This is a genomic window from Streptomyces microflavus (genome assembly GCF_014650075.1).
Taxonomy (GTDB): Bacteria; Actinomycetota; Actinomycetes; order Streptomycetales; family Streptomycetaceae; genus Streptomyces; species Streptomyces microflavus.
In genome coordinates this window covers 392,789-503,975 of sequence record NZ_BMUG01000007.1, presented here as the reverse complement: position 1 = coordinate 503,975, position 111,187 = coordinate 392,789, and the positions used below count along the sequence as shown (strand labels likewise).

Below are 111,187 nucleotides of genomic sequence, written 5' to 3'. Positions count from 1 at the left end.
CGACCATGAGGATCAGGGCGAAGAAGCCCTGGGTGGGCCGCCAGCGCGAGGACTTCGTCTCCAGGGGGTCGGCGTCGTGCCAGCCGGCCGCGATGACGAACGGGATCAGCAGCGCGGTGAGCCCGATGAGGGCCACCCCGATGCCGTCCACGCCCAGTTCGTACCGGACGCCGAAGTCGGCGATCCAGGCCCGGGACTCGGTCAGTTGGTAGCGGTCGCCGCCCGGCTCGAAGCGGGCGAAGACGACGCCCGCCAGGACGAGCGTGCCCAGCGAGAAGAACAGCGCGACCCACTTGGCCACGGTGCGCTGTGCGGCAGGGACCGCGGCGGTGACGATGGCTCCGATGGCCGGGAGCGCCGCCGTCGCGGTCAGGAGGGGAAAGGACATGTGATCAGACCGCCCTCATCAGCAGGGTCGCGGCGATGACGACCGCCGCACCGCCGAACATCGAGACCGCGTAGGAGCGGGCGTAGCCGTTCTGCAGCTTGCGCAGCCGGCCGGAGAGCCCGCCGACCGACGCGGCCGTGCCGTTGACGACGCCGTCGACCAGGGAGTGGTCGACGTAGACGAGCGAGCGGGTGAGGTGCTCGCCGCCGCGGACCAGGACCACGTGGTTGAAGTCGTCCTGGAGCAGGTCGCGGCGGGCCGCCCGGGTGAGCAGCGAGCCGCGCGGGGCGAGGACGGGCACGGGCTTGCGCCCGTACATCGCCCAGGCGATCCCGACGCCGATGACCAGGGCCACCACGGTGGCCCCGGTGACGGTGGCCACGCTCAGCGGGGAGTGCCCGTGCTCGTAACCGGTGACCGGCTCCAGCCAGTTGACGAAGCGGTCACCGATGGCGAAGAAGCCACCGGCGAAGACCGAACCGACGGCCAGCACGATCATCGGGATCGTCATGGACTTCGGGGACTCGTGCGGGTGCGGCTCGTGGCCCTCGGCGTCGGGCTGCCAGCGCTTCTCGCCGAAGAACGTCATCAGCATCACGCGCGTCATGTAGAACGCGGTGATCGCGGCGCCCAGCAGGGCGACGGAGCCGAGGATCCAGCCCTCGGTGCCGCCCTTGGCGAAGGCCGCCTCGATGATCTTGTCCTTGGAGAAGAAGCCGGACAGGCCCGGGAAGCCGATGATGGCGAGATAGCCGAGGCCGAAGGTGATGAAGGTGACCGGCATGTACTTCCGCAGGCCGCCGTACTTGCGCATGTCGACCTCGTCGTTCATGCCGTGCATCACCGAACCGGCCCCCAGGAAGAGCCCGGCCTTGAAGAAGCCGTGCGTCACCAGGTGCATGATCGCGAAGATGTAGCCGATCGGGCCGAGGCCCGCGGCGAGGATCATGTAGCCGATCTGCGACATCGTGGATCCGGCGAGCGCCTTCTTGATGTCGTCCTTCGCGCAACCGACGATCGCACCGAAGATCAGCGTGACCGCGCCGACGATGGCGACGACCAGCTGGGCGTCCGGGGCACCGTTGAAGATGGCGCCGGAGCGGACGATCAGATAGACACCGGCGGTGACCATGGTCGCGGCGTGGATGAGGGCGGAGACCGGGGTCGGGCCCTCCATCGCGTCGCCGAGCCAGGACTGCAGCGGCACCTGGGCCGACTTGCCGCAGGCGGCCAGCAGCAGCATCAGGCCGATCGCCGTCAGCTTGCCCTCGCTGGTCTCACCGGTCGACTCCAGCACCGGCCCGAAGGCGAAGGTGCCGAAGGTGGTGAACATCAGCATGATGGCGATCGAGAGGCCCATGTCACCGACGCGGTTGACCAGGAAGGCCTTCTTCGCGGCGGAGGCGGCGCTGGGCTTGTGCTGCCAGAAGCCGATGAGCAGGTACGACGCCAGACCGACGCCCTCCCACCCGACGTACAGCAGCAGGTAGTTGTCGGCGATGACCAGGATCAGCATCGCCGCGAGGAACAGGTTGAGATAGCCGAAGAAGCGGCGCCTGCGCTCGTCGTGCTCCATGTAGCCGATGGAGTAGATGTGGATCAGGGTGCCCACACCGGTGATGAGCAGGACGAAGGTCATCGACAGCTGGTCGAGCTGGAAGGCGATGTCGGCCTGGAAGCCCTCCACCGGAATCCAGCTGAACAGGTGCTGGTGCAGGGCCCGGTCCTCGGCGCCCTTCCCCAGCATGTCGGCGAAGAGGACGACGCCGACGACGAACGAGGCGGCGGCGAGCACGGTGCCGAGCCAGTGCCCGGCCCGGTCCAGCCGGCGGCCGCCGCAGAGCAGGACCGCCGCTCCGAGCAGGGGCGCCGCGACGAGCAGCGCGATCAGGTTCTCCACGATTCCGGTCCCCTTACAGCTTCATCAGGCTGGCGTCGTCGACCGAGGCCGAGTGGCGGGAGCGGAACAACGACACGATGATCGCGAGCCCGACGACGACTTCCGCGGCGGCGACGACCATCGTGAAGAACGCGACGATCTGTCCGTCGAGGTTTCCGTGCATCCGGGAGAACGTGACGAGCGCCAGGTTGCACGCGTTGAGCATCAGCTCGATGCACATGAACAGCACGATCACGTTCCGCCGGATCAGCACCCCGGAGGCGCCGATCGCGAACAGCAGGGCCGCGAGGTAGAGATAGTTGACCGGATTCACTTGGCGGCCTCCGAATTCTCCGCCGCGGACGCGGGGTTCGCCCCGCGTGCCACGGCGTCCGCGTCCTCACGTCCGAGCCGCTCGCCGGAGCGCTGCTCCAGGGCCTTGAGATCGGCGAGGGCCTCCTGGGAGACATCGCGGATCTGGCCCCGGTCGCGCAGCGTCTTCATGACGGTGAGCTCGGACGGTGTGCCGTCGGGCAGCAGACCGGCGATGTCCACCGCGTTGTGCCGGGCGTAGACACCGGGGGCGGGCAGCGGCGGGAGGTGCTTGCCGCGGACGCGCTCCTCGGACATCTCCCGCTGGGTCTTGGCCCGTTCGGTGCGCTCGCGGTGCGTGAGCACCATCGCCCCGACGGTCGCGGTGATCAGCAGGGCGCCGGTGATCTCGAAGGCGAAGACGTACTTGGTGAAGATGAGGTTGGCGATCCCCTCCACGTTTCCGCCGTGCAGGGCGTTGGCGGCGCCCAGCCCGTTGAAGGTGGAGAGCGACGCGTTGCCGATGCCCGCGATCAGCAGGACGCCGAAGCCGAGGCCGCAGCCGACGGCCAGCCAGCGCTGCCCCTTGAGGGTCTCCTTGAGGGAGTCCGCCGCGGTGACACCGACGAGCATGACGACGAAGAGGAAGAGCATCATGATCGCGCCGGTGTAGACGATGATCTGGACGATGCCGAGGAAATAGGCGCCGTTGGCGAGGTAGAAGACGGCCAGGACGACCATGGTCCCGGCGAGCGACAGAGCGCTGTGCACGGACTTCTTCAGCAGGACCGTGGAGAGCGCACCGATCACGGCGACGGTGCCCAGGATCCAGAACTGGACGGCCTCGCCGGTCGATGTGGTGGTGGCCGCGGCGATCGCGTTCATGCGCCGGACCCCCTGCCCTGCTGTGCGCCCGCGCTTCCCGCGGACTCGTCGGGCTTGGCCTCGCCCTTGGAGACCGCCGGCTGGGGCACCGTGCCGGGGGCGGCCTCGGTGACCAGGCCCCGGTAGTAGTCCTGGTCGTCCATGCCGGGGAAGATCGCGTGCGGGCTGTCGACCATGCCTTCCTCCAGGCCCGCGAGCAGCTCGTCCTTGGTGTAGATGAGGCTCTCGCGGGTGGTGTTGGCGAGCTCGAACTCGTTGGTCATGGTCAGCGCCCGGGTGGGGCACGCCTCGATGCAGAGTCCGCAGAGGATGCAGCGCGCGTAGTTGATCTGGTAGACGCGGCCGTAGCGCTCGCCCGGGGAGTAGCGCTCCTCCTCCGTGTTGTCCGCGCCCTCCACGTAGATGGCGTCCGCCGGACACGCCCAGGCGCACAGCTCGCAGCCGATGCACTTCTCCAGGCCGTCCGGGTGACGGTTGAGCTGGTGGCGGCCGTGGAAGCGGGGCGCGGTCACCTTCGGCGTCTCGGGGTACTGCTCGGTCAGCCGCTTCTTGAACATGGCCTTGAAGGTCACGCCGAAGCCGGCCACGGGGTTCTGGAACTTCTCCCCCGCCGTCGCCGATTCCCCCGAGGAACCAGCGGATCCCGATGAGCCCGTGAGCTCTGGTTTCTCAGACACCGCCGGCCTCCTTTCCGTCACTCGCGTTTCCGTCACTCTGAGTATCCGGTGCGCCACTGACAACGAGCTCCCGCTCACGCCGAGGTACGCGCCTGGGCACCGGTGGCAGGCTCTGTCCGGGCAGTGGTGGCACCGGGAACCCGCCCGCCATCGGGTCGAAGGCGGGCTCCGGTCCGGCTTCCGCCTCCTGGGCCCTGACCCTGCGGTCGCGGTACATGTCGACGACCAGCGAGATCAGCAGGATGGCGAGCACGGCCCCGCCGACGTACAGGACGATCCGGGAGAAGTCGTAGCCCTCGTTGCGCAGCGCGCGGACGGTGGCGACGAGCATCAGCCAGCCCACGGAGACCGGGATCAGGACCTTCCAGCCCAGCTTCATCAGCTGGTCGTAGCGGACGCGTGGCAGGGTGCCGCGCAGCCAGATGAAGAAGAAAATCAGCGCCTGGAGCTTCAGGAAGAACCAGAGCATCGGCCACCAGCCGTGGTTCGCCCCCTCCCAGAACGCGGAGATCGGGTACGGGGCCCGCCAGCCGCCGAGGAACAGCGTCACCGCGATCATCGACACGGTCACCATGTGGATGTACTCGGCGAGCATGAACATCGCGAACTTGATGGAGCTGTACTCGGTGTTGAAGCCGCCGACCAGGTCGCCCTCGGACTCCGGCATGTCGAACGGGGCCCGGCTGGCCTCCCCGACCATCGTCACCATGTAGATGAGGAAGGACATCGGCAGCAGGATGATGTACCACCGGTCCCCCTGCGCCTCCACGATGGTGGAGGTCGACATCGAGCCGGAGTAGAGGAACACCGAGGCGAACGCGGCGCCCATGGCGATCTCGTAGCTGATCATCTGGGCACAGGAGCGGATTCCGCCGAGCAGCGGGTACGTCGAGCCCGAGGACCAGCCGCCGAGGACGAATCCGTACACCCCGACCGCGCCGACCGCGAGGATGTAGAGCGCGGCGATCGGCAGGTCGGTGAGCTGCATCGTCGTACGGGTGCCGAAGATCGAGACCTCGTTGCCCGCCGGGCCGAAGGGGATGACCGCGACCGCCATGAAGGCGGGGATCGCCGCGAGAATCGGCGCGAGGACGTAGACCGCCTTGTCCGCGCGCTTGACGATGACGTCTTCCTTCAGCATCAGTTTGATGCCGTCGGCGAGCGACTGGAGCAGCCCCCAGGGGCCGTGCCGGTTGGGGCCGATCCGCAGCTGCATCCAGGCGACGACCTTGCGCTCCCACACGATGGAGAAGAGCACGATGAGCATGAGGAACGCGAAGCAGAAGACCGCCTTGAGCAGCACCAGCCACCAGGGGTCGGTGCCGAACATCGAGAGATCCTCGGCGGCGATGACGGCACCCTGTGGTGCCGTGGTGAGTGCGGTGAGGCCCATCACGCTCGTACCTCCGATGGTTCGACGGGTCCACCCGGTGCGGCGGCGGGGCCGATCCGTACCAGGCCGCCGGGGTTCGCACCGGTGTCGGCGGGGATGCCGCGTCCCACCGAGTTCAGCGGCACCCAGACCACGCGGTCCGGCATGTCGGTGACCTGGAGGGGGAGTTCGACGGCGCCGGTGGGGCCGGTGACGGCGAGCAGGTCGCCGTCCTTGACTCCGGTCTCGGCCGCGGTGGTGGCCGAGAGCCGGGCGACGGCCGCGTGCCGGGTTCCGGCGAGCGCGGTGTCGCCCTCCTGGAGCCGGCCGAGGTCGAGCAGCATCCGGTGGCCCGCGAGGACCGCCTCGCCGTCGCCGGGGCGGGGCAGCGGCTGCGCCGACGCGCGCGGGTCGTCCGCGTGGCCGCCCTCCCAGCCGCCGAGCCGGTCGAGCTCGCGGCGGGCCGCGGTCAGGTCCGGCAGTGCGAAGTGCACGTCCATGGCGTCGGCCAGCATGTGCAGCACACGCGAGTCGACCGGCGAGAGCGTCCGGGGCATCTGCTCCGGCTTCAGCGCCGCCTGGAACATCCGGGCCCGGCCCTCCCAGTTGAGGAAGGTGCCGGACTTCTCCGCGACGGCGGCGACCGGGAAGACCACGTCGGCCCGGTCGGTGACCTCGCTCGGCCGCAGCTCCAGCGAGACCAGGAACCCGACCTCGTCCAGGGCCTCCAGCGCACGCGCCGGGTCGGGCAGGTCCTCCACCCCGACGCCGGCGACGAGCAGCGCGCCCAGTTCACCGGTGGCCGCGGCCTCGATGATCTGGCCGGTGTCGCGGCCGTGCCGGGAGGGGAGTTCGGCGACGCGCCACACGGCCGCCACCTCGTCCCGGGCCCGCGGGTCGGTGGCCGGGCGGCCGCCGGGCAGCAGGGTGGGGAGCGCGCCCGCCTCCACCGCGCCCCGGTCGCCCGCCCGGCGCGGAATCCACACCAGGCGTGCGCCGGTCGCGGCGGCGGTCCGGACTGCGGCGGAGAGTGCGCCGGGCACGCCGGCGAGCCGCTCACCGACGATGATCAGGGAGTTCTCACCGCGCAACGCCTCGGCGGCGGCAGCCCCTTCGGCCTCCAGGCCGACGCCGCCCGCGAGCGCGTCCAGCCACTCGGTCTCGGTGCCGGGGGCGGCGGGCAGCAGCGTGCCGCCCGCCTTCACCAGGCCGCGCGTGGCGTGCGAGGCGAGCGCGAAGGTCTTCTGGCCGCTCTTGCGGTGGGCCTTGCGGAGCCGCAGGAAGACGCCGGGGGCCTCCTCCTCGGACTCGAACCCGACGAGCAGGACCGCGGGGGCCTTCTCCAGCGCGGTGTACGTGACCCCCTCGCCGTCCAGGTCCCGGCCGCGTCCGGCGACCCGGGCGGCCAGGAAGTCGGCCTCCTCGGCGCTGTGGACCCGGGAGCGGAAGTCGACGTCGTTGGTGTCGAGGGCGACCCGCGCGAACTTGCTGTACGCGTAGGAGTCCTCGACGGTCAGCCGGCCACCGGTCAGCACACCGGCCCGGCCCCGGGCGGCGAGCAGACCGGCCGCCGCGGCTTCCAGCGCCTCGGGCCAGCTCGCCGGTTCCAGGACGCCTTCGGCGTTGCGGACCAGCGGGGTGGTGAGCCGGTCGCGCTGCTGGGCGTAGCGGAAGCCGAACCTCCCCTTGTCGCAGATCCACTCCTCGTTGACCTCGGGCTCGTTGGCCGCGAGGCGCCGCATGACCTTGCCGCGCCGGTGGTCCGTGCGCATCCCGCAGCCGCCGGAGCACTGCTCGCACACCGAGGGGGTGGAGACCAGGTCGAAGGGGCGGGAGCGGAAGCGGTACGCCGCCGAGGTCAGCGCGCCGACCGGGCAGATCTGGATGGTGTTGCCGGAGAAGTACGACTCGAAGGGGTCGCCCTCGCCGGTGCCGACCTGCTGGAGGGCGCCGCGCTCGATCAGCTCGATCATCGGGTCGCCCGCCACCTGGTTGGAGAACCGGGTGCAGCGCGCGCAGAGCACGCACCGCTCACGGTCCAGCAGCACCTGGGTGGAGATCGGGACGGGCTTCTCGAAGGTCCGCTTCTTCCCGTCGAAGCGGGAGTCGGCGCCGCCGTGCGACATCGCCTGGTTCTGGAGCGGGCACTCGCCGCCCTTGTCGCAGACGGGGCAGTCCAGCGGATGGTTGATCAGCAGCAGCTCCATCACGCCCTTCTGCGCCTTTTCGGCGACAGGAGAGGTGATCTGCGACTTGACGACCATGCCGTCGGTGCAGGTGATGGTGCAGGAGGCCATCGGCTTGCGCTGGCCCTCCACCTCGACGATGCACTGGCGGCAGGCGCCGGCGGGGTCGAGGAGCGGGTGGTCGCAGAAGCGCGGGATCTCGATGCCGAGGAGCTCGGCGGCCCGGATGACCAGGGTCCCCTTGGGGACGCTGATCTCGATGCCGTCGATGGTCAGCGTGACCAGGTCCTCGGGCGGGATGGCCGCCTCGCCGCCCCCGGAGGGCGCACTCGTGGTGACTGTCATGCGTTCACCCCCCGGTGAGCGTTCTTGCCGTTGGCGTCTCTGTCGTCGGCCCAGGCCGTGGATCTGGCGGGATCGAAGGGGCAGCCCTTGCCCGTGATGTGCTGTTCGTACTCCTCGCGGAAGTACTTGAGCGAGGAGAAGATCGGGGCGGCGGCGCCGTCGCCGAGCGCGCAGAACGACTTGCCGTTGATGTTGTCGGCGATGTCGTTGAGCTTGTCCAGGTCGGCCATCTCGCCCTTGCCGGCCTCGATGTCGCGGAGCAACTGGACCAGCCAGTAGGTCCCTTCGCGGCAGGGCGTGCACTTGCCGCAGGACTCGTGGGCGTAGAACTCGGTCCACCGGGTGACGGCCCGCACGACGCAGGTCGTCTCGTCGAAGCACTGGAGCGCCTTGGTGCCGAGCATGGACCCGGCGGCGCCGACGCCCTCGTAGTCGAGGGGTACGTCGAGGTGCTCCTCGGTGAGCATCGGGGTGGAGGAGCCGCCCGGCGTCCAGAACTTGAGGCGGTGGCCGGCCCGGATGCCGCCGCCCATGTCGAGGAGCTGACGCATCGTGATGCCGAGCGGGGCCTCGTACTGGCCGGGGCTGGTGACATGGCCGCTGAGCGAGTAGAGCGTGAAGCCCGGGGACTTCTCGCTGCCCATCGACTTGAACCAGTCCTTGCCCCTGTTCAGGATCGCGGGAACCGAGGCGATGGACTCGACGTTGTTCACCACAGTGGGGCAGGCGTACAGACCGGCGACCGCGGGGAAGGGGGGTCGCAGCCGGGGCTGTCCACGCCGTCCTTCGAGAGAGTCGAGCAGCGCGGTTTCCTCACCACAGATGTACGCGCCGGCACCTGCGTGCACCGTGAGTTCCAGATCGAGTCCTGAACCCAGGACGTTCGTCCCCAGATAACCCGCCTCGTACGCCTCTCGTACCGCCTCGTGCAGTCGTCGCAGCACGGGGACGACCTCACCGCGCAGGTAGATGAACGCGTGCGACGAACGGATCGCGTAACAGGCGATCACGATGCCCTCGATGAGGCTGTGCGGGTTCGCGAAGAGGAGCGGGATGTCCTTGCAGGTCCCCGGCTCCGACTCGTCGGCGTTGACAACAAGATAGTGCGGCTTGCCGTCACCCTGCGGGATGAACTGCCACTTCATCCCGGTGGGGAACCCCGCGCCGCCGCGTCCGCGCAGACCGGAGTCCTTGACGTACGCGATGAGGTCGTCGGGGTCCATGGCCAGCGCCTTGCGCAGCCCCTCGTACCCCTCGTGGCGGCGGTAGGTCTCCAGGGTCCAGGATTCGGGCTGGTCCCAGAAGGCGGAGAGGACGGGGGCGAGCAGCTTCTCGGGGCTCGTCCCGTTGTGGTCGATCTCGGCGGCCAAGGTCATCACTCCCCCTCCTCGGCTGCGGGCCCGGCCGGGTGCTCCGGGTCGGAGGCCGAGGTCTGCTGCGGTGCGTCGTGCGAGCTGAGGTGCTCGGACGGCGAAGGGTCGTGCGGCTGCCCCTCCTTGGGACGGCCGTCGCGCGGGGCGACGACGCGTGCCTTCGGCAGTGCCTCGCCCTTGGCGAGCTTGAGCCCGACGAGGGAGGCGGCGCCCGCGCCACCGGACGCCTCGACGGCGCCGGGGCGCTCGTCGGGGAAGCCGGCCAGGATGCGGGCGGTCTCCTTGTAGGAGCAGATCGGGGCGCCGCGGGTGGGCTCGACGGTCCGTCCGGCGATCAGGTCGTCGACGAGCTGCGTGGCGCTCTCGGGTGTCTGGTTGTCGAAGAACTCCCAGTTCACCATCACGACGGGCGCGAAGTCGCAGGCCGCGTTGCACTCGATGTGTTCGAGGGTGACCTTGCCGTCGTCGGTCGTCTCGTTGTTGCCGACGCCGAGGTGTTCCTTGAGCGTGTCGAAGATGGCGTCGCCGCCCATGACCGCGCACAGGGTGTTGGTGCAGACCCCGACCTGGTAGTCCCCGCTCGGCCTGCGCCGGTACATGGAGTAGAAGGTCGCGACGGCCGTGACCTCGGCGGTGGTGAGGTCGAGGGTCTCGGCGCAGAAGGCCATCCCGGTCCGGGAGACGTACCCCTCCTCGGACTGGACGAGGTGGAGCAGCGGCAGCAGCGCGGAGCGGCTGCCCGGATAGCGGGCGATCACCTCCTTCGCGTCCGCGTCGAGCCGGGCGCGCACGTCGGCCGGGTAGGCGGGGGCGGGGAGCTGCGGCATCCCCAGACTGACCTCTTGGTTTGCGGTCACCGGTCGACGCCTCCCATCACGGGGTCGATGGACGCGACGGCGACGATGACATCGGCGACCTGGCCGCCCTCGCACATCGCCGCCATGGCTTGCAGATTGGTGAAGGACGGGTCGCGGAAGTGGACCCGGTAGGGGCGGGTGCCCCCGTCGGAGACGACGTGGACGCCGAGTTCGCCCTTGGGGGACTCGACGGCGGTGTACGTCTGCCCGGGCGGGACCCGGAAGCCTTCGGTCACCAGCTTGAAGTGGTGGATCAGGGCTTCCATGGAGGTGCCCATGATGTTCCTGATGTGGTCGAGCGAGTTGCCGAGGCCGTCCGCGCCGAGGGCGAGCTGGGCGGGCCAGGCGATCTTCTTGTCCGCGACCATGACCGGGCCCGGCTCCAGGCGCTCCAGGCACTGCTCGATGATCCGGAGCGACTCGCGCATCTCGTCCATGCGGATCAGGAAGCGTCCGTAGGAGTCGCAGGTGTCGGTGTACGGCACCTCGAAGTCGTAGGTCTCGTAGCCGCAGTAGGGGTCGCTCTTGCGCAGGTCGTGCGGGAGCCCGGCGGAGCGCAGGACGGGACCGGTGGCGCCGAGCGCCATGCAGCCGGTGAGGTCGAGGTAGCCGACGTCCTTCATGCGGGCCTTGAAGATGGGGTTGCCGGTGGCGAGCTTGTCGTACTCCGGCAGGTTCTTCTTCATGGTCTTGATGAACTCGCGCAGCTGGTCGACCGCGCCCGGGGGCAGGTCCTGGGCGAGGCCGCCGGGGCGGACGAACGCGTGGTTCATCCGGAGTCCGGTGATCAGCTCGAAGAGGTCGAGAACCAGTTCACGATCGCGGAAGCCGTAGATCATGATCGTGGTCGCACCCAGCTCCATACCGCCGGTGGCGATACAGACCAGGTGCGAGGAGATCCGGTTCAGCTCCATCAGGAGGACGCGCAGGACGGTGGCCCGGTCGGGGATCTGGTCCTCGATGCCGAGGAGCTTCTCGACGCCCAGGCAGTACGCCGTCTCGTTGAAGAACGGCGTCAGGTAGTCCATGCGCGTGACGAACGTGGTGCCCTGGGTCCAGTTGCGGAATTCGAGGTTCTTCTCGATGCCGGTGTGGAGGTAGCCGATGCCGCAGCGGGCCTCGGTGACGGTCTCGCCGTCGATCTCCAGGATCAGCCGCAGCACGCCGTGCGTGGACGGGTGCTGGGGGCCCATGTTGACGATGATGCGTTCGTCGTCGGACTTGGCCGCGGATTCGACGACCTCGTCCCAGTCGCCGCCGGTGACTGTATATACAGTCCCCTCGGTGGTCGCTCGGGGTGTCGCATGGGGAGTGGTCATCAGGAGTACGACCTCCGCTGGTCCGGAGCCGGGATCTGGGCGCCCTTGTACTCGACGGCGATGCCGCCGAGCGGGTAGTCCTTGCGCTGCGGGAAGCCCTGCCAGTCGTCCGGCATCATGATCCGGGTCAGGGCCGGGTGCCCGTCGAAGACGATGCCGAAGAAGTCGTACGCCTCGCGCTCGTGCCAGTCGTTGGTCGGATAGACCTCGACGAGGGACGGGATGTGCGGGTCACTGTCGGGGGCGGAGACCTCCAGCCGGATGATCCGGCCGTGGGTGAGGGACCGCAGGTGGTAGACGGCGTGCAGCTCGCGGCCCTTGTCCCCGAGGAAGTGGACCCCGCTGACGCCCGTGCAGAGCTCGAAGCGCAGGGCGGGGTCGTCGCGCAGGGTGCGGGCCACCTGGACCAGGTGTTCGCGGGCGATGTGGAAGGTGAGCTCGTCGCGGTCGACGACCGTGCGCTCGATGGCGTGCTCGGGAAGCAGATCCTGCTCCTCCAGGGCCCCTTCGAGCTCGTCGGCCACCTCGTCGAACCATCCGCCGTACGGCCGGGAGGCGGCTCCCGGCAGGGTGATGGTGCGGATGAGGCCGCCGTAACCGGAGGTGTCGCCGCCGTTGTTGGCGCCGAACATGCCCTTGCGGACGCGGATGGCCTCGCCGCCGGTGTCGCGCGGGGCGGGTACGGCGTTGCCGTTCTGCTCCCCGCCGTTGTCGTTCCCGGTCACCGCAGGAGCCCCTTCATCTCGATCAGGGGCAGCGCGTTGAGGGCCGCTTCCTCCGCCTCGCGGGCGGCCTCCTCCGCGTTGACCCCGAGCTTGCCGCCCTGGATCTTCTCGTGGAGCTTGAGGATGGCGTCCAGCAGCATCTCGGGACGCGGTGGGCATCCCGGCAAATAGATATCGACCGGGACAATGTGATCAACACCCTGCACAATGGCGTAATTGTTGAACATTCCGCCCGATGATGCGCAAACCCCCATGGAGATGACCCACTTGGGGTTCGGCATCTGGTCGTAGACCTGCCGCAGGACGGGCGCCATCTTCTGGCTGACCCGTCCGGCGACGATCATCAGATCCGCCTGGCGCGGCGATCCACGGAAGACCTCCATCCCGAACCGGGCCAGGTCGTAGCGGCCGGCGCCGGTCGTCATCATTTCGATGGCGCAGCAGGCGAGGCCGAACGTGGCCGGGAAGACGGAGGACTTCCGCACCCAGCCGGCGGCCTGTTCGACCGTGGTCAGCACAAAGCCGCTAGGCAGCTTCTCTTCGAGTCCCATGTGTGCCCCTCAGCCCCTCAGTCCCATTCCAGGCCGCCGCGACGCCAGACATACGCATAGGCGACGAAGACGGTGAGCACGAAGAGCAGCATCTCCACGAGCCCGAAGATCCCCAGGGCGTCGAAGGAGACCGCCCAGGGATAGAGGAAGACGATCTCGATGTCGAAGACGATGAAAAGCATCGCCGTCAGGTAGTACTTGATGGGGAAGCGGCCGCCTCCGGCCGGTGTCGGCGTGGGTTCGATACCGCACTCGTACGCTTCGAGCTTTGCCCGGTTGTACCGCTTGGGGCCGATAAGCGTGGCCATGACCACGGAAAAGATCGCAAACCCTGCCCCGAGGGCGCCGAGCACGAGGATGGGCGCGTAGGCATTCACGCTCCTCGCTCCTTCCAGTCGTCCTTGACCGTTGGACCGCATCGGGCGACCGGCTCGCCACCTCACCAAGATCGTGCACATGTGAGGCAGTTCACAAGCCCGACTGCCCCGCATCCTATGCCCGTCGCCCTGTGATCTGCGACACGGGGTACGACAACGTCTTTGTGATCTCCACCACCTGACGAAGGATCATGAAGTCGTATGAGCGGTGATCTTCGTACGCGAAGCGGCCGAGTGATCACGAGACGTGACATTCATCGGTGTTACCGCTGGTCAAGGACGTGCGGCGCTATCAATGGACAGCCAGTACAAGCAAATTGGCGATGGACCCCGATGGGGTGATAAGGGATCCGGCTGTCGCCGTCGCCACCCGGGCGAGGTACGACGAGATACAGCGAGGGCCGAAGGGGACATGTGCGCGCATTCACGAACTTCCGGATCACGCCTGCGCGGACTTGCCCGACGGGGCGACGGAGGGTCCGGCGCCGAAGCGGAGCGGACCTCGGTCGCGTGCGCGAGGGTTGCCTGTCACCCGATACCCACACTGTGACCTGCGTCACCCAGCCCCCTCCGCAGGAAAACCGGGCTTGGCCATCGGTGTGAACGGATGGTAAGCGGCGGGCAATTCGGGCGTATTACCGAAAGGCAGAGATCACGGCCCTGATCGCGCATGCCCGTTTTGCCCGTTACGGCGTCAATAAAGGCGCACGGAAAGCGGATTCACAGATTCCGAACGTAACTGTGTCGCAACACACGTTTCTTGATGGGACCCCTACAGCCCTGATAGCGCTAGTACCCATGTCCCACACCGCTCACATACCCAGCCACCGGAAGCCCCGCCAGCGCGCCTCGAAGTCGGCGCTGCGAGCCGGAGTTGCCGGTGGCGTCCTCAGCACCATCGCGGTCGCGGGTGCCGCCGGTCCGGCCCAGGCCGAACCGGTGACCCAGACGATCGAGATGCCCACCATCACCACCGGGCTCTCCACCGCCGTCGCCGCCTCCGCACAGGCCACGCAGCAGGTCGCCCTCGACCTGGAGACGCGGGCCTACGAGGACGCCGCAGCCGAGAGCGCTGCGAAGAAGGCCAAGAAGGCCCAGGCCGAGGCCGTCCGCAAGGCCGAGGCCAAGAAGAAGGCCGAAGCCAAGGCCAAGGCGGAAGCCGCGGAGCGTGCCGAGCGCGCCTCCCGTACCGCCGAGCGCACGACGCTCAGCGCCCCCGCCGCCTCTTCCTCGGGCAACTCGTCCTCCGCGTCCGCCCCCTCGTCCTCCTCGTCGACCGCCACGGGCTCCGCCGCCGCCATCGTCGCGTTCGCCAAGGCCCAGGTCGGCGACGCGTACGTGTCCGGTGGCACCGGCCCCAACGCGTGGGACTGCTCGGGTCTGGTCCAGGCCGCGTACCGCACGGTGGGCGTCGACCTCCCGCGCGTCTCGCAGTCCCAGTCGACCGCCGGCACCCCGGTCTCCCTGGACAACCTCCAGCCGGGCGACATCCTGTACTGGGGTGGCGCGGGCAGCGCGTACCACGTCGCGATCTACGTGGGCGGCGGCGAGTTCGTCGGCGCGCAGAACTCCAGCACCGGCACGGTGCAGCGCTCCCTGGACTACGACCGGCCGACCGGCGCGGTCCGCGTTCTCTGATTCACAAGCGTCACCGGCGGTTCGGGAACACCCGTCGCCGCACGGCTGAGGGCCGCCACTCCCCCGCTCGGGAGTGGCGGCCCTCGGCCGTGATCCGGCCCTGGAGCCGCGGTGGTCAGTGCTGCGGCAGCCGGTCCAGCAGCCAGGTGCCCAGTTCCTCGGTGATGGCCGTGTGCGCGGTGGTCGTGGACGAGCAGAGGAAGTCGTCCACCTCGCTGTCCTCCGGGGACAGGCTGTCGACGTTCGCGTACAGGTCCTCGGGCCGGTCGAGGTCGCGGATCGCGACCGCGCTCACCGTCGGGACGAAGCAGACGTCCGGGTGGCGCAGGTCCACCGTCGCGCCGAACTTCTCCAGCATGGTGGCGAGGATCCGGTACGAGCCGAGCGTGCCGCCCGGTGCGCCGTCGAGCGCCGGGAACCCGCTCGTCGTGATCGTCTTCTCGGCCTTCGGGAACAGCCGCTTCAGCTCGGCGACGACGACCTCGTGCCCCTCCGCCTGGGTCAGGAGCGTCGTCCCCGGGTAGACCCGGTCGCCGGTGGACGCCAGCGCGGTCTGACCGGGCGGCACGTCCAGGCCCACCCCGTCGCCCCGGCCGTTGGCCACGGCGATCCTGCGCGGCCGGGCCGGCCAGCCGCCGACCTCGTCCAGCGCCGCCAGGAACTTCTCACGCTCCGGGTCGACCCCGACGGTGCCGTCCTCGCTGTTGTAGTGGCGCCACAGCATCTGCCGTGCGGCGGAACTGTTCATCTGCTTCGCGAAGTTGTTGGGAACCGGGATGAAGTGCGAGAAGGCCTGCAGCCCGATCGGGATCACGGCACCCCGGTGCGGGCTGTCGTAGGAGAAGTACAGCGCGGTCTGGTGGTCGATCCGCTGGTGCTCCAGCTTCGCCAGCGCGTAGCGGGTGACGATCCCGCCCATGCTGAAGCCGCCGACCGTCAGGGGCGCGTTGCCCAGCCGGGAGGCGATGGTGCGCTGGATCGCGGCGATCGCGGTCTGCGCGTTGTCCAGGATCGAGGCGCCGCGGTCGTCGTAGCCGAGCAGGATCACATCGTGGCCCCGCTGCTTCAGCGAGGTGATGAGCGGGAAGTTCTCCTCCAGCCCCAGGTAGAGCGCGTCGAGGTCGCTCCGGCCCAGGTTGAAGCCGTCCGCCATGAGCACCGGCCGCTGGATGCCCTGGTGGCCGTCCGCGTAGTGGACCCGGGCGAAGCCGCCCGGCAGGTCCCACTCCTCGTCGGCGGGCGGGGCCGTGGCCTCGCCCGCCGCGGTGGCCTGCGGTGAACCCGCAAGCGTGAACGCTCCGATGCCGTGCTCCGCGCTCTCGCCCTGCTGTCCGGACACTGTGTCTCTCTTCCGTCCACGCGCATGCCGCAGCGGCCCGACGGACGCGGGCTCGGAGACTGCGGTGGGGTGCGAGGACCCGCACATCATGGCGGCGGTTCCGGCGGTCGCAGGCCCCCGCGGCGCGTGGTGTCACCTCCTCGGGTAGAAAGCCGTGACGGCATGTTTGACCTGCGGGAAGGCGTTTTTGGCCGGTCTCTTGCGGTACGGGCACGACGGACCCGGCCGGGAGGCCCGCCCCTCCTGGGGACGGGCCTCCCGGCCGCCCTTCCAGTGCGTCGGGGACGGGGGGAATCCCGCCATTCGTCACGTCACCCGTACGTCGGACACGGCGACGGCCGCCCGCCGGACCCCCGCCACGGCCAGAGCCGACGCCATCAGCACCGCGCTCACCCAGACCGGCGCCCGGTGGCCGAGCCCCGCGTCCAGGGCCAGACCGCCCGCCCACGGACCCACCGCAGCACCCAGGTTGAACGCGCTCGTGGTGAAGGCCCCCGCGAGCGTCGGGGCGCCCGGGGCCAGAGCGAGGACCCGGGTGATCAGGGCCGTGCCCGTACCGAAGGCGAGCATGCCGAGCAGCGGGATCAGGGCGAGGACGGCGAGCGGGCGGGCCGCCGTCAGGGCCAGGGCGCTCCAGCCGAGCGCCAGGGCGGCCATGCCGTACGTGACGAAGGCCGTGGGCCACCGCTCCGCGTACCGGCCCGCCGCGGTGACGCCGAGGAACGCGCCCGCCCCGAAGAGCGCGAGGGCCGCGGGCACCCGGGCGGCGCCGAGGCCCGTCGCGCGGGTGAGGAGCGGTTCCAGGTAGGAGAAGGCGCAGAAGGTGGCCCCCTGGACCAGGGCCATGGTGAGCAGGGTGGGGCGGAGGCGGGGGCCGGTGAGGACGCGCAGTTCGTCCCGTACGGATACGGGCGCGGGGGCGGCTTCCGGCCGGGGGCCGCCCGGGACGGACCGCAGGATCGCCAGGAACGCGGGCAGGGAGACCGCGGCGACCGCCCAGAACGCGGCCCGCCACCCCCACCGCTCCCCCAGCACCGCTCCGGCGGGTACGCCCACCACGCAGGCGATCGTCACCCCGCCGACCACGACGGCGGTGGCCCGCCCCTTCAGCCGGTCGGGGACCATCGCGACGGCCGCCGTCAGGGCCACCGCCCAGAAGCCCGCGTTGGCGACGGCCCCGACGAAGCGGGTGGCGAGGAGGACTCCGTAACCCGGGGTCAACGCCCCCGCGATGTGGACGGCGACGAACACCGCGAGGAAGAACAGCAGGGCGCGGCGCCGGGGCCAGGTGCGGCTGAACAGGGCCATCAGGGGCGCGCCGATGACCATCCCGACGGCGAAGGCGGAGGTGAGGAGGCCGGCGGCGGAGAGGGGGACGCCGAGATCGGCGGCGATGGACGAGACGAGCCCGGACAGCATGAACTCGGAGGTGCCCTGGGCGAAGACCGCGAGCCCGAGGACGTAGACGGCGAATGGCATGGGTGCAGACCCCTTGGACGGAACCGTCGGTGGACAGACGAACCGAAGTGCGGGGATGCGGGCCGCGCGGGGCCGCCGGATGACCGGCGGGGCGACGCGGAGGAGTGCCCGGTCGGGTTCTTGCGCCGACCGGGGCACGGACCCGGCGTACGACGGCGATTCAGTGCGTACGCGGGGTGGGAACGGCCCGTTCCCGCGGTGATCCGGCGGCGACGGAGCCGTGGTGAGCAGGGCCGGTGGCCCGAGGGGGCCGGCCGGCGGTACTCAGCGGCAGTTCGCCCACCGGCGCACCGGTGGGCGGAGTCTGTCGGACTCGGGGCTGCTCATGGGGTGAGGCTACCGGTTGGCGCGGCGGGGGCGGCGGGTCGTCCGCTCCGGCTCCCGTGCGGAGGTGGTGGGCGCGGGCTGCGCCTCGTACAGCGCGTCCAGGTCCTCGTCGTCGTCCGGGGAGGTCAGGCCCGCGGCGAAGCGGGGCTCCAGGAAGAGGCCGTGGTGCTGGGGCGGCAGGGATGCGGTGGTCATGGCTGTCTGTCCTTGGGGTCGAGCAGCGCTGTATCGGCTTGTTCCGTACCCCGCTGGCCTGCGTTCGATGTGAGCGTGCGTCATGAAGATTCGTACGCGCCGCGGGTCGCCGCTGGGGCGAGGGCGGGCACCAGCCGGTCCGGGACTGCCGATGACCGGGGGTGGCGCGCAAATCATCGCACACGATCACCTGAGGGGTCGGGGATTATGCCGTGGCCCGGTCCGGCGCCCGGTTCAGAGCACGACGCGGAAGTGTGTCGTCAGGCGCCGGTCCTCGCCCAGGACGTGGAACGCGATCCCCGGGGGCTGGTCGCGGTCGGCCGGGTCGGCCCCCTCCCAGGGCATGCGCAGGGTCCAGGTGACGGCGGGCCCGACGAGGAGGGGGCGGCCGGCGAAGGTCGAGGCGGCCGCCGTGTGGGCGTGGCCGGTGAGGACGGCGACGACCCGGGGGTGGGCGTCGAGGAGGCCGGCGAGGAGTTCCGGCTCTTCGAGCCGCCCGGCGTCGGGCAGCGGGTGGTGGAGCTCGACGGGCGGCTGGTGGAAGGCGATCAGTGCGGGGACGCCGTCCGGGAGGGCGCCGAGCGTGGTGTCGATCCAGCCGAGCGTCTCCGTGTCGAGGCGCCCCTCGTCGCGGCCGGGGATGGTGGAGTCGCACATCAGGACGGCGGTTCCGGCGATCAGGTGGACCCGGTTGACGGGGCCCTCCCCGGGCGCCTCGCCGAGGAAGGCCTTGCGGTAGGCGGGGCGCGCGTCGTGGTTGCCGGGGCAGGCCAGTACGGGGAACGGGGCGGCCAGGATGCGGGCCGCCTCCTCGTACTCGGCCTCCGCCGCGTGATCGGCGATGTCCCCGGTGACCAGCAGTGCGTCGACCGGGCGGGGCAGGGCCCGCAGGTACTCCATGACGCGGGTCGCCCGGTGCGTCGCGCGTTCACCGCCGTCCAGGTGCAGATCGCTGATCTGGGCGAGCAACATGGCCGTCCGTCCCCCGTATAACGTTAATTTCTCTTTTCCCGTTAGGACTCTAGAGTGGGGGTCGGACAGAGTTCAAGAGGCCGTCGACAACCGGCCGATGGCGGCGAAGGGGGCGACCGGTGACACAGCGGCCCGTCATGGAACTGGCGAGCACCATCCGCCACGACGGAGAGGGCGGCGTCGTCGACGACCTCGCGACGGTCCGGGGGACGACCCGGTGGATCCAGCAGCAGACCGGGCTGGCGAGCGCCGGAGGGCTCGTCGCCGACGAGGAGCTCAGGGCCGGGATCGTCGGTGTACGGGGGGCCGTCCGGGCCCTGTTCGCGCGGGTGGTCAGCCCGGCGCCGCCCAGCCCGGCGGACGCGCACGTGCTGATGCCGGCCGCCGAGGCCCTGGACCGCCTCAACGCGGCCGCCGCCCGGGAGCTGGTCGCCCCGCAGCTGGACTGGCCCGCCGAAGGGGCCCCCGCGGCCCGGCTGTTGTCGGCCGAGGACGACCCGCGCGTACGGCTGGTCGCGGCGCTGGCGCGGGATGCCGTCGACTTCCTGAGCGGGCCCGAGCGCGAACAGCTGCGGGCCTGCCACGCGCCGCGCTGCGTGCGGTACTTCATCAAGAGCCACGGCCGCCAGGAGTGGTGCAGGCCGTCCTGCGGCAACCGGGCCCGGGTGGCCCGCCACTACGAGCGCACGCGGGGCGCGGCGACGGGCGAAGGGCCGCCGCGCCGTGAGCCGTAAGTGGTGGGCTGTGGGCCTCAGGCCTTCGGAGCCACCTTGGAGAGCCCGTTGATGATGCGGTCCATCGCGTCGCCGCCCGTCGGGTCGGTCAGGTTGGCCAGCATCTTGAGCGTGAACTTCATCAGCAGCGGGTGGGTCAGGCCGCGTTGGGTGGCGACCTTCATGACCTTCGGGTTGCCGATCAGCTTCACGAAGGCGCGGCCCATCGTGTAGTAGCCGCCGTAGGTCTCCTTGAGCACCTTCGGGTAGTTGTTCAGGGCCAGTTCGCGCTGGGCGGGGGTGGCGCGGGCGTGGGCCTGGACGATGACGTCGGCCGCGATCTGGCCCGACTCCATGGCGTACGCGATGCCTTCGCCGTTGAACGGGTTGACCATGCCGCCCGCGTCGCCGACGAGCAGGAGGCCCTTGGTGTAGTGCGGCTGGCGGTTGAAGGCCATGGGGAGGGCGGCGCCCCGGATGGGCATCGTCATGTTCTCCGGGGTGTAGCCCCACTCCTCGGGCATCGAGGCGCACCAGGCCTTGAGCACCTCGCGCCAGTCCAGCTCCTTGAAGGCGGAGGAGGAGTTGAGGATGCCGAGGCCCACGTTGGAGGTGCCGTCGCCCATGCCGAAGATCCAGCCGTAGCCGGGGAGCAGCCGGTCCTGGGCGCCGCGCTTGTCCCACAGCTCCAGCCAGGACTCCAGGTAGTCGTCGTCGTGGCGGGGCGAGGTGAAGTACGTACGGACGGCGACGCCCATCGGGCGGTCCTCGCGGCGGTGCAGCCCCATCGCGAGGGAGAGCCGGGTGGAGTTGCCGTCGGCGGCGACCACGAGGGGGGCGTGGAAGGTGAGCGGGGTCTTCTCCTCGCCGACCTTGGCCTCGACGCCGGTGATGCGGCCGGTGCGCTCGTCCCGGATGGGGGCGCCGACGTTGCAGCGCTCGTACAGCCGGGCGCCGGCCTTCTGCGCCTGCCGGGCGAGCTGCTCGTCGAAGTCGTCGCGCTTGCGGACCAGTCCGTAGTCCGGGTAGGAGGCGAGATCCGGCCAGTCCAGCTGGAGCCGTACGCCGCCGCCGATGATGCGCAGGCCCTTGTTGCGCAGCCAGCCGGCCTCCTCGGAGATGTCGATCCCCATGGAGACGAGCTGTTTCGTGGCGCGCGGCGTCAGGCCGTCGCCGCAGACCTTCTCGCGGGGGAACGCCGTCTTTTCCAGGAGCAGGACGTCGAGTCCGGCCTTGGCGAGGTAGTACGCGGTCGTGGAGCCGGCTGGGCCCGCTCCGACGACGATCACGTCCGCGCTGTGCTCGGAGAGGGGCTCGGTCACGGTCGGATCTCCCGAAGACTCGAATTCGCGTGCCGCGCGGCACATGTCCCGTGCAGTCTATGGGGGCCTGCTGAACAACCCTCCGAAGGGCTCCCTCATGTCGATAGCACCTGTTCCGCCCACTGCCCCGGCCCCCGCGGTACGTCTGCGCGTCCCGACCGACGAGGACGCGCTGTTCTGGCACCGGGTCTTCGACGACCCCGAGGTGATGGAGTTCTTCGGCGGCCGGAGGGCGGACTTCTCCGTGTACGAGGAACTCACCGCCCGTCAGCGCCGCCATGACGCGGAGCTCGGCTACTGCCTGTGGACCGTCACCGACGAGGACGGCACCGTGCTCGGCTTCACCGGGGCGCAGCCGTGGCCGCACACCCACTACGGGCCGGTCGGCGCCATCGAGATCGGCTGGCGTCTGGGGCGCTCCGCCTGGGGGCACGGGTACGCCACCGCCGCCGCCCGCACCACGCTGGAGCGGCTGCGGGCGGCCGGGGTGCCGGATGTCGTCGCGATGATCGACTCCCGTAACGCCCGCTCCATCGCGGTGGCGGAGCGGCTCGGGATGCGGCTCGCGGAGACCTTCACCACCCCGCGCCCCGGACAGGAGGCGCGCTGCTACCGGCTGGAGCTCTGAGCCCGGATCTACGGGAGCTTTAGGCGCGGGTGGCCCGGTGCAGGGCCACCACGCCGCCGGTGAGGTTGCGCCACGCCACCTTCGACCAGCCCGCCTTCTGAAGGAGTGCGGCGAGGCCGGGCTGGTCGGGCCAGGCGCGGATGGACTCGGCGAGATAGACGTACGCGTCCGGGTTGGAGGAGACGGCCCGGGCGGTCGGCGGCAGCGCGCGCATCAGGTACTCGGTGTAGACCGTGCGGAACGGGGCCCAGGTCGGCTGCGAGAACTCGCAGATCACGACCCGGCCGCCCGGCTTCGTCACCCGGTACAGCTCGCGCAGCGCGGTCTCGGTGTCCTGGATGTTGCGCAGCCCGAAGGAGATCGTGACGGTGTCGAAGACCTCGTCCTTGAACGGCAGCCTCATGCCGTCGCCCGCCGTGAACGGCATCCACGGGTGGCGCTGCTTGCCCACCTTCAGCATGCCGAGCGAGAAGTCGCACGGCACCACATAGGCACCGGCCTGGGCGAAGGGCTGCGAGGAGGTCGCGGTGCCCGCCGCCAGGTCGAGGATCTTCTGCGCGGGGCGGGCGTCGACCGCCGCCGCGACCGCCTTGCGCCACAGCCGGGCCTGGCCCAGCGAGATCACGTCGTTGGTCAGGTCGTAGTTGGCCGCCACACCGTCGAACATCGAGGCGACTTCGTGCGGCTGCTTGTCCAGGGAGGCTCGGGTCACCCTTCCATTCAAGCAGCCTGCCCGTACGGATCAGTGGGGGCGGTCCCCCGCGATCGCGACGCGTTCGGCGACCCGGCGGTGCGGGGCGTAGTCGTTGACGGCGTAGTGCTGGGTGGCCCGGTTGTCCCAGAACGCCACATCGCCCGCCCGCCAGCTGTACCGCACCTGGAACTCCGGCGCGTGCGCCTGCTGGAACAGCAGCCGCAGCAGCCGGTCGCTCTCCTCCTGCGCGAACCCGACGATCCGGGTGGTGAACGAGGCGTTGACGAAGATCGTCCGGCGGCCCGTGACCGGGTGGCGCCGCACCACCGGGTGCTCCACCGGCGGGAACCGGTCCTGGTGCGGGGCCAGCCGCTCCGGCGGGTAGAACCGGGAGAACCCGGGGATGAAGTCGTGCACCGCCCGCGCCCCCTCGATGCGCTCCTTCACCTCCTCGGAGAGGTTGTCGTACGCCGCCGCCATGTCGGCCCACAGTGTGTCCCCGCCCACCGGCGGGACCTCGCGCAGCTGGAGGACCGCGCCGAGGGCCGGGCGCTCGCGGAAGGTGACGTCCGCGTGCCAGACGTTCTCGAAGGTGGGGACCGTGGTGCGGTCCAGGCGGACCACCTCCGGGTCGTCGCCGGTGGCGAGCAGCGGGTTGGTCTCCAGCTCGCCCCAGTGCCCGGCGAAGGCCCGCTGCTGGAGCGAGGTGAGGTGCTGCTCCCGGAAGAACAGCACCTTCCACTCCAGCAGCGCCCGGTCCAGCTCGGCGCGCACGGCCGTTCCCAGGGGACGGGACAGGTCGACGCCGTGGATCTCGGCGCCGATCACCCGGCCGCGCGGCACCAGCTCGAAGAGCTCGTAGGGCCGCTCGGTCCAGCCCTCCGGCACCCGGCGCAGGGTGCGCGGGCCCTCGTACAGCCCGTCGGCGGGGATGCGGTGGTCGCGCAGGGCGGGGGTGGTCGTGAGGGTCATGGTTCTCCTCGGTCGGTGGTCGTACGGGTACGTCAGCGGGCCGCGTCGCGTACCGCCGTACCGATCTCGGCGCGCAGCGCGGCGTACTCCGGCAGCCCGCGCAGCTCGTCGGGGCCGGTGCCGGTGCGCGGCAGGCCGATCGGGATGTCCAGGGCGACCCGGCCCGGCCGCGCGCTGAGCACGACCGTGCGGGTGCCGAGGAAGACCGCCTCGTCCACGCTGTGGGTGACGAAGACCGACGTGGTCCCGGTCTCGGCGGAGACCGTGCGCAGGTCCTCCTGGAGCCGCTCCCGGGTCAGCGCGTCGAGCGCGGCGAACGGTTCGTCGAGCAGCAGCAGCCGCTTGCCGCCCGCCAGGGCGCGGGCGATGGCCACCCGCTGCTGCTGGCCGCCCGAGATCTGCCAGATGCGGCGGCCCGAGGTGTCCGCGAGGCCCACCCGCTCCAGCAACTCGGCGGTGCGCCCGGCCCGTTCGGCCCGGGGCACGCCCGCGTACTTCAGCGCCAGGCCGACGTTGTCGCCGACCGTGCGCCACGGGAAGAGGCGGGGCTGCTGGAAGACGATGCCCGCCTGGCTGCCGGGCTCGGGCTGCTCCCCGAACACCTCGACCTCGCCCGAGGAGGCCCGCTCGAAGCCCGCGATGAGGCGGAGGAGGGTGCTCTTGCCGCAGCCGGAGGGCCCGACGAGGACCAGGAACTCTCCGGCCGGGATCTCCAGGGAGACCGGGCCGAGAGCCGTCACGCTCTCGGTGCCCCGGCCGCCGCCGTAGGTGTGCTCGACGTCGCGTACGGAGACGACGGGGGCGGAGTGGCGTTGCCGGGGAACCTTCGCGGTGTCCGGAGCCTTGTCCGTGTCAGGGAGAGACGGCATCGGTGAGCCCCTCCACGTAGATGGACTTCCGCAGCTTGTCGAGGTCGGGCGCGGAGTCGATCTGCTTCTGGTCGACCAGGAACTGCGCCGCGCTGTGCAGGTTGTCCGCGAGACCGCCGACCTTGCCGGGAGTCCCGAGCCACTTCGCGTCGGCCTGCTCGGCCGGCTTGAGGAAGATGCCCTGCTTGATCTGGGCGCCGGCCTCGGCGGGGCTGATCCCGAGCTGCTTGCCGACGGCGGCGGAGGCCGCGTCGGGGTCGTCGTGGATCAGGTCGAGCGCCTGGGCCTGCGCCTTGCGCCAGGCGGGCAGCACGTCGGGGTGGGCCTCGATGAAGCTGGTGGAGGCGACCCCGAGGTCGAGGGTGGGCTTGCCCGACGCGGCGAGTTCCCGGCTGGAGACGAGGACCTTGCCGGTCTTCTTCAGCTCCTCCAGGGTCGGCAGCCAGACGTACGTGGCGTCGATGTCGCCGCGCGTCCAGGCGGCCAGGATGTCCTGCGGCTCCAGGTCGAGGAGCTGGACCTTCGAGGAGTCCACCCCGGCCCGGTCGAGGGCGGCGAGCAGGCTGTAGTGCGAGGTGGAGCTGAACGGGGTGGCGACCTTCTTGCCCTCAAGGTCCTTCACGGAGGAGACCTTGGAGCCGTTACGGGCGACCAGCGCCTCGTTCTCCCCGGCCACGTCGAGGACCCAGGTGACCTGGTACGGGATGTTCAGCGGCTCGGAGAGACCCCGGGCGACCGGGCTGGAGCCGATGGCCGCGAGGTCCACGGAACCGGCCACGAACGCGGTGTTGATGCTGGCGCCCGAGTCGAACTTGGTCCACTTGATCGTGTAGCCGGGGAGCGCCTTCTCCAGCCAGCCCTTCTCCTTGACGATCAGGTCGCCGCTGGGGAAGGCCTGGTAGGCGATGCGTATCGTCTTGCCGCCGTCCTTGCCCCCGTCGCCGGACCCGTCCTGCCCGCAGGCCGTCACCACCAGCAGGGCTCCGAGTGCGGCGGCGATCGAGGAGAGGCGGAGCCAACCGCGTGTTCCGGCCATGTGTGTTTCCTTCGTACGGAGGTGGATGCGAACAGGGGGTGGAGGAGGGGCGGTCTACGCGTGGCGTCGCCACGGGGCGAGCCGGTCCGACAGGACGCGCAGCCCGGCGTCGATGAGCAGCCCGGAGATGCCGATGGCGAAGAGGCCGAGGATGACGGTGTCCGACTGGTTGTAGCGCTGGGCGTCCCGGATCAGACCGCCGATGCCCGGCAGGCCGTTGACCGTCTCGGCGGCGACCACCGAGGAGTACGCGATGCCGAAGGCGAGGCGGACGCCGATCAGGATCTCGGGCAGCGCGGACGGCAGCACGACCGACGTCACGACCTGCCCGCGCCCGGCCCCGATCGCGCGGGCCGCCTCGACCAGCGCGGTCGGCGCGGACGCCACGGCGGAGGCAGTGGCCACGGCGACCGGCGGCATCGCGGCGATGGCGAGCAGCCACAGCTTGGGCGCCTCGTCGATGCCGAACCAGATGATCAGCAGGCTGAAGTAGGCGAGCGGCGGCAGGGTGCGCAGGAACGCCACGGCGGGCTCAAGCACCACCCGTACCCACGGCAGCGTCCCCATCAGGACACCGACGACCAGCCCCGCGACGACACCCGCACCGGCCCCGATGAAGATGCGGCGCAGGCTGATGCCGAGGTGCTCGATCAGGGTGTGGCCCTGGTAGCCGCGCACCCCGTCGTGCGTACCGGAGGTCTCCAGCAGCGCCCGCCACACGGCGGCGGGCGAGGGGACCAGCACCGGTGACCAGAGCTGGAGCACGATCACCAGCTGCCAGAGCGCGAGGAGGACGGCGAGGGCGACGAGGCGGAGCCCGACGCGGCGCCAGCGGGCACCGCGCTCCGGCCGCCGTCCGGCGGGGGCGGGGACGGCCCGTTCCCGTACGGAAGTGGGCGTGGTCATGGAGGGCTCCGGGGACAGGGGCAGGGCAGACCACCGGGCTCAGGGATGAGCCGGGAGGGAACAACCGCCGGGAGACAAGGAGAGAGCCCGCCGAAGAGTCGGCCGGCGGGTGCGGACACACGGGAAGAGCGAGCGCGAGGGCGTCAGCGCGTCAACGTGTCAGGGCATCGCTGAGGATGCCGCGGCAGGGCTTCAACAACAGGAAGCGCTGGAAACGCGGCAGAGATCGATGTGGAGGCACTCCACCAGAAAACGATCGACTGTCACGGCAGTTGTTCTAGCACAGGCGCTCGGCGGGACACCAGATTCGTACCGAGGAATGAGACGTTCCGTCCCGCCGTCCGGTCTCTCGAACTGATCACCTTCCGCCTTCAACCTTTTCGGCACCCGCGAACTCTGTAAGGGGTGGAACGAGGAGAGGGAGGGCGGATGCCGGCAGGGGCGGATCCCGGCGGGGCGGACGAGGAGAGCGCCGCGTTCGAGGCGTACGCGCGGGACGGGCAGCGGCGGCTGTACCGGACGGCCTACCTGCTCTGCGGGAACGTGGAAGGTGCCCAGGACCTGACGCAGACGACCCTCGCCAAGCTGTTCCAGCACTGGCGCCGGGCGAGCCGGGCGGACAACCTCGACGCCTACGCCAAGACCGTCCTCGTCCGCACCTATGTGGCCGAACGCCGACGTACCGTACGGGACTTGATCGCCCACAGGTCCAACGCGCCCCGCCCGCAAGCCGATCCGGCCCCCCATGCCGACCTCCGCCTGACGCTGCTCGCCCTGCTCGGCGAACTCCCGCCCCGGGCACGGGCGATGGTCGTCCTGCGGTACTGGGACGATCTGAGCGTGGAGTCGGTCGCCTCGCTGCTGCGGTGCAGCGAGTCCACGGTGAAGAGCCAGTGCTCGCGTTCACTCGTCCGGCTGCGCGCCCGCATGGGCGACGGCCGGCTCTACTCCACCGGAAGCTGAGGGCCGGTCATGACTCCAGAACCCCTACCCGGTTCACCCGAGGAAGAGATCTTCCGGGACGCGCTCCACCGGACCGCCGGCACCCTGGCCCCACCGCTCGACCTGGTCCCCGAGGCCGTACGGGAGGGGCGGCTGCGCCGGGCCCGGAGCCGGGGGCTCGCGGTGGTGGGCGCCTTCGTCGCGGTGACCGCCGTGACGCTGGGCCTCGCCCTGCTGGGACCCTTGCTGCGGTCGGCGCCCGACACCGAACCCGCCGGACCCGCGCCCGGCCCCTCCCTCACCCGGCCCGTGCCGGACCCTTCCCCCACCCGGCCCACGCCGGGCCCCTCCCCCGATCCGACGGAGCCCGTAACCGGCATGCCGACCCCCACCCCCTCGTCCCCGTCCGCGACACCGCCGTGGACCACCTCCCCGGCCGCACCCACAGGCGGACCCTCGGGCGCCGTCCCGGCCACGCCCGACCCGACCCGGTCCGGCGCCGCGCTGTTCGCCCCGTCGCCGGCCCCCGGGACGACGAAATGACCGGCCGCCGCGGCCTGGGCACCCTGCCGCGCGACGAACCGGCCCGCGACACCGAGACGTTCCGGCTGCGCGCCCTCCCCGGGCCCCGCACGGGGGACGGCGGTCCGGGGCGCGCGCCGGGGGGCCGGTCGCTCTCCCGCTCCGGCTCCCGGTCCGGCTCCCGGTCCGGCACCCGGTCCGGCACCCGGTCCGGCACCCGGTCCGGCACCAGGTTTGGGGCGCGCTCCGACTCACGCTCCCGCTCCCGCGAGCGGCGAAGACGCCGGAACCGGCGCCGGACGGCGGGGCTCGTGGTGCTCGCCCTGGCGGCCGTGGCCCTGGTGGCCGTCCTCATCGACCGGCCCTGGCAGAACGGGGACCCGTCCGTCACCGCCGGCGCGGGACCCGGGACCGGCGACGACAACGCCGAGGCCCCGGTCGCCCCGGCCCCGCCGCCCGCGACCCCCTCCGCCGCACCGGCCTCCCCCACCCCCTCGCCCCCGGCCGGAGACCGGCCGCCCAGCGCCTCCGACGTGCCCGCCTCCGGCCCCGGCACGTTCACCGTCGCCCGCGCGGGCGTCACGGAGTCCGGCAAGGGCGAGCCCTACCGGGTCGAGGTGGAGGACGGTATCGGCGTCGACCCCGACCGGGCCGCCGAGGACATCGCCGCGATCCTCGCCGACCCGCGCGGCTGGAGCCACGGCGGCGAGCGCACGTTCCGCCAAGTCACGGACAAATCGGCGGGTTTGGTGGTCAAGATAGGCACCGCGGCGACCACGGACCGGCTCTGCGGCGCCTACGGGCTGAAGACCCGGGGCGAGGTCAACTGCCGGGGCGGCGAGCAGGTGATGGTCAACCTGAAGCGCTGGCAGCTGGGTTCACCGCAGTTCGACGGGCCCGTCGCCGAGTACCGGGCCCTGATCATCAACCACGAGGTCGGCCACTGGCTGGGGCGCGGCCATGAGACCTGCCCGGGGAAGGGACGCCCCGCGCCCGCGATGATGCAGCAGATCGACGGGCTGAAGGGGTGCGTCGCCAACGCCTGGCCGTACGACGCCAAGGGCCGCTATCTGGGCGGGCCGAAGGTGCCGTAGGCCCTGGCGGCCCCTCGTACGGAGCCGGCTCAGCGGGCGCGGTGCACGAGCCGCCCCGCGAGCACCGTCGCCACGCAGTGCCGGGCCCCGCCCGCACGCAGCGCCGCCTCGTCGGCCACGTCGAAGGCGGCGAAGTCCGCGCGGCCGCCCACGGTCAGCGGGCCGTGGGCGGTGGTGGCCAGGTCGCCGCCGGCCGCGAAGGGATCCAGGTCCGGCGGAGCGGCGGGGCCCCCGGCGGCCGGGACCTGGACCAGCCCCGACCGGGAGAGGGCCGTCCGCAGCGCGGGCTCGTCCGCCCCGAACGGGCCCACCACATGCGTGGTCCCGTACCGCAGCATCCGCTGGAGTCCCCGCCGTACGCTGCCCGCCCGCCGGGCCGTGTCCATCGTCGCCGCGAGCCGTTCGAACTCCTCGCCCCACAGCGGCAGTTCGCCCAGCTCGTCGGCCTCGCGCGGGTCCGGGTGGTAGCAGCGGGTGAGGAGCTCCCGGGCCCGGTCCTGGCGGAGTCCGGGCGTGAGGAGGCCGGGCCAGCGGCGGACCCTGGCCGCCGGGTGGGCGGCGACGACCTTCTCGTACGGCCCGATGGCGGCGATCCGGTCGCCGTCCACGGCCACCGCACCCTCGGCCACGGCCGCCGCGCCGACCGGCAGGACCAGGGGCGCGGCGTGAACCGTCAGCACAGGCGCACTAGTTGGCGTTGAGGAGCTTGAGCTCCGGGTGGGCCGTGCCGCCCTCGATCGCGGTGGAGGAGATGTGCGAGACCACGCGCTCGTCGACCGGGTCGTTCGCCGGGTCGTCGTGCACGACGAGGTGCTCGTACGTGGTGGCGCGCTGCGCCGGGACCCGGTCCGCCTTGCGGATCAGGTCGATGATCTCCATCCGGTTGGAGCGGTGCTTGGCACCGGCCGAGGAGACGACGTTCTCCTCCAGCATGATCGAGCCGAGGTCGTCGGCGCCGTAGTGCAGCGACAGCTGGCCGACCTCCTTGCCGGTGGTCAGCCAGGAGCCCTGGATGTGGGCCACGTTGTCGAGGAAGAGCCGGGCGATGGAGATCATCCGCAGGTACTCGAAGAGCGTGGCCTGCGTCTGGCCCTTCAGCTTGTTGTTCTCCGGCTGGTAGGTGTACGGGATGAAGGCGCGGAAGCCGCCCGTACGGTCCTGGACGTCCCGGATCATCTTCAGGTGCTCGATGCGCTCGGCGTTGGTCTCGCCGGTGCCCATCAGCATGGTGGAGGTGGACTCGACACCGAGGCCGTGGGCGATCTCCATGATCTCCAGCCACCGCTCGCCGGACTCCTTGAGCGGGGCGATGGCGGTGCGCGGCCGGGCGGGCAGCAGCTCGGCGCCCGCACCGGCGAAGGAGTCGAGACCGGCGGCGTGGATGCGGCTGATGGCCTCCTCGGCGGAGACCTTCGAGATCCGGGCCATGTGCTCGATCTCTGAGGCGCCCAGCGAGTGGATGACCAGCTGCGGGTACGCCTTCTTGATCGCGGAGAAGTGCTCCTCGTAGTACTCGACGCCGAAGTCCGGGTGGTGGCCGCCCTGGAACATGATCTGGGTGCCGCCGAGCTCGACGGTCTCCGCGCAGCGGCGCAGGATGTCCTCGATGTCCCGGGTCCAGCCCTTGGCCTTGTCCTTGGGGGGCGCGTAGAAGGCGCAGAACTTGCAGGCCGTCACACACACGTTGGTGTAGTTGATGTTGCGCTCGATGATGTACGTCGCGATGTGCTCCGTACCGGCGTAACGGCGGCGGCGTACGGCGTCGGCGGCCGCCCCCAGCGCGTGCAGCGGCGCCGAGCGGTACAGGTCGAGCGCCTCCTCCGGGGTGATCCGACCGCCCTCGGCGGCTCGGTCGAGGACGGGCTGAAGGTCGGCCTTCTCGGTCACCGGGCTGTCACCTTTCGGCGGTTTTTTGAGGATCCTCGGACCGATCCAGCGTACGCCAGCCCCTTGCGGCGTCAGCCGCCGGACCGGGTGAGCTCCCCGTACGGGAGGCCCGCGGCGCGCTCCTGCGACCGGTAGCCGAGCGTTCCGTCGTCGGTGAGGCGGAAGACCAGGTCGGCCTCGGTGGTGGTGCAGAGGCCCGGGGTGCTGGGGCGGTCCGGGTCGGTGCGCTCGCGGACCTTGAGCTCCTGCCCCGTGCCGGAGGTGAGGGTGCCGACGCTGTTGCAGGTGACGGTGATCCCGAGCTGGGAGATGGTGTTGGACATCCGGACGACCTGGGTGCCCTTCCTCCCCTCGGTGAAGACCGCGGTGAGGGTGCCGTGCGGCTGCCCGTTCGTCTTCTCCGTGAGCGGGCCCTCCCAGGTGCCGACGAACGCCTTCGGCACCTCCCCGACCGGGGCCTCGCCCGCGTCGGAGGGATCGCCGGAGGGGGTGCCGGAGGGGTCGGCGGATCCGGCGGGGGCGGGATCCTCGGACGCGGTGGCGGTCGCGGACGGCGGGGTGGCCGCCGTGTCGTTCCCCTTGCGCTGGTCGGCGTCGCCGCCCGGCAGGAAGCCGTCGAGCAGACCCGAGCTGAAGGCGACGACCGCGAACGCGCCCGCCACGGCCAGCGCGACCGTGCAGCTCACCCGGCGGCTCCGGCGCGCCCCGGCGTCCGCGCCCGCGCCCCGGCCCGTGCTCGCCTGCGAGTCGGCGCTGACGGTGACGGAGAACCGGGGGTCGTGGGTCCGCTGCCCGGGGAACCCGCCGCCGTGGCCGTCGCCCGGGGGCGCGGTGGGCGGGGGCGGGGTGCCGGGAGGGCCGTCCGGTACGTGGACGAGGGGCGGCCCGAAGACCCCGATGAGGCCGGCCTCGGAACCCGTGGGGACGCCGGAGCGGCTACGGGGGTCGGGGCCGGAGCCGACACGGGGGTCGGGATCGGAGCCCGTACGCGCATCGGAGCCCGTACGGGAACCATCGCCGCTACGGGCATCGTGCCCGGGGCCGTCGTGCGGGTCGGTGTCCGTCCGCGCGCCCGTCCCCGCCCCGAACCCCGCCCCCAGCGACGCGCTGCTGAACGGCACCGGGCCCGAGCCCACCGGCGCGTCCTGCGGTTCCAGGTCCAGCAGCGCCACCGCCGACCGGCTGACCTCGGCCACCAGCCGGCCCGGCAGCCACCCCGCCGCCACCATCGCCGCCGCCCCGTCCGGAGCGAGCGTGCGGGCGAGGTCGGCCGGGGCGGGCCGCGCGTCCGGGTCCTTGGCCAGGCACCCGGCGACCACCTCGCGCAGCTCGCCCTCCAGGTCTCCCAGTTCGGGCTCCTCGTGCACCACCTTGTAGAGGAGTACGGCGGAGGAGTCGCCGGAGAAGGGGGCGGCGCCGGTCGCCGCGTACGCGAGGACCGCGCCGAGCGAGAAGACGTCCGCCGCACCCGAGACGTCCCGGCCGCGGATCTGCTCGGGCGCCATGTAGCCGGGGGAGCCGACGGAGACGCCGGTGGAGGTGAGCGAGACGGTCGCGCCGAGGGCCCGGGCGATGCCGAAGTCGATGAGGCGGGGGCCGTCCAGGGCGAGCAGCACGTTGGAGGGCTTCACATCGCGGTGCACGATGCCCTGGCCGTGGACGACGTGGAGGGCCTCGGCGAGCCCGGCGCCCAGAGTGCGTACCGCGTGCTCGGGCAGCGGGCCGTGCTCGGTGATCGCCTGGGAGAGCGGCGGCCCGGCGACGTAACCGGTGGCGACCCAGGGCACCGGGGCGTCCGGGTCGGCGTCCAGGACCGGGGCGGTCCACTGCGCGCCGATGCGCCGCGCGGACTCCACCTCGCGCCGGAACCGGGCGCGGAACTGCTCGTCGAGCGCGAAGTGCGGGTGGACGACCTTGACCGCGACCGTGCGGCCGCCGGCGCTGCGCCCCAGATAGACCCGGCCCATGCCGCCCGCACCGAGCCTGCCGAGCAGCCGGTAGGCACCGATGGTGTGCGGTTCGCCCGCTTCCAGCGGCTGCATATGGCCTCCCCCTGTGAACCTGCGGACGGTGCACCTTGTGAACCTGTGAACGGTGCACCTTGTGGACGGTGAACCCTGTGGTCGGTCCGGACTCGGACCGAAGCCTAGGGGGCGCCACCGGCGCGGTCACCGGGAAACGGCCGGACCATTCCCCCTTCTCAGGGCAGGAGGGGATGATTTCGCCCCGGGGAAAGGCGCAAATGCGCTGTTCTGCCGACTCCCAATTCCCTGTCCGGGAACGGAAAAGCGAATTCTTCCCATTCCCCGGCTCAGCCGCCGAGCAGCTCCACGTGCACATCCGCGGGGTATCCGGTGTCCGGTCCGGTCCTGCGGGCGAACTCGCGGACGCCGGCCAGCTGGTCCGGGCCGAAGCGGAAGTCCAGGGTCGTGAAGTACTGCTCCAGCACCTCGGCGTCGAAGGCCTCCCAGCGGGCCGCCTGCTCCGCGACCTTGGTGACCTCCTCCAGGGAGAGGTCCCGGGAGGCGAGGAACGCCTCGTGCACCTTGGCCGCCGTCTCGGGGTGGGCGGCGAGGAAGTCCTTGCGGGCCGCCCAGACGGCGAAGACGAACGGCAGTCCCGTCCACTCCTTCCACATCTGGCCCAGGTCGTGGACCTGGAGCCCGAGGCGGGGGGCGTCGTGCAGGTTGGCGCGCAGGGCGGCGTCGCCGATCAGCACGGCCGCGTCCGCCTCCTGCATCATCAGCCCGAGGTCGGGCGGGCAGGTGTAGTAGTCGGGCCGGACCCCGTAGCGCTCGGCGAGCAGCAGCTGGGCCAGGCGTACGGAGGTGCGCGAGGTGGAGCCGAGCGCCACCCGGGCCCGGTCGAGCTGGTCCAGCGGGAGCTGGGAGACGATCACGCAGGACATCACCGGGCCGTCGCAGCCGACCGCGATGTCCGGGAAGGCCACCAGGTCGTCGGCGTTGCGCAGGTACTCCACGAGGGTGACCGGGCCGATGTCCAGGTCCCCCCTGATCAGCTGCTCGCTGAGCCTCTCCGGGGTGTCCTTCGAGAGCTCCAGGTCGAGCAGGGTCCCCGTACGCGCCAGGCCCCAGTAGAGCGGCAGGCAGTTCAGGAACTGGATGTGGCCGACGCGTGGCCGGCTGCGACGGTCGTCGCTGTCACCGGCGGGGGCTTCACTGGCTGAGACGGTTGAATTGTCCACATCGCGAGGCTAGACCCGCCTCCGGCCGCGGGCACCACCGGGGCGTCCCGGATGCTCTCCCGGAGGGGCAATCAAACGTTCGGGTGAAGTGATCTTGCCCTCTACCGCTCTCCGGAGACTGCGTGCTAGGCTCGCCCGCAAGTTGCAGTTTGGTTTCCCTTGCAGTACAGAGCCTGCGGAGCATGTAACCCGCAGGCTTTTGTAGTTTTCAGACTTGTTTGCAGGTTCTGGAGCAGGGCAACCCTTTGGCCCAAGGAGGGCTTATGGCTACCGGAACCGTCAAGTGGTTCAACGCTGAAAAGGGCTTCGGCTTCATCGCCCAGGACGGCGGCGGCCCGGATGTCTTCGTTCACTACTCCGCGATCAACGCCTCCGGGTTCCGCTCTCTTGAGGAGAACCAGCAGGTGACCTTCGACGTCACTCAGGGACCCAAGGGTCCGCAGGCTGAGAACGTCATCCCGGCCTAGTTGCCCGGGTCGGCCGATCGCGGCCGTACATAGCAGTACCCAAGGAGCCCCGCTCCCCCGCTTCGGCGGAGGAACGGGGCTCCTGCCTGTTCCCGGGCCACCGCGAGGACCGGTGCCGCTCGACCTTCACACCTTGACCTTCACACCGTGTGAAGCCGTGCAGTGGGAGCCATCATGTTCACCATCGGAGACTTCGCCAGGTACGGGCGGGTGTCGCCCCGGATGCTGCGTCACTACGACGCCATCGGGCTGCTGCGCCCGGACCGCACCGACCCCGCCACCGGCTACCGCTTCTACGGCGCCGCCCAGCTGGCGCGGCTCAACCGGATCATCGCGCTCAAGGACCTCGGCTTCACGCTCCAGCAGGTGCGGGCCGTCCTGGACGAGCAGGTGGGTCCGGAGGAGCTGCGCGGGATGCTGCGGCTGCGCCGGGCGGAGCTGGCGGAGGCGGTGGCGGCCGCTTCGGCGCGGCTGGCCCAGGTCGAGGCGAGGCTCCGGTCGATCGAGAGTGAGGGGCACATGCCTGCCGACGACGTCGTGATCAAGACCGTTCCCGCGGTCCGGGTGGCCGAGCTGACCGGGACGGCCGCGAGCTACGAGCCGCACCACATCGGGCCGGTGATCGGTCCGCTGTACGAGGAGCTCCTCCCGCTGCTGGAGGGTGCCGGCCTCCGGCCCACCGGGCCCGGGATCGCCCGGTACGAGGACGCCCCCGGGGGCGGCGGCGCGATCGTCGTGCACGCGGGGGTGACGGTGACGGCCCCGGTGGGCCCGGTCGGCGGGACCGGGGTGAGCGTGGTGGAGCTGCCCCCGTTCGAGGCGGCGACGGTCGTGCACCGGGGCGCGATGGACGACGTCGTGCCGACCGTGCAGACCCTGGCCCGCTGGCTGGACGCCAACGGGTACCGGTCCACGGGGTACACCCGTGAGGTCAGCCTGGAGTGCCCGCCGGACCGGAGCCGGTGGGTGACGGAGCTCCAGGAGCCGGTGACGAAGGTCTGACGGCCCGCTGTACGGGGAGGGCGGCGCGCGTCCTCCCCGTACGGCCGCACCTAGCTCTGCCGGGCTCCCGCCCAGAGGCCGTCATCCGTCAGCCCCAGCAGGTCGATCGCGTTGCCGCGGACGATGCGGTCCACAACGTCCGGGGCGAGGTGGCCCATCTGTGCCTCGCCGACCTCGCGGGACTTGGGCCAGGTGGAGTCGGAGTGCGGGTAGTCCGTCTCGTACAGGACGTTGCCGACGCCGATCGCGTCCAGGTTCTTCAGTCCGAAGGCGTCGTCGAAGAAGCAGCCGTAGACGTGGTCCGCGAAGAGTTCGGACGGCGGGCGGTGGACCTTGTCGGCGACGCCGCCCCAGGCCCGGTTCTCCTCCCAGACGACGTCGGCGCGTTCCAGGATGTACGGGATCCAGCCGATCTGGCCCTCCGCGTACATGATCTTCAGGTTGGGGAAGCGCTCGAACTTGCCGCTCATCAGCCAGTCGACCATCGAGAAGCAGCAGTTGGCGAAGGTGATGGTGGAGCCGACGGCGGGCGGGGCGTCGGCGGAGGTGGACGGCATCCTCGACGAGGAGCCGATGTGCATGGCGATGACGGTGCCGGTCTCGTCACAGGCCGCGAGAAATGGATCCCATTCGTCCGTATGTATGGACGGCAGCCCGAGATGGGGAGGTATCTCGGAGAACGCGACCGCGCGCACGCCCCGGGCCGCATTGCGCCGGACCTCTGCGGCGGCGAGCTCCGCGTCCCAGAGCGGGACGAGGGTGAGCGGGATGAGGCGGCCGTGCGCCTCGGGGCCGCACCACTCCTCCACCATCCAGTCGTTGTACGCGCGCACCCCCAGGAGCCCCAGTTCGCGGTTCTTCGCCTCGGTGAACGTCTGGCCGCAGAAGCGCGGGAAGGTCGGGAAGCAGAGGGCGGACTGGACGTGGTTGACGTCCATGTCGGCGAGCCGGTCGGGGACCGAGAAGGAGCCCGGCCGCATCTGCTCGTAGGTGATGATCTCCAGCTTGATCTCGTCCCTGTCGTAGCCGACGGCGGTGTCCAGGCGGGTCAGCGGCCGGTGCAGGTCCTCGTAGACCCACCAGTCGCCCACCGGCCCGTCGTCCCCCTCGGCGCCCATCACGGGCGCGAACTTTCCGCCCATGAAGGTCATTTCCTTCAGCGGTGCGCGGACGACGCGCGGGCCGGAGTCGGCGTACTTGGACGGGAGCCGGTCCCGCCAGACATGAGCGGGCTCCACCGTGTGGTCGTCCACCGAGATGATCTTCGGGAAGGTCTCCATGTGTTCCACGGTAGCGCCGATCTGACGAACCGTCAGCTAGCGTGCGCACATCGGCACGGGGCACACCTCCCCGCACGGCTCCCCGCACGGTTCCCCAATCGTTGTCGAGGGCTTGTGCAGAGCGTCACCCAGTGCTGACGAGCCCGCCCGCGACAAGGCAGACTGTTGAGCGCGATACCAGCGGTACCGAGCAATCCGGATGCACACCGCACTTCGACGCATCAGCGGACAACGGGCGGATATTCGGACACCGGCACCAACCGCAGAGCCCGCTGAAGAGCAGGGCCGGCAGGCGAGCAGGACAGGGGGCATCAATGGACCGTGACCACGGGCCACGCGTGCGCGTACCGGAGCAGCGCGCTCCGGAGGAACCGGGGGCCGCCGACTCCCTCAGGTTCACCGTCCTGGGTCCCGTACGTGCGTGGCGCGGCGCGGAGTCGCTGCCCTCCGGCTCCCCCCAGCAGCGCGCGCTGCTCGCCGCCCTGCTCCTGCGGGAGGGCCGGACGGCCACCGCGGGCGAACTCATCGACGCGTTCTGGGGCGAGGACCCGCCCTCGCAGGCGCTGGCGACGATCCGTACGTACGCCTCCCGGCTCCGCAAGATCCTGGGGCAGGACACCCTGGTGAGCGAGGCGGGCGGGTACGCGCTCCGGATCGGGCGCGGCGCGCTCGACCTCACCCTGGCGCAGGACCTGGCCGCCGCGGCGGAGAAGGCGCGCGCCGGGGGGAACCGCCTCCAGGCCCGCGCCCTGATCAACAAGGTGCTGGGCCTGTGGGACGGCGAGGCGCTGGCCTCGGTCCCCGGGCCGTACGCGGAGAACCAGCGCACCCGGCTGGAGGAGTGGCGCCTCCAGCTCACCGAGGCCCGCCTCGACCTGGACCTGGAGGTCGGCAGCCACGCGGAGGCCGTCTCCGAACTCACCGCGCTCACCGCCGCCCACCCGCTGCGGGAGCGGCTGCGCGAGCTGCTGATGGTGGCGCTCTACCGCAGCGGCCGGCAGGCGGAGGCGCTGGCCGTGTACGCGGACACCCGGCGGCTCCTCTCCGAGGAGCTGGGGGTCGACCCGCGCCCCGAACTGGCCCAGCTCCAGCAGCGCATCCTGCGGGCCGACGAGGAGCTGGCCCGCCCGGCGGACGAACCGGCCCCGGCGGCCGCGCCCTTGAAGCCCGCGCAGCTTCCGGCGACCGTGCCCGATTTCACGGGACGCGACTCCTTCGTACGGGACCTGGGCGCCCAACTCGCCTCCGCCGAGGGTTCGGTGATGGCCGTCTCCGCCCTGGCCGGGATCGGCGGCGTCGGCAAGACGACGCTGGCCGTCCACGTGGCCCACCAGGCCCGCCCGCACTTCCCCGACGGGCAGCTCTACGTCGACCTCCAGGGCGCGGGGGCACGGGCGGCGGAGCCGGAGACGGTCCTCGGCTCGTTCCTGCGGGCGCTCGGCACGGCGGACTCGGCGATCCCGGACACGCTGGACGAGCGGGCCGCGCTCTACCGCTCGACGCTGGACGGCCGCCGCATCCTGGTCCTCCTCGACAACGCCCACGACGCCGCCCAGATCCGCCCGCTGCTGCCCGGCACGCCCGGCTGCGCGGCGCTGGTGACGAGCCGGGTGCGGATGGTCGACCTGGCCGGGGCACACCTGGTGGACCTGGACGTGATGTCGCCGGACGAGGCGCTCCAGCTCTTCACGAGGATCGTCGGCGCGGAACGGGTCGGCGCGGAACGGGAAGCCGCCCTGGACGTGGTGGCCGCCTGCGGTTTCCTGCCCCTCGCCATCCGCATCGCCGCCTCCCGGCTGGCCGCCCGCCGCACCTGGACGGTCTCCGTCCTCGCCGCCAAGCTGGCCGACGAGCGCCGCCGCCTGGACGAGCTCCAGGCGGGCGACCTCGCGGTCAAGGCCACCTTCGAACTCGGCTACGGCCAGCTGGAACCGGCCCAGGCCCGCGCCTTCCGCCTGCTGGGCCTCGCGGACGGCCCCGACATCTCGCTCGCCGCCGCGGCGGCCCTGCTGAACCTGGAGCCGCACACCGCGGAGGACCTCCTGGAAGCCCTGGTCGACACCTCCCTCCTGGAGTCGGCCGCCCCCGGCCGCTACCGCTACCACGACCTCGTACGCCTCTACGCGCGTGCCTGCGCGGAACGCGACGAACAGCCGCCGGTGGAGAGGGAGCTGCGCTGTCGCGGCTGCTCGACTTCTACCTGGCGACGGCGGCGGGGGTGTACGCGCTGGAGCGGCCGGCCGACCGGCTGGTGGACCACCTGGAGCCGACGGACCACCCGGGGCTCACGTTCGGCAACCGGCAGGCGGCGCTGGACTGGCTGTACACGGAGGCGGGCCCGCTGCTCGCCTGCGTACGCCGGTCCAGCGAGCCCTCCACCCTGCGCCGGGGCGTCGACCTGCTCTGGGCGGCCCTGGACCTGGGCGAGTCGGGGGCGAACGCGAAGCAGTACGAGACCGCCGCCATCGCCCTGCTGGAGGCGGCCCGGACGAGCGGCGACCGGCGCTCCGAGGTCCGGGCCCTGGTGACGCTGGCCGATGTGCACCACACGTCGGGCCGGTTCGACCAGGCCGAGCAGGAGGCGGAGAGCGTGATGATCCTGGTCGAGGCCGACCAGGACCCGCTGCCCGCCTGCTGGGCGTCGAACGCCCGGGGCATCATGGCGCTCTACCAGAGCCGCCACGACGACGGGGAGCGGTACTTCAACCAGGCCATAGACAACTTCCGCTCCATCCAGGACCGGCCGGGCGAGGCCAGCGCGCTCTGCAACCTCTCGCGCATCCACCTGGCGACCGGCCGCACCGACAGCGCGGTGGCCCTGGCCGAGGAGGGCACGGCCGTCTACGACAGCATGGGCCACGCCCTGCGGAGCGCCAACGGCCGTTACGCGCTGGGGATGGCGCTCACCCAGAGCGGCAGGTTCGCCGAGGCGTCGGAGCGGCTGCTGGAGGCGCTGGACGTCTTCCGCGCCAGCCGGCAGCGGCTGTGGGAGGGGATGACCCTCTTCCGGCTCGCCGAGGTCGATCTGGCGGCGGGGAACGCGACGGACGCGGCGGTCAAGGCGGAGCAGGCCCTCACCGCCCTGCGGGGCATCGGCGGCGAGTGGCGCCGGGGCAACGTCCTCACCGTGCTGGGCCGTTCCCTCGCCCAGATCGGCCAGTTCGGCCGGGCGGAGGTCTGCTGGCGCGAGGCGCTCGGCATATACGACGCGCTCGGTTCGCAGGAGGCGGCCGAGGTCCGCTCGCTGCTCTCGTCGGCCGCCTCGACCTCGCCCTCGTAACCCCTTCCGGGCCCTGGCGGCCCCTCCGGCACGGGTGTTCATCATTCGTTTATCGCGACCGGCCAGTCTCATGCCTGTCGATCCGTCGCGTCGGGGGGCAGACGGGCTGACGGTGAGGCCGCGACGTAAGGTGAGCGGCCCTGAGGGGCCCGCCCGGCAGTCCACGGGGGAACAGCCGGGCGGGCCCGCTCATCAACCGGAAACGAAGTACTGCCAAGGGGAGAACAGCGATATGGCTGACGCGAAGAAGAACCCGGTCATCAAGCCGCAGGACATGCACGCCACCGGCGGCGAGACGACCAACGGCGACATGCACGCCACCGGCAGCCCGCTCAAGCCGAAGGACATGCACGCGACCGGCGGGGACACCACGAACGGCGACATGCACGCCACGAGCGAGCCCGCCAACTAGACCTTCACGACGGGGACGGGGGATACGGGGGAGGTACGGGGGAGCAGCCGCGGCGGCACGGAGGGGGAGCCGTCGCGGCTGTCGTACACCGAGGGGCCCGAGCCTGGGGATGGGCTCGGGCCCCTCGGGCGTGGGGACGCCGGGGACCACCGACCCGCTTTATAGTATTGAAAATGCTAAAGTAGAGCCATGACTGAAGCCCCCGACTTCCCCCCCGGAGACGGACCCAGTAGCGGCATCTCCGTCTCCCTCACGGCGGGGACCCTCCACGCGATCCGCGAGCGGGTCGGCAAGCGAGGCGTCTCGGCATATCTCGAAGCAGCCGCGCAGCGACAGATCGAGCGCGACAACCTGGACGAGCTCCTCGCCGACTTCGAGAAGGTCAACGGGCCGACCGACGCCGCGTCCGTGGCCGACAAGCGCGCCAAGCTGACCAGCAACCCGCCCGAGGCCGGAGCGGCCGCATGAGCGGTGCTCTGGTACTCGACAGCGAAGGACTCGCTCAGGCCGTCCTGCGCGGCCGCGAGGTGCAGGAATGGCTGGAGGCGGCCCGCGCCGCCGATCTGCCGGTCATCACCTCGGCAGTGATCCTGACCGAGGTGATCCATCCGCGGATCAATACCGCCGCGCTCTCCTGGACGCTGTCGCGCCTGCGTGTCGAGCCGGTCAGCCAGGCCATCGCGCAGTCCGCCGCGACCCTGCTCATCGGCGCCGGGCTGCACGGCCACGAGTACGCCATTGACGCGCTGCTCTGTGCGACCGCCCTCACGCACCCGGGCCGGGTCACGGTCCTCACGTCCGACACCGAGGACATCGGGCTCCTCACCGCCGGCCACCCCCGGGTGACAGCGGAGAAGATCTGACGGTCCCGGCCTCTGCACCATCCGCCGCGTCCCGGCGACCGGGCGGTGCACCGGCTCCCCCAGCCGGTCATGCTCACGCTGACACTCCATGGCCCGCGTGACATACGCGCTGAAGGCGCCACGGCCGACCTCCGCCCGGATCTCCTCCGCCAGCTCCTCCGGCAGGGTGACCGTGTACTTCTTGGTTGCCATGGCCTACGGATCTACCACCGATCGCCGCACCACTCCCCGCCCGTTCACCCCATCCGGTGAAGCCGAGCGGAGGTGCGCTACCCCCGCCCCCGCAGCTCCCCCTTCACCACCTTGCCGCTCGCGTTGCGCGGGAGCTCCGGGACGAACTCCACCGTCCTCGGGACCTTGAAGTTCGCCATCTCGCGGCGCGACCAGGCGATCAGGTCGTCGGCCGTGAGCGTGGCGCCCCGGCGGCGGACCGCGTACGCCTTGCCGACCTCGCCGAGGCGGGGGTCGGGGACGCCGACGACCGCCACGTCGGCGATGTCCGGGTGGAGGCCGAGGAGCTGTTCGATCTCGGCCGGGTAGGCGTTGAAGCCGCCCACGATGAACATGTCCTTGATCCGGTCCGTGATCCGCAGGTTGCCCGCCTCGTCCAGGACGCCCACGTCACCGGTGCGGAGCCAGCCGTCCGGGGTGATCGTGGCTGCCGTGGTCTGCGGGTCCTCGAAGTAGCCGCTCATCACGTTGAAGCCCCGCACCTGGATCTCACCGGGCTCCCCGGGGCCGGCCAGGACGCGGATCTCGGTGCCGGGAATCGCCCGGCCGGAGGTGGTGGCCACGGTCTGCGGCGCGTCGCCCCGGCGGCACATCGTGACGATGCCGCTCGCCTCGGAGAGGCCGTACGCCGTGAGGACGGTGGCGATGTGGAGTTCGCCGCGCAGGCGCTCCACCAGCCGCAGGGGGACCACCGCCGCTCCCGTGACCACCAGGCGCAGGGCGGACAGGTCGTGGGAGTCGCGGGCCGGGTGGTCCAGGAGCGCCTGGTGGAGGGTGGGCGGGCCGGGCAGGACGGAGATGCGTTCCGCCGCGATGTTCGCCAGCACCGTGTCCACGCCGAACACCGGCTGCGGGACCATCGTGGCCCCCCGCATCAGGCAGGCGATGATCCCCGCCTTGTAGCCGAAGGTGTGGAAGAAGGGGTTGACGATCAGATAGCGGTCGCCCTCGCGCAGGCCGGCCAGGTCGCTCCAGATCTCGTACGCGCGCAGCGTCTGCGCGTGCGTGATCACCGCACCCTTGGGTGCACCGGTGGTGCCCGAGGTGTAGATGATGTCGGAGGGGTCCGAGGGGGCAATGGCGGCCTCCCGTTCCCGTACGGCGGAGGACGGCACCCCCTCCCCCGCCGCCAGGAAGTCCGGCCAGCTCGTGTAGTCCTCCGGCGCGGTCTCCGCCAGCACCACCACCCGCTCCAGGTCGGGCAGCTTCACCTCCGTCCGGCGCAGGGACGCCACGTACGACGTGCCCAGGAACGTGCCGGTGACGAAGAGCAGCCTGGCCCGGCTGCGCCGCAGGATGTGCGCCGCCTCGGTCCCCTTGAACCGTGTGTTGAGGGGGACCAGCACCGCGCCCGCGCTCACCGCTCCCAGCGCGGAGACGATCCAGTCCAGCGTGTTCGGGGCCCAGATCGCGACCCGGTCGCCCCGCTCCACCCCGGCGGCCATGCACGCGGCGGCGGCGCGCTCCACCCGGTCGCCGAGTCCGGCGTACGTCAGGCGGGTGCGGCCCTCGACCACCGCCTCCGCCGGTCCGTACCGCCGTGCCGCCTCCCGCACCAGCCCCGGGATGCTGCCCCACTCCTCGTCGTCTCGCATCGTGTGCCCTTCCTGTCCCTGACGCCGACAGACACCGTGCTCCGAACGTCTCATACGGTCCATGGGAGCTGACTATCCGTCAGATTAGCGGTAGCCTCTGCCGCTGTCAGCAGGCGCGACGGTGCGGGAGGTTGGCGGATGGCGACGCTCAAGGACGCGACAGCGATAGCCGGGATCGGGCAGACGGCGTTCGCGAAACGGCTCCCGGAATCCGAGAAGACCCTCGCCTGCCGGGCGATCCTGGCCGCCCTCGACGACGCGGGCATCGCACCGTCGGAGGTCGACGGCTTCGCCTCGTACACCATGGAGGAGACCGACGAGGTGGAGGTCGCCAAGGCGATCGGCGCCGGGGACGTCACCTTCTTCTCCAAGGTGGGATACGGGGGCGGCGGCTCCTGCGCCACCCTCGCCCACCTCGCCGCCGCCGTCGCCACCGGCCAGGCGAGCGTCGGGGTCGCCTGGCGGTCGCGCAAACGCGGGTCCGGGCCCCGCCCCTGGAAGAACACCGCCGTCCAGCTCCCCACCCCCGCCCAGTGGACCCGCCCCTACGGTCTGCTGCGGCCCGCCGACGAGATCGGGATGCTGGCCCGGCGGTACATGCACGAGTACGGGGCCACCCGCGACCACCTCTTCAACGTGGCCCTCGCCTGCCGCAACCGGGCCAACCAGAACCCGGCCGCGATCATGTACGACCGGCCGCTCACCCGCGAGATGTACATGACCTCCCGCTGGATCAGCGAACCCCTCTGCCTCTTCGACAACTGCCTGGAGACGGACGGGGCGCTGGCCTGCGTCATCGTCTCCGCCGAGCGCGCCCGCGACTGCCGGCAGAAGCCGGTCTACCTGCACTCCGTCGCCCAGGGCCTGCCCGCCCAGCACCACGGGATGGTCAACTACTGGAACGACGACCCGCTCACCGGACCCGCCTGGACAGCCGCCCGACAGCTCTGGAAACAGGCCGACTTCGGGCCCGAGGGCGTCGATGTGGCCCAGATCTACGACGCGTTCACCCCGCTCGTCCCGCTCTCCCTGGAGGGGTACGGCTTCTGCGCGCGCGGCGAGGGCGGGGCGTTCACCGAGGGCGGGGCGCTGGAGAGCGGCGGGCGGCTGCCCATCAACACCGGGGGCGGCGGGCTGAGCGAGGCGTACGTCCACGGGTTCAACCTCATCACCGAGGGCGTCAAACAACTGCGCGGCACCTCCACCGCCCAGGTGCCGGACGCCGCCACCTGCCTGGTCACCGCCGGTGAGGGCGTACCGACGTCGGCCGTTCTGCTGCGGAACTGAGGAGTTGAGGAGATGGGTGTGAACGATTCCCTGCTGCTTCCCGTCCTGGACGAGGACGGGGCGCCCTTCTGGGAGTACGCCGCCCGGGGCGAGCTCCGCGTCCAGGCGTGCGCCTCCCCCACCTGCGGCGAACTCCGCTTCCCGCCCCGGCCGTGCTGCCCGCACTGCGGCTCCTTCGACAGCGAGTGGCGGGCGATGAGCGGACGCGGCCGGCTCTGGTCGTACGTGATCCCGCACCCGCCGCTGCTTCCCGCCTACGCCGAACAGGCCCCGTACAACGCGGTGCTGGTGGAGCTGGCGGATGCCCCGCACATCCGGCTGGCCGGGAACGTGGTCGCCTCCGCCGACGCACCGCTGAACTCGGTGGACCCGGGGCGGCTGCGGATCGGGGCTCCGGTGCGGGCCGCGTTCTGCCCGGTGGGACCCGACGGTTTCACGCTCGTACGCTGGCTCCTGGAGCGGTGAGCGATGGCGCTGCGGATCGAGCGGGACGGGCAGCGCGGGGTGGCGCTCGTCATCCTGGACCGGCCGGAGAAGCTGAACGCGATCGACCTGGAGACGGCCGAGGAACTCGCCGCGCTGTGGCGGGAGTTGCGGTACGACGAGTCGGTGCGGGCCGCCGTCCTCACCGGGGCCGGCACCCGCGCCTTCTGCACCGGGATCGACCGGGGCGTGAAGGTCCCGCAGCCCCCGTCCCCGTACGCGATCGACGACCCCCTCCTGCGGATCGGGCCCAAGGCGAACGACCTGTGGAAGCCGGTGGTCGCGGCCGTGGAGGGGATGGCGTGCGGCGGGGCGTTCTACCTGCTGGGCGAGGCGGAGTTCATCGTCGCCTCGCGGGAGGCCACCTTCTTCGACCCGCACACGACGTACGGGATGGTCTCGGCGTACGAGGCGATCGCGATGGCCCAGCGGATGCCGTTCGGGGAGGTGGCCCGGATGTCCCTGATGGGCACCGCCGAACGGGTGAGCGCTGAGCGGGCGTACGCGACCGGGCTGGTCAGCGAGGTGACGGAGCCCGGGGGTGCGGTGGCGGCGGCGCTGCGGGCGGCGGCGGTGATCGCCGGGTACCCGACGGAGGCGGTGCAGGGCACGGTCCGGGCGGTGTGGTCGGCGAAGGAGGCCGCCCGTACGCAGGCGCTGGCCCAGGCGCCCGCGCTGATCGCGCTGGGCAACCTGGCGCCGGAGCGGCAGGCGGAGCTGTTCGAGGGGCGGGGCGGGGGCGGGGGCGGGGCGCCGGTGGTTCGCTGAGTGCTCACGGCGCCGGGCCCGAGCCCTCTCGGCTCAGAGGAGCTGGGCCGTGACCTCGCACCGCTTGACCTCGGAGACCCTGCGGGGGCTCTCCATGCGCACGGTGAGGTTGCGTACGTCACCGGCGTCGAGCGTCGTCGTGGTTTCGGCGGTGTCGACGGTGTTCCCGCGGGCGTCGTAGAACGTCACGTCGACCTCGTACGTGTGCGAGCCGGTGTCCTTCGACCGGAGCTCGACGACCGACGCGGTGACCGCCTTGCGCTTGCCCTTGCGGGGCTGGGCGCAGCGGATCACCCGGACGGCGGGGCCGTCGGAGGCGGTGGGCGTCGGGGTTCCGTAGGAGGAGCCGGACGAGCCGGACGAGTTGTCGTCGTAGTCATCGTCGTCGTAATCGGTGTGGCGGTAACCACTGTTGCTCTTCTTGGAGTTGGAGCAGCCGCCGCCCGAACTGCTGCTGCCCTTGCTCTTGCTGCCCTTGCCGCCACTGGTGGACGTCGTGAATCCGGTGAGCGCGAGCACCACCACGACCAGGACCGCCGCGAGCTTCATCTGTCGCCGCATCATGGATGCAGCCCCCCTTGTGTCGTTCCTCGTGTGCTGTCGTTTCCCGTGCTGACGTCCCACAGCATGCCGGATGGCCCCGGCGTGTAGGTCATGGCCCTGTCACGGTCCGGTCATGGTCTGCGGGGCGGGGCATCCTTACGGCGGGCGGCGGCGTCCGCGTGGCGGGGGTGATCGTCCCGGCGTAGCGTCGGCGGTGCGGGGGTGTTCGCCGTACGCCGTTGGAGGCTGACGATGATCCGCAACATCCTCGGTTCACTCGTCGCCCTGGCCGGGGCGGCGTCCGCGGTGCTGAGCCCGTTCCGCGACTGGTACGACGGGCGGGCGGGGCAGGACTACCGGGTGCGGGACCTGTTCGGGGGCATCACCGCCACGGAGTCGGGGGTGCTGGTCTCGATCCTGCTGCCGTTCCTGTTCGCGGCGCTGCTGGTGATCGCGGGGGTGGTGCTCCGGTCGCGGATCGCCGTCGCGCTGGCGGGGCTGGTGGTGCTGGGTTTCACGATCCTGTGGATGGTCCGCCAGGGGCAGGCGGAGGGGGCTCTCACGGTGGGCGGGGACGGGGCGGGGCTGCAGGTGGGGGTGGCCAACGCGTTGGCGGGTGGGGTGCTGATGCTGATCGGGGCGTTGCTGATGAGTGGGCGGGGGGCCGGGGCCCGGTCCCGGGCTCGGGCTCGGCGGGAGCGGGAGCCTGTGGAGCCGTATGCCGCGCCGCCGGCGGACCAGGTGGACACGTGGCCGCCGACGCAGGAGCCGGGGATGTCGACGCACACGTCGCCGTGGCCGGAGCCGGAGGTGGACCCGTACACGGGGCCCGATCCGCATGACCCCCGTACGCGGTCGTATCCGCAGGCGGAGCGGGGGCCGGAGCCCGGGGACCCCGGGGATCCTCGGGACCCGGTACATCCGCCGCACCGACCTCCGGAGAGGTGACGGCCATCCCGTCGAGGGTTCCGTCCTCAAACGCCGGACGGGCTGGGGTCTCCGGGGCTCCGGCCCCTCAGAGCTGACGGCCACCCCGTCAACGGTTCCGTCCTCAAACGCCGGACGGGCTGGGAGCGCTCAGGTGCGGGCCCTGTTTCCTGTGCCCGTGCCCTTCAGGGCGTCCAGCGCGTACACGCAGCGGTCCTTGCTGCAGGCGTAGACCACGCCTGCCTGGGCCACGGGTGAGCCCGTGATCTCGCCGCCCGTGGCCAGCTTCCAGCGGAGCTGGCCGCCCGCCGCGTCCAGGGTGTAGAGCACGTGGTCCGCCGAGCCGAAGTGGACCCGGCCGTCCGCCACGACCGGGGAGCCGACCACGTCGCCGCCCGCCGCGAAGCGCCACTTCGGGGTGCCGGTCACCGCGTCCAGGGTGTAGAGCGCGCTGCCGCTGCCCACGTGCACGTTGCCCACCGCGACCAGCACCGGTTCGACGGAGGCGCGCGCCTCCGTGGCGATGCGCCAGCGGTCCTTGCCGGTCGTCGCGTCGAGCGCGTACACCGTGCCGAGGTAGTCCGCGAGGTAGACCCCGCCCCCGGTCACCGCCGGGCCCTGCGCGAACGCGGGTGGGGACAGGAAGACCGCCGGGGACTCGAAGTGCCACCGCACCCGGCCGCTGACGTTCTCCACGGCCAGCACCCGGGTGCCCGCCGCGACGTAGACGTAGCCGTCGGGGGCCGGGGTCACCCGGACCGGGACGCCGCCGCAGGAGGCCGCGTCGCCGATCGGGTACGACCAGCGCTCCAGGCCCGTACGGGCGTCCAGCGCGCGCAGCCGGGCGTCCTGCCAGACGTAGACCGTGCCGTCGTGGATGACGGGCGCGGCCTCCACCGTCTCGAAGTCGCTCTGGACGCCGGTGATCTCCCACAGCTTGTCGCCGTTGGACGCCTCCCACCCCTGGACGCCGCCGCCCCGGGTCGCGGTCAGCACCGTGCCCCGGTCGGCCTTGAGCGCGTACACCCAGGCGTCGGTGCGGACCCGCCACTGCTCGGTCCCGCTCGCCGCGTCCAGGGCGTACAGGGAAGGGCCGTCCGAGGCGTGGATACGGCCGCCCTCGACGGCCATCGCCCAGGCCACGTCCCGGGTCTTGAACTGGCGCCGCCCGTTGCCGACGTCCAGCGCGTGGATCTCGAAGGACGTCACGTACAGCAGGTCACCGGAGACGACGGGCGTCCCCCACACGTCGTTGGACATGCGGAAGCGCCAGGGCCGCCAGCGGTCCGGGGCGGCGGGCGAGGCGTCCGGGGCGGGCCCCGGGGCCGGTACGGGCGCGGTGGACGCCGGGTCCGAGCCGTTCAGCCCGGCCGGCGGGCGGACCCAGCCCGTCGCGGCGGCCGGATGCGCGGCGGCGGCCCCCCGCCCCTCCCCCGCCCGCGGCCCGGGCCCGATCGGCGCCTTCGCACCGGGCAGGTGGACGGGGCCGCCGTCCGGAGAGGGCGCCGGGGACGACACCGGCGCGGGCGAGGAGAGCGGGGAGGGCGAGCGCAGGTCGCCGCCGCTGCGCCAGTCCGGACCGCGGTCCGGAGCACGATCCGGGGCGCGCGGGGGCTGCGGAGGGCGCGGCGGGGGCGCGGAAGGGGCGGCGGGCGGGGCGGTCCGGCCGCCTCCCCTGCGCCGTTCGATCATGGCCGTGGCCAGGGAGGGCAGCCAGGCCGACGCCGTACCGCTGTCGTCGCTGCCGGAGGCGAAGAGGTGCGGGGCGAGCTGGGCCTGGAGGTCGGCGGGGCTGGGCCGCTGGGTGGGGTCCATCTGCATGCAGGACTCGATCAGCGGCCGCAGGTCGTCCGGCAGCCCCTCGGTGTCGGGCCCCTCGCGCAGCAGCATGAAGACCGTCTCGACCGGGTTGGCCCCGTGGAAGGGGGCGTGACCGGTGGCGGCGAAGACAAGGGTGGAGCCCAGCGAGAAGATGTCGCTGGCCCCGGTGACGCTGCGCGAGTCCCGGGCCTGCTCGGGCGACATGTAGGCGGGCGTGCCGACGGCGACGTTCGTCATGGTCAGGCGGGTGTTGGAGACGCCGGAGGCGATGCCGAAGTCGATGACCCGGGGGCCGTCCTCCACGACGAGGACGTTGGACGGCTTCATGTCGCGGTGGACGAGCCCGGCGCCGTGGATGGACTGGAGGGCCTCGGCGATACCGGCGGCCAGCCAGCGCACGGCCTGGGTCGGCATGGGGCCGCACTCGTTCACTATTTCTTCGAGCGAGGGCGCGGGCACATAGGCGGTGGCCAGCCACGGCACGGCGGCGCGGGGGTCGGCGTCGACCACGGCGGCGGTGTAGAACCCGCTGACCGCGCGGGCGGCCTCCACCTCGCGCGTGAAGCGGACCCGGAAGAGCTGGTCCTCGGCGAGCTCGGTCCGTACCGTCTTGATCGCCACCCGCCGGCCCGACGCCGACCGGGCGAGATAGACCAGCCCCATGCCGCCGGCCCCGAGCCGTCCCAGCACCTCGAACGGGCCGATCCGTCTCGGGTCGTGCTGCGTCAGCTGCTCCATCACGTGCCTGCCACCTCCCCGTACGGACCTCAGGAACGAAGCCCGCGAATTACCACCCGTCACCGCCCGGTGCGATTCCCGGCCTGCGCAGCGTCTCACCACTGGGCACCACCTGGCGGTGCGCACCCTGATTCTTCCTGGCTCGGGCGCCGGTTGCGAACCCGGGGGCGGATGTGGGTGTCTCATGTCACTTCGGCCGATTCTCGCCCACACCGGTACGCGGTGGGGTCAGGGAAGCAGCTCGCTCGGCTGGAGCACGGCGAAGAGGGCGCCCTGGTCGTCGTGGAGGACCGCCATCCGCCCGTAGGGGATGTCGAAGGGCGGCGCGGAGACACGGCCGCCGAGCTGTACGGCGAGTTCGGCCGCCGCGTCGCAGTCGGCGACGGCGAAGTAGGTGAGGAAGTAGCTGGGCATCTCGGCGGGGAACGCGTCCGTGATGACGCTGCGCCCGCCGACGGCGCTGTCCGGGCCGGGTTCGGCGCCCTCGGGCGACCACATCCGGAAGTCGACCAGCGCCTCGGCGTCGTCGGAGACGTCGTTGCCCGCCTCGTCCAGGTCGGTGCCCCGGAAGCCGAAGACCTTCTCGTAGAAGGGGTCCACCTCCTGCGGCCGGCGGGTGTGGACCTCGGTCCAGCAGAAGGAGCCGGGCTCGTTCTGCTTCTCGAAGCCTTCCCGCTCCTCCGGCTGCCAGAGGCCGAAGACCGCGCCCCCGGGGTCGGCCGCCTGCGCCACGATCCCGGCCTGCCCCGCCCGTACGGGGTCGGTGATGATCTGGCCGCCGTGTTCGCGGATCGCGGCGACGGTGGCCCGGATGTCGTCGGTGGCGAAATAGACGCCCCAAGCGGTCGGCATCCGCCCGTCCTTCTTGGCGGCGAGCGCGGCGACGAGCCTGCCCCCGCTCAGGGCGTCCGCGAAGGGCATGCCGTCGCCCGCGCGGAAGGTCCAGCCGAAGAGGCCGCCGTAGAAGCGCTTGCCCGCTTCGAGGTCGGAGAGCTGCACGTCCGCCCAGCACGGCGCCGAGTGCGCGAATGCGGCCATGGGGCCCGATCCTTCCGTCGCGGTTCCGTCGCAGTGACGCCCGTCACAGTCAACGTAACGTCGCACCCGGCCAGGCGCGCCTCGGCAGGCTCCGAACGCGCCCATAGGGAACATTTGCTCGGATAGTGAAGGCGTGGTCACCATGTGGACGAAAGTTGTCCACCGAAGTTGTCCACAGGCTGTTGATAACACTTTCGCCCCGGCGACCGTGAACCGGCCGCTGCGGTGGAGGTACGGCCGAAAACAGGCCCCGGGCCCGGTCTCGGCGCGCACCTCCACCGCAGCGGCCGAAAACATTCGCCGCACACCCCCGCACCCCGCCGGTCCTGCGGCGTTCCCCATTTGCAGTCGGCCGAATCGCGCTCCCATCGCCCCTCGGTAAGCTGACGGCATGACAGGACAAGTACGTACCGTCGACGGCCGCGTGGCCGGTCGACGCGGTCAGGCGACGCGGCAGAAGCTGCTCGACTGCCTCAGCGAGATGCTCAGCTCCTCGCCGTACCGGGACGTCAAAGTCATCGACGTCGCCCGGAAGGCCGGGACTTCACCCGCGACTTTCTACCAGTACTTCCCCGACGTAGAGGGCGCCGTCCTCGAAATCGCCGAGGAAGTCGCCAAGGAGGGTGCCGGACTGACCGAACTGGTCGCCGGACGCCCCTGGGTCGGCAAGGCCGGCTGGCAGACGGCCGAGGAACTCGTCGAAGGGTTCCTCGACTTCTGGCGCCGCAACGACGCGATCCTCCGTGTGATCGACCTCGGCGCGGCCGAGGGGGACAAGCGGTTCTACAAGATCCGCATGAAGATCCTGAACTCGGTCACCAACTCCCTCACCGATTCGGTGAAGGAGCTCCAGGCCAAGGGCAGGGTCGACAAGGACATCAGTCCCGCCGCCATGGCGGGTTCCCTGGTCGCGATGCTGGCCGCGGTCGCCTCGCACCAGAAGGGGTTCACCACCTGGGGTGTGAAGCAGGCCGAACTGCGCCCGAACCTGGCGCTGTTGGTACACCTGGGCATCACCGGCAAGAAGCCCACGAAGTAACCCGCGCAGCGGCCCACCCGCACGCCCTACCGGCACGTCCTGTCTCACCGACGGCGGACCACCACGCACCCCTGCCGGTGGTCCGCCGTCGGTGTTCCCGGACCCGACGGAACCGGTGGGCGGCGAACTACCGCCGCTCCAGCCGGAAGAGCCGGATCTGCCGCTCCACCCGCGCCTGGTACGCCGCGTACGGCGGCCAGAACGTCAGCGCCACCCGCCACACCTCCTCGCGCTCCGCCCCCTCCAGCAGCCGCGCGCGCACCGGGATGTCCCGGCCCCGCCAGCTGATGACGGCCTCCTCCGGGCGGGCCAGCAGATTCGCGGTCCACGCCGGATGCCCCGTACGGCCGAAGTTGCTGCCGACGAGGATCCAGGTGCTCTCCGCGTCCCCCTCCGGCATGCAGGCCAGCGGGGTCACCCGCGGCTGCCCGCTGCGCGCCCCCGGCACCGTCAGGACGAGCCCCGGCAGCATCCGGGCGCTGGGCAGTACCTTGCCCCGGGTGAGCCGGTGGACGGTGCGGTCCATGACGGGGACGACGTGCGGGGCGAACTTCGCGAAGGCGCGGGTCGAGGAGACCTTCTGGATGAGCCGGGCGGCCCGGGTACCGGCCATCAGACGGCCACCCCGTGCACAGGACCGTCCGCCGTTACGGCCCCGAACAGCCCGGCCCGCCCCGCCGCGTGGTCGCGCAGCCGGTGTACGGGGCCGAAGAGCAGCTCGTCCGCCGCTGCCCGCTTCACATACAGATGCGCCTCGTGCTCCCAGGTGAAGCCGATACCGCCGTGCAGCTGTACGGCCTCCCCGGCCACGATCCGGGCCGCCTCCAGCGCCTGGGCCAGGGCGAGCGGGCCCGCCGCCGCGTCCCAGGCGGCGTAGTACGCGGCGGAGCGGGCCGCCTCCACCCGTACGTACAGGTCGGCGAGGCGGTGTTTGACCGCCTGGAACGACCCGATGGCCCGGCCGAACTGCTCGCGCTCCTTCACGTACGCCACGGTCCGCTCCAGCGCGCCCGCCGCCGCACCGACCGCCTCGGCCGCCAGGACGGCGGCGGCGCGGCTCCCGGTGTCGGCGAGCGCGCCGCAGACGTCCGTGCCGTCGTCCGCCCCGAGGAGCCGGGCCGCGGCGTCGCGCAGCTCGATACGGGCGAGGGGCCGGGTCTCGTCCATCGAGGTCAGCCGGGTCCGTGCCAGCCCTTCGGCCTCGGCGGACACGAGGAAGAGCAGCGTCCGGCTGCGCGGATAGCCCCCGGTGTGGGCGGCGACCAGGAGGAATCCGGCGCTGTGCCCGTCGAGCACCCGGTCGGCCTCCCCGTAGAGCCGCCAGCCGCCGCCCCCGTCCGGGCGGGCCTGGATGCCGCCCGCCCGGCCGCCGCCCGCCCAGGCGGCCGTGCGGTTGTCGGCGGTGAGACCGAGGGCGGCGGCCATCGACCCGCCGGGTACCGCGAGGGTGGCGGTCAGGGTCCCGTCGGCGATGCGGGGCAGCAGCTCGGCCCGCTGTTCCGGAGTCCCCAGGGCGGCGATGAGGGGTGCGGCGAGTACGGCGGTGGCGAGCAGCGGGGAGGGCAGCAGGGCGCGGCCGGTCTCCTCGCAGGCGAGGGCCAGCTCGGTGGCGGTGCAGCCGGCACCGCCGTACTCCTCCGCGATGGCGAGCCCCGGCAGCCCGAGCTCCTGGGCGAGCCGGTGCCACAGGGCCGGGTCGTGGCCCTCGGCGGTCCGCACGGCGGCGCGGACCTCGCCGGGTCCGGCGTGCTTGGTGAGCAGGTCGCGCAGGGTGCGGCGGATCTCGTCCTGTTCCGCGGTGAAGGCGGCGTCCATGGTCGGGCTCCTTCCCCTCAGGAACCGGCGGCCCCTGATCTGACGAGCCGTCATATTAGGTGCGGAGGACGGCGATTCCCAGACTCCCGCACAGGTGCAGGGGTGCGGAAGTCACGCGCACCGCACGGTTGCACCCTCCCCCATCTGATGTACCGTCAGATTCATGCCTGCCTCCCGCCTCTCCCGCAGGGTCGCTGTCGTCGGCATCTCCCTCGCGGACTGCGGACGCGTCGACGACGCCACCCCGTACGCCCTGCACGCCCAGGCGGCCCGCCGCGCACTCGCCGACTCCGGCCTGGACCGCTCGGTGATCGACGGCTTCGCCTCCGCCGGGCTCGGGACCCTGGCCCCGGTGGAGGTCGCGGAGTACCTGGGGCTGCGGCCCACCTGGGTCGACTCCACGGCGGTGGGCGGCGCCACCTGGGAGGTGATGGCGGCCCACGCGGCGGACGCGATCGCGGCGGGCCGGGCGCGGGCGGTTCTCCTGGTCTACGGGTCGACGGCGCGGGCCGACATCAAGGCGGGCCGGCGCACGTCGAACCTGTCGTTCGGGGCGCGGGGGCCGTTGCAGTTCGAGGTTCCGTACGGGCACTCGCTGATCGCCAAGTACGCGATGGCCGCCCGCCGCCACATGCACGAGTACGGCACGACGTTGGAGCAGCTGGCCGAGGTGGCGGTGACGGCCCGGGCGAACGCGGCGGCGAACCCGGAGGCGATGTTCCGGGACCCGATCACGGTCGACGACGTCCTCTCCGGGCCGATGATCGCGGACCCCTTCACCAAGCTGCACTGCTGCATCCGCAGCGACGGGGGGTGCGCGGTGCTGCTGGCGGCCGAGGAGTACGTACCGGACACGGCGAAGGCCCCCGTCTGGATCCTGGGCACCGGGGAGCACGCCTCCCACTCCACGATGTCGGAGTGGGAGGACTTCACGGTCTCCCCCGCCGCCGTCTCGGGCCGCCTGGCCTTCGAACGGGCCGGGGTGCGCCCCTGCGACATCGACCTGGCGGAGATCTACGACGCGTTCACGTACATGACGCTGGTGACGCTGGAGGACCTGGGCTTCTGCGCGAAGGGGGAGGGCGGCGCCTTCGTGGAGAAGGGCCGCACGGGCCTGCGCGGCGAGCTCCCGGTGAACACGGACGGCGGCGGCCTCTCGGCCTGCCACCCCGGGATGCGCGGCCTGTTCCTGCTGGTGGAGGCGGTACGCCAGCTACGCGGCGAGGCCGGCGCCCGCCAGGTCCACAAGGCGGGCGGCCGCCTCCCGGAACTGGCGGTGGCCTCGGGGACGGGCGGCTGGTTCTGCTCGTCGGGGACGGTGGTGCTGGGGCGGGGGTGAGGGGGCGGGGGTGAGGGTGAGGGGGTGAGGGTGAGGGGGTGAGGGATGCCTGCACCGCAGGACCGGCTCCCGCCCCGACTGGCTCCCCGCAACCGGAAACAGGTGGAATGGGCCCCATGAGCGAAGCCGCCGCACCCACCCCGCGCCCCTTCTCCGCCCTCCTGCACGCCCAGCGCGTCTGGGACAGCGAGCTGCCGTCCTTCGACCCGGCGACCGCCCCGCCCTCCCCCCTCCCCCTCTTCCACGGCTGGTTCGCGGACGCCGTGGCCGCCGGGCAGCAGGAGCCGCACGCGATGACGCTGGCCACGGCCGACGCCGAGGGCCTCCCCGACGTACGCACCCTGCTCCTGCACGACGCGGACGAGCGGGGCTTCCACTTCGCCTCGCACGCCACCAGCGCCAAGGGCCACCAGCTGGCCGCCCGCCCGTACGCCGCGCTCGGCTTCTACTGGCCCGCGCTGGGACGGCAGGTACGGGTCCGGGGCCCCGTCGTCCGCTGCACCCCGGCCGAGAGCCACGCCGACCTGCACGCCCGGTCCACCGGGGCCCTCGCCGCCGCCCTGACCGGGGCCCAGAGCGCGGTCGTGGAGTCGGTGGCCGCCCTCCACCGGGCGGCGGACGCGGCCTGGGAGCGGGCCCAGGCAGAACCGGACGCCGAGGCTCCGACCTGGACCCGGTACGTGGTTGAGCCGGCCGAGGCCGAGTTCTTCCAGGGCGACGCCCGGCGCCGCCACATCCGGCTGCGCTACCGCCGCACGGACGACGGCACCTGGACCCGCGAGCTGCTCTGGCCCTGACCCCACCCCCCGCGGCCGCCTTGACCCGGTTCCAACAGGAAGGGGGCACTATGGGAGGAAGGAGAGCCGCTGGGAGGTACCGATGGCACGAGCCCGTTCCCGCTACGCCCCCGACCGGGGCCTGACCGGCCGCATGGTCACCACCATGTTCCTGATCGGTCTGCTGTACGTCGTCTTCGTGGGCGTGCTCCTCGCGGCCCTGCGCGGCTCCTGGCCGATCATCCTGATCATCACGGGCGGCCTGTTCATCGCCCAGTTCTGGTTCAGCGACCGCATCGCCGCCTACGGGATGGGCGCCCGCGAGGTCACCCCCGAACAGGCCCCCGAGCTGCACGGCACCATCGACCGCATCTGCGCGCTCGCCGACATGCCGAAGCCCAAGGTGGCCATCGCCGAGAGTGACGTACCGAACGCGTTCGCCACCGGCCGCAGCGAGAAGACCGCCCTGGTCTGCGCCACGACGGGCCTGCTCCGCAGACTGGAGCCGGAGGAGCTGGAGGGCGTTCTCGCCCACGAGATGTCCCACGTGGCGCACCGGGACGTCGCCGTCATGACGATCGCCTCGTTCCTCGGCGTCCTGGCGGGCATCATCACCCGCATCGCCCTGTGGGGCGGCTTCGCCCGCAGCCGGCCGGGCAACGATCCGGCGGGGATCCTGCTCCTCCTCATCCCGCTGATCAGCGCCGTCGTGTACGCGATCAGCTTCCTGCTGACCCGGCTGCTCTCCCGCTACCGCGAGCTCTCCGCCGACCGCGCCGCTGCCCTGCTCACCGGGCGCCCCTCCGCCCTCGCCTCGGCGCTGACGAAGGTCAGCGGGCAGATGGCCCGCATCCCGACCGAGGACCTGCGCAAGGCGGAGCCGTACAACGCGTTCTACTTCATGCCCGCGTTCTCCGCGAAGGAGTCCCTGGGCCGGCTGTTCTCCTCGCACCCGACGCTGGAGCAGCGCCTGGACCAGCTGTCGCGCATCTCCACCGACCTGTCCCGCTGAGCGATCCGAAGGAGTTACGTCCGTGGGCCTGCTCGACGCCATCCTCGGCCGCAGCAAACCCGTCCGCCCCGACCTCGACCAGCTCTTCGCCGTCCCCTCGGCCGCCCTCACCCTCCAGGCCGCCACCGGTTTCACCCCGACCGGCCTGGGCTCGGTCTGCTTCGCCGGGGTGGAGGGCGGCGGTTTCGCCCGCCTCCAGGAGGACGTACGGGAGCTGCTCGACGCGGACACGGAGCGCGGCGGCATCCCGGTGGAGTTCAGCCGGGACGCGTACGGCTACACCTGGCTGCTCGCCAGCCACCCGGCCGACGACACGGCGGGCCTGGTCAACGACCTGCACGCCGTGAACACCCTGCTCCAGGACGGCGGCTTCGGCCCGCACCTGCTGTGCTCGCTGATCGGCTTCCGGGACCCGCAGGCCGCCGAGGGCCGGTCGCTGGCGCTGGTCTACCTCTACAAGCGCGGCACGTTCTACCCGTTCGCCCCGCTGCCCGGCGGCGCCGAGAAGCGGGACAACCAGTTGGAGCTCCAGGTGCGGGGCGCCCTCGGCGACGACCTCCGGGTGGAGAAGGACCTGTCCCGGTGGTTCCCGGTGTGGGGGGCGCCGGGGCTGTGATCAGGGCGACGGGCGGAAGACCGCCACGGCCTCCCCGCTCTCCTCCCCACACCGGAACGTGACCGTCAGCCCCATCCCGATCCGGAGGCCGGCGTGCGCGCACTCCACGACCTCCGTCATCATCCGAGGCCCCTCGGCCAGGTCGACGACAGCGGCCACGTAAGGGACGCGGCCTCCGAAAGGCGGCAGGTCGTTGCGGTGGACGACGGACCAGGTGTAGAGGGTGGCGTGCCCGCTCGCGTGCTCCCACTCCACGTCCTCGCTCCAGCAGTACGGGCAGAACTCGCGCGGGTAGTGATGGGCCCGGCCGCACCCGGCGCAGCGGCGGATCAGGAGCCGTCCCTCCCCCGCCGCGTCCCAGTACGGGCGGGTGAAGGCGTCCGGCTCGGGGAGGTCGAAGCGCGGGGACGCCGCGCGTTCCGGGCTCACGGGAACAGCCCGGAAGGCGCCGTGCGCCCTTTCGGCGTTCCCGGGCTCACAGGAACAGTCCGAACGCCGCGTCCAGCGACCACGTCTGCCACGCCATCGCGAACAGGGCCACCAGCGAGATCAGCGCCATCATCGCGTTCTGCCCCTGCTCGGCCCAGTCGTGGATCATCAGGACCAGGTAGAGCAGGTTGAGGAGGAGGCCGGCGACCAGCGCGATCGGGGTCAGGAAGCCCGTCACCAGGCCCAGTCCCAGGGCAAGTTCGGCGTAGACGACCACGTACGCGATCAGCTTCGGGCGCGGTTCGACGACCCGCCGGAAGCCGGTGCGGACCACACCCCACCGGTGCTTGCCCGCCACGTCCGCCGCCCAGGCGATGCCCGTACCGCGCTCGAACCAGCCCTTCTTGTCCTTGTGCCGCCAGCTCTCCAGCCACCACAGGCCGAGGCCGATCCGCAGGACGGCGAGCCATTCCGCACCACTGAGCCAGATCGTCCGCATGGGGCAGCTCCTCCGGTCGCCGCGTATCTGACGGTACGTCAGTTCAGCGGATGCGGGCCGCCCCGCGCAAGGGGTCTGCACGGACCGGCGCGCCTCCTAGCGCCGCTGCCTGCACCCCAGCAGCCATGCCAGGTAGACCCCGCCCAGCGCACCGGTCACCACACCCACCGGAAGCGGTCCCGCCGTCGGCAGCGTGATGGCCACCAGGTCGGAGGCCGAAAGCAGCAGGGCCCCCATCGCGGCGGCGGGCAGCATCCCCGTTCCCGTACCGCGGCTGAGGCGGCGGGCCAGTTGGGGTGCGCAGAGGGCCACGAACACGATCGGTCCGGCGACCGAGACCGCCACCGCGCTCAGCCCGACCGCGACGAGGAGGACGAGCACCCGGGTCCGGCCCGCGTCGACGCCCAGGCCGCCCGCCGCCTCGTCGCCCATCTCCAGCAGGTCCAGGCGGCGGACCGTGGGAAGGGCGAGCAGCAGGAGGGCCACCAGCGCGATGAGGGCGGGGAGGATCTGGTGGCGTTCGGTGGAGCCGAGGCTGCCGATCAGCCAGAGCTGCGCCGACTGGGCGTGGTCCAGGGCGGCCCGGGTGAGCAGGTACGCGTTGACCGAGGCCAGCAGCGAGCCGACCGCGATCCCGGCGAGGATCAGCCGGTTGCCCCGGAACGAGCCCCGCCGGGCGAGGAGTTGGACGATGACCGCTGTCGCCAGGCCGCCGCCCGCCGCGCCGGCCGCCACGTACGCCGGGTCGCCGTGCAGCAGGACCAGCAACGCACCCGTCGCCGCACCGGAGTTGAAGCCCACGATGTCCGGGCTGCCGAGCGGGTTGCGGGAGAGCTGCTGGAACAGCGCCCCGGCCGCTCCGAGCGCCGCGCCGACGACGAGGCCGAGCGCCACCCGGGGCAGCCGCAGTTCCAGGACCACGAACGCGGCCTGCTCCGAGCCCGCGCCGAACAGCGCGCCCAGCACCTCGGCGGGCGGTACGAGTCCGTCCCGGGTCAGCGCGAGCGCGCCGCTGCCCGCCGCGAGGAGGGCCAGGAGGAGGGTGACGGCGAGGGGGCGGGGGCGGATGCGGAGGGAGAGGCCGCCGAGGGCCCGGCCTCGTACCACCGCGGTTCGGGTCAGCGCGCTCACGCCGTCGCCTCCGCCTTCCGGGACGCGGAGGCGGACCGGCGGTTCAGCCGCGTACGGCCGATCAGCCAGATCAGTACGGGCGCGCCCACGAACGCCGTGACGATGCCCACCTGGATCTCCGCCGGGCGCGCGATCACCCGGCCCACGATGTCCGCGACGAGCAGCAGACCCGCGCCGATGAGGACCGCGTACGGCATCAGGCGGCGGTGGTCGGGGCCGGTGAGCAGGCGGGCCACGTGCGGGGCGACCAGGCCGATGAAGCCGACCGGGCCGATGGCGGCGGTGGCCGCGCCGCTGAGCAGCACCGTGGCGAGCGTCCCGAGCAGGCGTACGCGTCCGGGGGCGACGCCCAGCGCCCGCCCCGCCTCGTCGCCGAGGGCGAACGCGTTGAGGGCGGGAGCGACGGTGAGCGCCAGCACCGCGCCGACCAGGAGGAACGGCAACACTTCCCACAGCACCGGGAGTTCGCGTCCGGCGAGGGTGCCGACCGACCAGATGCGCAGGGTCCCGTACGCGTCCGCGTCCAGCACCCCCAGCCCGCTGACCACCGCCCCCAGCACAGCGGTGACGGCCACCCCCGCGAGCACGAGCCCTTCGGGGGTGCCGCGACCCGAGCCCCGGCCGCCGAGCAGATACACGGCCACCACCGCGACGGCCGCCCCGAGCAGCGCCCACCAGACGACGGCCTGGAGCGAGCGCGTACCGAGCAGGACGGTCGCGGCGACCACCGCGCAGGCGGCCCCGGTGTTGACGCCGAGGATGCCGGGGTCGGCCAGGGGGTTGCGGGACATCCCCTGCATCACCGCCCCCGCCAGGCCCAGCGCCGCCCCGGCCGTGACGGCGAGGAGCGTGCGCACCACCCGGACCTCCCGGACCAGGGAGGCGTGCGGGGCGTCCGGGTCGAACAGCGCGGCCAGTACCTCGGCCGGGGGCACGGGCTGCGCGCCCACGGCGAGGCCGCCGGCCACGGCGAGGGCCAGGAGGACCAGCCCCGCCGTGAGCCCGGCGGCGTACCGTACGCGTACGGCGGGTTTCTTACCGGTCACCGTCAGCCGAAGGCCTTCTCGATCTTGTCGATCAGGTTGCCCGCGCTGTAGTAGTCCAGCCGGAACGTGTCCAGGCCGAGGTCGTACACCCGCTTGTCCTTGACGGCGGCCAGGTCCTTCCAGACCGGGCGCGCGGTGGCGGCGGTGATCTCCTCGGGGGTGTGGCTGACGAAGAGGAGCGAGCTGTCCTTCGCGGTGTCGGCGACCTTCTCCTGGCTGAACTCCGCGAAGTCCGAACGGCCGCCCTGCGTCTGGCCCTTGTCTGCGGGCGGTTCGAGGACCGTGAAGCCGAGCGAGGTGAGCAGCCGGCCCTGGGCGGACTCGGGGGTGAAGACGGTCATCGCGGACTGGTTGTCGCGGACCAGGGCGGCGGACTGCTTCGGCACGGTGATGGCGGCCTTGACCTCGCCGACCCGCTTCTCATGGGCGGCGACGACCTCGCCCGCGCGCTTCTCCAGGCCGAGGTCCTTGCCGAGGCGGGTGGTCAGGTCCTGCCAGGAGACGTCGTCGTGGCGGTAGAGGAGGGTGGGGGCGACGACGGAGAGCTTGTCGTAGAACTTCTCGGCGTTCTCCGCGCCGGAGGAGGCGCCGATGATGAGGTCCGGCTTCAGCGCGAGGACCTTCTCCACGTCGGGCTCGAAGCCCTGGTAGGCGACCTTGACGCTGTTCTTGGCCGCGGCGTCGGACCACTGCGTGAAGAAGCCCTGCTTGTCGGTGATGACCGAGGGCGGGGTGGCCTGGGAGGCGATGACCGGGGCGTCGAGGGCCAGCAGGTGACCAGTCATCGTGACGCTGACCGAGACGATGCGCTTCGGCTGGGCGGGCACCTTCTCGGCGGTTCCGGCGTCGTGCTCGACCGAGCGGGTGGCGGCGGCCGCCTTGTCGTTCTTGCCGTTCGCGCTGCCCTTGTCGGCCGTGTCGCCGCCACCGCAGGCGGTGAGCGCGAGGAGTCCGGCGGCGAGGACCGCCGCGCTCCTGACTCCGGCCCGGAGCCCGGAGAATCCGCCGCGACCAGTCGCAGCCCGGTCCAACTGTCTGCCGTTCATATCCGTCGTCCCACCCCTTCGACCGCCGGGCGGGCGCACGGCACTGCACCGCGCGAAGACCCCCCGATGGTCACCTCACATCAACCGAAGCAAGGTTAGCCTTACCTTAGACGGGAAGCGGGGTGCGAACAGTACGCAACCGTCCCATCACGCCCCCCGTGATCAATTCGCAATCGATTCCCACCTTGACCGAGACCCATCAACAGAGCGGGCGATTACGCTCCGAACCATGCCCAACAGCCCGTCCCCCACAGGCAGTACCGACGCCGTCGCCCTCACCGACCGCACGGACGACCGGCCCGTCTACGTCATCGGCGGCGGCCCCGGAGGCCTCGCCACCGCCGCCGCGCTCCGCGCCCGGGGCGTACGGGCGGTGGTCCTGGAGAAGTCGGACCGGGTCGGCGCCTCCTGGCGCGGCCACTACGACCGGCTGCACCTGCACACCACGCGCCGCTGGTCGGCGCTGCCGGGGCTGAAGATGCCGCGCAGGTTCGGGCGGTGGGTGGGCCGGGACGACGTGGTGCGGTACCTGGAGAAGTACACCGAGCACCACGAGCTGGAAGTGGTGACGGGCGTCGAGGTGAACCGGATCGACCCGGCCCCCGACGGCTCCGGCGACTGGCAGCTCACCGCCACCGGCGGCCGGGTCCTGCGGGGCCGCGCGGTCGTCGTCGCCACGGGCTTCAACCACACCCCGCGCATCCCGGACTGGCCGGGGCGCGACACGTTCACCGGTGAGCTGCTGCACGCGGCGGAGTACCGCAACCCGGCCCCGTACGCCGACAAGGACGTCCTGGTGGTCGGCATCGGCAACACGGGGGCGGAGATCGCGGCGGACCTGGCGGAGGGCGGGGCCTCCCGGGTACGGATCGCGGTGCGCACCGCCCCGCACATCGTGCGCCGCTCCACGGCGGGCTGGCCCGCCCAGGCGACCGGCATCCTGGTCCGCCGGCTGCCGGTGCGGCTCGTGGACCGGGCGGGGGCCGTCATGGCCCGGATCGCCGTACCCGACCTGGCCGCCCAGGGGCTGCCGCGTCCGGAGGCGGGCCTGTACTCCCGGGTCCGGGAGGGGGCGATCCCGGTCCAGGACGTGGGGTTGATCGACGCGGTGAAGGCCGGCCGGGTGACCCCGGTGGCGACCGTAGCCTCCTTCGACAAGGACGCGGTGGTCCTGGCCGACGGCACCCGCCTCACCCCGGACGCCGTGATCGCGGCGACCGGCTACACCCGCGCCCTGGAGCCGCTGCTCGGCCACCTGGACGTGCTGGACGCGCGGGGCCGCCCGGTCACCCACGGCGGCCGCACCCCGAAGCAGGCCCCGGGCCTCTACTTCACCGGCTTCACCAACCCGATCAGCGGGATGCTCCGCGAACTGGCCCTGGACGCCGGGAAGATCGCCAAGAAGGTGGCGCGGTCCCACTGAGGCCGCGCCCGGAGGAGGCAGAGGTGTTGCAGCCGCCACGGATGATCCGCCGGGACGACATCCGGCCGCGGGTGGACCACCGGACGGTCCAGGTGGGCACGATGTGGTTCGACGAGCCGCCGGCCGACGACGAGCGGATCCAGGTCCCCGGGGCCGGGCTGTACCTCTCCACCGTCTGGACCGACCACCACCCGCTCGTACGGCTGGAGTCGTGGTCCGGCGAGCCGCCGGAGCCGGAGGAGGGCCTCTGGACCTACCGGCGCGAGTTCCGTGCCGCGCTGGAGGAGCGCCTGGCCGTCCTGGACCTCTTCGGCTTCTTCAACGAGTCCGCGCCCGTCACGCCCGGCCCGTACCGCTTCCGTCTCCTGCACCGGAGCCGCGAGCTCGACCCCGACGAGGACGACAAGTTCCCCGAGCCGGCTCCGCGTGAAGTCCCGCTGGAGGTCTGGCTGTTCCAGCTCTGGCCGGAGCACTGAGCCCCGGCCCACCCCGCGTGGATCACACCCGGGTGGATCACACCCGCGTGGACCACGCCTGCGTAGATCACTCCTGCGTAGATCGAGGCCACGCAGGAGTGACTACGGCGACATGATGACAACTGTGTGATTAATGCACTGAGTTGTGGCACAGGTGTTCACAGGGGGGCACGTAGATCGCTAACTTCCCCTCATCTTGTCCGTACCGGGAAGGACTTCTGTGAGCGCCTCCGTTCGAAGATCCGTCGCTGCCCTGGCAGCCACCGCACTGGTGGCCCCTCTTCTGCTGGCCTCGGCATCGCCCGCCTCCGCCCACAAGGACAGGGCGGGCCAGGACGCCGCCGCCCTCTCGAAGGCGCTGGTGCGTGACGCGTCCGCCAAGGACGCCCGCAAGCACCTCGTGGCCTTACAGGCGATAGCCCAGGCGACGGGCGGTCACCGTGTCGCCGGATCACTGGGGCACGAGATCTCCGCCGCCTATGTGCAGACACTGCTGAAGGCGGCCGGGTACCGCGTCTCGTCCCAGAAGTTCGACTTCATCTACACCGAGACGCTGGCCGAGAAGCTCTCCGCCGTCTCCCCCACACCGTTCGACGCCGAGATCAAGGCGCTCACCTACACCAAGTCGACGCCGGTCGGCGGCATCACGGCCGAGCTGGCCGCCCCGCCGGTCGACGAGGACGGCACCACCGGCTGCGAACCGGGCGACTACGCGGCGGGCGCCTTCACCGGCAAAATCGCGCTGATCAAGCGCGGCGGCTGCACCTTCGACGCCAAACAGGAGCAGGCCGCGGCGGCGGGCGCGGCCGGGGCCATCATCTACAACAACATCGACGCCGGGTACGGTCCGCTGTCCGGCACCCTCGGCGACCCGGCCACCGTGAAGATCCCCACCGCCGGGCTCTCCAAGCCGGACGGGGACAGGCTCGCCGCCGACCTCGCCAACGGCCCGGTGACCATCTCCTTCGAGGTCCGCCAGCTCCAGGAGACCCGCACCACGCGGAACGTCATCGCCGAGACGCGGGGCGGCGACGCCGCCAGCACCGTGGCGCTCGGGGCCCACCTGGACTCGGTGAAGGCCGGTCCGGGCATCAACGACAACGGATCGGGCGCGGCCGGCCTGCTGGACGTCGCTCTGAAGCTGGCCAAGAAGGAGAAGCAGCCGCGCAACAAGGTGCGGTTCGCCTGGTGGTCGGCGGCGGAGAGCGGCCTGTTCGGCTCCGCGCACTACGTCGAGAGCCTGACGCCCGCGGAGCGGCAGAAGATCAAGCTCTATCTGAACTTCGAGAACCTCGCCTCGCCCAACTACGGCCTGTTCGTCTTCGACGGCGACAACTCCGACGGCCTCAACTTCCCCGAAGGCCCTACGGGTTCGGCCCAGCTCGAACGTGACATCACCACGTTCCTGGGCGACCGGGGGCTCCCGACCGCCGGAACGCCCTTCATCGGCCGCTCGGACTACCACCCCTTCGTTCTGGCGGGGATCCCCTCCGGCGGTACGTTCTCCGGCATGGAGGCGCTGAAGACGCCGGCCGAGGCGGCGAAATGGGGCGGCCAGGCGGGGGTCGCGTTCGACGTGAACTACCACGCGGCCGGGGACACGCTCAGGAATATCAACACGAAGGCGTTCGACATCAACATCGACGTCATCGCCAACGCTGTGGGCACGTACGCCCACGACCTGGGCTCCCTGAAGAACCCGCCGACCGCCGCCGGACGGCAGGCGCCGCTGTCGTACGTGGCGGATGCGGACGCGACGACGGGTACGAGCACGAGGTGACCCAGTAGTACGGCCTCGGGACACCGACCCCTGAAGTCCCGGTCCTCCGGACCCCCGGCCCCCCGACCGGGGGTCCGGAGGCCGGGGGTCCGGGGATCCGGGGGTCCGGGGGTCCGGGCGTCCGGAGGCGGCTCCCCCCTACGCCCACACGCCCCGCGTCGCAACGCCCCGCGCCCACGGTTCCAGGTCGGCCGGGGCCCGCCCCAGGATCCGGCGGACGTCGTCGGTGACCTCGGCGGTGTAACCCGCCCGGTGCAGGGCGAACATGGCGCCCAGCCCGTCGGCCGCCGCCTCCGGCCACCCCTCGGCGAGGAGTTCGGCGCGGTACGCGGCCGGGGTGAGCTCCTCGTAACGGATCGGGCGGCCCGCCGCCCCCGCGATGGTGCGGGTGGCCTCGGCGAAGGTGAGCGCGCGGGGGCCCGACAGCTCGTACGTGCGGCCCGCGTGGCGGTCGCCGTCCTCGGTGAGGACCGCCGCCGCGACCTCCGCCACATCACCGGCGTCGATGAACGGTTCCGGCATGTCCCCGATCGGCAGGCCCAGCCGGCCGGCCCGGAGCGGGGCCAGCCACAGGTCCTCGTCGAAGTTCTGGAAGAAGTTGTTGGGGCGCAGGAGCGTCCACTCGGCCCCGGACTCCTGGACCGCGGCCTCAGCGGCCGCCATGCCCTGGCCGAACCCCTTCTCCCCCGCCTTCTCGATGCCGCGGCCGGAGAGCGCCACGAAGCGGCGTACGCCGAGTGCTGCGGCCTGCCGCACGAACTCCCGTACGGGGGACGGGTCGTCGGGCGCCACGAGGTAGAGCGCGTCGGCTCCCGCGAGGGCGGGCTCCCAGGTGTCGGGGAGCGTCCAGTCGAACCGGACCTCGCCGGAGCGGGAGGCCCCCCGGACCGTGGCCGTCCCGGAGGCGCGCAGGTGGTCCACGACCCGGCGCCCGGTCTTGCCGGTGGCCCCGAGGACGAGGACGGTGGACGGGGTGCGGTGCGTGCCGGTCTTCGCTGTCATGGGGCAAGTCCATCGTGCGGGGGCCACCCGAACCATGGGCGTCCGTCCGCAGTGCATAGGTGAACGTCCGGGACGCCCGGATTCTCTGCCTATCGTGGCGCCATGGACGTGTTCGACGAACTGTTGCGTGGCGTGCGGGGCAAGGGTGCGGTGTTCGGGCGGTCGGTGCTGTGGCCACCGTGGTCCCTGCGCTTCACGGACGGGGCCTACCTGACGCTGTGCCTGCCGATGCGGGGTGCCGGGTGGATCGTGCCGGAGGGCGGGGAGCCGCGGCGGCTGGCTTTCGGGGAGGCCGCGATCGTACGGGGGCCGGCGCCGTTCACCTTCACCGACGACCCGGCGAACAGCGCGGGTACGACGGTGCCGGGGACCGCCCCCGGCGTACGGGAGGTGCGCTGGGGCGACGACCTGGCACCCCCCGACGGCCACGGTTCCGAACTCGCCGGACCCACCGTGCTGTTGGCCGCCGCCTACGACGTACAGGCGGAGGTTCCCCTGCGGCTGCTCCGGGCCCTCCCGCCGGTCCTCGTCGTGCCCGACGAGGACGACTGCGGTCCGCTGCGCGACTACCTGGTCGCCCAGATCGGCGGCGCGCGGCCCGGGCACCAGATCGTGCTCGACCGGCTGCTGGACTGGATGCTCGTGTGCACCCTGCGGGACTGGTTCGACCGGCCGGAGGCCGAGCCGCCGGGGTGGTACGGCGCCCTCGGCGACGAGGTCGCGGGCCCCGCGCTGCGGGCGATGCACGAGGACCCGGCCCACCCCTGGACGACGGCGGAGCTGGCGGCCCGGGCGGGGGTGTCGCGCACCACCCTGGCGAAACGGTTCACGGAGCTGGTCGGGGACGGCCCGGTGGCGTACCTGACCGAGTGGCGCATGACCCTCGCCGCCGACCTGCTGACCCGCCCGGAGCTGACGGTGGCGGCGGTGGCCCGGCGGGTCGGCTACGCGGACGCGTTCGGCTTCAGCGCGGCGTTCAAACGGCTCCGGGGCGAGAGCCCGAGCTCGTACCGGCAGGGAGGCCTTCGCACCTCCTTGACGTCAACTTAACTTGAGGTTCTACGTTGGATTCATCAGCGGACAACCCCGAGGACGAGGCAGCGCTCATGACGGACCATCAGTTCACCTACGCCGAACTCGCCGCCCAGCCCGCCGCCTACTGGACCGGCCTGGCCTACGAGGCGCTCATCGGGTTCACCCGGGACCGGCAGGCCGAACGCGGCTTCACCCAGCCCCAGTTCTGGCTGCTGCGCAATCTGTCGAGGAACGACCTCTCTCCCGATGGCGACGGCATGACCGTCCCCGAGCTCCAGCGCGCCATGCGCAGCTACATCCGGCCCGAGGACGACCTGACCGCCGAGTCGGAGGTACTGGTGGAGCGCGGATGGCTCACCCGGGACGGTGACGGGCGGCTGTGGATCACCGAGGCGGGCGAGGAGGCGCGGGTGGGGCTCAAGCGGCACGCCCCGGCCATCCGTGAGCGCATCCACCGGGGCATCGACGACGCCGATTACGTCACCGCCCTCCGGGTGCTCCAGCAGATGATCCGCAACACCGGCGACGCCCCGGACTAGCCGCCCGCCCCCTTGACCCCAGGCCCCCTCAGCCCCCGGCCCCCTCAGCCCCAGGCCCCCTCGGCCGCCGCGTCCCTGAAGACGTCGGCGATGTCGCGCGGGGGGCGGCCCAGGGCGCGGTGGACGCCGTCCTTCAGCGGGGCCTCCCGGCTCGTGCGGATCGGCTCCAGGGCGGCCATCCAGAGCGAGGCCTCCACCTCCGACATCCCGTGCGCGATGAGGCCCTCCTGGTACACGGCCTCCTCGACCGGGGCGTAGGAGGCGCGTACGCCGGTCACCTTCGCGACCTCGTCCAGGACGTCGGCGACGCCCAGCGCGCGGGGACCCGACAACTCGTACACCTCGCTGTCGTGGCCGTCCTCGGTGAGCGCCGCCACCGCCACCGCCGCGATGTCGTCCGTGTCGATGTACGCGGCTTCGCCGTCCCCGACGGGCAGGGTCAGCTCCCCGGCGCGTACGCCGTCGAGGAAGACGCCCTCGCTGAAGTTCTGGGCGAACCAGCCGGGCCGCAGGATCGTCCAGGCCAGGCCGGAGGAGCGCACGGCCTCCTCGCCGTGGAGATGCGGGCCCCCGTCCTCGTAGACGCCGGGGCCGAAGTAGCCCGGTACGTTCACGCCCCGGGCCGAGAGCAGCACCAGCCGCCGCACTCCGGCCGCGACCGCCTGCTCGACGAAGGCGGGCGTCGGGGAGGGCACGGTGTCCAGCGGGACGATGTAGACGGCGGCGGCCCCCTCCAGGGCGGGCGCCCAGGTGGCCGGGTCCTCCCAGTCGAACCGGGTCTCCCCGGACCGGGAGGCCGCCCGGGTCTCCACCCCCAGCTCACGGAGGCGGGCCACCACCCTGCGGCCGGTCTTGCCGGTGGAGCCGGTCACCAGGACGGGGAAAGGTGCGGGCGTTGCGTCTGCTGTCTGTGTCATGGCTCAAGCGTCGCCCGGCCCCCCGCGCCCCGCCATGGCTCAGCGTCCGGGAGGGATGTCCGCCTGTCCGGTCCCCAGGAGGGCAGGGGCGGGGTCCCTGTCCCTGGAGGGGGGCACACGGATGAGGCCCGGATCCAGGGGATCCGGGCCTCATCCTTCAGTAGCGGGGACAGGATTTGAACCTGCGACCTCTGGGTTATGAGCCCAGCGAGCTACCGAGCTGCTCCACCCCGCGTCGGTAAACCCGACTCTACGCCACTTCGCGCCGCCCCATGACCACCCCGGGCGGCCAACCGTGACCCCGCCGCCCGGCACCCGGGCGGCCACCGCGACCCCGGCACCCGGGGCCGCCCGGAGCCTTTGCCTGCACGACCATTCCTGACGGGCCGTCAGTTCAGTAACCTGACAGGGCGTCAGCCAATTGCGCCTGCCCCCCACACGGACCCCGGGCCGGCGGACCATCGAGCAGGAGTGGCGGAACGATGCTTGGATCGACTCACGGCACCCTCACCACCGACTTCCGCGCCCGGGTGGTGGCCTGCGGCGAGGAGCCGCACGCCTCCGTCGTCAGCCTGCCCACCGCCACCCGGCAGGGCGGGCTCGATGTCAGCGGGCGGCCGCTGCACCTGGCCGTGCCCGACCTGGACCGCTTCTTCCGGCCGCGCTCCGTGGCCGTCGTCGGCGCCTCCGACACCGAAGGACGCCCCAACACCGGCATCACCCGGCAGCTCATCGCCTGGGCCGAGCGCGTCGGGGCGCGGCTGCACCCGGTGCACCCGACCCGGGAGACCGTGTTCGGGCGGCCCTGCGTCCCCTCCGTGGCCGAGCTGCCCGAGCCCGTCGACCTCGCGGTCCTGCTGGTCGCCGACCCGCTCCCGGTGATCGAGGAGCTGGCGGAGGCCAAGGTCCCCTTCGCCGTGGCCTTCGCCTCCGGGTTCGCCGAGACCGGGGAGGCGGGGGCGGTGGCACAGGCCCGGCTGGCGGCCGCCGTGGAACGCTCCGGGCTGCGGCTGCTGGGGCCGAACACCAACCTGAACGCCTTCGAGGAGTTCCGGGACGACCTGGAGGGCCCCGCCATCGCCCTCATCACCCAGTCCGGGCACCAGGGCCGGCCGCTGCACTCCCTCCAGGAGCTGGGCATCCGGCTCTCGCACTGGGCGCCCACGGGCAACGAGGCCGATCTGGAGACCGCCGACTTCATCGCGTACTTCGCCCAGCGCCCCGAGGTGGGGGCCATCGCCTGTTACGTGGAGGGGCTCAAGGACGGCCGTTCCTTCCTGCTCGCCGCCGACCGGGCCGCCCGGGCAGGGGTGCCGGTGGTCGCGGTGAAGGTGGGGCGTACGGAGGCCGGGGCCGAGGCCGCCGCCTCGCACACCGGGAAGCTGACCGGGGCCGATCAGGTGGTGGACGCGGCGATGCGCCAGTTCGGGGTGGTCCGGGTGGACGGCCTCGACGAACTCCAGGACACCGCCGCCCTGTTGGCCCGCGCCCGGCCGCCCCGCGCGGAGGGCGTCGCCGTGTACTCCATCTCCGGCGGCACCGGCGCCCACTTCGCGGACCTGGCGACGGTGGCCGGGCTCACCCTGCCCGTCCTCTCCGCCGCCAAGCAGGACGAGCTGCACACCTGGATACCCGGCTACCTCAACGTCGCCAACCCCATCGACAACGGCGGCCACCCGGTCGGCGACCACCGCGGCCGGAAGATCATCGACGCGATCCTCGCCGACCCGTCCGTCGGGGTCCTGATCTGTCCGATCACCGGCCCGTTCCCGCCCATGAGCGACCGCCTCGCCCAGGACCTGGTGGACGCGGCCGAGGCCACCGACAAGCTGGTCTGCGTGGTCTGGGGCTCCCCGGTGGGCACCGAGGACGCCTACCGCACCACGCTCCTCGGCTCCTCCCGCGTCGCCACCTTCCGTACGTTCTCCAACTGCATCACCGCCGTGAAGGCCCACCTGGACCACCACCGCTTCGCCACCGGCTACCGCTCCCCCTTCGACGAGGCCCCGCGCACCCCCTCCCCCTCCTTCCGCAAGGCGCAGGGCCTGATGCGGCCGGGCCGGCAGCTCAGCGAGCACGCGGCGAAGCAACTGCTGCGCGCGTACGGGATCCGGGTGCCGCGCGAGCAGCTGGTGACCAGCGCGGCGGGCGCCGTCCGGGCGGCCGGTCCGGTCGGCTACCCCGTCGTGATGAAGGCCTCCGGGCCCCACCTCGCCCACAAGACGGAGCTGGGCCTGGTCAAGGTCGGTCTCACCTCCGCCAGTCAAGTGCGGGATGCCTACCGGGAACTGACCGACATAGCCCGCTTCGAATCCGTCGACCTGGACGGCATCCTCGTCTGCCAGATGATCGACCGGGGCGTCGAGATGATGGTCGGCGTCACCCACGACGCCCTCTTCGGGCCGACCGTCACGGTCGGGCTCGGCGGGGTCCTGGTGGAGGTGCTGCACGACACGGCGGTACGGGTGCCGCCCTTCGGCGAGAAGGACGCCCGGGACATGCTCGGCGAGCTCCGCGGCCGGGCCCTGCTCCAGGGCGTGCGCGGCGGGGCGCCGGTCGATGTGGACGCCCTCGTGGAGGTGGTGCTGCGGGTCCAGCGGATGGCCCTGGAGCTCGGCGACGACCTGACCGAGCTGGACATCAACCCGCTGGTGGTGCTGGGGCGCGGACAGGGCGCGGTGGCACTGGACGCGCTGGCGGTGTGCCGGTGAGCCGGGATACGGAGGGCGGTACGGCGGTGAACCGGGATACGGAGGGCGGTACGGCGGTGAACCGCGAGCCCGAGAGCCTTACGGCGGTGAACCGCGAACCGAAAGCCCCCGCCCCCGCCCCCGTCGAGTCCACCGTCCTCCACCGCACCACCACCGCCGGCGTCTCCTGGATCACCCTCAACCGGCCCGAGGCCATGAACGCCGTCACCTGGGAGCAGCGCGAACGTGTCATCGCCCTGCTGGCCGACGCGTCCGCCGACCCCGCCGTACGGGCCGTCGTGCTCACCGCCACCGGCCGCGGCTTCTGCGCGGGCGCCGATCTGCGCGGCGCCCCCGCGCAGCCCCGCGAACGGCTCCCCGGGGACGTCGCCCGGACCATCCGGCTCGGCGCGCAGCGGCTCATCGCCGCCGTACTGGACTGCGAGAAGCCGGTGATCGCCGCCGTCAACGGGACCGCCGCCGGGATCGGCGCGCATCTGGCGTTCGCCTGCGATCTGGTCCTGGCGGCCGACACGGCGAAGTTCATCGAGGTCTTCGTCCGCCGCGGGCTCGTCCCGGACGGCGGCGGCGCCTATCTGCTGCCCCGGCTCATCGGCCCGCAGCGCGCGAAGGAGCTGATGTTCTTCGGGGACGCCCTCACGGCGGCGGACGCGGAACGGATCGGGCTGGTCAACCGCACAGCTCCGGCGGCTGAGTTGGGCGCCCTCGCCGCCGAGTGGGCCGGGCGGCTGGCCTGCGGGCCGACCCGGGCCATCGCCCTGACCAAGCAACTCGTGAACGACTCACTCACCAGCGACCGGGCGACGGCCTTCGCGGCGGAGGCGGCCGCCCAGGAGATCAACATGACCACCCGGGACGCCAACGAGGGGGTCGCCTCCTTCGTCGAGCGGCGCACACCGGAGTACCGCGGGCACTAGGGAGTGGGTTCGGCCAACACCCTCCGGTAGGCGGCGAGTCGGGAGGTGCGACCGATGGTCAGGGCGCCGACCAGCCGGCCGCCCAGGTGGTAGCTGACCTCCAGCCGCCGGGCGTCCCGGTCGCACTCGTGGACCTTCACCGTGTCCGCCAGGCCCGGGAGGCCCACCGAGCGGAGCCGGACGCCGTGGAAGTCGGACCAGAAGGACGGCACCTCCTCGAAGACCGGGGCCGCCTCGCCCAGCAGCAGCGTACGGGCGGCCGCCGTGCCCTGCTCCACCGCGCCGGACCAGTGGCCCGGGGGAGGCGCGTCGCCGCCCGCCAGGGGCTGCGGGACCCGGGCCGCGTCGCCCGCCGCGACCACGCCGGGCACGGCCGTACCGTCCGGGAACAGGGCCCGCAGCCGGTTGTCGCAGGGCACCCCGCCGGTCGCCTCGATCCCCGATCCGGCCAGCCATCCGGTGGCCGGGACCGCGCCCAGGGCCAGTACGGCGACATCGGCCGCGACGGTCCGCCCGTCGGCCAGCCGGGCGCCCGTGAGCGCGCCGTCCGGGCCGGTGCGGAACGCGGTGACCGTGGTGCCGGTGCGCAGGTCGATGCCCGCCTCCCGGTGGAGCATCCCCACGAACGCGCCCGCCTCCGCGCCCACCGCCCGCTCCAGCGGTACGGCCCCGGCTTCCACGAGCGTGACATCGAGCCCGAGCGCCCGGCCCGCCGCGGCGATCTCCCCGCCGAGGAACCCGGCGCCGACCACGAGCAGCCTCCGCCCGGCGGCCAGCGCGGCCCGCAGCGCCACCGCGTCGTCCCGGTCGCGCAGGGTGAACACGCCCTGCCCCGGGCCGGGTTCGCCGGGCACCGCGCCGGACCGGGCGGCGGCTCCGGTGGCGATCAGCAGCCCGTCGTAGGGCAGCCGGGTGCCGTCGGCGAGGGTGACGATCCGGCTGTACGGGTCGAGCCGGACCGCGGCCCGCCCCAGCAGCCAGCGGGCCCGGAGGTCGTCGGGGACCGGCAGCCTGGTCTCGGCCGGGTCGGCGGCCGTCAGGAACTTCTTGGAGAGCGGCGGACGGTCGTACGGGGTGTACTGCTCCGCCCCGACGAGGGTCAGGTGTCCGCCGAACCCCTCGGCCCGCAGGGTCGCGGCGGCCCGCAGCCCCGCCAGCGAGGCCCCGACGATCACCACCTCGCGCGGATGGCCGGCGGCGCTCACGGGGCGGCGGCCACGGTGATGGCGCGGACCGGGCAGGAGGCGGCGGCCTTCTCGGCCGCACCGCGCAGTCCGTCGTCCGGCGCGGGTTCGTACAGGAGGTAGTCGTCGTCGTCGAACGAGAAGATCCCGGGGGCGGCGAAGACGCAACTTCCGTGGCTCTCGCAGAGATCCAGGTCCACGGTGATCTGCATGGTGACTCCGTATCGGGTGCGGGTGCGGGTGCGGTGTCAGTGGCACGGTGGGGTGGGGGTTCAGCCGGCCGTCGGCGGGTTGAAGCGGGAGAAGGCGGGCGCGGACCAGCGCAGCGGGGAGGCCGCCGCCACCTCCCGTACAGCGGCGATCTCGAACTCCACCAGCCGCTGCGCCCCGGGGTGGCGGGCCACCTCATCCCCGTCCCACACCGTGCGGGCCGAACCCGTCAGGTGCAGTGAGGTGCCGGTCTCCCAGCCGGGAACGAGGAGACCGGCGGCCGGGTTGAGTTCGAGGTTGCCCAGGGTCAGGAACATGGCGTTGCCCGCGTAGTCGGGCCAGCGCAGCAGCCGGGGCGAGACCACCTGGACGAAGCCTGGGTTGCCGCCCCGGTGCGAGGCGTCGGCGTCGCCCCGGTCGTCGGTGGTGGCGATGAAGAAGGTGTCGGCGGCCCGGAGCGTCCGCTGCTGTGCGGGGCTCAGCTCCGTGCTGTCGACGGCTGTACGGGGGGTGGATGCGCCCTGGTCCGTGACCGGGTGGTGGTCGCGTTTCTGGATGTACTTGGGGCAGTTGGAGAGGACCTGGTCGAGTTCGACGCGCAGTCCGTGGCCGTCGCGGACCGCCCGGCCGTTCATCCGCATCCGGCGCCGGGTGGCCGGTTCGATGCCGATCATGCCGATCCGGGCGGGCTGCGGACCCGAGCCGGCTCCACCCCCGGTTCCGGCCCCGGCCGCGAGCTCAGATCCGCCCCCGGCCCCTGCCAGGACCGCCGCGAGCGGGTCCTCCGGCGGGGGCAGCGCCCCGATGTGCAGGGTCTGCGGCCGGGGAACGGTCAGGAAGCCCGGCTCCCCGGTGAGCTGGGTCGCCCAGACCCGGCCGCGCTCGTCCGTGCCGCCCACCACCAGGTGGGGCTGGTCGGCGAGGAACGCCACCGCCACGTCGGGAACGGTGTTGCCGATGGCGCCGTGCGCGTGCCCGGCCTGACGGGCGAAGCCCGCCCGCTCCTGCACGGCGATCTCGCCGCGGTGGTAGCCGCCCATGGTGCTGCCTTTCCGGTTCTGCCCCTTCGCCGGGAAGTGGCCCGTGCTGTGGCTGCCGTCGTGCCTGCCGTCTAGAAGAAACCGCAGGTGGGGGCCCCGGAGGTCGGGGCGTGGGCCGGGTCGGCGCCGGTGGCCGCGTAGATCTCCAGGCGGATGCCGTCGGGGTCGGTGAAGAAGATGCCGCCCGAGGTGCCGGTCTCCCCGTGCGGCACGACCCCGTCGTAGGCGAAGCCGGCGCCCAGGGAGCGCAGGACCTCCTCGGTGGCCCGGATCTCCTCGACGGTGTCGACCTGGAAGGAGAGGTGGTGCAGGCCGGGCAGTGCGGGGGCGAAGGAGCCCTCGCTCTGCTGCCACAGGGTCACCACGAGCCGGGAGTCCCGCCCGAGGAAGGCCCAGCGGCGGTCGCCGTCCTTGCCCTCGCCCAGCACCTCGAAGTCGAAGACCTCGCGGTAGAAGGCGGTCGAACGGTCCAGGTCGGTGACGTTGAGGCCGATGTGGCCGGTCCGCAGGTTCTTCGCCTTGCTCATGGTCGGTCCCCATGCTTTCGGTCAGGGCCGCGAGGCCACCTCGCAACCAGTAAAACCGAATTTAAGGGTTAGATCGAGGACGGTCAACCGGTGAAAGTCTCCTGTCCGGTTAGAATCGAGGGGAACACCTCGCGACGGAAGGACCCTCTGCCGTGCCGCACCCCACTGGGGCCGACCCCCGGCCGCTGACCGGCGAACCGCTCGCGCTGGACCTGCTGAACACCCGCTGGGTCGACGCGGAAGGCCCTCGTGACCTGTTGGAATCCGAGAACGGCCTGGCGATCTGGCTGAGCGGCGCGCCGGTGCGCGAGGCCATGGGGCCCGCCGCCCCGGTCGCCGGCCACGCCACCCTGGAGCGCCTGCTGACCGCCCGTACCGCACTCGAAGCGCTTGCCGCCTCGGCCGCCCGCCACGAGCCCGCCACCCCCGGCGCCACGGCCGCGCTCAACGAGGTGCTGTCCCACGGGCGCATCCGCCGCACCCTCGGGCCCGACGGGCTGCCGGAGTCGGGGGTGGAGGTGGACGACCCGTCCTGGGGGCCGGCCTGGCACGCGGCCGACAACTGGCTCCACCTGGTGGCCGACCGGCCCGACCGCATCCGTCCCTGCGCCAACGACACCTGCGTCCTGCACTTCTACGACATCTCCAAGAACGGCACCCGCCGCTGGTGCTCGATGGCCGGCTGCGGCAACCGCGCGAAGGCCCAGCGCCACTACGCCCGCCGCACCGGCGCGTGAACAGGGCGGGCAGGGTGCCCGCACGGGTTCACATCTGACGATGCGTCAGTTCTAATGGGCGGTGTGATGGGACACGCAGGCATGGCCGCCACCGCCGTCCGGTACCTCAGGTCCGTCGGCGCCGCCACGACAGCAGAACCGCCGCTTCCGGAGGAGCTGCCCCGGCCCGACCTGAGGGCCGTCCGGGACGACGAGCGGCTCCCGGTCGACCCGGCCGAATTCCGGCGCGTACTGGGCAACTTCGCCAGCGGCGTCACCGTCGTCACCGCGCGCGACGCGGACGGGCCGACCGGGTTCGCCTGCCAGTCCTTCGCCTCGCTCTCGCTGGACCCGCCGCTGGTCGCCTTCATGGTCGCCCGTACGTCGACGACCTGGCCGCGCATCGCCCGCGCCGGGTCCTTCTGCGTGAACATCCTGGGGTCCGGGCAGGGCGCGCTGTGCCGGGGGTTCGCGGTGAGCGGGGCGGACAAGTTCGCGGGGGTGGCGTACGGGGACGCCCCGGCGACGGGGTCACCGCTGCTCGACTCCGTACCGGCCTGGGTCGACTGCCGCGTCCACGCCGTCCACACCGGCGGGGACCACCTCATCGTGGTCGGCCGGGTGGAGGCGCTGGGGGCGGTGGAGGAGGGGGCAGAGGGGGAGCCGCTGCTGTTCCACCGGGGACTCTTCGGCCGGTTCAGCCGCTAGGGCGTGTCCGGCGGATCAGGGCCGGATAGGCCGCGGCGTCTGGTGCGGTGCATCGCAAGGCGCTGGAACGCCCTCATCGCGGAGCGATTCGGGCGTTTCGGCAACGCCGCGAGGTGCCGTGCCAGGCGTCGCGGACCCGGTCAAGATCCGCCGGACACGCCCTAGGCCCTGGCACGCCGGTTCAGCCGTTGGGGGCGGGCGGTTCAGACGCTGGAGACAGCCGGTTCAGCCGTTGGGGGCGGGCGGTTCAGACGCTGGAGACAGTCGGTTCAGGCGCCGAGGACGCCCGGACCCGCCGGATCACCAGCGACATCAGCGCCGCCACCGCGCACAGCGCCCCCGACGCGTACCAGACCACGTCGTAACTGCCGAAGACGTCCCGCGCGACTCCGCCGAGGAACGCCACGACCGCCGCGCCCACCTGGTGCGAGGCGAGCACCCAGCCGAAGACGATCGCGCTGTCCTCGCCGTACTGCTCCCGGCAGAGCGCCAGCGTCGGCGGGACGGTGGCGACCCAGTCGAGACCGTAGAACACGATGAAGAAGACCATCGGCGGCCGCACATCGGGGCCCATCAGCATCGGCAGGAACAGCAGCGAGATCCCGCGCAGCGCGTAGTAGACGGCGAGCAGCCTGCGGGCGTCGAAGCGGTCGGTGAGCCAGCCCGAGAAGATCGTGCCGATGACGTCGAAGATCCCGATCACCGCCAGCAGCGAGGCGGCCGCCGTGATGGGCATGCCGTGGTCGTGGGCGGAGGGGACGAAGTGGGTGCGGATCAGGCCGTTGGTGGAGGCCCCGCAGATCGCGAAAGTGCCCGCCAGCAGCCAGAAGGGGCCGGTGCGGGCCGCCTTGAACAACACCTTCACCGTGCGGCGGGCGGCGCCCCGGGCGGGGGCGGGCTTCGCCACGTACGCACCTCCGTACGGGGCCAGCCCCACATCGGCCGGGTGGTCGCGCATCAGGAGGCAGACGAACGGGACGACGACCAGCGCCGCCAGGGCGACCGTGACGGAGGCGGGCCGCCAGCCGTGCTCGTCGACGATCCAGGCGCAGAGCGGCAGGAAGACGAGCTGCCCGGAGGCGCCCGCCGCGGTGAGGATGCCGGTGACCAGGCCCCGGCGGGCGACGAACCAGCGGTTGGTGACGGTCGCGGCGAACGCCATCGCCATGGACCCGGTGCCGAGGCCGACGAGCAGCCCCCAGTAGATCATCAGCTGCCAGGAGGCCGTCATCCAGACGCTGGCGAGCGCCCCGGCCGCCACCATGGTCAGCGCGGCCGCGACGACCCGCCGGATGCCGAAGCGGTCCATGAGCGCGGCGGCGAACGGCGCGGTCAGCCCGTACAGCGCCATGTCGATGGAGACCGCGAGCCCGATCTCCCCGCGCGACCAGCCGAACTCGGTGTGGAGCGGGTCGATGAGCAGCCCGGGCAGGGAGTTGAAGGCCGCGCCGCCGATGATCGTCACGAAGGTGACGGCGGCGACGATCCACGCCCGGTGCACACGGGGGCGGCGGCGCGCCTCCAGGGGCGGCCGCCGGTCGTCGTCCTGGGCGGCGCTTTCGATGGTCTCGGTCACGTGGACCAGCTTCTTGGCCGGTGCCTTTCCCCACGAGTGGCCGGGAGGACACGGTTCGCAGGAATCGGGCCATCGGAGCACTGGCCACCGGGTCACCGGAGCACTGAGCACCGGGTCACCGCGTCGCGGCCCGGCCCACGGGACCGGTGGCCCCTGCACGTACCATCGCCGTCGGTCGGCCCGGCCGACCGGCCGGGCGCCTCGTACGCAACGGATCCGGGGGATCTCATGCAGTGGATCGCACGCCAGCAGTTCCATCGCACATCGACATCGATGCAGTCCTGGGGAGCCGTGCTGCTGATCGCCGCCTGCGCGTTGTGGGTGCGGCTGGCGTTCCTGCTGGTGGAGCAGTCGGACGCGTCCTGCTACGGGGAGACGCAGAACTGCGGCCTGATCGAGGCCTGGCCCGAGCAGCTGACGATCCTGGCGGTCTCCGTCCCGTTGTCGGTGCTGGGCACGGTGCTGTTCGTCGCCGGTACGGTCCGCCGGCAGATCAGCGCCCACGTCCTGGAGGTCATCGAGATGCAGCGGGCCGAGAAGCGCGCCCGGCAGAAGAAGGCGTAGCGAACCTCCGGGCCCCGGCGTGGAGCGCCCAGGCCGCCGCCGCGCCCACCGCGTACCAGAGCAGGTCCGGGGCGTTGAAGGTCGAGCCGAGGGCCAGGCGGGCCGCCGTGCTGTGCGCCGACCACTCCGCCGGTACGCCGGTGAGCTGGAGCAGTTCGACCGCCCAGCTCAGGGCGAGCGCGGTCCCGGCCACGGCGAGCGGTCGTGCGCGGGGCGCGCAGAAGGCGATGAGGGCGCAGAGCAGCACCGTGTAGAGCGCGCTCCCCGCGTACTTGGCGAAGGCGCCGTCCGCCCCGGCGCGTACGGCGAGGCCCGCGGCGACGGTGACGACCGCGGCGGCCGCCGCCACCGCGCGGGGAGCAACCCTCGCCACCAGGCCGGGAGAAGCTCTCGTCACCGTGCCCGGAGAAGTCTTCGCCGCCGCGCGGGGAGGAACCCTCACGCCGGCCCCATCCTCTTCAGCTGACGGATCGGCCGGGCCACCAGCAGCACCGCCACCACCCCCATGTTGATCACGGCCGCCGCCACCAGCAGCTCCGGTGCGCCCACCGCCTCGGCCACCGGGCCGGCCAGGGCGCGGCCCGCCGCGACCATCAGGAGCGAACCGGCCACATCGTAGGCGTGCAGCCGGTTCAGGGCCTCCGGCGGTACGTGCGTCTGGACCGTGGTGGACCACATCACCAGCCAGAACGCGGCGGCGGCACCGGCCAGCAGCTGCCCCGCCGCCAGCACCGGCAGCGGCATCCCGAGGGCCAGGACGACCAGGCTCACCGCCACCAGGGGGAGCGCCACCGCGCCCGCCGCGAGGGGGTGGGACGGCCTCAGCCGCAGGGCCATCAGGCCGCCGACGACGCTGCCCGCCCCGTTGACGGCCATCAGCATCCCGTACGCCCCCGATCCGTGCTCCTGGGTGACCAGGACGGCGGTGAGCGGGAGCATCGGGCCGAGGACCGCGAAGCCGTAGACGGTCCAGACGGCGATCACTCCCCACAGCCAGGAACGGGCCCGGAACTCCCTCCAGCCATCAGCCAGTTCGGCGGTGAAGGTGCCGCGTACCGCGTCGTCGTGCGGGGCGGGGGCCAGGCGCATCAGGAAGAGGCAGGCGCCGGAGACCGCGAAGGTCGCCGCGTTCGCCGCGTAGACGGCCCCGGCGCTCGCGAGACCCACGAGGACGCCCGCGAAGGCGGGGCCCGCCATGGTCATCAGCGCCTCGGCGACCCGCAGGACGGCGTTGGCGCGCTGGACGTCGGTGGAGACCCGGGGCACGGTCGAGGCGACGCCCGGCTGGAAGAGCGCGGCGCCGACCCCGGCGACGGAGCTGAGGACGTACACCGACCAGAGCGGCGGGTTGCCCAGCGCGAACGTGACGGCGAGCACCGAGGCGCCGACCAGCCTCAGGGCGTCGGCGATGATCATCATGCGGCGGGGGGTGAACCGGTCCGCGAGCACCCCGCCGAAGAGCACGAACACCGCCAGCGGCCCCATCCAGGCGGCCAGCGCGAACCCGACCGAGGAGGCGGGGCGGCCCGCGCCCAGCAGGCCGGCGGTCAGGGCGACGGGGATCATGCCGTCGCCGAAGAGCGCGACCGTACGGGCCACGAAGAAGTAGCGGAAGTTACGGTTCCAGAGCCCGCCGGAACCGCCGGGACCGCCCGGACCACCGGAAAGGGCCAGGTCGAGCGGGGGCAGGGGCGGGAGCGGCGGGGTTCGGGTGTCACGCGGGGCGTCGGGAATGGACGCGGTCTCTGTCGGCTTCTCCATCACGTCGCTAACCTGTATCAGCCCGTGGTCTATACCAGCCAGTGAGTTTCAGCCAGTGAGCGTTCCGGCGCACTCCCCCACGAGCCCGCCGACGCCTTTCGAGGAGGCCCGCCATGCCGCACCGCGTCGCCGTCCTGGCCCTGGACGGCCTGCTCCCCTTCGAACTGGGCATCCCGCACCGGATCTTCGGCCGCTCCCTGGAGCCCGCACCGGGCAACAAGGGCGCGAAGCTGTACGAGGTCGTGACCTGCTCGATCCGCCCGCCCGGGCCCGTCCGGACCGACTCCGACTACGCGATCCTCGTCGAGCACGGCCCCGAGGCGCTCGCCACCGCCGACACCGTGGTCATCCCCGCCTCCTACGAACTGGGCCCGGTCTTCGAGGAGGGCAGGCTCACCGAGGAGCTGGCGGCCGCCCTCGCGCTGATCCGGCCCGGCACCCGGATGGTCTCCATCTGCACCGGCAGCTACGTCCTGGCCGCCGCCGGATATCTGGACGGCCGCCCCGCCACCACGCACTGGTCCTCCGCCGACCACTTCCAGCAGCTCTTCCCGCAGGTCCGGGTCGACCCGGACGTCCTGTTCATCGACGACGGCGACGTCCTCACCTCGGCCGGGGTCGCCGCCGGGATCGACCTCTGCCTCCACCTCGTGCGCCGCGACCACGGAGCGGCCGTCGCCAACGAGATCGCCCGGCGCACGGTCGTCCCCCCGCACCGGGACGGCGGGCAGGCCCAGTACATCCACCGGCCCGTCCCCGAACCGCAGTTCGCGACCACCACCGCCGCCCGCGCGTGGGCGCTGGGGCGGCTGGACCGGCCGATCCAGCTGCGGGACATGGCCCGGCAGGAGTCGATGAGCGTACGGACCTTCACCCGGCGTTTCCGCGAGGAGGTGGGCGCCAGCCCCGGCCAGTGGCTGACCCAGCAGCGGGTGGAGCGGGCCCGGCACCTGCTGGAGACCTCCGACCTCTCCATCGACCAGGTGGCCCGGGACGCCGGCTTCGGCACGGCGACCTCCCTGCGCCAGCACCTCCAGGCGGCGCTGGGCGTGCCGCCGACGGTGTACCGGCGCACGTTCCGGGCATCGGCGGACACTCCGTAGGCGCTGTTACGGGAGCAGGGCGTCCAGTTCGGCCGCGAAGAGCCGGTCGGGGTCGAAGCGCATCCCGGTGAAGTGCCCGGCGAGCTCCAGGGACAGGACGCCGTGCATGCGGGTCCAGAAGCTCATCGCCAGGTGCAGGGCGGCGGGCGGGGCGGGGTGGTCGCCGGCCCACGCCCGGTGCTTCTCCAGGTGGGTGGCGAACGGGGCCTCGGTGGCTTCCTGGGCTGCCTGGGCTTCCGGGGCTTCCGGGACGAGCGCCGCGCAGGCGGTCAGGAGGGTCGCCATGATCTCGGAGGAGATCGCGGTGGTGTCGTCGGGCGCGTGGTAGCCGGGGACCGGGGTCCCGTAGAGGAGGAAGTACCGGTGCGGGTCCGCCAGCGCCCAGCCGCGCAGGACGTGGGCCAGCCCTGACAAGTCGGCACCTTCGGCGGCGGCCGCGCCCAGGGTGTCGGCGAGGCTGCGGTAGGCGTCCCGGATGAGCTCGGTGATCAGCTCGTCGCGGCCGGCGAAGTAGCGGTAGAGCGCGGGGCCGCTCACGCCCATCTGTTTGGCGATCGCGTTGAGGGAGAGCGCGGAGGCACCGGCCGTGGCGATCTGCTGCCAGGCGTGTTCCTTGATCTCCGTACGGACCTGGGCGCGGTAGCGCTCGCGCGGGGTCGCGGTGTCGGACTTCCCCATGGTGTGCCACCTTCCCCGGCGGTGATGCTACGTACCCAAAGTTTCGTTAGAAGGTATCACGAAACCTATTGACCCCTCAGTTCGCGATGAGTTACAACTTCTAACGAACACACAAGGTTCTAGCCGAGGGAGAGACCCATGACCCGCACCCCCCGCCGCGTCCCACCGTCGGTGACCGTCTCCGCCTGGGCGGTCCCCGTCATGGTCGTCGGCCAGTTCGCCCTGGTCGCGGGGGTCCCGGTCCTGATCGCGCTGGTCGGCGCCCTCCGTCGGGTCCCCGACCGGGCCGTGCGCCGGGCAGCCACGCTGGTCGCCGTCGCCTTCGCGGTCCCGCTCACGGTGTGGCTGGCGCGGCCCGACGGGGCGCCGAGCCTCTCCAAGGACATGCACCCCGGGTTCCTGGCGCTGGTCGTCGCCGCGTCCGCCGTACTCCTGGTGACCCTGCACCGGGCCCGCCGCACCAGCGTCTGACCAACCCATCACCCGTACAAGGCACTTGAGAAGGAGGCCACCATGTCCCGCGCCCGCACCGCCGCCCTGTTCACCGTCCCGCTCGCCCTCGCCGGGGTCCTCGCCGCCGCGCCTGCCGGAGCCGCCACCCCTCGCCCCGGCCCGTCCCTCACCTGCCAGGGCAAGGGGGTCGAGTCCAAAGCCGTGGTCCGGGCCCACGCCGAGACCGTCATCGACGCGCCGCTCAGCACCGTCTGGAAGCTCCAGACCGACGTGGAGCGCTGGCCGGGCTGGCAGGCCCACGTCACGAGCGCGGACCGTCTCGGCCAAGGGCCCTTCCGTCCGGGTTCGGCGTTCCGGTGGACGACCCCGGTCCCGCCCAACCCGGTGACCCCGGCGACCAGCCTGGACATCACGTCCACCGTCAAGCAGCTGAAGGCCGGCTCCTGCATCCGTTGGACCGGGCCCGCGACCGGCGAGGGGCTGCACATCGACGGCGTACACGTCTGGAGCTTCACGAAGGTCCGGGGCGGCGTCGTCGTCCGTACCGAGGAGACCCACACCGGCGAACAGGTCGAGGCGAACGTCCCGTTCGCGACCGGGATCCTCCAACAGGGCCTCGACGCCTGGCTGGTGGAGCTGAAGACCGCCGCCGAGGCCCGGTCGTGCTGAACCCCGGCTCAGAAGACCAGGACCCCCCGCGCCACCCGCCCGTGGTGGGCGTCGTCGGCGGCCTTGGCGAAGTCCTCCACCGGGTAGGTCTCGGTGACCAGTTCGTCCAGCAGCAGCCGGCCCTCCCGGTACAGCTCCGCGTACAGGGCGATGTCCCGCTGCGGCCGCGACGAGCCGTAACGGCAGCCGAGGATCGACTTGTCCAGGTACATCGAGGAGACGACGAACGACGCCTCGGCGGTCGCCGCCGGGACGCCGAGCAGGATCGCCTGGCCGTGCCGGTCGAGCAGGTCGATCGCCTGCCGGATCAGCTCGGTGCGGCCGACGCACTCGAAGGCGTGGTCGGCGCCGTCCGGGAGGATGTCGCGCACTCCCTCCGCGCTCGTCAGGAAGTGCGTGGCGCCGAACTGCCGGGCCACCGCCTCCTTCGCCGGGTTGCTGTCGACGGCGACGACCGTGAGCGCACCGGCCAGCCGGGCCCCTTGGAGCACGTTGAGGCCGATGCCGCCGGTGCCGATGACCACGACACTGTCGCCCCGGTCGACCTTCGCCCGGTTCAGTACGGCCCCGACGCCGGTGAGCACCCCGCAGCCGATCAGGGCGGCGGAGGTGAGGGGCAGGTCGGCGGGGATCTTCACGGCCTGCACGGCACGCACCAACGTACGTTCGGCGAAAGCGGAGTTGGAGGCGAACTGGAACAGCGGCTTCCCACCCCGCGAGAACGGCCGCCCGGGCCGCCCGATCGCCTTCCGGCACATCGTGGGCCTGCCCCGGTCGCACTGGGCGCAGGCCCCGCAGTTGGCGAGAGTGGAGAGCGCGACGTGATCACCGGCCCGTACGTGGCTGACGCCGGGGCCGACGGCCTCCACCACGCCCGCGCCCTCGTGGCCGAGCACGACGGGGACGGGGAAGGGGATAGTGCCGTCGATCACCGACAGATCGCTGTGGCAGAGACCGGCGGCGGCCACCGCGACGAGCACCTCGCCGGGGCCCGGGTCGCGTATCTCCAGGTCGTCGACGACCTCGGTCCGTGTGCCGTCGAAGACGACGCCTCTCATCTCGGCTCCCTCGGTAGGCCGAGCACCCGCTCGGCGATGATGTTCCGCTGGATCTCGTCGGAGCCGCCGTAGATGGTGTCGGCCCGGCTGAAGAGGAACAGGTGCTGTGCGGCGTTGAGTTCGTACGGGCGCTCCGGCCCCCAGGGCTGTGGGCCGACGGCTCCCGCCGCGCCCCGCACCTGCACCGCCAGCTCGCCGAGCCGCTGGTGCCAGCCGCCCCACAGGAGCTTCGCCACGCTGGGGGCGCCCGGGTCGCCGGTGGTGCCGAGGGTGCGCAGGGAGTGCCGGCGCATGGTGACCAGCTCGGCCCATTGGCGTACGAGCCGGGCTCTGATGACCGGGTCCTCGGCGGCACCACTCTCCTTGGCGGCGGCGACCACCTGGTCCAGCTCCTGCGCGAACCCGATCTGCTGGGCGAGGGTGGAGACCCCGCGCTCCAGGGCGAGCAGCCCCATCGCCACGGCCCACCCGTTGCCCTCGCCGCCGACCACCTCGGCGGCCCGGGCCCCGTCGAAGAAGACCTCGTTGAACTCGCTGGTCCCCGTCATCTGGCGGATCGGCCGCACCTCGATCCGCCCCGGCTGGTCCATCTCCATGAGGAGGAAGGAGAGTCCGTGGTGGCGGGTGGAGCCGGGTTCGGTGCGGGCGAGGACGAAGCACCAGTCGGCGTCCTGGGCGAGCGAGGTCCAGATCTTCTGCCCGGTCACGGCGTACGCGCCGGAGCCGTCCGGGGTGGCGGTGGTCCGGATTCCGGCGAGGTCGGACCCGGCGCCGGGTTCGCTGTACCCCTGGCACCAGAGCGTCTCGCCCCGGGCGACGGGGGGCAGATGGCGGCGCTTCTGCTCCTCGGTGCCGTAGGTGATGAGGGTCGGGGCGAGGAGGTTCTCGCCGATGTGGCCCATGCGGGTGGGGGCGGTGGAGCGGGCGTACTCCTCGGCCCAGACGACCTGCTGGGTGAGGGTGGCGGTGCGGTTGCCGTAACCCGCGCCGCCGTCCTCCGGCCAGCCGAGCCCGATCCACCCCTCCTGACCCAGCTCGCGTTCCCAGGCGCGGGGGGTGGGGGCGGGGGTTTCGGTGAGGTGGGTGTCGAGCCAGGTGCGGGCGTGGGTGCGGAAGGTGTGGTCGTCCTCGGTGAACCGGAAGTCCATACGTGCCTCCTCATCCAGTCCGTCCGGCGTTGGAGGGCCGGGGTCTGGGGACAGCGCCCCGGGGGCTCCGCCCCCAGACCCCCGCTCCTCAATCGCCGTACGGACTTGGTTTGTTCGGGCCCCCGTCCTCAATCGCCGGACGGGCTTGAGGGTTGGTTCGGGCGGGCCCCCGCCCGGGCCGCTGCCGCCATCTCCTCCACCCGCGCCAGCATCGGCATCGGGTCGACCCCCACCGTCCCCGGCAGGAAGTCCGCGATCCGTTCCGGGGTCCAGGCCGCCCCCTCCGCGTACCCCGCCCGCAGCTCCCTCGGCTGGGCCCAGACCGCGATCTTGGGGCCGGCGATCGTGTACACCTGCCCGGTGATCCTCTCCGCCCGTGCCCGCTCGCTCAGCAGGTAGACGACGAGCGCCGCCACATCCTCCGGCTCCCCGATCTCCGCGAGCTCCATCGGCACCCCGGCCGACATCCGGGTCCGGGCGACGGGCGCGACCGCGTTGGCCGTCACCCCGTACCGGTGCAGGCCGAGCGCCGCGCTGCGGACCAGTGAGATGATCCCGCCCTTCGCCGCGCTGTAGTTGGCCTGGGACACGCTCCCCTGGTGGTTGCCGCTGGTGAAGCCGATCAGCGTGCCCCCGCCCTCCTGCTTCCGCATCACCGCCGAGGCGGCGCGGAAGACCGTGAAGGTGCCTTTCAGGTGCGTGGCGAGGACCGGGTCCCACTCCTCCTCGGACATGTTGAACAGCATCCGCTCGCGCAGGATCCCGGCCACGCAGACGACCCCGTCGAGCCGGCCGTACTCCGCGAGCGCGGTGTCCACGATCCGCTGTCCGCCCGCCATCGTGGAGATGTCGTCGGCCACCGCGACCGCCGAGCCGCCCGCAGCCTCGATCTCCTTGACGACGGACCGGGCGATCTCGCTGGTGGGCTCGGACCCCTCCACCGAAACCCCGTAGTCGTTGACGACGACCCGCGCCCCCTCCCCCGCCGCAGCGAGCGCGACCGCCCGCCCGATGCCCCGGCCGGCCCCCGTGACGGCGACCACCTTGCCTGCCAAGAAGTTCCCCATGCCCGGCCCCTTCCCGCGGTTTCTGACGGACCGTTAGATTTTACGGGCAGTCGGATGCCCCGGCACAAGACCCAGGAGGTCCCCATGTCCCTGCCGGCCGAGTTCCACGAGATCGCGAAGCGCGTCAACAACTGGGGGCGCTGGGGCGGGGCCGACGAGCGCGGGACGCTCAACCTGATCACCGACGCCGTCGTCCGGGAGGCCGCCGCCACCGTCCGCACCGGCCGCCGGATACCGCTCGCGCTCCCCCTCAAACAGGGCGGGGTGCAGAGCGGGTTCATCCCGGGCCGGATCGACCCGCTGCACACCATGGTCCAGATCAACCAGGAGATGTTCGGCCCCGGCACGGTCGCCACCAGCGACGACACCGTCACCATGGGGCTCCAGGCAGCGACCCACTGGGACGCCCTCACCCATGTCTCGCACAGCGGGAGGATCTACAACGGCCGCCCTGCGGACACCATCACGGCGCACGCCGGCGCGGAGTTCTCGTCCATCGCCGCCGTGGGACACCTCGTGTCGCGGGGCGTGCTGCTGGATGTGGCGCGCGCCCGGGGCGTGGACCGGCTGGCCGGGGATCACGCCGTCACGCCGGAGGACCTGGCCGCGGCGGAGGAGTTCGGGGGCGTACGCGTACGGGCCGGGGACATCGTCCTCGTACGGACCGGGCAGGTGCAGGTCGTCCTCGCCGGGGACCGGCACGCGTACGGCTATCCGTCACCCGGGCTGTCCGTGCGCACGCCCGAGTGGTTCCACGCCCGGGATGTGGCGGCGGTCGCCAACGACACCCTGACCTTCGAGATCTTCCCGCCGGAGATCGAGGACCTGTGGCTGCCGGTGCACGCGCTCCACCTCGTCGAGATGGGGATGCTCCAGGGCCAGAACTGGGACCTGGAGGCGCTGTCCACAGCCTGTGCGGAGGAGGGGAGGTACGCCTTCCTGCTCACCGCCGCACCCGAGCCGTTCGCCGGGGCGACCGGCTCTCCGGTCGCCCCGGTCGCGGTGCTGTGATCCCAAGAGGCCCAAGAGGTCCGGGAGGCCCGGGAGGCCCCAGAGGGGGGAAGGGGCTCAGGCCAGGTTCGTGAAGAGGCAGGACGGCGGCTCGCACACCTCGCCGCCCTGGACCACGACCTTCGGCGCCTCCTGGACACCCGTCGGCGCACCCATCGGGCCGCCCGCCGGGACGCTCCGGTCGACCTCGCACCAGATCTGCTTCCCGGCGCCCTCCGGCTGCCAGCCCCAGCGGTCCGCGAGGCCGTCCACCAGCTCCAGACCCCGGCCGTTGGTGTCGTCGCCCTCCGCGTGGCGCGGGCGCGGCGGGCAGTCGCTGGCGTCGGCGACCTCGACCCGGACGGTCCCGCCCGCGCCGGACGCCCCGGCCCCGCCGAACAGCATCCGCAGCACGGCCGGGCAGCCCGTGTGGACGACCGCGTTGGTGACCAGCTCCGAGATCAGCAGGATGAGCGTCTCGGCGAGCGGCTCGTCATCCCCTATCCCGGATCCGACCAGACGCGACCGCGCCCATCTACGGGCCCGCCCCACCTCTGCGGGATCCGGACCGACCTCCAGCTGAACCTGAAGCACCTGCACCGCTCACACCATCCGAACCGGCGGACACATCGCCTCGCGCCTCCTCAGGGTCACGGAACGTGATTCCCTTACGCGACAGCATGGTTGACGTACAGTCACCGCAACAAGCGCTTCGGGCATATTCCAGCGCGAAGGAGTACGCGTGGTGCATACTGTGCGACGCACGCTGCGGGGAGTCGAACAGGAGCGCGCAGAGACCGCGAGAATCGCTTCCCGGGCAGGCCCGGCACATCTCCGGCAAGAGCCCTCGGTCCGGACCGGAGCCGCCGCACAGGCCGCCCCCGGATCGCCCGGTTCCAGAACCACTCGCATCCCACGGAGCGTACCCGAGCCCGGCGCCGACTCCACCCGGTGACGAATCACGCAAAGGACACAACCCGGTCTCGACATCGACCGGCTGCACTGAGTCACCCTCCACCCCCTGCTTCGCCCGCCCGTCAACCGAGGGCTGCTGAACCGCCGTACAGCGGCCGGACGGGGCCGAGCCCGCCGGCCAGGATCTCCTCCGCCTCGGCCGCCGTGAGCCACCGGGCCGCCCGGAGCCAGGCCCGTTTCAGGTGGAGGTGAACATCTGCCTCCCAGGTGAAGCCCATACCGCCGTGGATCTGGAGGCAGTCCCGCGCATTGCGGACGGCCGCATCGTCGGCGAGCAGCTTGGCCGCCGCGATCTCCACCGGGTCACCGGTCACCGCTGCCGCGTACACGGCGCTGCGGGCCGGTTCGGTGCGGGCGAGCATGTCGGCGCAGAGGTGTTTGACCGCCTGGAACGAACCGATGAGCGAACCGAACTGTTCGCGCGCACCGGCGTGTTGAACGGCCATTTCGGTAGTGCGCGCGGCGCTCCCGAGCTGTTCGGCAGCAGTGAGAAGCGCCCCTTCGCCGCGGAGTGCGCCGGGGTACGCCTCCGAAGCCCCCGCACCCGCCGAGCGCCCCTCCACCCGGTGCAACGAGGTCAGGGGATCCATCGACCGTACGGGCCGGGCCCCGGCCACGAAGGCCGCCAGCTCCTCCCCCGTGAGCACCCCGCCCGCCACCAGCACCGCGTCCGCGCCTCCCAGGTCCGCCACCGGCAGGCCGCCGCCCTCCGCCGCCGTCACCACCGCCTCCCCCTCGGCCGCCCCCTTCACCAGCCCCGCCGCCAGGTGCGTGGCGACCAGCGGCCCGGGCAGCAGCGCCCGGCCCGCCTCCTCGAAGAGCAGCACCGCCTCGGGCAGCCCGAGGCCCACCCCGCCCGCCTCCTCCGGCAGCCGCAGCGCGAAGAACCCCGCCGCCCCCAGCTCCCGCCACAGCCCCCGGTCCACGCCGCCGCCCCGCTCCACCGCCGCCCGCAGCCGGTCCCGGTCGAAGACCGCCCCGAGCAGGTCGCGCATACCGGACCGCAGGGCCCGCTGGTCGTCCGAGAGCTGGAAGTCCATGGCCGCCTCAGCGCCCCTTCGGGAGGCCGAGGATGCGCTCGGCGACGATGTTCCGCTGGATCTGCGAGGTGCCCGCGGCGATCGTGTACGAGAGGGAGGAGAGCCGGTCCAGGGCCCATTCCCGGTCCAGGTCGAAGGCGTCGGCGCCCAGCACCTCGGCCGCCGCCTCGTACAGCTCCTGACGGGTCCGGGAGTACCGCAGCTTGAAGACCGAGCCGCCGATGCCCGGTACCCCGCCCGTACGCTCCGACTCCGCCACGTTCCACTGGGTCAGCCGCCACAGGGCCCGGAACTCGGCGTTGAGGCGGCCGAGACGCCGGCGCAGCACCGCGTCGTCCCATTTCCCGTTGCGCCGGGCCTCGGCGGCGAGCGCGTCCAGGGTGCGGCGACAGGCGACGACCTCGCCGACGAAGGCCGTACCGCGTTCGAAGGAGAGGGTGACCATGGTGACCCGCCAGCCGTCGTTCTCGGCCCCGACCCGGTTCCGTACCGGCACCCGGACCTCGTCCAGGAAGACCTCCGCGAACTCCGTCGATCCGGCGAGCGTCCGCAGCGGCCGGACCGTGATCCCGGGGGCGTCCATCGGCATCGCGAGCCAGCTGATCCCTCGGTGTTTCGGCGCGTCCGGATCTGTCCGCACGAGCAGCTCGCACCAGTCGGCGACCTCCGCGTGCGAGGTCCAGATCTTGCTGCCGCTGACCACGTAGTCGTCGCCGTCGCGCACCGCCCGCGTCCGCAGCGCGGCCAGGTCGGAGCCCGCGTCCGGCTCGCTGAACCCCTGGCACCAGACCTCGTCGCCGCGCAGCACCGGCGGCAGCCAGCGGGCCCGCTGCTCGGCCGTCCCCTCGGCGGCGACGGTCGGCCCGGCGTGCAGCAGCCCGACGAAGTTCGCCCCGACGTAGGGGGCTCCGGCCTTCTCCGTCTCCTCCAGGAAGATCAGGTGCTGGGTGGGGGTGGCGCCCTGCCCGCCCGCGTCCTCCGGCCAGTGCAGGCCCGCGTACCCGGCGTCGTACAGCATCCGCTGCCAGGTGGTGTCGTACGCCCGGCGCGCGGGCCAGTCGTCGGGCGAGGGCTTCGGGGGGAGGCCGGGGAGCACGGCGGCGAGCCACTCCCCCAGCCGCCGCCGGAACTCCTCCTCGGCCTCCGTGTACGTGAGATCCACTGCTCCGCCGCCTACTTGTCCAGGTCCAGGCCGAGCATCCGGATCGCGTTTCCGCGCATCAGTTTGTAGACGGTCTCCTCGTCGAGTCCCTTGACGTGGTCGAGTGCGACTTCCCTGGTGTGCGGGAAGGTCGAGTCCACGTGCGGGTAGTCGGTCTCGAAGGTGGCGTTGTCGCGGCCGACGACGTCCAGCGAGGCGATGCCGTGCTTGTCGCGGAAGAAGCAGCAGAACATCTGCCGGTAGTAGTACGTGGACGGCGGCTCGGGGATCAGATCGCGCACCCCGCCCCAGGCCCGGTGCTCCTCCCAGACGTCGTCGGCGCGCTCCAGGGCGTACGGGATCCACCCCATCTGGCCCTCGCTGTACGCCAGTTTCAGTGTCGGGAACTTGACCAGCACCCCGCTGAAGAGGAAGTCCATCATCGAGGCCATCGCGTTGTTGAAGGAGAGCGAGGCCTGCACGGCCGGGGGTGCGTCCGGGGAGGCGGCGGGCATCTGGGAGCTGGACCCGATGTGCATGTTGACGACGGTGCCGGTCTCCTGGCAGACCGCGAAGAACGGGTCCCAGTAGCCGGTGTGGATGGACGGCAGGCCCAGGTAGGTGGGGATCTCGGAGAAGGTGACCGCGCGGACGCCCCGGGCCGCGTTCCGCTTGATCTCCGCGACGGCGAGGTCGATGTCCCAGAGCGGGATGATGCAGAGCGGGATGAGCCGGCCGCCGCTGTCGCCGCACCACTCCTCGACCATCCAGTCGTTGTAGGCGCGGACGCAGGCGAGGGCGACCTCCTTGTCGTGCGCCTCGGCGAAGGTCTGGCCGCAGAAGCGCGGGAAGGTGGGGAAGCAGAGGGAGGCCTCGACATGGTTGAGGTCCATGTCCTTGAGCCGCTCGGCCGGGTCCCAGCAGCCGGGCCGCATCTCGGCCCGGGTGATGCCCTCCAGGGTCATGTCGTCGCGGTCGAAGCCGACGGCGGCGATGTTCCGCTTGTACGGGAACTTCAGGTCCTCGTAGATCCACCAGTCGGTGGGCGGCCCGTCCGGGTCCATCGTGATGACGTACTTCCCGCCCGTGTACGCCAGCTCCCCGATGCCCGCCGTCAGCGGCTGCGGTCCGCGCTCGCGGTACTTCGCGGGCAGCCAGGTGGAGAAGAGGTGCGCGGGCTCGATCACATGGTCGTCGACGCTGACGATCCGAGGCAGTTCCGTATCCGTCATGGTGTCGTCCCCTCCGGCGCACCCGGCGGTATCCGGGGCGGTGGCAGTTTCTGATGACCCGTCAGATTGCGGTGCGGCACTCAGGCTAGCCCCGCACCCCTGGACCGACAAGGCGCGGAGCCCTACGCTCTCCGCATTATCTGACTGGCCGTCAGTTCGGAGGGACCGCTGTGACCGCCGTGAACGACGTGACCGCGACCGCCCACGCCCTGGGCGACTCCCGCACCTTCTGGGAACTCATCGAACGCCGAGCCGCCCTCACCCCCGACCGCCCGGTCCTGCTCCAGGGGGACCGCGCCCTGACCTTCGGCGGGCTGCGGGACCGCGCCGAACGGGTCGCCGCCGGGCTGTACGGGATGGGCGTACGGGCGGGCAGCGTGGTGGCCTGGCAGCTGCCGACCCGGCTGGAGACGGCCCTGCTCTCCTTCGCCCTGTCCCGGCTCGGGGCCGTACAGACGCCGGTCATCCCCTTCTACCGGGACCGCGAGGTGCGGTTCGCGCTGCGGGAGTCGGGGGCCGCGTTCTTCGCCGTGCCGGGGGTGTGGCGCGGCTTCGACCACACCGCGATGGCCGAGCGGATCGCGGCCGAACTCCCCGACCCGCCGCAGGTCTTCGAGGCGTACGAGGATCTCCCCGACGGCGATCCGGCGATCCTGCCGCCCCCTCCCGCACCCCCGTCGGGCGAGGAGGTCCGCTGGATCTACTGGACCTCGGGCACCACCTCGGACCCCAAGGGCGTCCTGCACACCGACCGCTCCCTGATCGCGGGCGGCTCCTGCCTCGCCCACGCACTGAAGCTCTCCGCCGACGACGTGGGCTCGATGGCGTTCCCGTACGCGCATGTCGCCGGGCCCGACTACACGGTGATGCTGCTGCTGTACGGGTTCCCGGCGGTGATGTTCGAGCAGTTCGCGCTGCCGGACGCACTGGCGGAGTACCGGCTCCACGGGGTGACCGTGGCGGGCGGCTCGACGGCGTTCTACGCGATGTTCCTGGCCGAGCAGCGCAAGGAGCCGGGCACCCCGCTCATCCCCTCCCTCCGGCTGCTCGCGGGCGGCGGGGCGCCGAAGCCGCCGGAGGTGTACCACGCGGTGGTCCGGGAGATGGGGGTCCGGCTCACCCACGGGTACGGCATGACCGAGGTCCCGATGATCACGATGGGGGCGCCGGACGACACGACGGAGAACCTGGCCCTGACGGAGGGCCGACCGCCTGCGGGCATGGAGATCCGGATCACCGACGAGCAGGGCAAGCCGCTCCCGTACGGCGTGGAGGGCGAGGTACGGCTGCGCGGGGAGGCGGTCTGCCGGGGCTATCTGGACCCCGGGGCCTCCGCCGCCGCCTTCGACGCCGAGGGGTTCCTGATCACCGGGGACCTGGGCCGGCTCCAGGAGAGCGGCCACCTCACGCTCACCGGCCGGCTGAAGGACATCATCATCCGCAAGGGCGAGAACATCTCCGCCAAGGAGATCGAGGATCTGCTGCACACGCACCCGGCCGTCGCCGACGCGGCGGTCATCGGGCTCCCCGACACCGAGCGCGGCGAACGCGTCTGCGCGGTGATCGAACAGCCGCCCGGCGCCCCGCCGCTGACCCTGGCCGGGATGTCCGCCCATCTGCGGGGCGCGGGGCTGTCGGTCCACAAGGTGCCGGAGCAGTTGGAGGTGCTGGACTCCCTGCCCCGCAACGAGACGCTGCGCAAGGTGCTCAAGTACCAGCTGCGGGAGCGTTTCGGCACAGGCGGGTGAGCGGGGGGCTCATGGGTCTTACGGGGGTGGCGCGCCACCCCCGTACGGCTGGGGACGGTTACGTGGCGTCGGGCTCGATCACCGTGAAGTACACGGCGAGCGCGGCCACCACATCACTCTCGGCGATCAGCCCGTCCCGGTCGGTGTCCAGGCTCTGGGCCGCGATGCCCGCGATCTCGGAGCTGGCCCCGAGAACCTTCAACGCCCGCTCCACGGAGGCCACCGAAGCCCGGCCACCGCCGTTCTCGCTGTCCGCCACCGCGATCGCCGCTCGCAGGAAGGGGCGGGCGATCTCCGCGAACCGCTCCGGATTGTCCCGGAGCCGCTTCACCGCCCCGCCGACGAACTCCTCACGGGTGACCCGCTGGTCCCCGTCCACATCGGCGATCCCCGCCATGCCCTGCCAGAAGGCCTCGGCCCCGGTGTAGAGGGCCTGGCCCTTGTCGCAGCGGGCCGTCGTACCGAACTCCGTGAGCAGACGGGCGGCTGCGGCGTTGAAATCGGCGCGATCGATTGTGCCGTTGCCGTCCTGGTCGAAGGCGGCGAAGCGGTGCGCGATCTTACGCTCGTACTCTGCGCTGTCCATGCGGGGAGCGTACGTCGCCCGGGGCCGTCACGTGTCACCGAGCGCCCCCTCCTGTGTGACAACCTCGCTTCAGCACCGAACGCTTTCGGCCGGTCACGCTCGCGTCACCCCCGGGGCGCTCCCGGGCCGCGCCCGCTCAGGCGGTCAGCGGCTCGCACGCCCCGTCGACGGCCGACCCGGTGTCCGGGTAGACGTCGAAGAGCCGGCGCACGCCCAGCGCCCCCAGCACCTTGTTGACGTGGGAGCCGTCCTCGGCGCCCCGGGCCGGGAGGATGAGCCGCAGCCGGCCGCCGCAGGACTTCATCAGACGGCGCGAGGCGATCAGCACACCGACCCCGCTGGAGTCGCAGAAGAACACCTCGGACAGGTCGAGCACCACATCGTGCTGCCCCTCGGCCACCGCGTCGTGGACGGACTGACGCACGACGGGTGAGCTCACGAGATCGAGTTCACCGCGTATCCGCAGCACGGTCCAGTCGCCCTGCTCGGTCTCGTCCACCTTCAGCGTCACGCGACTGGACCTCTCGTTCCGGGGCTCCCGGCAATCCGGAAGTTTCCGTTCCTCCTCGCGGCTGCCCAACCGCTCATCCATGAAACACCGCCCCGGCCGCCGAGGCCCAGGGGGTTTCCGGTGGAAATGATCACTTCGGCCGGTTTCCCCTGCTCAGGCGAGCCGGGGCGCTGAGAACGGCCGAAATCAATTGGTGGGATTCGAGGCGTCCTCCCAGCGGACAGTTGCGTCAAAGGCAGGTACGGGGGCCGTTCGGCGGACTACATTCGGACAACAAGGGCAGAGGCCGGATCACGGAGCATCACGGAGCTGGGCACAGGGCCGGGGGCTGGGGGTTTCATGGCGAAGGACGCACCGCCCCGCTGGGACCGCAGGATGCAGCAGAGGCTGGCCCGCGGTGAGGCGGCGGCGCTCGGCGAGCTCTACGACCGGTTCGCCTCCCTCGTCCACAGCCAGGCGCACCGGATGCTCGACGACGAGGACGCCGCCGACCTGGTGACCCGCGAGGTCTTCGCCCAGGTCTGGGAGGACCCCGAGGCCTACGACCCGAAGCAGGGGTCGATGCGCTCCTGGGTGGCCCGGCTCACCCACCGCCAGTCCGTGCGGCGGCTGCGGCGGGAGGCCGCCCTGTCGTACGCGCAGGAGCACGGCGAGGGTGCCGTGCCGGACCCGGAGGAGCTGGAGCGCCGGGTGCGCAGCGCCACCGCGGCGGCCCGGGCCGACTACATCGTCTCCTCGATGCCCGCCTCCCTGAGGCAGGCGCTGGAGCTGGCGTACATCCAGCGCCGGGACTACCGGCAGACCGCGGCCGACCTCGGGGTCACCGAGGACGAGGCCCGCCGCCGGCTCCGGCTGGGGCTCCAGCTGCTGTCCACCGCCAACACCCGGCCGCGCGAAGGGTGCTCACCACCCGGTTACGGACGCGCCAAGTGAACGGCGGCGGACGCGAGGGCGACAGGCGCGACGACGAGGTGCGGGGCGCGCGCCGCATACCGGGCCCGCGCGGCGCGGTGGACGACCTCGACCTGGAGACGGTGGAGCGACCGGTGCTGCCCCCGCCGGGCGGGAGCACGCCGGACGAGGCGGTGCCGGAGCAGGGGGCGCCGGAGGGGGACGGGGACGTCCGGGACGCCGTGCCGGAAGCGGGTGCGGCGGATGAGCCGGACGCGGTGGATCCGGACGCGGTGGATGCGGTGGATGAGCCGTACGCGGTCGATGAGCCGGACGCGGTGGATGAACCCGAGCCCGCCATGACCGCCGCGACCTCCGCGACCCCCGCGACCTCCGCCGCCACGCCCGTCCTCTCCCATCAGGTCCTCAAGGCCCTCCTCGGCGCCTGGGCGCTCTCCGCCTGCTCGGCCGAGGAGACCGCCGCCGTCGAGGACCACCTCACCGTGTGCGCGCCCTGTGCGGACGAGGCGCTGCGGCTGCGGGACGCGGTGGGGCTGCTGCACACCGACGGCTCGCTGGACCTCGACCCGACCCTGCGGACCCGGGTGATGGACGGCTGCCTCGGGCGCCGCCCGGCCCGGATCCCGGTGCCGGACTGGGCCACGCCGTACGACGCCGAGACCGCCCGGCTGGACGCGCTGCTGCGGGACATCGGTGACTCCGAGTGGCACGCGCCGGTGCGGCTGCAGTGGTTCGAGGACGAGCGCCCGGCCACCCGCAGGACCACGGTCGCCGGGGTGATCGGCCACCTGATGGCCGTCGACGGGCTGGTCTCGGCCGCGCTCGGCCTGGACGACCCGCTCGGCAGGGTCGAGGTGCCGCTCTCGCCCGCCCGGCGCACCGAGACGTACTGGGCGGCCACGCGTCCGCCCGCCACCCGGGCCGTCCGCGAGCCCTGGCGGGACCTCACCCACGAGCTGATCCGTACGGCCTCGCTCGCCGGGCGGAACGTCGCCGAGCGCTCCGTCTCGTACGGGGACTTCGCCCTGCCGCTCCAGGACGCCCTGCTGGACCGGGCCTTCGAGTGCTGGGTGCACGGCACGGACATCGCGGAGGCGGTGGACTACCCGTACAAGCCGCCGTCCGCCGCCCATCTGCACCGGATGATCGACCTGGCCGCGCGGCTGCTCCCGGCCGCCCTCGCGGGGCGTCGCAGCGCCGGACTCGCCGGACCGGCCAAGGAGCTGGTGGCACCCGGGGAGCCGGGCCGCTCGGTCCATCTGGAGGTCGAGGGGCACGGCGGCGGTGACTGGTACATCCCGCTCGACTCACCGGCCGCCGTCGGCTCGCCCCGCCGCGCGGTGGCGCAGGTGGCCCTGGACGGTGTGGAGTTCTGCCAGCTCGTCGCGGGCCACATCTCGCCGGTGGAAGCGGCGGCGGGCCAGGAGGGCGACCGCGAGGCCATCCGCGACGTGCTGTTCGCCTCGGCCTCGCTCAGCCGCCTGTAGCCGGCCGTACGCGGGTCAGTTGAAGATCACCGTACGGCGGCCGTTGAGCAGGATGCGCCGCTCCGCGTGCCACTTCACCGCGCGTGCCAGCGCCTGGCACTCCACGTCCCGGCCGATCGCGACGAGCTGGTCCGGGGTCACGTCGTGGCCGACGCGCTCGACCTCCTGCTCGATGATCGGGCCCTCGTCGAGGTCGGCGGTGACGTAGTGCGCGGTGGCGCCGATCAGCTTGACCCCGCGCGCGTGCGCCTGGTGGTAGGGCTTGGCGCCCTTGAAGCTCGGCAGGAACGAGTGGTGGATGTTGATGATCCGGCCGCTGAGCTGCTTGCACAGGTCGTCCGAGAGGACCTGCATGTAGCGGGCGAGGACGACCAGTTCCACGTCCTCCTCGCGGACCAGCTCCAGCAGCTGCGCCTCGGCCTCCGCCTTGTTGTCCTTCGTCACCGGCAGGTGCCGGAAGGGGACGCCGTACGAGGCGACGAGCTCGGCGAAGTCCGTGTGGTTGGAGACGACGGCCGCGATCTCGACGGGCAGCGCCCCCGTACGGGAGCGGAACAGCAGGTCGTTGAGGCAGTGGCCGAACTTGCTGACCATCAGCACGATCCGCATCCGCTCCGCGGGCCGGTGGATCTGCCACTCCATCCGGAAGGCCTCACCGATGGCGGCGAAGCTGGCGCGCAGCTTGTCGACCGTGACGGTGGCCTCCGCCGAGAAGTGGACGCGCATGAAGAACAGACCCGTGTCGTGGTCCCCGAACTGCTGGCTGTCCTCGATGTTGCAGCCCGTCATGAAGAGGTAACTCGACACGGCGTGCACGATGCCCTGTTTGTCGGGGCAGGAGAGCGTGAGGACGTACTGCTCGGGCAGCGCGGTGTCCGAGGCGGCCGGGGGGGCGGTGGGCTGCGGTGCGGTCATCCTCGTAGGGTGCCACAGCCGCCCGGTGTCAGGCGGCCCTGGTCATGATGCGGATGACGTCCAGCGAGCGCGGCGGAATGTCCGGGTCCTCCGCGTCGTTGGTGGCGAGCATCACATGGGCCTCGCGCGCCGCGCGGACCGCCTCCGGCCAGCCGTGGTGCTCCAGATAGGCGGAGACGGGGGCGTCCGCGCCGACCTGGTGCATGATCCGCAGCACCCGCAGCGCGGCGGTGTCCACGGCGGTCGCCTCGGCGGAGTCCCTGAATATGGTGCCGACGTACTTCTCGGCGGACCAGTTGTCGAGCCAGGTGTCCTCGACCAGGCGGTACACGGCGTCGGTGACGTCCCCGTACCCCTCCCGGCCGGCGAGCCAGCACTCGTGGTGGAAGACGGGGTCGGAGAGCATGTGCAGCGCCGAGCGCACGTTGGTGCGCCAGCGCCACCACGGCATGTCAGTGAGCGGCATGACGCCCATGGTGGAGGAGCGACGGCCGCGACGGGAAGAGTTCTCCGAACCTTGCTGCACGGTGCTCGATCGTACGTTCCTTCCCGGCGGGCCCGCGCATGCCCCCGTAATTCACCTTGATGTCACCGAGCGTTGAACACGTCACACCGTGGCGTTACCCCTGGGGCGGAAGCGTTGCTGCCCATGACCGGTCGGAGACGCACCGCCTTCCCCCGCCCCTTCCAGTTCGTCATCGGCACGGCGGCGGCCGGGGCGCTGCTGCTGTCCGGCTGCGGCGTGCTCCCCGGAGGCCCGGGGGGCTCCGGGGAGCCCGTCACCGTGATGACCTGGGCGCCCGACCAGGTGGACGACGCCGACGCACTGAGCATGCCGGGCGTCCCCGCGATGGCCCGGACGTACGCCCGCTGGATCAACGAGCAGGGCGGCATCGACGGCCGCGAGCTCCGGGTGATCACCTGCGACGAGCGCGACACCGCCGCGGGCGCCGAGCGGTGCGCCCGGCAGGCCGTCGACCGGAAGGTCGCCGCGGTCGTCGGTTCGTACAGCCGGCACGGGCAGAGCTCCATCCCGGTGCTGGAGTCCGGCGGCATCCCGTACATCGGCGGCTACGGCGCCTCCGACGAGGAGTTCCGCAGCTACCTCTCGTACCCGGTCAACGGCGGCCAGTCGGCGCTCCTGGCGGGCCACGGCCGGCAGCTGGCGGGCGGCTGCGAACGGGTGGCGCTGGTGCGGCCCGACTCGCTCGGCGGCGCCCGGATGCCCCAGCTGCTCAACACCGGGCTGCTCGCCGCCCAGCGGCCCGAGTCCACCGACATCACGGCCCCGGAGAACGCCACCTCCTACGAGGAGCAGGCCACGAAGGCGCTGAAGCGGCGCAAGGGCGGCAGTTGTGTCGCGGCCGTGCTCGGCGCCGGTACGGAGACCTTCTTCGACTCCTTCCGCCGACTGGAGCCGGAGGGCGAGCGGGTCAGGATCTCCTCCGTCCTCGGCAGCGTCAGCCAGCCGCTCATCGACCGCACGGGCGGCCGCAAGAGCCCGTTCGAGGGGGCCTACATAACCGGTTGGTACCCGGACGCGGGCGACGCGCGCTGGAACGGGATGCGTGAGGTGATCCGGAAGTACGCCTTCGGGGACAACCGCATCGACCCGGACGACACGGGTGTGCAGACGACGTGGATCGCGTACACCGCGCTGCGGGCGGTCGTCGAGGCGATCGGCGACGACACGGTCACCGCGAACAAGGTCACGTCCTCGCTCAACCGGGGCACCGAGGTCGACACCGGTGGTCTGACGCCGGTGCTCCGCTGGCGCTTCAAGGACCTGCTGGGCACCTCGCCCTACCCGCGGATCGTCAACGCGGACGTGACGTTCCAGGTGGTCCGCGAGGGGCGTCTCATCGCCCAGAAGAAGGGCTTCGTGGATGTCGCGGAAGCCCTGTCGGACGCCCGGCGCACGGTCGGCTGATCCCGTCCTCGCCGCCCGCCCCGGTGTTCGCGGGCGGGCGGGGTCAGGAGCGGCTCAGAGCTCCACGGGCGTGTGCTTGGTCAGGCCGTACTTCTCGGCGATGGAGTTCCAGAGCCCGGAGGCTTCCTGCTTGGCCTTGGTCGCGACACCGCTCTGCTGGTTGGCGCGGGCCGTCTCGTTGGTCGACCGGGCCTGTCCGCCCTTGCAGACGTTCTTGTTCTTCTTCGCCTGCCGGGCCCACGTGGCGTAGTGCTCGTCGGCCGCGGCGGAGGCCTTCCACGCCCGCGTCAGGGAGGAGTTCAGCGCCGCGTGCTGCGGCAGCTTGTCCAGGGTGAGGCCCTCCAGCCGGGTCACCAGGTCGCGGCGCTGCTGGGCGGCGCCCTTCAGGTCGGTGTCGGCCTGGTCCAGGTCCTTGCAGGACTTGATCTTCTCGACCGCGCTGATCACCGCGGCGCGGCTGTTGTTGCTGTCGGCGAGCAGCTTGTCCAACGCCTCGGCCTGCGGCTTCGCGGGGTCGGCCGCCGCCTCCGTGGTGGGGTCGGTGGCCGGTGAACTCTGCGAGGCGACCGGCTGTTTGTCGTCCTTGCCCGGGTCGTCGCCGCTCAGCAGGGCGCCCGCGCCGAGCCCGACGACCGCGCAGCCGACGACGACCGCGGCGATGAGCGGGATGTGGGCCGAGCGTCTGCGCGGGGCGTCGCCGCCACCGTCGTGCAGGGGCGGCTCGGCGGCCCCGTCGCCGCCGCGGAGGCCCTGGAGCCCCGACTGGTAGCCCTGGGGCGCCTGGGGCGGCAACTGACCGCCGGGGTAGGGCTGCTGGGCCTGGCCCGGGTAGCCCTGCTGGGGCGGCTGCTGCTGGTTGTACTGCTGCTGCGGCATCTGGGTCGTGGCGTCCGCGGGCCCCTCCGCGCGGAACAGGTTGTCGAACTCGGCGGGCGGCTGCCGGTCCTCCGGCGCACCCGGCCTGATCCCGTACGGGGCTCCGCCGGGCACCGGGGGTATGTACTGCGTGGCGTCCGCGTCCCCGCCCGGCTGCGGCGGCAGACCGCCGGGGCCGGCCCCGCCCGGGACCGGCGCGATGTACTGCGTGGCGTCGGCGTCCCCGCCCGGAGCGCCGGTGCCCGTCCCGGGTCCGGATTCGGGCGGCAGGGGCTGCGCGTAGGGCTGCGGCTGCTGGGGCTGGTACTGCTGGGCCTGCTGCTGCGGGGGGTACTGCTGGTGCTGCTGATTCTGCTGGTACGGATCGGAGTACTGCGGTTGCTGCGGCTGCTGGTACCCGCCCGTGCCCCCCTGCCCGTACGTCTGCTGCCCCTGCCCCTGGCCGTACTGCTGATCCTGCCCCTGCCCCTGAGCGGGCGGCAACGGCTGGGCGTGCGGCGGCTGGGCGTGCTGCGGGTACCCGTACGCCCCCGACGCCTGGGCGCCCGGCTGCGGCGGGGCGTCGGACTGCGGCCCCCAGGGCTGGCCCCACGCCTGCCCGCCCGCGGGCACGGCCCGGCCCTGGTCGTCCTGGCCGCCGGTGGGCGCCCCCGGGATCCAGGGGGCACCGCCGTCGGAGGGCAGCACGACACCTTCGTGCGCGGGTCGTCCAGCGGGGAGCTGCTGCTCGCCGCCCTGTCCGCTCTGCGTCACCGGGACTCCTACGTGTGAACCAACGGAATCGTCGGCTCACGCTATCGGGTGGCCGCCCGCCTCCGCCAAGCGCGTGGTCCCCCTCACCACCCCTTCACAGGCCGGGTAACACCCAGCACCCGAAGGACGCTGTTATGGGCCGCCCCGCGACGGAGCCCCTCCGGACGGCCCCTGGAACAGCCCCCGGGACGACTCCCGGGGCAGTCCCTCCGCGCGGGCCTTCACGCCGCCTGGAGCTCCAGCCGCTCGCCGAACTCGCGGACCGCCGGCTCCTGCCCGTACGGCGCGAGGCGCTGGTGCAGGTCGTCGAGGTACTCGGCGCCCCGGCTGGAGCGCACCGTCCCGAGCAGCTCCATCGCCCGCGTCCCCGTGTGGCAGGCGCGCTCCACCTCGCGCTGCTGCACCTGGGCCGAGGCGAGCAGCACGAGCCCGATGCCCCGGCGCCTGGCCCGGGTCTCCGGCAGCGCGGCCAGCGCCTCCTTGGCCCGGCGCGCGGCGTCCGCCGCCTGGTTGAGGTCGCGGTGGCAGTGGGCCAGCTCGTCCGCGAGGTAGCCGTGGTCGAAGTGGGCGATCCAGTCCGGGTCGTCGCCCGTCTCCGGATCGGCCTGCTCCAGGGCTGCGACCGCCCGCCCCATCACCACCTGGCAGGTCCGGGCGTCCCCGAGCAGCGCGTGGCCCCGGGCCTCCGCCGCGTAGAACATCGCCTGGGCGCGGGGGGTGACCTGGCCGCGGGCCCCTTCCTGGGCGGCGCGGGCGAGTTGGGCGATCTCGCGCGGGTTGCCGAGCTGGGCGGCGAGGTGGCTCATCGAGGCGGCCAGCACATAGCCGCCGTACGCCCGGTCCCCGGCGGCCTGGGCGAGCCGCAGGGCCTGGATGTAGTAGCGCTGGGCGAGGCCGGGCTGACCGGTGTCGACGGCCATGTACCCGCCGAGTTCGGTGAGGCGGGCGACCGCGGCGAACAGCTCGCGGCCGACCTGTTCGCGGTACGCCCCCGAAAGCAGGCCGGAGACCACGCTGTTGAGGTAGTGCACGAGCACCGGGCGGACGTGGCCGCTGCCGAAGCGGTGGTCGAGGTCGGTGAGGGCGGTGGTCATCGCCTGCACCGCCGCCACGTCCGCCATCCCGACCCGGGCCCCGGCCACCCGTTCGACCTGGGGGTCCCTGCCGGAGATCAGCCAGTCGCGGCTGGGTTCGACCAGCGCGGAGGCGGCGACGGCGGACCCGGTGAGCAGATCGCGGCGGCCGACGTCGCTGCGCCACAGCTCGCAGACCTGCTCGACGGCCCCGGCGACGGTCGGCGCGTACTGCAGGCCCACGCCGGAGGCCAGGTTCTTGCCGTTGGCCATGCCGATCTCGTCGATCGTGACCGTACGGCCCAGCTTGCGGCCGAGCGCCTCGGCGATGATGCCCGGGGCGCGGCCCCGGGGCTGTTGTCCGCGCAGCCAGCGGGCCACGGACGTCTTGTCGTAACGCAGATCGAGGCCGCGCTCGGCCCCGACCATGTTGACGCGGCGCGCGAGGCCCGCGTTGGAACAGGCGGCTTCCTGGATGAGCGTCTGGAGCCGTTCGTTGGGCTGGCGGGCTACGAGAGGCCTTGCTGCCATATTTCCCCCTGGAACAGTCTGAAATACCTGGATCCACAGATACGCTGATACGCGGTGATCGGTGGAAGGGATCACTGCCCGTCACATACACAAGAAATGCGCATATTCCATCGGCATTCGGTACGGGCACGGCGAGTTGCCCGGCCCCGCAAGGTGCTACCCGCCCGTCGGTGCACCGCCTCACGCGCGCCCCCGCCCATGCTCCGATGCGCCCCGCGTGCAGGATCGATGCACCGTGACCGGGTCGCGCGCGCCCGTAACCCCCGGTGGTGCCGGGAGTTGTGCTGGACGTGGAAGAGCCCATGGGAGTCACGGAAGCCGCACAGGTCCCTCAGCAGCGGGGCGAGCAGCTGCTCGACGCCGCGGTGCGGTACGCGGAAGAGCGCCACTGGGACGTGTTCCCCGGTACCTGGCTGGAGGCGGTGGAGGGCAGGGAGCTCTGCTCCTGCGGCGAGGCGGCCTGCCCGCTGCCCGGCGCCCACGCGGACCGGCCGGACTGGGCGGGCCAGGCGACCGGCAGCGGGGCGGCGGCCCGGCGCATGTGGTCCAAGCAGCCGCGCGCCTCGGTGCTCCTGCCGACCGGCCGCACCTTCGACGCGCTGGACGTCCCGGAGTCCGCCGGTTTCCTGGCGCTGGCCCGGATGGAGCGGATGGACCTCACGCTCGGCCCGGTCACCTGCACCCCCGACCGCCGGATGCTCTTCTTCGTCCTGCCGGGCGCCGCCGCCAAGGCCTCCGAACTGGTGCGCACGCTCGGCTGGAACGCCGAGGCGATCGACCTCGTGGGCCGCGGCGAGGGCCACTACCTCGCCGCCCCGCCCACCCGGGTCGGCGGCCGCGGAGCCGTGCAGTGGGCCCGCAAGCCCACCCACGCCAACCGGTGGCTGCCCGATGTGGACGAGCTGATCAGCCCGCTGGCGTACGCCTGCGCACGCGAGGCGGCGGACGCCCGCGCACGCGTCTCGTAGCGCCGGGAAGGGCCTTTCGTAGGGTGGTCCCCACCAAGTGGGGATATCGAAAGGCTGTGCCATGCCGGACCGGGCAGATGCACGTGACGTGACGGACGCGGTCGCCGCGCACGACACGCATACGGAAACAGACGCGACAGCGGGCGGTGCGCGGACCGCGCCCCCCGCTGTGCGCGTACAGGGGCTGTGGAAGCGGTTCGGGGAACAGGTCGCCGTCTCGGGGATCGATCTGGAGCTGCCCGCAGGCAAGTTCATCGGGCTCGTGGGGCCCAACGGGGCGGGCAAGACGACGACGCTCTCCATGGTCACCGGGCTGCTGCGGCCCGACATGGGGAAGATCGAGGTCGCGGGGCACGACGTGTGGACGGACCCGGTCGCGGTGAAGTCGCGGATCGGGGTGCTGCCCGAGGGGCTGCGGCTCTTCGAGCGGCTGTCGGGGCGTGAACTGCTCGCGTACAACGGGCGGTTGCGCGGGCTGCCGGGTGACGAGGTCGACAAGCGGGCCGCCCAGCTCCTGGACGTCCTGGATCTCGCCGGTTCGCAGCACAAGCTGGTGGTCGACTACTCGACCGGGATGCGGAAGAAGATCGGGCTCGCCGCCGCCCTGCTCCACAACCCCGAAGTGCTCTTCCTGGACGAGCCGTTCGAGGGTGTGGACCCAGTCTCGGCCCAGACCATCCGGGGCGTCCTGGAGCGCTACACCCGGTCCGGGGCGACCGTGGTCTTCTCCAGCCATGTGATGGAGCTCGTCGAGTCGCTCTGCGACTGGGTGGCCGTGATGGCGGCGGGCCGGATCAAGGCGCAGGGCACCCTGGCCGAGGTGCGCGGCGACGCCCCCTCGCTGCAGAACGCTTTCCTCGAACTGGTCGGCGCGGGCGGCCGGGACACCACCGGCGACTCCCTCGACTGGCTGGGCGGCGCCCGATGAGCGTGCTGGACGCCCCCGTCACCGCCGCCGCCCCGGCCGCGCCGACGACGGGCCTGACCCCCATCTTCGTACGGCTCAAGCTGACGCTCCTGCGCAACGGGCTGCGGCAGTCCACCGGGCGCAGGACCGCGTTCATCGTCTCCCTCGTCCTCACGCTGCTGCTCGCGGCGGGCCAGGTCCTCGGTCTTGTCCTGCTGCGCGGCAACGCGCAGGCCGGCACGGTCGTGGTGCTGCTGACGGCCGTCGTGGCGCTCGGCTGGGCGGTGCTGCCGCTCTTCTTCCCCAGCGGCGACGACACCCTCGACCCGACCCGTCTGGTGATGCTGCCGCTGCGGCCCGAGCCGCTGGTCCGGGCGCTGCTGGTCTCCTCGATGGTCGGCATCGGGCCGCTGTTCACCCTCTGCCTGGTGGTCGGCTCGGTCCTCGCGCTGGCGCACGGGTTCGCGGGGATCGTGTTCGCGGTGCTCGCGGTGCCGCTGACGATGCTGCTCTGCGTGGCGCTGTCGCGGGCCGTCGCCACCGCCAACGTACGGCTGCTCAACTCCCGCAAGGGCCGTGACCTCGCGGTGCTCAGCGGGCTGGTGATCGCGGTGGGCATCCAGTTCGTCAACTTCGGCGCCCAGCGGCTCGGCGAGGCCGGCGGGCTCTCCTCGCTGGAACCGGCCGGGAACGTGGCCCGCTGGCTGCCCGGCGCCTCCGCCATAGCGTCGGTGGACGCCGCTTCGGACGGTTCGTACGGGGTGGCGGTCGCCCAGCTGCTGATCACGGGGGCGGCCCTGGCGGCGCTGGTGTGGCTGTGGCAGCGGGGGCTGGTGAAGCTGATGACCACCCCGGACGGCTCCACGCTGGCCGCCGCGGCACCGGACCGCAAGGAGTCCGGCCGCACGGGCGGTCTCTCCGGCCTGCTGCCGGAAGGCCGTACGGGGACGGTCGTGCAGCGCAGCCTGCGGTACGTGGCACGGGACCCGAAGACCAAGGCGGCCTGGGTGACGTCGCTGGCGCTCGGGGCGATCGTGCCCCTGATCAACGCGGTCCAGGGCACCGGCTCGGTCTACCTGGCGTGCTTCGCCGCCGGGATGCTCGGCATGCTGATGTACAACCAGTTCGGCCAGGACACCTCCGCCTTCTGGATGGTGGCTCTGACGATCTCCTCGACCCGCGACGCGTACGTCGAACTGCGGGCGCGGGCCTGTGCGCTGCTGCTGATCACCCTGCCGTACACGCTGCTGGTCTGCGCCGTGACGGCGGCGGTGCTGGGCCGGTGGCAGTCCCTGCCGGGCGCGCTGGGCCTCTCCTTCGCATTGCTGGGCGCGATGATGGCGACGGGGGCCGTCGCCTCGGCACTGTTCCCGTACTCGATCCCGCAGGACGGGGCGTTCAAGAACGCGGCGCCGGGACAGGGCGGGCTGGCGTGGATCTCCATCCTCCTCGGCATGCTGGCCGCGCTGCTCCTGGCGGCCCCCGTGATCGTGCTGACGGTCTGGCTGCACCTGACGGACCGGCAGGAGGCGCTGTGGGTCGTGATCCCGGTGGGGGTGGCGTACGGGACGTTCATCGGGTGGGCGGGCCTGCGCATCGCGGCCCCGCGCACGGCGAACCGGCTGCCGGAGATCCTGACGGCGGTGAGCAAGGGGTGATGCCTCTCCTCCACCGCCGGATCGCCCCGGCCCTCGTCGTCGCCCAGCTGCTCTACCTGGCGCTGATGGAGCTCGCCTTCACCTTCCTGTCCCCCGGGAACCCGGAGCCGGACGCCACGGGGTCCGCGCGGAACGCGCTGCTGGGCTACGGGGCCGTCATGGTGGCGGTGGCGGCCGTCATGGCGGGCGGCGCGCTGATGCTGGCGTCGTCCCGGGCGAGCGCGGCGGTGCCGCGCCCGGTGCGATCGGTCCTGCTGGTCCTGCTGGGGCTGCTGGAACTGGGGATCGCCGCGGCCTTCCTGCACTCGGCCGCCACCGGCTCCCTGGGGCCGGACACCGTGATCGCGGGGGTGGCCGTGGTGGTCAGCGGCTGTGTCGCGGCCGGGTGCGTGCCGGGGCCAGCCGCGACACAGCCGCTGACCACGCAGCACACGCCGCACGGCCGGCCGACGGCTCGCACGACCGGCTAGCGGCATCCGCCCCGGCGGGCACGTCCGCGTGAGGGGGTCCCAGCTCCCGGAGCTGCGGCCCCCGCCCCGCTACGGGGCGACCGGCTCCCGGTCGCCCCGGGTGTCCTCGGCCAGCTGTTCCAGGAACGGCTCCACCGCCGCCCGCCAGCCCTCCGGCTGGTCGTAGTGGACGAGGTGGCCCGCGTCCGCCACCTCCGCGTACTGGCCGCGGGGCAGGACCCGGACCATCTCCTGCGCCTCGGCCCGGCCCAGCTCCCCGTCGAGCCCGCGCAGCACCAGGGTGGGGCAGCGCACCTGGGTCAGCTCCTCCCAGTGGGCGTCGAAGACCCAGGTGGCGCGGGAGCGAAGCATCTGGCCGCGGGAGAAGACCGGGCGCCAGCCGTCCTCGCACTCCGCCATCACCTCGGCGTAGAACTCGCCGCGCGACGGGTTCGGCCGCTCCACCCACGGGTCGTCCTCGCCGAACCACTTCCGTACGTCGGCGAGGGTGGCGAAGGGCAGCGGCCAGGAGTCGAACCAGTCGCTCCACTCGCGCTGCGAGGCCGCCCCGAGGGCGGAGGCCCGCATGTCGCAGATGACGACGGCCCGGACCAGGTCGGGGCGCTTGGCGGCGAGCTGCCAGCCGGTGAGCGCCCCCATGGCGTGGCCGACGACGGTGACGGGGCCGAGGCCGAGCTGTTCGATCGCGGCCTCGGCGTCGGCGACGTAGGCGTCACGGGTGTACGGGCCTTCGGCCGGCTTGTCGCTGCGGCCGTGGCCCCGCTGGTCGAGGCCGACCGCGCGGTACCGCTCGGCGAGCCAGCGGGCGGTGGGGGCCCAGTGGGAGGCCCGGCCCATGAGCCCGTGGAGCAGTAAGACACCGGGGGCGCGGTCTGCTCCCCCGCCGTCCGTCCCCGCACGCTCCTTGGGCGGATCCGCGAACTCCCACGCCGCGAGGCGTACGCCGTCGGCTCCGGTCACATCGATGCGCCGCACCATAGTCCTGGCACCCCCTTCTGGTCCTCGATCACCATGGGCCGTCGATCGCCGCACGGCCGCGCATCACCGCGTGGTCGCGTCACGCCAGACTATCGAACTCCTATTCGAAAACCGGGATACGCCGCTCAACACCCCACGTTCGAGTGACACGCGGCGAGGATTGCCGTCGGCCGCCCTGGGGAGATCTTCAACGGGAGACGGACCGCTCGGGGACAGGGGTCCGTGGGGAGTGACCTTGAGAGCTCGGGGCTCCAGGTCAGCACAGGGGAGGACCGGCCCCGGCGCCTCAGGGCGCCGGGGCCGACCCTTGTCCACGACAACGATGGCAGAGGACGGCCGGGCCGTCGCCGAACCGCCCCTGACCAGGGCATCCAGGACCGCGGCAGCCACCGGGCGGCGGGCGTGCCGGTACGACGGGCGCATCCCCTGCTCCCTCCCCGACCGTGCCGACCGCATCCGGTCCGGCACCCTCAGGTCATATGCCTGGCCTCAGCCTGGCACGCGATCCGCCCGCCCGCTGCGATTCGGCCCATTCCGGAGCCCACGCCAGCCGGTCCGGGCCCACTCAAGCCGTTCCGGGCCCACCCCAGCCCGTCCGGGCCCACTCTCCAGCCCGTCCGGGCCCACTCAAGCCCGTCCGGCGTTTGAGGACGGAACCCCCCGCCCCGGGGGCCGACGCCCCGAACGTCCACGCACGCCCCGGGGAGCCCCCAGACCCCCCGACGCCAAAGGCGTCAGCGCTTGGCGACGAACACGTGCGAGGCCACCTCGGCGTCCAGCTCGGCCGCCTCCCCGCTGGAACCGACCAGCACCCCGCCGGGCGACTCCGTCACGCTGACCACCGAACCGGGCTGGACCCCGGCCCGCCGCAGCGTGTACATCAGCTGGGCGTCCGTCTGGATCGGCTCCCCGATCCGGCGCACGACCACGGTCTTGCCCTCCGAGCCCGGGTCGAGCTCGGCCAGGCTCACCATGGAGTCGTCCAGGAACGGGTCGGCCTCGGCCTTCTCGCCCAGCTCCTCCAGGCCCGGGATGGGATTCCCGTACGGAGACTCCGTCGGGTGGCGCAGCAGCTCCAGCACCCGCCGCTCCACGGCCTCGCTCATCACGTGCTCCCAGCGGCAGGCCTCGGCGTGGACCTGCTCCCACTCCAGGCCGATCACGTCGACCAGCAGGCACTCGGCGAGCCGGTGCTTGCGCATCACACGCGTCGCGAGGCGGCGGCCCTCCTCGGTCAGCTCCAGGTGGCGGTCGCCCGCCACCTGGACCAGGCCGTCGCGCTCCATGCGGGCCACCGTCTGGCTGACCGTCGGACCGCTCTGGTCCAGCCGTTCGGCGATCCGGGCGCGCATGGGGACCACGCCTTCCTCTTCGAGTTCGAGGATGGTGCGGAGATACATCTCCGTGGTGTCGATCAGTCCGGACATACGTGCCCCTCGATGCTGTGACAGAAAATCGTCGTGCGATGGCCCTGCACCAATTCTGACGCATAGCGCCGACAACCGTGCCGCCCCGGCCGAAGGCCGTGCGACGGAGGCCGCCGGGCGCTATTGACAGGCCACTGGTCCAGACCGCAACGTGATCCGCGGCACAGCCATTCCCACCCTGCCGAAAGGGCCCTTCCCGATGAGCGACAGCAAGCTGGCCGGTCAGTTCTTCGATGCGGCGATCGGCCTGCTCCAGCGGGTACGGGACGAGGAGGCGGGCTCCATCGCGGCCGCCGGGGCGGCCATCGCCGACACGGTCGAGGCGGGCGGCCGGCTCTTCGCGTACGGCGCCGGGCACTCCTCCCTCGCCGCCCAGGACGTCGTCTACCGGGCGGGCGGACTGGCCCTGATGAACCTGCTCACGGTGCCCGGCACCACCGGCGTGGACGTCATGCCCGCCACGCTCGGCTCCGCGCTGGAGCGGGTGGACGGGCTGGCCTCGGCGGTCCTGGACTCCAGCCCCGCGGCCGCCGGCGACGTGCTCGTGATCATCTCGCTCTCCGGCCGCAACGCGCTCCCGGTCGAGATGGCCCAGAACGCCCGGGCCCTCGGGCTGAAGGTCATCGGCGTCACCTCGGTGGCGTACGCGGAGAACACCCGCTCCCGGCACACCTCGGGCGGCTTCCTGCGCGACCACTGCGACATCGTCCTGGACAGCAAGATCGCGATCGGGGACGCGGAGCTGACCGCCCCCGGCATCGAGGCCCCCTTCGCCCCGGCCTCCACCGTGGTGACCAGCGCGATCATGCAGTCGATGATGGCGGCGGCGGCCGAACAGCTGGTGGCCCGCGGCATCGAGCCGCCGCTCCTGCGGTCGGGGAACGTCGACGGCGGCCACGACTGGAACGGCCGGGTCATGACGGAGTACCGCGAGCGGATCTTCTACCGCCACTGAGTCCCGGCCCCTAGGCACAGGTGGGCAGCGTCACCCGGGCCGTCAGCCCGCCGCCCGGGTTCGCCGTGGCGCCGATGTCCCCGCCGTGCGCCCGGGTCACCGACGCCACGATGGAGAGCCCGAGCCCCGCGCCCTCGCCCGGCGCGTGGCGGCGGGCCTGCGCGCGGCGGAACGGCTCGAACAGCAGCGGTACGGCCGCCGGGTCCACCACGGGCCCGGTGTTGGCGACCTCCAGACCGCCCGGGCCGACCCGGACCCGTACCGTCCCGCCCGGGTGGTTGTGGCGCAGCGCGTTGGCGACCAGGTTGTGCACCAGGTGGTCCAGCAGGACCGGGTCCCCCTGGACGCTCACCGGCCGGGCCTCCACGTCGACGGTGACGGCCCGCTCCTCCG

108 protein-coding genes, 1 tRNA gene and 1 pseudogene (2 of these 110 cut by a window edge) are annotated in these 111,187 nt (G+C 72.4%); 44 read left to right on the top strand and 66 right to left on the bottom strand.

Going from position 1 to position 111,187, the window contains the following annotated elements:
• The 13 genes in view from IE264_RS22795 to IE264_RS22735 are tightly spaced (at most 26 nt apart) and all read right to left on the bottom strand, a layout consistent with a single transcriptional unit that may run on beyond the window.
• A protein-coding gene (locus tag IE264_RS22795; RefSeq protein ID WP_015610626.1) for an NADH-quinone oxidoreductase subunit M crosses the window boundary here: on the bottom strand, window positions 1-388 show its beginning. The gene continues 1,184 nt to the left of window position 1, outside the view; the window shows 388 of its 1,572 coding nt (coding positions 1-388); the start codon lies at window positions 386-388; its stop codon lies off the left edge, out of view.
• Window positions 389-392: 4 nt separating this feature from the next.
• Complete coding sequence (gene nuoL / locus IE264_RS22790; RefSeq protein WP_032760019.1) at window positions 393-2,288, bottom strand: NADH-quinone oxidoreductase subunit L; 1,896 nt, start codon at window positions 2,286-2,288, stop codon at window positions 393-395.
• 13 nt (window positions 2,289-2,301) lie between these two features.
• Window positions 2,302-2,601 carry an NADH-quinone oxidoreductase subunit NuoK gene (gene nuoK / locus IE264_RS22785; protein WP_015610624.1) on the bottom strand — a complete coding sequence of 100 codons (300 nt, stop codon included), beginning with the start codon at window positions 2,599-2,601 and terminating at the stop codon, window positions 2,302-2,304.
• On the bottom strand, window positions 2,598-3,464 hold the full coding sequence (locus tag IE264_RS22780) for an NADH-quinone oxidoreductase subunit J (protein WP_015610623.1): 867 nt from the start codon (window positions 3,462-3,464) through the stop codon (window positions 2,598-2,600). The genes nuoK and IE264_RS22780 overlap by 4 nt, the downstream gene beginning before the upstream one ends.
• The gene (nuoI, locus tag IE264_RS22775; protein ID WP_078657633.1) at window positions 3,461-4,141 is read right to left on the bottom strand and encodes an NADH-quinone oxidoreductase subunit NuoI; all 681 of its coding nucleotides are present in this window, start codon (window positions 4,139-4,141) and stop codon (window positions 3,461-3,463) included. Before nuoI ends, IE264_RS22780 begins: the two co-directional genes overlap by 4 nt.
• Entirely contained in the window at window positions 4,134-5,534 is a 1,401-nt protein-coding gene (nuoH, locus tag IE264_RS22770) for an NADH-quinone oxidoreductase subunit NuoH (protein ID WP_078657634.1), read from the bottom strand. The genes nuoI and nuoH overlap by 8 nt, the downstream gene beginning before the upstream one ends.
• Complete coding sequence (locus IE264_RS22765) at window positions 5,534-8,044, bottom strand: NADH-quinone oxidoreductase subunit G (RefSeq protein WP_032760027.1); 2,511 nt, start codon at window positions 8,042-8,044, stop codon at window positions 5,534-5,536. The genes nuoH and IE264_RS22765 overlap by 1 nt, the downstream gene beginning before the upstream one ends.
• On the bottom strand, window positions 8,041-9,420 hold the full coding sequence (gene nuoF, locus IE264_RS22760) for an NADH-quinone oxidoreductase subunit NuoF (RefSeq protein ID WP_032760029.1): 1,380 nt from the start codon (window positions 9,418-9,420) through the stop codon (window positions 8,041-8,043). Before nuoF ends, IE264_RS22765 begins: the two co-directional genes overlap by 4 nt.
• Entirely contained in the window at window positions 9,420-10,244 is an 825-nt protein-coding gene (gene nuoE, locus IE264_RS22755) for an NADH-quinone oxidoreductase subunit NuoE (protein WP_032760030.1), read from the bottom strand. The genes nuoF and nuoE overlap by 1 nt, the downstream gene beginning before the upstream one ends.
• A 26-nt stretch (window positions 10,245-10,270) precedes the next feature.
• Window positions 10,271-11,593: an NADH-quinone oxidoreductase subunit D gene (locus tag IE264_RS22750; RefSeq protein ID WP_015610617.1), complete on the bottom strand. Its 1,323-nt coding sequence runs from the start codon at window positions 11,591-11,593 to the stop codon at window positions 10,271-10,273.
• On the bottom strand, window positions 11,593-12,318 hold the full coding sequence (locus IE264_RS22745; RefSeq protein ID WP_015610616.1) for an NADH-quinone oxidoreductase subunit C: 726 nt from the start codon (window positions 12,316-12,318) through the stop codon (window positions 11,593-11,595). Before IE264_RS22745 ends, IE264_RS22750 begins: the two co-directional genes overlap by 1 nt.
• Window positions 12,315-12,869, bottom strand: a complete 555-nt coding sequence (locus IE264_RS22740) for a NuoB/complex I 20 kDa subunit family protein (protein WP_015610615.1) — start codon at window positions 12,867-12,869, stop codon at window positions 12,315-12,317. Before IE264_RS22740 ends, IE264_RS22745 begins: the two co-directional genes overlap by 4 nt.
• Before the next feature lie 17 nt (window positions 12,870-12,886).
• A complete protein-coding gene (locus IE264_RS22735; protein ID WP_003967084.1) occupies window positions 12,887-13,246 on the bottom strand; it encodes an NADH-quinone oxidoreductase subunit A in 360 nt (119 codons plus the stop codon).
• Window positions 13,247-14,044: 798 nt separating this feature from the next.
• On the opposite strand from IE264_RS22735, the gene IE264_RS22730 reads away from it, so the two are divergent.
• Window positions 14,045-14,884 carry a C40 family peptidase gene (locus tag IE264_RS22730; RefSeq protein ID WP_015610614.1) on the top strand — a complete coding sequence of 280 codons (840 nt, stop codon included), beginning with the start codon at window positions 14,045-14,047 and terminating at the stop codon, window positions 14,882-14,884.
• 115 nt (window positions 14,885-14,999) lie between these two features.
• On the opposite strand, the gene IE264_RS22725 is transcribed toward IE264_RS22730, so the two are convergent.
• The 4 genes from IE264_RS22725 to IE264_RS22710 all read right to left on the bottom strand — a co-directional run bounded on the left by IE264_RS22725 (window position 15,000) and on the right by IE264_RS22710 (window position 19,196).
• A complete protein-coding gene (locus tag IE264_RS22725) occupies window positions 15,000-16,223 on the bottom strand; it encodes an esterase/lipase family protein (protein ID WP_032760032.1) in 1,224 nt (407 codons plus the stop codon).
• 306 nt (window positions 16,224-16,529) lie between these two features.
• Window positions 16,530-17,702, bottom strand: coding sequence for a Cmx/CmrA family chloramphenicol efflux MFS transporter (locus IE264_RS22720; protein ID WP_032760034.1), 1,173 nt, complete (start codon window positions 17,700-17,702; stop codon window positions 16,530-16,532).
• 336 nt (window positions 17,703-18,038) lie between these two features.
• The gene (locus tag IE264_RS22715; protein ID WP_032760036.1) at window positions 18,039-18,224 is read right to left on the bottom strand and encodes a hypothetical protein; all 186 of its coding nucleotides are present in this window, start codon (window positions 18,222-18,224) and stop codon (window positions 18,039-18,041) included.
• Between the two features lie 234 nt (window positions 18,225-18,458).
• Window positions 18,459-19,196 (bottom strand): metallophosphoesterase, encoded by a 738-nt coding sequence (locus IE264_RS22710; RefSeq protein ID WP_032760038.1) that lies wholly within the window; start codon window positions 19,194-19,196, stop codon window positions 18,459-18,461.
• A 137-nt stretch (window positions 19,197-19,333) separates the two neighbouring features.
• Between IE264_RS22710 and IE264_RS22705 the strand changes: the two genes are divergently transcribed.
• Complete coding sequence (locus IE264_RS22705; RefSeq protein WP_190167685.1) at window positions 19,334-19,930, top strand: CGNR zinc finger domain-containing protein; 597 nt, start codon at window positions 19,334-19,336, stop codon at window positions 19,928-19,930.
• Between the two features lie 17 nt (window positions 19,931-19,947).
• Here the strand turns inward: IE264_RS22705 and IE264_RS22700 are convergent, their stop codons facing one another.
• Window positions 19,948-21,231, bottom strand: a complete 1,284-nt coding sequence (locus tag IE264_RS22700; protein WP_031127603.1) for a geranylgeranyl reductase family protein — start codon at window positions 21,229-21,231, stop codon at window positions 19,948-19,950.
• 97 nt (window positions 21,232-21,328) lie between these two features.
• Between IE264_RS22700 and IE264_RS22695 the strand changes: the two genes are divergently transcribed.
• Window positions 21,329-21,859, top strand: a complete 531-nt coding sequence (locus IE264_RS22695) for a GNAT family N-acetyltransferase (RefSeq protein WP_032760071.1) — start codon at window positions 21,329-21,331, stop codon at window positions 21,857-21,859.
• Window positions 21,860-21,878: 19 nt separating this feature from the next.
• Here IE264_RS22695 and IE264_RS22690 read toward each other — a convergent pair whose 3' ends face one another.
• Genes IE264_RS22690 through IE264_RS22670 form a run of 5 tightly spaced genes read right to left on the bottom strand, consistent with a single transcriptional unit; the run spans window position 21,879 to window position 26,336 of the window.
• Window positions 21,879-22,571, bottom strand: coding sequence for a demethylmenaquinone methyltransferase (locus IE264_RS22690; protein ID WP_032760042.1), 693 nt, complete (start codon window positions 22,569-22,571; stop codon window positions 21,879-21,881).
• Window positions 22,572-22,601: 30 nt separating this feature from the next.
• Window positions 22,602-23,525, bottom strand: a complete 924-nt coding sequence (locus IE264_RS22685; RefSeq protein ID WP_032760043.1) for a TauD/TfdA dioxygenase family protein — start codon at window positions 23,523-23,525, stop codon at window positions 22,602-22,604.
• Window positions 23,526-23,557: 32 nt separating this feature from the next.
• A complete protein-coding gene (locus IE264_RS22680; RefSeq protein WP_015610604.1) occupies window positions 23,558-24,394 on the bottom strand; it encodes an ABC transporter ATP-binding protein in 837 nt (278 codons plus the stop codon).
• Window positions 24,378-25,430, bottom strand: a complete 1,053-nt coding sequence (locus tag IE264_RS22675; protein WP_032760044.1) for a taurine ABC transporter substrate-binding protein — start codon at window positions 25,428-25,430, stop codon at window positions 24,378-24,380. Before IE264_RS22675 ends, IE264_RS22680 begins: the two co-directional genes overlap by 17 nt.
• A gap of 54 nt (window positions 25,431-25,484) precedes the next feature.
• Complete coding sequence (locus tag IE264_RS22670; protein ID WP_015610602.1) at window positions 25,485-26,336, bottom strand: ABC transporter permease; 852 nt, start codon at window positions 26,334-26,336, stop codon at window positions 25,485-25,487.
• A 429-nt stretch (window positions 26,337-26,765) separates the two neighbouring features.
• Between IE264_RS22670 and IE264_RS22665 the strand changes: the two genes are divergently transcribed.
• From IE264_RS22665 to IE264_RS22655, 3 genes are read left to right on the top strand one after another with little or no spacing between them, the layout of a single operon-like run.
• Window positions 26,766-27,299 (top strand): SigE family RNA polymerase sigma factor, encoded by a 534-nt coding sequence (locus IE264_RS22665; RefSeq protein WP_032760045.1) that lies wholly within the window; start codon window positions 26,766-26,768, stop codon window positions 27,297-27,299.
• 9 nt (window positions 27,300-27,308) lie between these two features.
• Window positions 27,309-27,821: a hypothetical protein gene (locus IE264_RS22660; protein ID WP_051822034.1), complete on the top strand. Its 513-nt coding sequence runs from the start codon at window positions 27,309-27,311 to the stop codon at window positions 27,819-27,821.
• Window positions 27,818-28,894: a DUF3152 domain-containing protein gene (locus IE264_RS22655; protein WP_032760046.1), complete on the top strand. Its 1,077-nt coding sequence runs from the start codon at window positions 27,818-27,820 to the stop codon at window positions 28,892-28,894. Before IE264_RS22660 ends, IE264_RS22655 begins: the two co-directional genes overlap by 4 nt.
• A 29-nt stretch (window positions 28,895-28,923) precedes the next feature.
• On the opposite strand, the gene IE264_RS22650 is transcribed toward IE264_RS22655, so the two are convergent.
• From IE264_RS22650 to IE264_RS22635, 4 genes are all read right to left on the bottom strand, one after another.
• Window positions 28,924-29,574, bottom strand: coding sequence for an imidazolonepropionase-like domain-containing protein (locus IE264_RS22650; RefSeq protein WP_032760047.1), 651 nt, complete (start codon window positions 29,572-29,574; stop codon window positions 28,924-28,926).
• Window positions 29,575-29,581: 7 nt separating this feature from the next.
• Entirely contained in the window at window positions 29,582-30,781 is a 1,200-nt protein-coding gene (gene mqnC, locus IE264_RS22645; protein WP_032760048.1) for a cyclic dehypoxanthinyl futalosine synthase, read from the bottom strand.
• 71 nt (window positions 30,782-30,852) lie between these two features.
• The gene (locus IE264_RS22640) at window positions 30,853-32,823 is read right to left on the bottom strand and encodes a serine/threonine-protein kinase (protein ID WP_032760049.1); all 1,971 of its coding nucleotides are present in this window, start codon (window positions 32,821-32,823) and stop codon (window positions 30,853-30,855) included.
• A gap of 269 nt (window positions 32,824-33,092) precedes the next feature.
• Complete coding sequence (locus IE264_RS22635) at window positions 33,093-33,986, bottom strand: menaquinone biosynthetic enzyme MqnA/MqnD family protein (RefSeq protein WP_015610595.1); 894 nt, start codon at window positions 33,984-33,986, stop codon at window positions 33,093-33,095.
• A gap of 263 nt (window positions 33,987-34,249) precedes the next feature.
• Here IE264_RS22635 and IE264_RS22630 point away from each other — a divergent pair, with 263 nt between their 5' ends.
• Entirely contained in the window at window positions 34,250-34,453 is a 204-nt protein-coding gene (locus tag IE264_RS22630) for a cold-shock protein (RefSeq protein WP_015610594.1), read from the top strand.
• A gap of 174 nt (window positions 34,454-34,627) precedes the next feature.
• Window positions 34,628-35,455 (top strand): MerR family transcriptional regulator, encoded by an 828-nt coding sequence (locus IE264_RS22625; RefSeq protein WP_032760051.1) that lies wholly within the window; start codon window positions 34,628-34,630, stop codon window positions 35,453-35,455.
• Window positions 35,456-35,505: 50 nt separating this feature from the next.
• On the opposite strand, the gene IE264_RS22620 is transcribed toward IE264_RS22625, so the two are convergent.
• Complete coding sequence (locus IE264_RS22620; RefSeq protein ID WP_032760052.1) at window positions 35,506-36,735, bottom strand: amidohydrolase family protein; 1,230 nt, start codon at window positions 36,733-36,735, stop codon at window positions 35,506-35,508.
• 314 nt (window positions 36,736-37,049) lie between these two features.
• On the opposite strand from IE264_RS22620, the pseudogene afsR reads away from it, so the two are divergent.
• The 4 genes and pseudogenes from afsR to IE264_RS22600 all read left to right on the top strand — a co-directional run bounded on the left by afsR (window position 37,050) and on the right by IE264_RS22600 (window position 41,290).
• A pseudogene (gene afsR / locus IE264_RS22615) lies at window positions 37,050-40,015 on the top strand (SARP-family global regulator AfsR).
• A gap of 232 nt (window positions 40,016-40,247) precedes the next feature.
• Entirely contained in the window at window positions 40,248-40,427 is a 180-nt protein-coding gene (locus IE264_RS22610) for a hypothetical protein (protein ID WP_015610590.1), read from the top strand.
• Between the two features lie 189 nt (window positions 40,428-40,616).
• Window positions 40,617-40,895: a hypothetical protein gene (locus IE264_RS22605; RefSeq protein ID WP_032760055.1), complete on the top strand. Its 279-nt coding sequence runs from the start codon at window positions 40,617-40,619 to the stop codon at window positions 40,893-40,895.
• On the top strand, window positions 40,892-41,290 hold the full coding sequence (locus IE264_RS22600; RefSeq protein ID WP_032760056.1) for a type II toxin-antitoxin system VapC family toxin: 399 nt from the start codon (window positions 40,892-40,894) through the stop codon (window positions 41,288-41,290). Before IE264_RS22605 ends, IE264_RS22600 begins: the two co-directional genes overlap by 4 nt.
• Before the next feature lie 269 nt (window positions 41,291-41,559).
• On the opposite strand, the gene IE264_RS22595 is transcribed toward IE264_RS22600, so the two are convergent.
• Window positions 41,560-43,116, bottom strand: coding sequence for a FadD3 family acyl-CoA ligase (locus IE264_RS22595; RefSeq protein ID WP_032760058.1), 1,557 nt, complete (start codon window positions 43,114-43,116; stop codon window positions 41,560-41,562).
• 138 nt (window positions 43,117-43,254) lie between these two features.
• On the opposite strand from IE264_RS22595, the gene IE264_RS22590 reads away from it, so the two are divergent.
• The 3 genes from IE264_RS22590 to IE264_RS22580 are packed head-to-tail and all read left to right on the top strand — an operon-like array spanning window position 43,255 to window position 45,654.
• Window positions 43,255-44,403 carry a lipid-transfer protein gene (locus IE264_RS22590; protein WP_032760059.1) on the top strand — a complete coding sequence of 383 codons (1,149 nt, stop codon included), beginning with the start codon at window positions 43,255-43,257 and terminating at the stop codon, window positions 44,401-44,403.
• Between the two features lie 12 nt (window positions 44,404-44,415).
• Window positions 44,416-44,868: a Zn-ribbon domain-containing OB-fold protein gene (locus tag IE264_RS22585; protein ID WP_032760060.1), complete on the top strand. Its 453-nt coding sequence runs from the start codon at window positions 44,416-44,418 to the stop codon at window positions 44,866-44,868.
• A gap of 3 nt (window positions 44,869-44,871) precedes the next feature.
• Complete coding sequence (locus IE264_RS22580) at window positions 44,872-45,654, top strand: enoyl-CoA hydratase/isomerase family protein (protein ID WP_032760061.1); 783 nt, start codon at window positions 44,872-44,874, stop codon at window positions 45,652-45,654.
• A gap of 33 nt (window positions 45,655-45,687) precedes the next feature.
• Here IE264_RS22580 and IE264_RS22575 read toward each other — a convergent pair whose 3' ends face one another.
• Window positions 45,688-46,218 carry an FxLYD domain-containing protein gene (locus IE264_RS22575; protein ID WP_015610582.1) on the bottom strand — a complete coding sequence of 177 codons (531 nt, stop codon included), beginning with the start codon at window positions 46,216-46,218 and terminating at the stop codon, window positions 45,688-45,690.
• Between the two features lie 231 nt (window positions 46,219-46,449).
• Here IE264_RS22575 and IE264_RS22570 point away from each other — a divergent pair, with 231 nt between their 5' ends.
• Window positions 46,450-47,145, top strand: coding sequence for a hypothetical protein (locus IE264_RS22570; protein ID WP_032760073.1), 696 nt, complete (start codon window positions 46,450-46,452; stop codon window positions 47,143-47,145).
• A gap of 129 nt (window positions 47,146-47,274) precedes the next feature.
• On the opposite strand, the gene afsK is transcribed toward IE264_RS22570, so the two are convergent.
• Window positions 47,275-49,683: a protein serine/threonine kinase AfsK gene (gene afsK, locus IE264_RS22565; protein ID WP_032760062.1), complete on the bottom strand. Its 2,409-nt coding sequence runs from the start codon at window positions 49,681-49,683 to the stop codon at window positions 47,275-47,277.
• A 228-nt stretch (window positions 49,684-49,911) separates the two neighbouring features.
• On the bottom strand, window positions 49,912-50,721 hold the full coding sequence (locus tag IE264_RS22560; RefSeq protein ID WP_032760064.1) for a VOC family protein: 810 nt from the start codon (window positions 50,719-50,721) through the stop codon (window positions 49,912-49,914).
• A 391-nt stretch (window positions 50,722-51,112) separates the two neighbouring features.
• Between IE264_RS22560 and IE264_RS22555 the strand changes: the two genes are divergently transcribed.
• A complete protein-coding gene (locus IE264_RS22555) occupies window positions 51,113-51,760 on the top strand; it encodes a TetR family transcriptional regulator (RefSeq protein ID WP_015610578.1) in 648 nt (215 codons plus the stop codon).
• Between the two features lie 127 nt (window positions 51,761-51,887).
• Here the strand turns inward: IE264_RS22555 and IE264_RS22550 are convergent, their stop codons facing one another.
• Together IE264_RS22550 and IE264_RS22545 are read right to left on the bottom strand one after the other, a co-directional pair.
• A complete protein-coding gene (locus IE264_RS22550; RefSeq protein WP_032760065.1) occupies window positions 51,888-52,373 on the bottom strand; it encodes a nitroreductase family deazaflavin-dependent oxidoreductase in 486 nt (161 codons plus the stop codon).
• Window positions 52,373-53,575, bottom strand: a complete 1,203-nt coding sequence (locus IE264_RS22545; RefSeq protein ID WP_032760066.1) for an acyl-CoA dehydrogenase family protein — start codon at window positions 53,573-53,575, stop codon at window positions 52,373-52,375. The genes IE264_RS22550 and IE264_RS22545 overlap by 1 nt, the downstream gene beginning before the upstream one ends.
• A gap of 163 nt (window positions 53,576-53,738) precedes the next feature.
• Between IE264_RS22545 and IE264_RS22540 the strand changes: the two genes are divergently transcribed.
• The 4 genes from IE264_RS22540 to pspAB all read left to right on the top strand — a co-directional run bounded on the left by IE264_RS22540 (window position 53,739) and on the right by pspAB (window position 57,318).
• Complete coding sequence (locus IE264_RS22540) at window positions 53,739-54,914, top strand: thiolase C-terminal domain-containing protein (RefSeq protein WP_015610575.1); 1,176 nt, start codon at window positions 53,739-53,741, stop codon at window positions 54,912-54,914.
• A gap of 116 nt (window positions 54,915-55,030) precedes the next feature.
• Window positions 55,031-55,711, top strand: a complete 681-nt coding sequence (locus IE264_RS22535) for a pyridoxine/pyridoxamine 5'-phosphate oxidase (RefSeq protein ID WP_032759413.1) — start codon at window positions 55,031-55,033, stop codon at window positions 55,709-55,711.
• Between the two features lie 82 nt (window positions 55,712-55,793).
• The gene (gene htpX, locus IE264_RS22530) at window positions 55,794-56,702 is read left to right on the top strand and encodes a zinc metalloprotease HtpX (protein ID WP_015610573.1); all 909 of its coding nucleotides are present in this window, start codon (window positions 55,794-55,796) and stop codon (window positions 56,700-56,702) included.
• Window positions 56,703-56,724: 22 nt separating this feature from the next.
• Window positions 56,725-57,318, top strand: coding sequence for a PspA-associated protein PspAB (pspAB, locus tag IE264_RS22525; RefSeq protein WP_031125993.1), 594 nt, complete (start codon window positions 56,725-56,727; stop codon window positions 57,316-57,318).
• Here pspAB and IE264_RS22520 read toward each other — a convergent pair whose 3' ends face one another.
• The 5 genes from IE264_RS22520 to fepB form a co-directional block, all read right to left on the bottom strand.
• Complete coding sequence (locus IE264_RS22520; protein WP_032759412.1) at window positions 57,319-57,747, bottom strand: Zn-ribbon domain-containing OB-fold protein; 429 nt, start codon at window positions 57,745-57,747, stop codon at window positions 57,319-57,321. It abuts the gene before it with no gap.
• A gap of 46 nt (window positions 57,748-57,793) precedes the next feature.
• The gene (locus tag IE264_RS22515) at window positions 57,794-58,246 is read right to left on the bottom strand and encodes a hypothetical protein (RefSeq protein WP_032759411.1); all 453 of its coding nucleotides are present in this window, start codon (window positions 58,244-58,246) and stop codon (window positions 57,794-57,796) included.
• Between the two features lie 96 nt (window positions 58,247-58,342).
• Window positions 58,343-59,377: a FecCD family ABC transporter permease gene (locus IE264_RS22510; RefSeq protein WP_032759410.1), complete on the bottom strand. Its 1,035-nt coding sequence runs from the start codon at window positions 59,375-59,377 to the stop codon at window positions 58,343-58,345.
• Window positions 59,374-60,423: a FecCD family ABC transporter permease gene (locus IE264_RS22505; RefSeq protein WP_032759409.1), complete on the bottom strand. Its 1,050-nt coding sequence runs from the start codon at window positions 60,421-60,423 to the stop codon at window positions 59,374-59,376. The genes IE264_RS22510 and IE264_RS22505 overlap by 4 nt, the downstream gene beginning before the upstream one ends.
• Window positions 60,424-60,425: 2 nt before the next feature.
• Entirely contained in the window at window positions 60,426-61,469 is a 1,044-nt protein-coding gene (gene fepB, locus IE264_RS22500; protein WP_032759408.1) for a Fe2+-enterobactin ABC transporter substrate-binding protein, read from the bottom strand.
• Window positions 61,470-61,698: 229 nt separating this feature from the next.
• Here fepB and IE264_RS22495 point away from each other — a divergent pair, with 229 nt between their 5' ends.
• From IE264_RS22495 to IE264_RS22485, 3 genes are all read left to right on the top strand, one after another.
• On the top strand, window positions 61,699-62,892 hold the full coding sequence (locus IE264_RS22495; protein WP_032759407.1) for a flavin-containing monooxygenase: 1,194 nt from the start codon (window positions 61,699-61,701) through the stop codon (window positions 62,890-62,892).
• A gap of 23 nt (window positions 62,893-62,915) precedes the next feature.
• Window positions 62,916-63,368, top strand: a complete 453-nt coding sequence (locus IE264_RS22490) for a hypothetical protein (RefSeq protein ID WP_158706567.1) — start codon at window positions 62,916-62,918, stop codon at window positions 63,366-63,368.
• Between the two features lie 220 nt (window positions 63,369-63,588).
• Window positions 63,589-65,148: a M28 family peptidase gene (locus IE264_RS22485; RefSeq protein ID WP_106973137.1), complete on the top strand. Its 1,560-nt coding sequence runs from the start codon at window positions 63,589-63,591 to the stop codon at window positions 65,146-65,148.
• A 138-nt stretch (window positions 65,149-65,286) separates the two neighbouring features.
• On the opposite strand, the gene IE264_RS22480 is transcribed toward IE264_RS22485, so the two are convergent.
• The gene (locus tag IE264_RS22480) at window positions 65,287-66,150 is read right to left on the bottom strand and encodes an NAD(P)H-binding protein (protein WP_032759405.1); all 864 of its coding nucleotides are present in this window, start codon (window positions 66,148-66,150) and stop codon (window positions 65,287-65,289) included.
• A gap of 102 nt (window positions 66,151-66,252) precedes the next feature.
• Between IE264_RS22480 and IE264_RS22475 the strand changes: the two genes are divergently transcribed.
• The gene (locus tag IE264_RS22475; protein WP_032759404.1) at window positions 66,253-67,200 is read left to right on the top strand and encodes an AraC family transcriptional regulator; all 948 of its coding nucleotides are present in this window, start codon (window positions 66,253-66,255) and stop codon (window positions 67,198-67,200) included.
• A 56-nt stretch (window positions 67,201-67,256) separates the two neighbouring features.
• Entirely contained in the window at window positions 67,257-67,724 is a 468-nt protein-coding gene (locus IE264_RS22470; protein ID WP_032759403.1) for a winged helix DNA-binding protein, read from the top strand.
• 44 nt (window positions 67,725-67,768) lie between these two features.
• On the opposite strand, the gene IE264_RS22465 is transcribed toward IE264_RS22470, so the two are convergent.
• Entirely contained in the window at window positions 67,769-68,641 is an 873-nt protein-coding gene (locus IE264_RS22465; RefSeq protein ID WP_051821980.1) for an NAD(P)H-binding protein, read from the bottom strand.
• Between the two features lie 161 nt (window positions 68,642-68,802).
• A tRNA-Met gene (locus IE264_RS22460) sits at window positions 68,803-68,876 on the bottom strand.
• Window positions 68,877-69,123: 247 nt separating this feature from the next.
• Here IE264_RS22460 and IE264_RS22455 point away from each other — a divergent pair.
• Together IE264_RS22455 and IE264_RS22450 are read left to right on the top strand one after the other, a co-directional pair.
• The gene (locus IE264_RS22455) at window positions 69,124-71,352 is read left to right on the top strand and encodes an acetate--CoA ligase family protein (protein ID WP_032759401.1); all 2,229 of its coding nucleotides are present in this window, start codon (window positions 69,124-69,126) and stop codon (window positions 71,350-71,352) included.
• 86 nt (window positions 71,353-71,438) lie between these two features.
• On the top strand, window positions 71,439-72,269 hold the full coding sequence (locus tag IE264_RS22450; protein ID WP_032759440.1) for an enoyl-CoA hydratase/isomerase family protein: 831 nt from the start codon (window positions 71,439-71,441) through the stop codon (window positions 72,267-72,269).
• Here the strand turns inward: IE264_RS22450 and IE264_RS22445 are convergent.
• The 4 genes from IE264_RS22445 to IE264_RS22430 all read right to left on the bottom strand — a co-directional run bounded on the left by IE264_RS22445 (window position 72,266) and on the right by IE264_RS22430 (window position 75,230).
• On the bottom strand, window positions 72,266-73,474 hold the full coding sequence (locus IE264_RS22445) for an NAD(P)/FAD-dependent oxidoreductase (protein ID WP_063605785.1): 1,209 nt from the start codon (window positions 73,472-73,474) through the stop codon (window positions 72,266-72,268). The genes IE264_RS22450 and IE264_RS22445 overlap by 4 nt on opposite strands.
• Entirely contained in the window at window positions 73,471-73,665 is a 195-nt protein-coding gene (locus IE264_RS22440; protein WP_015610556.1) for a ferredoxin, read from the bottom strand. The genes IE264_RS22445 and IE264_RS22440 overlap by 4 nt, the downstream gene beginning before the upstream one ends.
• 60 nt (window positions 73,666-73,725) lie before the next feature.
• Entirely contained in the window at window positions 73,726-74,703 is a 978-nt protein-coding gene (locus IE264_RS22435) for a pyridoxamine 5'-phosphate oxidase family protein (RefSeq protein WP_032759400.1), read from the bottom strand.
• A gap of 71 nt (window positions 74,704-74,774) precedes the next feature.
• Window positions 74,775-75,230: a VOC family protein gene (locus IE264_RS22430; protein ID WP_015610554.1), complete on the bottom strand. Its 456-nt coding sequence runs from the start codon at window positions 75,228-75,230 to the stop codon at window positions 74,775-74,777.
• Window positions 75,231-75,382: 152 nt separating this feature from the next.
• On the opposite strand from IE264_RS22430, the gene IE264_RS22425 reads away from it, so the two are divergent.
• Window positions 75,383-75,967, top strand: coding sequence for a CGNR zinc finger domain-containing protein (locus tag IE264_RS22425; protein ID WP_015610553.1), 585 nt, complete (start codon window positions 75,383-75,385; stop codon window positions 75,965-75,967).
• Between the two features lie 81 nt (window positions 75,968-76,048).
• Complete coding sequence (locus IE264_RS22420) at window positions 76,049-76,654, top strand: flavin reductase family protein (protein WP_032759438.1); 606 nt, start codon at window positions 76,049-76,051, stop codon at window positions 76,652-76,654.
• A 247-nt stretch (window positions 76,655-76,901) separates the two neighbouring features.
• Here the strand turns inward: IE264_RS22420 and IE264_RS22415 are convergent, their stop codons facing one another.
• On the bottom strand, window positions 76,902-78,230 hold the full coding sequence (locus tag IE264_RS22415; RefSeq protein WP_032759399.1) for an MFS transporter: 1,329 nt from the start codon (window positions 78,228-78,230) through the stop codon (window positions 76,902-76,904).
• Between the two features lie 228 nt (window positions 78,231-78,458).
• Here IE264_RS22415 and IE264_RS22410 point away from each other — a divergent pair, with 228 nt between their 5' ends.
• A complete protein-coding gene (locus tag IE264_RS22410; RefSeq protein WP_015610550.1) occupies window positions 78,459-78,794 on the top strand; it encodes a hypothetical protein in 336 nt (111 codons plus the stop codon).
• On the opposite strand, the gene IE264_RS22405 is transcribed toward IE264_RS22410, so the two are convergent.
• Together IE264_RS22405 and IE264_RS22400 are read right to left on the bottom strand one after the other, a co-directional pair.
• Window positions 78,745-79,191, bottom strand: coding sequence for a ribosomal maturation YjgA family protein (locus IE264_RS22405; RefSeq protein WP_051821982.1), 447 nt, complete (start codon window positions 79,189-79,191; stop codon window positions 78,745-78,747). The two genes, IE264_RS22410 and IE264_RS22405, sit on opposite strands and share 50 nt — an antisense overlap.
• Window positions 79,192-79,232: 41 nt before the next feature.
• Window positions 79,233-80,555: an MFS transporter gene (locus IE264_RS22400; RefSeq protein WP_051821979.1), complete on the bottom strand. Its 1,323-nt coding sequence runs from the start codon at window positions 80,553-80,555 to the stop codon at window positions 79,233-79,235.
• 113 nt (window positions 80,556-80,668) lie between these two features.
• Between IE264_RS22400 and IE264_RS22395 the strand changes: the two genes are divergently transcribed.
• Entirely contained in the window at window positions 80,669-81,658 is a 990-nt protein-coding gene (locus tag IE264_RS22395) for a GlxA family transcriptional regulator (RefSeq protein ID WP_032759398.1), read from the top strand.
• A 6-nt stretch (window positions 81,659-81,664) separates the two neighbouring features.
• Here IE264_RS22395 and IE264_RS22390 read toward each other — a convergent pair whose 3' ends face one another.
• Window positions 81,665-82,336 carry a TetR/AcrR family transcriptional regulator gene (locus tag IE264_RS22390; protein WP_032759397.1) on the bottom strand — a complete coding sequence of 224 codons (672 nt, stop codon included), beginning with the start codon at window positions 82,334-82,336 and terminating at the stop codon, window positions 81,665-81,667.
• A gap of 138 nt (window positions 82,337-82,474) precedes the next feature.
• Between IE264_RS22390 and IE264_RS22385 the strand changes: the two genes are divergently transcribed.
• Together IE264_RS22385 and IE264_RS22380 are read left to right on the top strand one after the other, a co-directional pair.
• On the top strand, window positions 82,475-82,807 hold the full coding sequence (locus tag IE264_RS22385) for a hypothetical protein (RefSeq protein WP_032759396.1): 333 nt from the start codon (window positions 82,475-82,477) through the stop codon (window positions 82,805-82,807).
• A 42-nt stretch (window positions 82,808-82,849) separates the two neighbouring features.
• Window positions 82,850-83,458 (top strand): SRPBCC family protein, encoded by a 609-nt coding sequence (locus IE264_RS22380; RefSeq protein WP_032759395.1) that lies wholly within the window; start codon window positions 82,850-82,852, stop codon window positions 83,456-83,458.
• A gap of 8 nt (window positions 83,459-83,466) precedes the next feature.
• On the opposite strand, the gene IE264_RS22375 is transcribed toward IE264_RS22380, so the two are convergent.
• From IE264_RS22375 to IE264_RS22365, 3 genes are all read right to left on the bottom strand, one after another.
• Window positions 83,467-84,516 carry a Zn-dependent alcohol dehydrogenase gene (locus IE264_RS22375; protein ID WP_032759394.1) on the bottom strand — a complete coding sequence of 350 codons (1,050 nt, stop codon included), beginning with the start codon at window positions 84,514-84,516 and terminating at the stop codon, window positions 83,467-83,469.
• Window positions 84,513-85,664: an acyl-CoA dehydrogenase family protein gene (locus IE264_RS22370; protein ID WP_032759393.1), complete on the bottom strand. Its 1,152-nt coding sequence runs from the start codon at window positions 85,662-85,664 to the stop codon at window positions 84,513-84,515. The genes IE264_RS22375 and IE264_RS22370 overlap by 4 nt, the downstream gene beginning before the upstream one ends.
• 128 nt (window positions 85,665-85,792) lie before the next feature.
• Window positions 85,793-86,731, bottom strand: coding sequence for an SDR family oxidoreductase (locus tag IE264_RS22365; protein ID WP_015610541.1), 939 nt, complete (start codon window positions 86,729-86,731; stop codon window positions 85,793-85,795).
• An 84-nt stretch (window positions 86,732-86,815) separates the two neighbouring features.
• Between IE264_RS22365 and IE264_RS22360 the strand changes: the two genes are divergently transcribed.
• A complete protein-coding gene (locus tag IE264_RS22360) occupies window positions 86,816-87,742 on the top strand; it encodes a cyclase family protein (RefSeq protein ID WP_032759392.1) in 927 nt (308 codons plus the stop codon).
• Window positions 87,743-87,799: 57 nt separating this feature from the next.
• On the opposite strand, the gene IE264_RS22355 is transcribed toward IE264_RS22360, so the two are convergent.
• The 4 genes from IE264_RS22355 to IE264_RS22340 all read right to left on the bottom strand — a co-directional run bounded on the left by IE264_RS22355 (window position 87,800) and on the right by IE264_RS22340 (window position 92,109).
• Window positions 87,800-88,321 (bottom strand): ATP-binding protein, encoded by a 522-nt coding sequence (locus tag IE264_RS22355; protein ID WP_031125962.1) that lies wholly within the window; start codon window positions 88,319-88,321, stop codon window positions 87,800-87,802.
• A gap of 437 nt (window positions 88,322-88,758) precedes the next feature.
• Window positions 88,759-89,736 (bottom strand): acyl-CoA dehydrogenase family protein, encoded by a 978-nt coding sequence (locus IE264_RS22350; protein WP_032759391.1) that lies wholly within the window; start codon window positions 89,734-89,736, stop codon window positions 88,759-88,761.
• Between the two features lie 7 nt (window positions 89,737-89,743).
• Window positions 89,744-90,898, bottom strand: a complete 1,155-nt coding sequence (locus tag IE264_RS22345) for an acyl-CoA dehydrogenase (RefSeq protein ID WP_032759390.1) — start codon at window positions 90,896-90,898, stop codon at window positions 89,744-89,746.
• A gap of 11 nt (window positions 90,899-90,909) precedes the next feature.
• Window positions 90,910-92,109, bottom strand: a complete 1,200-nt coding sequence (locus IE264_RS22340) for an amidohydrolase family protein (RefSeq protein WP_015610536.1) — start codon at window positions 92,107-92,109, stop codon at window positions 90,910-90,912.
• 170 nt (window positions 92,110-92,279) lie between these two features.
• Here IE264_RS22340 and IE264_RS22335 point away from each other — a divergent pair, with 170 nt between their 5' ends.
• Window positions 92,280-93,857, top strand: coding sequence for a class I adenylate-forming enzyme family protein (locus tag IE264_RS22335; protein WP_032759389.1), 1,578 nt, complete (start codon window positions 92,280-92,282; stop codon window positions 93,855-93,857).
• Window positions 93,858-93,915: 58 nt separating this feature from the next.
• On the opposite strand, the gene IE264_RS22330 is transcribed toward IE264_RS22335, so the two are convergent.
• Together IE264_RS22330 and IE264_RS22325 are read right to left on the bottom strand one after the other, a co-directional pair.
• Window positions 93,916-94,443 (bottom strand): EF-hand domain-containing protein, encoded by a 528-nt coding sequence (locus IE264_RS22330; RefSeq protein WP_015610534.1) that lies wholly within the window; start codon window positions 94,441-94,443, stop codon window positions 93,916-93,918.
• Between the two features lie 136 nt (window positions 94,444-94,579).
• Window positions 94,580-94,954: an STAS domain-containing protein gene (locus IE264_RS22325; protein ID WP_015610533.1), complete on the bottom strand. Its 375-nt coding sequence runs from the start codon at window positions 94,952-94,954 to the stop codon at window positions 94,580-94,582.
• A gap of 339 nt (window positions 94,955-95,293) precedes the next feature.
• Here IE264_RS22325 and IE264_RS22320 point away from each other — a divergent pair, with 339 nt between their 5' ends.
• Entirely contained in the window at window positions 95,294-95,887 is a 594-nt protein-coding gene (locus IE264_RS22320; RefSeq protein WP_015610532.1) for an RNA polymerase sigma factor, read from the top strand.
• Window positions 95,884-97,353: a zf-HC2 domain-containing protein gene (locus IE264_RS22315; RefSeq protein WP_032759388.1), complete on the top strand. Its 1,470-nt coding sequence runs from the start codon at window positions 95,884-95,886 to the stop codon at window positions 97,351-97,353. Before IE264_RS22320 ends, IE264_RS22315 begins: the two co-directional genes overlap by 4 nt.
• A 15-nt stretch (window positions 97,354-97,368) precedes the next feature.
• On the opposite strand, the gene purU is transcribed toward IE264_RS22315, so the two are convergent.
• A complete protein-coding gene (purU, locus tag IE264_RS22310) occupies window positions 97,369-98,268 on the bottom strand; it encodes a formyltetrahydrofolate deformylase (protein ID WP_015610530.1) in 900 nt (299 codons plus the stop codon).
• Between the two features lie 28 nt (window positions 98,269-98,296).
• A complete protein-coding gene (locus tag IE264_RS22305; protein ID WP_031125952.1) occupies window positions 98,297-98,743 on the bottom strand; it encodes an SCO4402 family protein in 447 nt (148 codons plus the stop codon).
• Between the two features lie 174 nt (window positions 98,744-98,917).
• Between IE264_RS22305 and IE264_RS22300 the strand changes: the two genes are divergently transcribed.
• The gene (locus IE264_RS22300) at window positions 98,918-100,198 is read left to right on the top strand and encodes an ABC transporter substrate-binding protein (protein WP_015610528.1); all 1,281 of its coding nucleotides are present in this window, start codon (window positions 98,918-98,920) and stop codon (window positions 100,196-100,198) included.
• 54 nt (window positions 100,199-100,252) lie between these two features.
• On the opposite strand, the gene IE264_RS22295 is transcribed toward IE264_RS22300, so the two are convergent.
• Window positions 100,253-101,827 carry a hypothetical protein gene (locus tag IE264_RS22295; protein WP_032759386.1) on the bottom strand — a complete coding sequence of 525 codons (1,575 nt, stop codon included), beginning with the start codon at window positions 101,825-101,827 and terminating at the stop codon, window positions 100,253-100,255.
• Between the two features lie 221 nt (window positions 101,828-102,048).
• The gene (locus tag IE264_RS22290; RefSeq protein ID WP_015610526.1) at window positions 102,049-103,431 is read right to left on the bottom strand and encodes an NsdA family TPR-like regulatory protein; all 1,383 of its coding nucleotides are present in this window, start codon (window positions 103,429-103,431) and stop codon (window positions 102,049-102,051) included.
• Window positions 103,432-103,733: 302 nt separating this feature from the next.
• On the opposite strand from IE264_RS22290, the gene IE264_RS22285 reads away from it, so the two are divergent.
• From IE264_RS22285 to IE264_RS22270, 4 genes are all read left to right on the top strand, one after another.
• On the top strand, window positions 103,734-104,399 hold the full coding sequence (locus tag IE264_RS22285) for a bifunctional DNA primase/polymerase (RefSeq protein ID WP_203679336.1): 666 nt from the start codon (window positions 103,734-103,736) through the stop codon (window positions 104,397-104,399).
• 61 nt (window positions 104,400-104,460) lie between these two features.
• Window positions 104,461-105,327 carry an ABC transporter ATP-binding protein gene (locus IE264_RS22280; RefSeq protein ID WP_015610524.1) on the top strand — a complete coding sequence of 289 codons (867 nt, stop codon included), beginning with the start codon at window positions 104,461-104,463 and terminating at the stop codon, window positions 105,325-105,327.
• Window positions 105,324-106,964 (top strand): hypothetical protein, encoded by a 1,641-nt coding sequence (locus IE264_RS22275; protein ID WP_032759385.1) that lies wholly within the window; start codon window positions 105,324-105,326, stop codon window positions 106,962-106,964. The genes IE264_RS22280 and IE264_RS22275 overlap by 4 nt, the downstream gene beginning before the upstream one ends.
• Window positions 106,964-107,434, top strand: coding sequence for a hypothetical protein (locus IE264_RS22270; RefSeq protein ID WP_032759384.1), 471 nt, complete (start codon window positions 106,964-106,966; stop codon window positions 107,432-107,434). The genes IE264_RS22275 and IE264_RS22270 overlap by 1 nt, the downstream gene beginning before the upstream one ends.
• 69 nt (window positions 107,435-107,503) lie before the next feature.
• On the opposite strand, the gene IE264_RS22265 is transcribed toward IE264_RS22270, so the two are convergent.
• A complete protein-coding gene (locus IE264_RS22265; RefSeq protein ID WP_015610521.1) occupies window positions 107,504-108,412 on the bottom strand; it encodes an alpha/beta fold hydrolase in 909 nt (302 codons plus the stop codon).
• A gap of 734 nt (window positions 108,413-109,146) precedes the next feature.
• Window positions 109,147-109,839, bottom strand: a complete 693-nt coding sequence (locus tag IE264_RS22260) for an iron-dependent transcriptional repressor DtxR (protein WP_015610520.1) — start codon at window positions 109,837-109,839, stop codon at window positions 109,147-109,149.
• Between the two features lie 199 nt (window positions 109,840-110,038).
• On the opposite strand from IE264_RS22260, the gene IE264_RS22255 reads away from it, so the two are divergent.
• A complete protein-coding gene (locus tag IE264_RS22255) occupies window positions 110,039-110,794 on the top strand; it encodes an SIS domain-containing protein (protein WP_015610519.1) in 756 nt (251 codons plus the stop codon).
• Window positions 110,795-110,804: 10 nt separating this feature from the next.
• On the opposite strand, the gene IE264_RS22250 is transcribed toward IE264_RS22255, so the two are convergent.
• On the bottom strand, window positions 110,805-111,187 hold the 3' portion of the coding sequence (locus tag IE264_RS22250) for a sensor histidine kinase (protein WP_032759383.1). The gene runs 784 nt beyond the window's last position; only the last 383 of its 1,167 coding nucleotides appear in the window; its start codon lies off the right edge, out of view — the gene reads right to left on this strand; its stop codon occupies window positions 110,805-110,807.

Excerpts from the sequence above, each read along its gene's own strand:
- IE264_RS22780 (WP_015610623.1), bottom strand. The coding sequence starts at position 3,464 with ATGAACGCGATCGCCGCGGCCACCACCACATCGACCGGCGAGGCCGTC.
- nuoH (WP_078657634.1), bottom strand. The coding sequence starts at position 5,534 with ATGGGCCTCACCGCACTCACCACGGCACCACAGGGTGCCGTCATCGCC.
- IE264_RS22765 (WP_032760027.1), bottom strand. The coding sequence starts at position 8,044 with ATGACAGTCACCACGAGTGCGCCCTCCGGGGGCGGCGAGGCGGCCATC.
- nuoF (WP_032760029.1), bottom strand. The coding sequence starts at position 9,420 with ATGACCTTGGCCGCCGAGATCGACCACAACGGGACGAGCCCCGAGAAG.
- nuoE (WP_032760030.1), bottom strand. The coding sequence starts at position 10,244 with ATGCCGCAGCTCCCCGCCCCCGCCTACCCGGCCGACGTGCGCGCCCGG.
- IE264_RS22750 (WP_015610617.1), bottom strand. The coding sequence starts at position 11,593 with ATGACCACTCCCCATGCGACACCCCGAGCGACCACCGAGGGGACTGTA.
- IE264_RS22740 (WP_015610615.1), bottom strand. The coding sequence starts at position 12,869 with ATGGGACTCGAAGAGAAGCTGCCTAGCGGCTTTGTGCTGACCACGGTC.
- IE264_RS22730 (WP_015610614.1), top strand. The coding sequence starts at position 14,045 with ATGTCCCACACCGCTCACATACCCAGCCACCGGAAGCCCCGCCAGCGC.
- IE264_RS22720 (WP_032760034.1), bottom strand. The coding sequence starts at position 17,702 with ATGCCATTCGCCGTCTACGTCCTCGGGCTCGCGGTCTTCGCCCAGGGC.
- IE264_RS22715 (WP_032760036.1), bottom strand. The coding sequence starts at position 18,224 with ATGACCACCGCATCCCTGCCGCCCCAGCACCACGGCCTCTTCCTGGAG.
- IE264_RS22710 (WP_032760038.1), bottom strand. The coding sequence starts at position 19,196 with ATGTTGCTCGCCCAGATCAGCGATCTGCACCTGGACGGCGGTGAACGC.
- IE264_RS22705 (WP_190167685.1), top strand. The coding sequence starts at position 19,334 with ATGGAACTGGCGAGCACCATCCGCCACGACGGAGAGGGCGGCGTCGTC.
- IE264_RS22695 (WP_032760071.1), top strand. The coding sequence starts at position 21,329 with ATGTCGATAGCACCTGTTCCGCCCACTGCCCCGGCCCCCGCGGTACGT.
- IE264_RS22685 (WP_032760043.1), bottom strand. The coding sequence starts at position 23,525 with ATGACCCTCACGACCACCCCCGCCCTGCGCGACCACCGCATCCCCGCC.
- IE264_RS22680 (WP_015610604.1), bottom strand. The coding sequence starts at position 24,394 with ATGCCGTCTCTCCCTGACACGGACAAGGCTCCGGACACCGCGAAGGTT.
- IE264_RS22675 (WP_032760044.1), bottom strand. The coding sequence starts at position 25,430 with ATGGCCGGAACACGCGGTTGGCTCCGCCTCTCCTCGATCGCCGCCGCA.
- IE264_RS22670 (WP_015610602.1), bottom strand. The coding sequence starts at position 26,336 with ATGACCACGCCCACTTCCGTACGGGAACGGGCCGTCCCCGCCCCCGCC.
- IE264_RS22665 (WP_032760045.1), top strand. The coding sequence starts at position 26,766 with ATGCCGGCAGGGGCGGATCCCGGCGGGGCGGACGAGGAGAGCGCCGCG.
- IE264_RS22660 (WP_051822034.1), top strand. The coding sequence starts at position 27,309 with ATGACTCCAGAACCCCTACCCGGTTCACCCGAGGAAGAGATCTTCCGG.
- IE264_RS22655 (WP_032760046.1), top strand. The coding sequence starts at position 27,818 with ATGACCGGCCGCCGCGGCCTGGGCACCCTGCCGCGCGACGAACCGGCC.
- IE264_RS22640 (WP_032760049.1), bottom strand. The coding sequence starts at position 32,823 with ATGCAGCCGCTGGAAGCGGGCGAACCGCACACCATCGGTGCCTACCGG.
- IE264_RS22630 (WP_015610594.1), top strand. The coding sequence starts at position 34,250 with ATGGCTACCGGAACCGTCAAGTGGTTCAACGCTGAAAAGGGCTTCGGC.
- IE264_RS22625 (WP_032760051.1), top strand. The coding sequence starts at position 34,628 with ATGTTCACCATCGGAGACTTCGCCAGGTACGGGCGGGTGTCGCCCCGG.
- IE264_RS22620 (WP_032760052.1), bottom strand. The coding sequence starts at position 36,735 with ATGGAGACCTTCCCGAAGATCATCTCGGTGGACGACCACACGGTGGAG.
- IE264_RS22610 (WP_015610590.1), top strand. The coding sequence starts at position 40,248 with ATGGCTGACGCGAAGAAGAACCCGGTCATCAAGCCGCAGGACATGCAC.
- IE264_RS22605 (WP_032760055.1), top strand. The coding sequence starts at position 40,617 with ATGACTGAAGCCCCCGACTTCCCCCCCGGAGACGGACCCAGTAGCGGC.
- IE264_RS22600 (WP_032760056.1), top strand. The coding sequence starts at position 40,892 with ATGAGCGGTGCTCTGGTACTCGACAGCGAAGGACTCGCTCAGGCCGTC.
- IE264_RS22595 (WP_032760058.1), bottom strand. The coding sequence starts at position 43,116 with ATGCGAGACGACGAGGAGTGGGGCAGCATCCCGGGGCTGGTGCGGGAG.
- IE264_RS22590 (WP_032760059.1), top strand. The coding sequence starts at position 43,255 with ATGGCGACGCTCAAGGACGCGACAGCGATAGCCGGGATCGGGCAGACG.
- IE264_RS22585 (WP_032760060.1), top strand. The coding sequence starts at position 44,416 with ATGGGTGTGAACGATTCCCTGCTGCTTCCCGTCCTGGACGAGGACGGG.
- IE264_RS22580 (WP_032760061.1), top strand. The coding sequence starts at position 44,872 with ATGGCGCTGCGGATCGAGCGGGACGGGCAGCGCGGGGTGGCGCTCGTC.
- IE264_RS22575 (WP_015610582.1), bottom strand. The coding sequence starts at position 46,218 with ATGATGCGGCGACAGATGAAGCTCGCGGCGGTCCTGGTCGTGGTGGTG.
- IE264_RS22570 (WP_032760073.1), top strand. The coding sequence starts at position 46,450 with ATGATCCGCAACATCCTCGGTTCACTCGTCGCCCTGGCCGGGGCGGCG.
- afsK (WP_032760062.1), bottom strand. The coding sequence starts at position 49,683 with ATGGAGCAGCTGACGCAGCACGACCCGAGACGGATCGGCCCGTTCGAG.
- IE264_RS22560 (WP_032760064.1), bottom strand. The coding sequence starts at position 50,721 with ATGGCCGCATTCGCGCACTCGGCGCCGTGCTGGGCGGACGTGCAGCTC.
- IE264_RS22555 (WP_015610578.1), top strand. The coding sequence starts at position 51,113 with ATGACAGGACAAGTACGTACCGTCGACGGCCGCGTGGCCGGTCGACGC.
- IE264_RS22550 (WP_032760065.1), bottom strand. The coding sequence starts at position 52,373 with ATGGCCGGTACCCGGGCCGCCCGGCTCATCCAGAAGGTCTCCTCGACC.
- IE264_RS22545 (WP_032760066.1), bottom strand. The coding sequence starts at position 53,575 with ATGGACGCCGCCTTCACCGCGGAACAGGACGAGATCCGCCGCACCCTG.
- IE264_RS22540 (WP_015610575.1), top strand. The coding sequence starts at position 53,739 with ATGCCTGCCTCCCGCCTCTCCCGCAGGGTCGCTGTCGTCGGCATCTCC.
- IE264_RS22535 (WP_032759413.1), top strand. The coding sequence starts at position 55,031 with ATGAGCGAAGCCGCCGCACCCACCCCGCGCCCCTTCTCCGCCCTCCTG.
- htpX (WP_015610573.1), top strand. The coding sequence starts at position 55,794 with ATGGCACGAGCCCGTTCCCGCTACGCCCCCGACCGGGGCCTGACCGGC.
- IE264_RS22515 (WP_032759411.1), bottom strand. The coding sequence starts at position 58,246 with ATGCGGACGATCTGGCTCAGTGGTGCGGAATGGCTCGCCGTCCTGCGG.
- fepB (WP_032759408.1), bottom strand. The coding sequence starts at position 61,469 with ATGAACGGCAGACAGTTGGACCGGGCTGCGACTGGTCGCGGCGGATTC.
- IE264_RS22495 (WP_032759407.1), top strand. The coding sequence starts at position 61,699 with ATGCCCAACAGCCCGTCCCCCACAGGCAGTACCGACGCCGTCGCCCTC.
- IE264_RS22480 (WP_032759405.1), bottom strand. The coding sequence starts at position 66,150 with ATGACAGCGAAGACCGGCACGCACCGCACCCCGTCCACCGTCCTCGTC.
- IE264_RS22475 (WP_032759404.1), top strand. The coding sequence starts at position 66,253 with ATGGACGTGTTCGACGAACTGTTGCGTGGCGTGCGGGGCAAGGGTGCG.
- IE264_RS22470 (WP_032759403.1), top strand. The coding sequence starts at position 67,257 with ATGACGGACCATCAGTTCACCTACGCCGAACTCGCCGCCCAGCCCGCC.
- IE264_RS22465 (WP_051821980.1), bottom strand. The coding sequence starts at position 68,641 with ATGACACAGACAGCAGACGCAACGCCCGCACCTTTCCCCGTCCTGGTG.
- IE264_RS22455 (WP_032759401.1), top strand. The coding sequence starts at position 69,124 with ATGCTTGGATCGACTCACGGCACCCTCACCACCGACTTCCGCGCCCGG.
- IE264_RS22440 (WP_015610556.1), bottom strand. The coding sequence starts at position 73,665 with ATGCAGATCACCGTGGACCTGGATCTCTGCGAGAGCCACGGAAGTTGC.
- IE264_RS22435 (WP_032759400.1), bottom strand. The coding sequence starts at position 74,703 with ATGGGCGGCTACCACCGCGGCGAGATCGCCGTGCAGGAGCGGGCGGGC.
- IE264_RS22430 (WP_015610554.1), bottom strand. The coding sequence starts at position 75,230 with ATGAGCAAGGCGAAGAACCTGCGGACCGGCCACATCGGCCTCAACGTC.
- IE264_RS22420 (WP_032759438.1), top strand. The coding sequence starts at position 76,049 with ATGGCCGCCACCGCCGTCCGGTACCTCAGGTCCGTCGGCGCCGCCACG.
- IE264_RS22410 (WP_015610550.1), top strand. The coding sequence starts at position 78,459 with ATGCAGTGGATCGCACGCCAGCAGTTCCATCGCACATCGACATCGATG.
- IE264_RS22400 (WP_051821979.1), bottom strand. The coding sequence starts at position 80,555 with ATGGAGAAGCCGACAGAGACCGCGTCCATTCCCGACGCCCCGCGTGAC.
- IE264_RS22395 (WP_032759398.1), top strand. The coding sequence starts at position 80,669 with ATGCCGCACCGCGTCGCCGTCCTGGCCCTGGACGGCCTGCTCCCCTTC.
- IE264_RS22390 (WP_032759397.1), bottom strand. The coding sequence starts at position 82,336 with ATGGGGAAGTCCGACACCGCGACCCCGCGCGAGCGCTACCGCGCCCAG.
- IE264_RS22385 (WP_032759396.1), top strand. The coding sequence starts at position 82,475 with ATGACCCGCACCCCCCGCCGCGTCCCACCGTCGGTGACCGTCTCCGCC.
- IE264_RS22380 (WP_032759395.1), top strand. The coding sequence starts at position 82,850 with ATGTCCCGCGCCCGCACCGCCGCCCTGTTCACCGTCCCGCTCGCCCTC.
- IE264_RS22375 (WP_032759394.1), bottom strand. The coding sequence starts at position 84,516 with ATGAGAGGCGTCGTCTTCGACGGCACACGGACCGAGGTCGTCGACGAC.
- IE264_RS22370 (WP_032759393.1), bottom strand. The coding sequence starts at position 85,664 with ATGGACTTCCGGTTCACCGAGGACGACCACACCTTCCGCACCCACGCC.
- IE264_RS22365 (WP_015610541.1), bottom strand. The coding sequence starts at position 86,731 with ATGGGGAACTTCTTGGCAGGCAAGGTGGTCGCCGTCACGGGGGCCGGC.
- IE264_RS22360 (WP_032759392.1), top strand. The coding sequence starts at position 86,816 with ATGTCCCTGCCGGCCGAGTTCCACGAGATCGCGAAGCGCGTCAACAAC.
- IE264_RS22350 (WP_032759391.1), bottom strand. The coding sequence starts at position 89,736 with ATGGACTTCCAGCTCTCGGACGACCAGCGGGCCCTGCGGTCCGGTATG.
- IE264_RS22340 (WP_015610536.1), bottom strand. The coding sequence starts at position 92,109 with ATGACGGATACGGAACTGCCTCGGATCGTCAGCGTCGACGACCATGTG.
- IE264_RS22330 (WP_015610534.1), bottom strand. The coding sequence starts at position 94,443 with ATGGACAGCGCAGAGTACGAGCGTAAGATCGCGCACCGCTTCGCCGCC.
- IE264_RS22320 (WP_015610532.1), top strand. The coding sequence starts at position 95,294 with ATGGCGAAGGACGCACCGCCCCGCTGGGACCGCAGGATGCAGCAGAGG.
- purU (WP_015610530.1), bottom strand. The coding sequence starts at position 98,268 with ATGACCGCACCGCAGCCCACCGCCCCCCCGGCCGCCTCGGACACCGCG.
- IE264_RS22305 (WP_031125952.1), bottom strand. The coding sequence starts at position 98,743 with ATGGGCGTCATGCCGCTCACTGACATGCCGTGGTGGCGCTGGCGCACC.
- IE264_RS22300 (WP_015610528.1), top strand. The coding sequence starts at position 98,918 with ATGACCGGTCGGAGACGCACCGCCTTCCCCCGCCCCTTCCAGTTCGTC.
- IE264_RS22290 (WP_015610526.1), bottom strand. The coding sequence starts at position 103,431 with ATGGCAGCAAGGCCTCTCGTAGCCCGCCAGCCCAACGAACGGCTCCAG.
- IE264_RS22285 (WP_203679336.1), top strand. The coding sequence starts at position 103,734 with ATGGGAGTCACGGAAGCCGCACAGGTCCCTCAGCAGCGGGGCGAGCAG.
- IE264_RS22280 (WP_015610524.1), top strand. The coding sequence starts at position 104,461 with ATGCCGGACCGGGCAGATGCACGTGACGTGACGGACGCGGTCGCCGCG.
- IE264_RS22275 (WP_032759385.1), top strand. The coding sequence starts at position 105,324 with ATGAGCGTGCTGGACGCCCCCGTCACCGCCGCCGCCCCGGCCGCGCCG.
- IE264_RS22270 (WP_032759384.1), top strand. The coding sequence starts at position 106,964 with ATGCCTCTCCTCCACCGCCGGATCGCCCCGGCCCTCGTCGTCGCCCAG.
- IE264_RS22265 (WP_015610521.1), bottom strand. The coding sequence starts at position 108,412 with ATGGTGCGGCGCATCGATGTGACCGGAGCCGACGGCGTACGCCTCGCG.
- IE264_RS22260 (WP_015610520.1), bottom strand. The coding sequence starts at position 109,839 with ATGTCCGGACTGATCGACACCACGGAGATGTATCTCCGCACCATCCTC.
- IE264_RS22255 (WP_015610519.1), top strand. The coding sequence starts at position 110,039 with ATGAGCGACAGCAAGCTGGCCGGTCAGTTCTTCGATGCGGCGATCGGC.